Below are 115,343 nucleotides of genomic sequence, written 5' to 3'. Positions count from 1 at the left end.
CGCCACGCGGTGAGCAGTTCCTCCGGGCCGTACGTCGCCTGAAGCCCGGCGCAGGCGACGCCGCCGCGAGAAACCGCGATCAGGGGCACGGGGTCATCGGTGACCGCCGCCCGGTGCTTGTGCAGTGCGGCGAGATCGTGGCTGTCGAACGACGAGTTCTCCAGCCACTTGACCGACCCGAGGAAGAGCAGTTCCCTGGCCACCGGCTGACGGTCGGCGCCGACCAGGTCGATCTCGACATCGTTGCTGCGGGTCCAGTACCCGCCGACGGCCGGGGCGGCGGGCAGGTCGCTGTCAGGCAGGAGCCTGGCGAGGGACTCTCGTACGAGCGGCTCGACGGCCCGCCCTCGCCAACTGGTCCACTGCTCTTGGATCCGCCGCAGGGTCAGGTCACCGCGCATGCGCTCGATCTCCGCCATGTGGGGGTCGAGGAACGCCAGCCAGAAGCGCAGGTACGGGTCGGCGACCCGGTAGCGGCGCTCCTTGGACGGCCTGAGGGAGACGGGGAGTTCGGCCGCGACCACGCGCTTGGCCGTCAGGAGGTCGGTGGCCCGGGTGAGGGTCGTATGGGCGATACCACCGGCCGCCCGGGCGATGTTGGTGAACGTGCGCTCACCGCTCCCGATCGCACGCAGCACCTCCCGGCTCATCGCCTGGGGAGGGAACTCGGCGGCCAGTGACCGCTCGGCGGAGACCAGCAGGGCGGAGATGGGATTGTCGAGCGAGGCGCGGAGGAACTCCCACAGCGAGGCACCCCGGGGCCACTCGGCGCAGACGAGGGGCAGGCCGCCGGTCACCAGCGCCGCGTCGAACGCGGCCGCGGGCTCCAGGTCGAGCATGTCAGCGATGTCGTGGGGATTGAGCGGGCCCAGGACCATCTCGCGCCCGCGCTGGTGGAAGGGGCGGTCGTAACTGTTCAGGGCCTCCATCATCGACAGATCGGAGCCGACCAGGAGCAGGAGCACCGGCTTGCGGCTGAGCAGCCGGTCCCAGGCCCGCTGCAGCATCCCCTCGAAGGCGTCGATCCGGTCCATGAGGTAGGGGACCTCATCCAGCACGACCACGCTCGGGCTGTCGTCGGGCAGGATCTCCGCCAGCAGGCGAAACGCGGCGTTCCACTGCGTCGGAGCCTCCTCGGCGAACAGGGACCGCTCCGGCAGCGTGGAGGAGGCGACAGCGTCGAGCAGCTCCGTCAGCTCATCCTCGGCTGATCCCCCCGCCGCGGTGAAGAAGAGGTACGGGACCTCGGCCCGCCCGAGGAACTCCTCGACCAGGCTCGACTTCCCGACGCGACGCCGCCCACGCAGCAGGACACACTCGCCGGGCTTCTGGGACCCGCCCCCCTCGCGGACCTTCGCAAGGGCCGCGCCCAGCACCCGCAGCTCCCGCTCGCGCCCGATGAATCGATGCATCCCCTACGCTCCCGTCGAAGATAGTATCTCCAGCGATAGTATCTCGGGCAGCAGTATGTGGCCGGATCGCCGGTTCGCTCGTGCTGCAGATCAGTGGCGCGAGGCTGATGGGCATTGCCTGCTGACCTCTCGACACGGGGCCCCAGCCAGGGAGGCGGCTCAAGTCGCGGCCGACCGCCTCAGCGGGGTAGGGGGCGGCGCGGTGGGCCTTGCCAGGGGGGCGTTCAGTGTGAGTCGGCGCGTCAGAGCGGAATGATCCGAACCTGGCTGCCGCAGAGCTTTGTCATGTCGTCACTGTCGGACGTCAGCAGGGCTACCGGTTTCGGCTGACGCAGCGCGACCTCGGCCACCGTGGCGTCGATGGCGTACTTGTGCCCGTGTAGCCCGGCGCCCTTGAGGAGTTCCGCCGCGGCCCTCGCCGCCTGCTCGGTGACCGGCTCCACCTTGATGCGGGACAGGGCCCAGTTCAGGCGCGGGATGTTGGTACGGGAGTGGATGACTTCCACGATGGTGTTCGCCCCGACGACGAGGTCGGCCCCCATGTCGTGGAACACCTGCAACAACGCGAGGAACTTACGGTCCTGCGCGATCCAGGCGGAAAGCCCTTCCGAGTCCAGGACGACGCTCTCGACGCGCTCACTCACGCCGCGTCCGCGCCGTTGGAGGCGCCGCCGGCACCGAAGATCTTCGCGCGGGCCTCCGCCAGCTCCTCGTCACTGAAGCGCCCGTGTTCTTCTTCATGGCGTCGCAGATCATCACCCAGCAGCTGGTGTCGAATCTGCCGGGCGACCGCCTCCGCCACGTACCCGGAGACGTTGTCCGTGAGCTTGCGGAGCTCCGCCACCTGGTCACTGGGCAGGGTGACGGTGATGCGAGTCGTTGAGGACATACGGGAAGCATACTGGAGTATGCGCACAACTGGTGTGACGACCAGCCGCCCCACGCGAGCTCGCCCCAAAGCGGCACGTGCGGTTCCGGGTGCCCGCCGCCGGTGGCGCGCCGTGCGACACATGCCGCCCGGTCGACCAATCCGGGGCTGCGTAGGCGAGCGGGTGGCGAGAACCGAACTCGCCCTCTGGGCTTGAGGAATTGGCGGCGCTCGGGCCGTAACTCCTGGCGCGCGCTCCGGGACGTGCCTCACGCAGGGTAGCCGTACGAGATAGGGCACGCGGAGGACGCGCCACCCCGCAAAAGGCCCGAACAACAAACAACCCCCGGGTCTCTGACCTGGGGGTTTGTCATGGAGCGGGTGACGAGAATCGAACTCGCGCTCTGAGCTTGGGAAGCTCATGTTCTACCATTAAACTACACCCGCGAAAACGAGCCGCCCGATCTTGCGTGCCTCACGTCACCGTGGGGCACCTCAACAGGGCCTCGCATCGCGCATCACTCTACCTCATCCTCGACCCCCGGTGCATGGACCGCGGGGTCTTCGTGCTGTTTGGGCTCGGGGCGCGGGGCGGGAGGTGTGGGACCGGGGTGAGGGGGTGGGGATGTGGACGTGGGGGCGGGAGTTGGGGCGTACGGTGGGGGCGCGGAGTGCCGGGTTCGGGGCCGCCTGATCTATCCCCTAATGTGGCTTTTGTCGTTCACGCAGCTGGGGAAGGGGACCGATGGAGCGCACCGTCGTCCGTTGTGCCGAAGGGCACGTATTCAGCACCGCTTCGTTCCCGATGCAGAACCTGACCGCCGACCGTCTCGGGCCCGGACGCTTGTTGCGCTGTCCGCGGTGTGCCCGGCTTCGGCATGCGGTTCCTGTGGTGCTGGAGAAGCGGTAGCTCACATTCAGTGAGGGCCCGGCCCGGTTGGGTCGGGCCCTTGGGGTTTGTTTGTCCGCGTATCCTCGTGGCGTGCTTCTCTCAGACAAGGACATCCGGGCCGAGATCGACTCCGGCCGGGTGCGGATCGATCCGTACGACGACCAGATGGTGCAGCCGTCGAGCATCGACGTGCGGCTGGACCGCTACTTTCGGGTGTTCGAGAACCACCGCTACCCCCACATCGACCCCGCCGTCGAGCAGTCCGACCTGACGCGCGAGGTGGTGCCGGAGGGGGACGAGGCGTTCATCCTGCACCCCGGGGAGTTCGTGCTGGCCTCCACGTACGAGGTGGTGAGCCTGCCCGACGACATCGCCTCGCGGCTGGAGGGTAAGTCGAGCCTGGGGCGGCTGGGGCTGCTGACGCACTCCACGGCCGGCTTCATCGACCCCGGGTTCTCCGGGCACGTGACGCTGGAGCTGTCGAACGTCGCGACGCTGCCGATCAAGCTGTGGCCGGGGATGAAGATCGGCCAGTTGTGCATGTTCCGGCTGACCTCGCCGGCCGAGCACCCGTACGGTTCCGAGCGGTACGGGTCGCGTTACCAGGGGCAGCGCGGGCCCACCCCGTCGCGCTCCTTCATAAACTTCCACCGGACCACGGTCTGAGCGGTCTGGTGGTGCGGTGGTGCGGCGGCGCGGTCCTGGCCTCGGGGTTCGGGGCGGGGCGGTCGCGCGGCCAGGGAGTTACGAGAGACAGCGGGGCGAAGTGAGATGAGTGCGGTGCGGGAGAACCTGACGTACGACCTGTTCGGTCGGGCGATCCGGGAGTTGGCGCAGACGATCGCGGACGACGGGTACGAGCCGGACATAGTGCTCTCCATCGCGCGCGGCGGCGTGTTCGTCGCCGGCGGCCTCGCCTACGCGCTGGACTGCAAGAACATCCACCTGGTGAACGTGGAGTTCTACACCGGCATCGGCACCACGCTGGAGATGCCGGTCATGCTCGCGCCGGTGCCCAACGCCATCGACTTCTCCGACAAGAAGGTGCTCATCGCCGACGACGTCGCCGACACCGGGAAGACGCTCAAGCTGGTGCACGACTTCTGCGTGGGCACCGTCGCCGAGGTGCGCAGCGCGGTGATCTACGAGAAGAGGCAGTCGCTGGTGAAGTGCGAGTACGTGTGGAAGCGCACCGACCAGTGGATCAACTTCCCCTGGTCGGTCGAGCCGCCGGTGGTCCGCCGCGACGGACAGGTGCTCGACGCCTGAGCCGTCCGCACACCCGAGACCGGCCACCACCAGGGGCCCGGAACACGCGACGACCGTCGCGGTTCCGGGCCCCTGGTGGTGTGGGTGGGGCCGTCGCGCCCTACAGCGTGCCCAGTTTGATGATGGACAGCAGCGCGACGAGCTGGATCGCGCTGGCGCCCAGGGCCTTGGGCCAGGGCAGGTCGTGCGACTTGCTCACCATCGACGTGAACAGCGCGCCCGCCGCGAGCCAGGTCGCCCAGCCCAGGAGCTGCACCAGGGTGCTGTCGCCGCCCAGGAACATCGCGAACAGCAGGCGTGGCGCGTCCGTGATGGAGGTGATCAGCATCGACAGGCCGATGGTCGGCGCCCAGGCGCCGTCGCCGCCGAGTTGGCGGGCGAGGGTGTGGGTGACCGCGCCCAGGATCAGGCCGCTCAGCACGACCGCGACCGCGGTGCTCAGCATCCACGGGATGCTGTTGGACAGCGAGGCGTTCAGCACCTCCTCGCGCGCCTGGTCGAAACCGAAGACCGCGAGCAGCCCGTAGACGAAGGTCACGGTCAGCGCCGTGGGCCACATCGGGTAGTCGCGCATCTGCCAGAACGTCGGGCCCGGGCGCAGCACGATGCCGCGCAGCAGGTCCTTCCAGTGCAGCCGTGGGCCGGCGGGTGGGGGCGCGGGCTGGCCGGCGCGGTAGGCGCTCACGGTGCCGTCGTCGTACCCGTCGTCGCCGTAACCGCCCTGCGGCCCGTACGCCGGATCGTCGGCGAGGCTGAACTGCTGGGTGTGGCCCGGGTTGTCGTTCGGGTCGTACGCCGGCTGGCCGCCCCCGCCGCCGGGCCCGGGGTAGCCGCCCTGGCCGCCGCCCGGCGCGTAGTACGGGTCGTGGCCGCCGTCGCCGAAGTACTCCGGCTCATCCGGCCGGCCCTGCGCCGGGTGCGGCCACTGGACGCGGCCCGCGCTCGGTCCGTACGCCCCGGGGCCCGGCCCCTGCGGCGGGCCGGGCGGGTAGCCCTGGCCGCCGCCGGCCTGGCCGTACGGCGGCGGGGCGGCGTGCTGCCCGTACGGCGGCGGGCCGCCCTGTTGTCCGTACGGCGGGGGCGCCTGCCGCGGGCCGGGCTGTCCGGGGTGCCCGCCGTGCCCCGGGTGCCCCCCGGGGTTGGGGCGCCCGGAGGGGCCGGGGTACGGCCCCTGCTGTCCCTGTTGTCCCTGCTGTCCCGAGCGGGAGTCGCGTCCGCGTCCGATCCTGAATCCAGCCACGATTCGAACGTACCTGGTCCCGCGGACCTCGGTGACAGGGCAGCGGAGAATACCGGGGCCATTGCGGCCGAGCTGTGACATCCCCTAGGGGAACCCCGGGGGGCTAACCCCCTGCTGACCTTGGTGTTTGGCGCACCTCACGACAGCGTACGACGGCACGGGCACGGTGCGGGCGACGTCAGGAGTCGGTGGGACTGATCAGAAATCGTCCACCGTGTACGGCGCGAGGTCGGTGCGCAGCGCGACGTCGAGGGCGGCCGCCGCGCCCGGCGTGTGCTCGGTGACCAGGCCCGCGTGCGCCAACTCGCGCAGCGGGATGGTGCCGAGGTAGCCGGAGCCGAGTTCGCGCACGTCCAGACCGAGGTCGGCCGGCGCGTCGGTCGGCTCGTAGGTGGCGGTGCCCTGCCGCACCGACAGCCGGTGTCGGCCCGCGTTGGCCGGGACGTACGCGTCCCGCACGTCGAGTACGACGTCCACGTCGGCGGCCCAGGAGCGGGCGCGCAGCGCGGCGCCCACGTCCACCAGGCGCACCCGCAGGCCGGTCTCCTCGCCGGTGACGCGCACCTGGTCGCGGTCGGCGCAGAAGTGCAGCAGCGGGTCGTCGAGCGGGCGGGCCCACGCGGTCACCTTGTGGGAGAGGTCGATGCCGGCGAGGTAGCGCCACAGGGCCGCGGCGACCGCCGGGGTGTCGGCCTCCAGCTCGCCGATGTGCACGCTGCCCGGGCCGTGGCCGTCGGACTTGGTGCGGTAGATCACGTACCCGGCCAGCGGCTCGCCCAGCGCGACGATCCGCGGCGGGCTCATGTCGTCGTCATCGGGGTCCTTGTCGACCATCCACTCCTCGCGCCACCAGCGCTCCGTACGGGCCATCCGGCCGGCGCGCACAGCGCGGGTGCGCTCGTAGTACGGGCCGAGCAGCGCGGGCGCGTCAGCCGGGTCGACCAGGCGCAGGGGGCGCTCGTCCGGCGCGATGCGCAGCGCCAGCGGCCGGGACGAGTTGATCTCGACGGTCAGCCCGCGGGTGCCGGTCCCGAAGCCGTAACGGCCGTAGATCGCGTCCTCGGACGCCCACAGGCAGGCCAGCGGCGTGCCCGCGGCGCCGAACCCGCGGTACAGCTCGGCCATCATCCCCGACAGCACGCCCCGCCGCCGGTGGGTGGGGGCCACGGAGACGAAGGTCAGCCCGGGGGCCGGCAGCTCGCCGCCGGGCAGTGAGAGCGTGAAGTCGTAGGTGGCCATGAGGCCGACCAGCCGGTCGCCGTCGTACGCGCCCACGCGCGCGCACTCGCGCAGGGTCTCGTAGTGGTGCTTGCGCTCGTCGTTCTCGGGGGTTTCGAGGAAGGCGAGATAAGAGAGGGCCAGCGCCTCGTCGAGGCGGGTTTCGGGCACCTCACCGAAGCGTAGGGCGGAGCTTTGTTCCATATTCCGGACGGTAGCCGCGAAGGGTCGCACAGGCATCCGCTTTTTTGACCACGTCAGGACCATTTTGCGACTGGTGTGCGCCGTGGCTGATGGCCGATTCGCGCGCGCCCGCCCGGTGCCCGCCTGGGCACACCGTACGGGCACGCCACGCCGTACGGGCACGCCACACCGTACGGGCCGCGTCCGAGGTCGGCCCCCGCGGCGGGCCAGCGACCGCGGGGACCGGATGCCCGAGGCGGCCCACCCCCCGACGAGGCGGGCCGCCGACCCGGCCCCGGCGGCGCCCGTCGGCAGGACGGGGCGCCGGAGCACCGGTGGCGCGCCGGGCGGCGGTTCGTCCGCCATGGCCGGTGGTCGCAAGTAGCCCTGAGAACACCGGAGTTAGCGGCGAACGCGACGCTTCCGCGCCGTGCCAGCAACTGTGCCGGGTCACCGCGCGGCGGGGGAAGTGAATCTTGATAGGTCTTGCGCGCGTATCGATGCCCCTTTGGCTATCGGTGGAGGCCACCGGTGTGGCCGAGGGGGCTCGGTGCCCTCTGTGTCATGCCAGTGATCGGTGGCATGATCCGGCGGGGCCAGGCGGCCACCGCACGAGCCGACGCGAGGGGAGACGCAGGGGATGACAGCCATGTCACCGTCCGACGCGCACACGGGGCCGACGGGGCCGACGGGGCTCGGGCAGCCCGACGCGACGGGCCAGATCGCGGTCGCGGCCCCGACCGAGCGGGTCTACGCGCTGGTCACCGACCTGCGGGTGCTCGCCGAACTCGGCGAGGAGGTGAGCGCGCACCGCTGGGTCGGGCGACCGGGGGCCGCGGTGGTCGGGGCGCGGTTCAGGGGGAGCAACCGGCGCGGCGCGCGCCGCTGGTGCACCACCGCCCGCGTCACCGCCGCCGACCCGGGCCGATGTTTCGCGTTCGAGGTGCGCAGCGGGCCGTTGCCGGTGTCGGTGTGGCGGTACGACATCCGGGCCGTGGCGGACGGCGGTTGCCTCGTGGTGGAGAGCACCTGGGACCGGCGCCCGCGGTGGTTCAGGGGGCTCACCGCGCTGGCCACCGGCGTACGCGAACGGACCGCGGTCAACGACCACAACATCGCCCGCACCCTCAGCCGGCTCAAGGAGCGCGCGGAACGCTGACCGTGTGGCTGGCTGGCCGGGTGCTGGGTGGGCCCGCGCGGTCGCCGGCCCGACCAGTGGCCCACGTCGGGGTGCGCACCCGCCGGCGCGTGGCGCCGGCCCGGTGGGCCACTGCTCAGGGGGCGCGGTCAGCGCGCGGCCGGCGCCGCCCCGTTCGTCGACGACGTGGCGAACAACTCGGCCTCGGGCCAGATCGGGACGGCCTCGGCGCCGGCGGCGTGGACGGCCGTGCCGTCGAAGGTCGTACGGGTCTCGGGAATGCCCTCGTCCGGCCATTCCACGACCAGTTCCAGCGGGCCCTCGGGCGGCAGTTGGGACAGGTGGAGGACGAGGTGTTCGTGGAAGCCGTCGCCGCCGCCCTCAAGGCGCAGGCTCGGGCCGGGGGAGCCGTTGGTCGCGGAGGTGGGGGCCGGGTCGAGGGTGGTCACCTTGCGGCCGTCGCCGAGCAGCATCCCGCAGCGGAGGGCGCCGGCCGCGGTGCGGGCGGCCCGGCGGGGGGAGTTCGGCGGGGCGAGGCGGCGGCGGAAGACCTCCACGCGGATGGTGACCGACCTCGGCCACACGTGCCAGCCGCTGAGCATGAGCCGGGTGTCGGGACCCGCGCCGAGTTCGGCGGTGTGCGGTAGGCGGGCGGGGATGAACCAGCGGTCCGGCGGAAGCGGCTCGTCATGGGGTGCTTCGTAGGCCGGTAACGACGGCTCGTTGGGGGGCTGGGGCTCTTCGGTCGGGTCGGCGCTGATCAACCCTTCGAAAAAACTCATGTACGGATAGTGACAGTCGGGTCGGACATCTGTCCGCCGAACGCACGGGAACCGAGGCCAAAGGGACCTTAGGGGCAGCCGATGCTGCCCTTGTGGGGACGTGGCCTCAGCCGAAGCGGACGCGTCCTCCGCCCTCGAGGCCGACGTACCCCTCCGTCCGAAGCGGACGCGTCCTCCGCCCCCGGGGTCGACGTACCCCCACCCCGAAGCTGGAAGCGCCTGCCCCCCCCGCTACCTCGGCGGCTGGCGACTCGGCCCGTACCGGGCACGAGAACGCCCCCGTGCCGGGCACGAGAACGCCGGTGGGCGCGGACCGTCTCGCATGGTCCGCGCCCACCGGCGGTTGGCGCTTCCGTTGGCCCGGTGCGGGCCGACGGGCTACTTCACGGGCTCCGGCTCGGGCGCCGTCGCCGGCTCGCCGTCACCGCCCGGGTCCGGCTGCTCGGGCGTCTTGACCGAGTCGAGGAGGAGTTGCGCCACGTCCACGACCTGGAGCGACTCCTTCGCCTTCCCGTCGTTCTTCTTGCCGTTGACCGAGTCGGAGAGCATGACGAGGCAGAACGGGCAGGCCGTGGAGACGATGTCGGGGTTGAGGGACAGCGCCTCGTCCACCCGCTCGTCGTTGACCCGCTTGCCGATCCGCTCCTCCATCCACATCCGGGCACCACCGGCGCCACAGCAGAAGCCGCGCTCCTTGTGCCGGTGCATCTCCTCGTTCCGCAGCCCCGGCACCTTGGCGATGATCTCCCGAGGCGGCGTGTAGACCTTGTTGTGCCGGCCCAGGTAGCACGGGTCGTGGTAGGTGATCAGGCCCTCGACCGGGGTCACCGGGACCAGCCTGCCCTCGTCGACGAGGTGCTGGAGCAACTGGGTGTGGTGGATGACCTCGAACTCGCCGCCGAGCTGCGGGTACTCGTTGGCGATGGTGTTGAAGCAGTGCGGGCAGGTCGCGACGATCTTCTTCTTCGCCTTGGGCTTCCGGGTGGACTCGTCGTCACTGTCCTCGCCGAAGGCCATGTTCAGCATCTCGACGTTCTGCTGACCGAGCTGCTGGAAGAGGAACTCGTTGCCCAGGCGCCGGGCGGAGTCGCCGGTGCACGCCTCGTCGCCGCCCATGATCGCGAACTTCACGCCCGCGATGTGCAGCAGCTCGGCGAACGCCTTGGTGGTCTTCTTGGCCCGGTCCTCCAGGGCGCCCGCGCAGCCGACCCAGTACAGGTAGTCGACCTCGGTCAGGTCCTCGATGTCCTTGCCGACGACCGGGACCTCGAAGTCGACCTCCTTCGTCCAGGCGAGCCGCTGCTTCTTCGCCAGGCCCCAGGGGTTGCCCTTCTTCTCCAGGTTCTTGAGCATCGTGCCCGCCTCGCTGGGGAAGCTGGACTCGATCATGACCTGGTAGCGGCGCATGTCCACGATGTGGTCGATGTGCTCGATGTCCACCGGGCACTGCTCGACGCAGGCGCCGCAGGTGGTGCACGACCACAGCACGTCCGGGTCGATGACGCCGTTCTCCTCGAGCGTGCCGATCAGCGGCCGCTCGGCCTCGGCCAGCGCGGCGGCCGGCACCTGCGCGAGCTGCTCCGCGCTGCCCTTCTCCGCGCCCTCGGCGTCCTTGCCGCCGCCGGCGAGCAGGTACGGCGCCTTGGCGTGCGCGTGGTCCCGCAGGCCCATGATCAGCAGCTTCGGGGAGAGCGGCTTGCCGGTGTTCCAGGCCGGGCACTGCGACTGGCACCGGCCGCACTCGGTGCAGGTGGAGAAGTCGAGCAGGCCCTTCCAGGAGAAGTGCTCGACCTGCGAGACGCCGAACTGGTCGTCTTCGCCCGGGTCCTCGAAGTCGATCGGCTTGCCCTCGGAGACCATCGGCGGCAGCGCGCCGAGCGCGGTGGAACCGTCGGCCTCGCGCTTGAACCAGATGTTGGGGAAGGCCAGGAAGCGGTGCCAGGCCACGCCCATGTCGGTCTTGAGGGCGACCGTGATCATCCAGATGAACGAGGTCGAGATCTTGATCATCGCGACCAGGTACGTCAAATTCTGCAACGTGCTGACGTCGAGGTCGCGGAAGGCGGCGACCAGCGGGTACGAGGCGAAGAACCCGGCCTCGTACGAGGTGACGTGGTGCTGGGCGCCCTCCAGGCCGCGCAGCGTCATGATCGACAGGCCGACGATCAGGATGACGGCCTCGACGAAGTACGCCTGGCCGAAGTTCGACCCCGTGAACCGGGACTTGCGGCCGGCCTTGCCGGGCTTGCTGAGCTGGCGGATGACGATGAGCGTGAGGATGCCGAGGGTCGTCATCAGCCCGAGGAACTCGGTGAAGACCTCGTACGGCAGCCAGTCGCCGATGACCGGGATCAGCCAGTCCGCCTGGAAGAGCTGCCCGATGGCGTTGACGATGGTCAGCAGCAGCGAGAAGAAGCCCACCGCCACGAACCAGTGCGCGACGCCGACGACGCCCCAGCGGTTCATGCGGGTGTGGCCGAGGAACTCCTTGACCACGGTGATCGTGCGTTGCGCGGGTTCGTCGGTCCTGGTCCCCGCGGGTACGGGCTGGCCGAGCCGTAGGTAGTGGAAGATCTGTAGCAGGGCACGGCCGAACAGCGCGACGCCGACCGCGATGAGGACCAGCGACACGATGATCGCGGCGAGTTGCATGGCGGCTCCTCGAACCTTCGAGAGCGGGCTTACTAAGCAGTAACTTATCTGGTCTTCGCCGAGATTACCGAGGATCACGAGAGCGGTGCACAAGACGAGCCGGTGATATGCGTCGCTCAGGCTTGCCTTATCGCCTTTCGATGCCCTCTTGGACGTCTTCCAGTCTCCCTCTTTCCCCGGCCGGAACGGGCTTCGCCCTGCGTTCCGCGGTTCCGTGGCGCGGCTTCGTGGGCTGGCCCCCGTGGGTCCCGTGACCTGGTCCCGTGGGGTGGGGGTCGGCCGGTGCGGGGTCCGGCCTGGCGTCGGGCCGGACGGCGAGGGGCGAGGGCGGGCGCGCGCGGGTGCGGGGGGCCGGCGCGGGATGTCTCATGGAGAGGGGGCGTCGGGCGGGCTGGGCGTGGGGCGGGTGTCGCGCGAGTGGCCCCCGGTGGCCGTGGTGGCGGCTTCGCGCGGGGCGTGGGCGCTGTTTTTCGGCCGCGTGCGAATAAGGGCCGTATAAAAGTTGAGCCTGCCTGACTCACCTCTGTTGACAGGGAAAAGTGGATCAGGCACGCTTGAGCCTGTTCCACTCAAGTTGGCTGGAGGATTGACATGGCACGTGCGGTCGGCATCGACCTGGGTACGACGAACTCCGTCGTCAGTGTTCTCGAAGGCGGTGAGCCCACCGTCATCACCAACGCCGAGGGCGCCAGGACCACGCCGTCCGTCGTCGCCTTCGCGAAGAACGGCGAGGTGCTGGTCGGCGAGGTCGCCAAGCGCCAGGCGGTCACCAACGTGGACCGCACCGTTCGGTCGGTCAAGCGCCACATGGGCACCGACTGGAAGATCAACCTGGACGGCAAGGACTTCAACCCGCAGCAGATGAGCGCCTTCATCCTGCAGAAGTTGAAGCGCGACGCCGAGGCGTACCTGGGCGAGAAGGTCACGGACGCGGTCATCACCGTCCCCGCGTACTTCAACGACTCCGAGCGCCAGGCCACCAAGGAGGCCGGCGAGATCGCGGGTCTGAACGTCCTGCGCATCGTCAACGAGCCGACGGCCGCCGCTCTCGCCTACGGCCTCGAGAAGGACGACCAGACCATCCTCGTCTTCGACCTCGGTGGCGGCACCTTCGACGTGTCGCTCCTGGAGATCGGCGACGGCGTGGTGGAGGTCAAGGCCACCAACGGTGACAACCACCTCGGTGGTGACGACTGGGACCAGCGGGTCGTGGACTACCTGGTCAAGCAGTTCAACAACGGGCACGGCGTGGACCTGTCCAAGGACAAGATGGCGCTCCAGCGTCTCCGCGAGGCCGCGGAGAAGGCGAAGATCGAGCTGTCCTCGTCCACCGAGACCACGATCAACCTGCCCTACATCACGGCGTCCGCCGAGGGCCCGCTGCACCTGGACGAGAAGCTCACCCGCGCCCAGTTCCAGCAGCTCACGGCCGACCTGCTGGAGCGCTGCAAGACGCCGTTCCACAACGTCATCAAGGACGCGGGCATCCAGCTCTCCGAGATCGACCACGTCGTCCTCGTCGGTGGCTCCACCCGCATGCCCGCCGTCGCCGAGCTGGTCAAGGAGCTGACCGGCGGCCAGGACGCCAACAAGGGCGTCAACCCGGACGAGGTCGTCGCCATCGGCGCCGCCCTGCAGGCCGGTGTGCTCAAGGGTGAGGTCAAGGACGTCCTGCTGCTCGACGTCACGCCGCTGTCGCTTGGTATCGAGACCAAGGGCGGCATCATGACCAAGCTGATCGAGCGCAACACCACGATCCCGACCAAGCGCTCGGAGATCTTCACGACGGCCGAGGACAACCAGCCGTCCGTGCAGATCCAGGTCTACCAGGGCGAGCGCGAGATCGCGGCGTACAACAAGAAGCTCGGCATGTTCGAGCTGACCGGGCTGCCGCCGGCGCCGCGCAACGTGCCGCAGATCGAGGTCACCTTCGACATCGACGCCAACGGCATCATGCACGTCTCCGCCAAGGACCTGGGCACCGGCAAGGAGCAGCGGATGACCGTCACCGGCGGCTCCGCGCTGCCGAAGGACGACATCGAGCGCATGATGCGCGAGGCCGAGCAGTACGCGGACGAGGACCACAAGCGCCGCGAGGCCGCCGAGACCCGCAACCAGGCCGAGCAGCTCGTCTACCAGACCGAGAAGTTCCTCAAGGACAACGAGGAGAAGGTCCCCGGTGACGTGAAGTCCGAGGTCGAGGCCGCGGTCACCGACCTCAAGGAGAAGCTGAAGGGCGAGGACAACGCGGCCATCCGCGAGGCGACCGAGAAGGTCGCCACCGTCAGCCAGAAGCTCGGCCAGGCGATGTACGCCGACGGCCAGGCGGCTGCCGGCGCGCCGGGTGCCGAGGGCGCGGCCGACGCCGCTGGCGCGGGCCAGGCCAAGGACGACGACGTCGTGGACGCCGAGATCGTCGACGACGAGAAGGACAACCGCCAGGGCGGTGCGGCGTGACGGAAGAGACTCCGGGCTTCGACGAGCAGCCCGACGTCCCTTCCGACGCCACCTCCGACGCCGCGTCGAAGCCCGACGCGGCGAAGGGGGCCGGGTCCGCCGACGCGGCGGGCCCGGCGGCCTCGGCCGGGGACGCACCAGATGCCGGCCTCGACGAGAAAGCACAGCACGACGTGGCGCTGACGGCTCAGCTCGACCAGGTCCGCACCGCGCTCAACGAGCGCACCGCTGACCTGCAGCGCCTCCAGGCGGAGTACCAGAACTACCGCCGCCGGGTGGAGCGCGACCGGGTCACCGTCAAGGAGATCGCCGCGGCCAACCTGCTCTCCGAGCTGCTTCCGGTCCTCGACGACGTCGGTCGGGCCCGCGAGCACGGCGAGCTGGTCGGCGGCTTCAAGTCGGTCGCGGAGTCGCTGGAGACGGTGGTGGCCAAGATGGGCCTCCAGCAGTTCGGCAAGGAGGGCGAGCCCTTCGACCCGCTGATCCACGAGGCGCTGATGCACAGCTACGCGCCGGACGTCACCGAGACCACGTGCGTGTCGATCCTGCAGCCGGGGTATCGCATCGGCGAGCGCACGATCCGCCCCGCGCGGGTCGCCGTCGCCGAACCGCAGCCCGGCGCGACGCCCGGCAGCGGTCAGGCGGGCAAGGGCGATGACGCGTCTGACGAGGAGAACGGTGGCCCGGACGAGGGCTGACGTGACGTACGGAGAGGAGGGACGTCGAGGATGAGTACCAAGGACTTCGTGGAGAAGGACTACTACAAGGTCCTCGGCGTCCCCAAGGACGCCACCGAAGCCGAGATCAAGAAGGCGTACCGGAAGCTGGCCCGCGAGTACCACCCGGACGCCAACACCGGTGACGCCAAGGCCGAGGAGCGCTTCAAGGAGATCTCCGAGGCCAACGACGTCCTCGCCGACCCCAAGCGGCGCAAGGAGTACGACGAGGCGCGGGCGCTGTTCGGGAACGGCGGGTTCCGCCCGGGCCCGGGCGGCCCCGGCGGCACCGGGAGCTTCAACTTCGACCTGGGCGACCTCTTCGGGGGCGGCGGCCCGCAGCCCGGCGGCCCGGGCGCGGGCGGCTTCGGCGGCGGACTCGGGGACGTGTTCGGCGGCCTGTTCAACCGCACCGGCGCGGGCACCCGCACCCAGCCGCGACGCGGCCAGGACATCGAGTCCGAGGTGACGCTCAGCTTCACCGAGGCGGTCGACGGCGCGACCGTGCCGCTGCGGATGTCGAGCCAGGCACCCTGCAAGGCGTGCCAGGGCACCGGCGACAAGAACGGCACCCCCCGGGTGTGCCCGACCTGCGTCGGCACCGGGCAGGTCAGCCGGGGCGGCGGGGGAGGCTTCTCGCTCACCGACCCGTGCGTGGACTGCCGAGGCCGGGGCCTGATCGCCCAGGACCCGTGCGACCAGTGCAAGGGCAGCGGGCGGGCCCGCTCCTCGCGCACCATGCAGGTCCGCATCCCGGCGGGCGTCAGCGACGGGCAGCGCATCCGGCTGCGCGGCAAGGGCGCCCCCGGCGAGACCGGCGGCCCGGCCGGCGACCTGTACGTGGTGGTGCACGTGGGCGCCCACCCGGTCTTCGGCCGCAAGGGCGACAACCTGACCGTCACCGTCCCCGTCACCTTCGACGAGGCGGCCCTCGGCGGCGAGGTCAGGGTGCCGACCCTGGGCGGACCGCCGGTCACCCTGAAACTGCCGGCGGGCACCCCCAGCGGGCGCACCATGCGCGCCCGTGGCAAGGGCGCGGTCCGCAAGGACGGCACCCGGGGCGACCTGCTGGTCACCATAGAGGTGGCCGTGCCGACGGAGCTGAACGACAAGGCGCGCGAGGCGCTGGAGACCTACCGCGAGGCCACGGCGGACGTGGACCCGCGGGCCGAGCTGTTCCAGGCCGCGAAGGGAGAATGAGATGGACGGCCGAGGCGCACGCCCAGGCGGCGGCAGCCGCAGCAACCCCTACTACGAGCTGACCGACGACTCACCGGTGTACGTCATCTCGGTCGCCGCCCAACTCTCCGGCCTGCACCCGCAGACCCTGCGCCAGTACGACCGCCTCGGCCTGGTCTCGCCCGACCGCACGGCGGGCCGCGGGCGCCGCTACTCCGCCCGCGACATCAGCCTGCTGCGCCAGGTGCAGGCGCTCAGCCAGGACGAGGGCATCAACCTCGCCGGCATCAAGCGCATCATCGAGCTGGAGAACCAGGTGGCCGCGCTCCAGCAGCGGGTCGCCGAGCTCCAGCAGGCGGTGGAGGGCGCGGCGGCGGCGATGCAGCAGCGCGAGGCCGCCGTGCACGCCTCGTACCGTCGCGACCTGGTCCCCTACGACCAGGTGCAACAGACCAGCGCCCTGGTGGTGTGGCGCCCCCGCAGGCCGGGGCAGGACTAGCCGACACCCCGTGTGTCACTGCGGTGGGCCCGCCGCCCCTGGCGTTCTCCAGGGGGCGGCGGGCCCACCGCTGTCTGGGCGCCGTGGCTCCCGCGCCGCCGGCACGCACCGGTCGGGCTCAGGTCACCGCGAGGTGGGTGCGGTGGTGACGCGGCGCGGTGGCCTCGTCGGGCAGGGCCTCGTCAAGCAGGGCGATGGCGAAGTCGGGGTAGGAGATCTGGTCGGCCAGATCGCCGTGCGGGCGTACCGCGTACCGGCCGCGGCGCGCCCCGTCGTGGTCGAAGTCGCCGGACGGGCTCACGTACACCCAGTCCACCTCGTCCCCCGCGGCGCGCAGTACGTCGCGGCCGGCCGCGTGCGCGAGGCAGAACGGCCGGAACTCGGCCGGGAAGCCGGGCGCGTCCAGCAGCGGCCTGCCGTCGGGCCCGGGCAGGAGCGTGGCGATGCCCGCGGCGACGAGCCGACCGACGCCGGCCGCGCCCAACCCCGCCACCAGGGCGCGGGCGCTCGCGGGGAAGAACGCGCCGGGGTCGGTGCCCGCGCCGTACACCGCCGTCACGTTGATCGCGGCCGCGTGCCCGGCGGCCAGGGCGGTCACGCGCGCGGTGTCGGTGACGTCGCCGACGGCGATCCGTACGCCCGCGTCCGCCGGCCCCTGGTAGCGGGCGGCGTCCCGTACGACGGCGGTGACCTCGTGCCCACGCCGCCGGGCCTCGGCGACGGCCTGCCGTCCGGCCCGGCCGCCCGCGCCGAAGATGACGATCCTGCTCATGTCGGAATACCTCCGGGAGAGTTGGTGCTCGGGAAGGTATCCGGGCGGGTGGTTACCTTCCGGATACCGCCGGGATCACGAACGGGATCGCGGGCCGGGCCGTGACGGCCAGGGCTTGTGACGGGTGTTGCCGCCGGGCCGCTCGTCGGGGCTGCCCGGTGGGTGCTGCCGCTGGGTGGCCGTACGCGGCGGCGAGCAGAGTCAGGAGGGGGGCCCCGTGACGCACCGCGAGCCACTGCCGGCCGACCTGTTCGAGGAGGTGTGTCCGTCCCCGCTGTTGCCGTTCCGGTTCGGCGACAAGTGGGGAGCCCTGGTGCTGCGCTGTCTGGAGGACGGCCCGCGCCGCTTCTCCGAACTCCGCGTTCCACTGCACCGCGTGACCCCGAAGGTGCTCACCCAGTCGTTGCGCGGCCTGGAGCGCGGTGGCCTCGTCACACGCACGGAGCACGTGGCCCCGCGTCGCGTGGTCGAGTACGCCCTGACACCACTCGGCCGCAGCATGCTCGACCCCCTGCACGCGGCGTGCGCGTGGGCGGCCGACCACTGGGACGAACTCCTCGACGCGCGTGAGACGTACGAGTCGCGAGAATCGCACGGGTCGCACGGGTCGCACGGGTCGCACGGGTCGCACGAGCCGTACGACGAGGCCGTCGGGGGGAGGCGGCGCGGTGTCGACATGGGGCGGCGGGGGGTGAGCGCGGGTGGTCAGGGCCCGGGATCGGCGACGGGGCGTGGCCGACGGGCCGTGGGGCGGTCTTCGTACGGTGAGGGGAGTGTCGAGCGTGGAACTCGTCCCAGGTGACCGGGGCCTGTTGGCCCTCCAAATGGGGGCGAACTGGCCGGTTGCCGAGAACGGCCGGCTGACCGGGCCTGGCGCGCCCCGGCTGGTGGTCGCCGCGGCGGCCGACGGGGTGGTGGTCGCGGCGAGCGCGGGGGTGCCCGACGCGGTGGTGGCCGGGGCGCGGGCCGCCGTGGTCGGCGTACGCCCGGAGCTGCCACCGACCTGGCGCGCGCCCCGGGCAGCGGGCGCGACCGGGGAACCGGGGCCGTCGGGCGCGGCGGATGGACCGGCCTCGTCGCCCGCGGTGCCGACTGGTGTGCGGCGGGCCCGGCAACTGGTCGAGGAGGCCACCGGCCCGGTCACGCTCTCGGCGGGGCCCTGCTACCTGATCCCGCCCGAGGTGCGGTACGCGCCGACCGCCCGCGTGGTCACCTCGGACGGGGGCGACCCGGCGGCGCTGCGAGCGGCGAATCCGGGCAACTGGGGCGCGGAGGAGTGGGACGATCTCCTCGACGGCGCGCTCGGGCCCTGGGCCATGGCCGTGGCGGCGGGCCGGGTCATCGCCATCTGCCACACCCCGTGCTGGTCGGCGCGGGCGGCGGAGGCGGGGGTGTGGACCCGCCCGGGCTGCCGCGGGCGCGGCCACGCGGCGACGGTCACGGCGGCCTGGGCTCGCGTCATGGCGGCGACCGGGGACGGCAGGCGGCTGTTCTACAGCACGACGGCCACCAACCACGCCTCCCAGTGGGTCACCCGCCGCCTCGGACTCCGCCAACTCGGCTGGATGTGGAAGCTGACCGCCTGACCAGCCCGACCACGCGGGTGCGGGGTTGGGCCGCTGGGGGCGCTGGTGGAGTGCCGTGATGGCCGACACGCGTTCTCGTCGCGGGCGTCTTCGGGTGCGGTCAGCCGTGGCCCGCGCAGCGAGAGGGCCAGCTCCGGCGCCTGAGGTGGCGTCAGTAGCTGGCCCGTGCCGTGCCGTTTTCAACTGCTGTAGCAGGGGCGGCAGGAATCGAACCTACAGCCTTCGGTTTTGGAGACCGATGCTCTGCCAATTGAGCTACGCCCCTTCGGTACGTGTAGCTTGCCACGGCACGGCGGTTGCTAACCAGGGCTTTGTCCCGGCATGTGGACGCGCGGGACGAGAGGCGCCCGTCGGGGTGCTTGACGGGCGCCGGGCGATGGCTGACGGGCCGTGGAATTTCGTGGTGATTCGTCGCTCGTGCGGCGGTACGTTCCGCGCTCGGGGCGGGGATTTCGGTGTTGGTGGGCAGCCGGCGGCCGCTGTTGGCAGCTTGTTGCGACGGCGCGTAGCGGTGCGGGGCGATGGCGCTCGCGCGGGGCGCGCGCTCCCCGCCAACGCGCGACGGGGCGCGACCTCCTCGTACGGCCGGCCGGCGGCGGCGTAGGGCGGCTCGTGGCGGCTCGTGGCGACCGATGGTCGTGGGGCCGGTCAGAACAGACCAGAGCAGACCAGAGCGGGTCCGAGCCGGCCAGGTCCGGTAAGAGTCGGTCAGACGTTTCCCATCGCCCGCGTCAGGGTGATCTCGATGGCGACGCGCTCCGGGTTGGGCCTGGGCTGGCGGCCGTAGCGCTCGGCGTACCGGCGTTCCGCCTCCGCGACGCTGGCCTCGTCCGTACGTACCCGGGCCCGGCCCTCAAGCGTGGCCCACCGGGCGCCGGCGAACTGGCAGACGGCGACCAGGGCCCCGTCGGGGCCGGCGGCCTGGACGTTGGCCGCCTTGGTGCTGGTCTTGCGGCAGATGATCCGGGCGACGCGGGCCGTGGGGTCGAAGGTCACGCCGACCGGCGTCACGTGCGGGGTGCCGTCCGGGCGCGGCGTGGTGAAGGTGCACAGGTGGCGTTCGTGCCAGAACGCGACGTAGGCGGGGTCGGGGTGGTCGAGGTCGATGGCCATGCCGGGCAGCGTAATCGGCCCCGGCGGTGGGGTCGCACCGGGACATACCGCGCGAAGGAGTCAGGCGGTCGGCCCGGGGCCCGGGGGCTGGTGCCGGGTCGGCTGGGGAGGCGCGGTGGGCGGCGGGGCCGCCCGGGCGCGGCGGGTGTCGATGCGGTAGCCGATGGCGAGGGCGATGGCGCCGAGGACCAGCAGGCAGAGCAGGGCGCCGGGGAGCCAGACCGCGCGGTGTAGCGGGGCGGTCGAGGAGTACGCCCAGTCGTCACCGGCGAAGATCCGGTCGCCGACGGCCACCGGCGGGTTCTTGATCTCGCCATGGCCGGTGCTGCCGTCGGGGAAGACCCACTCGCTGCCACAGGAGCCGGCGGGGGCCGTGCCGACGCCCTCGGCGCAGCGTTCGAGGGTGCGTACGGTGGCCGTCTCGCCGGTGATCAGGCGGTGCGCGTTCGTGCCGACCCACAGCGCCACGGCGCCGATCAGCACCAGCAGCAGTCCGAACGCCGCCAGGGGTCCGCCCAGCGTGCGCAGTCGGCCGCGCGTCTCGCGTCTCGCGTCCTCACTCATGGCTCTGACCCGCCCTCGTAGTCCGCCTGACCCTCACCCGTCTGGCCGATTGTCGTACGTCTGCCCCGCAACCGGGTCCAGTGCGTCCGGTCGGGCCGGTGCGGTGGGGCCCGCGCGCGGCCGGGCCGCGCGCCCACGGGCGGCGTCGTACGCGCCCGCCGGTGTCCCGTGCGCCGACCGGAGGTCGCGAAGCGGGCCGCCCCCGCCCGCCCCGGTACGGCCCGCGCCGCCCGACACGCCCGCGACACATGGGGCGGCCATGCTGGGCCCGGGGTCGGTGGAACCGGGACGGTGGGCACTCGGGTTGGAGGGGCGGGGTGCGGCCGGAGTGGGGCCTGGGCGGGTGAGGTGCTGGAGCCGCAGCGGATCGGCGGGTGGTCGGCCGGGGCGGCCTCGGAGCACTGAACAGAGGAACCAAAACTAAGTTGAGTGGAATAGACTCAACTTACCGTAGGCTGTAATAAGCAAGATGGTGGGACCGTGGTCGAGGAGCGAGGAGGAGCGCGACCGTGGATGCCGAGCTGACCAACAAGAGCCAGGAGGCGCTGAGCGCCGCGAACGAGCGTGCCGTGGCGGGCGGACACGCCGATCTGACCCCCGCCCACCTGCTGCTGGCGCTGCTCAGCGGGCAGGACAACGAGAACCTGATGGACCTGCTCGCCGCCGCCGAGGCCGACGCGGCCACGCTGCGCTCCGGCGCCGAGCAGCAGCTCGCCGCGTTGCCGAGCGTCCAGGGCTCCACCGTCGCGCCGCCGCAGCCGAGCCGGGACCTGCTGGCCGTGCTGGCCGACGCCTCCCAGCGGGCCAAGGAGCTGGGCGACGCGTACATTTCCACCGAGCACCTGCTCATCGGCATCGCCGCCAAGGGCGGGCCGAGCGGGGAGCTTCTCAACCAGCAGGGGGCGAGCGCCAAGCGGCTGCTCGACGCCTTCGAGACCAACAGGGGCGGAACGCGGGTGACCAACCGGGACCCGGAGGGCACGTACAAGGCGCTGGAGAAGTTCGGCACGGACCTCACGGCCGCCGCGCGCGACGGCAAGCTGGACCCGGTCATCGGCCGGGACCAGGAGATCCGGCGCGTGGTGCAGGTGCTCTCGCGGCGCACGAAGAACAATCCGGTGCTCATCGGCGAGCCGGGCGTCGGCAAGACCGCCGTCGTGGAGGGGCTCGCGCAGCGCATCGTCAAGGGCGACGTGCCCGAGTCGCTCAAGGACAAGCAGTTGGTATCGCTGGACCTGGGCGCGATGGTGGCCGGCGCGAAGTACCGCGGCGAGTTCGAGGAGCGGCTGAAGACCGTGCTCGCGGAGATCCGGTCCAGCGAGGGCCGGATCATCACGTTCATCGACGAGCTGCACACCGTCGTCGGCGCGGGCGCCGGTGGCGACTCCGCGATGGACGCGGGCAACATGCTCAAGCCCATGCTGGCCCGTGGCGAGCTGCGGATGGTCGGCGCGACCACCCTGGACGAGTACCGGGAGCGGATCGAGAAGGACCCGGCCCTGGAGCGCCGCTTCCAGCAGGTGCTGGTCGCCGAGCCGACCGTGGAGGACTCGATCGCGATCCTGCGCGGGCTCAAGGGGCGGTACGAGGCGCACCACAAGGTGCAGATCGCCGACGCCGCGCTGGTCGCCGCCGCGACGCTCTCCGACCGCTACATCACCTCGCGCTTCCTGCCCGACAAGGCCATCGACCTGGTGGACGAGGCGGCGTCCCGGCTGCGCATGGAGATCGACTCCTCGCCCGTCGAGATCGACGAGTTGCAGCGCGCCGTGGACCGGCTGCGGATGGAGGAGCTGGCCCTGAAGAACGAGTCGGACGAGGCCAGCAAGCAGCGCCTGGAGAAGCTGCGCCGCGACCTCGCCGACAAGGAGGAGGAGCTGCGCGGCCTCGGGGCCCGCTGGGAGAAGGAGAAGCAGGGCCTGAACCGGGTCGGTGAGCTGAAGGAACGCCTGGACGACCTGCGCGGACAGGCCGAACGCGCGCAGCGCGACGGCGACTTCGACGCCGCGTCCAAGCTGCTCTACGGCGAGATTCCGGCCGTGGAGCGGGAGCTGACCGCCGCCGCGGAGGCGGAGGAGGAGGCCAAGAAGGACGACCGGGACAAGATGGTCAAGGAGGAGGTCGGCCCGGACGACATCGCCGACGTCGTCGCCTCCTGGACCGGCATCCCGGCCGGCCGCCTCCTTGAGGGCGAGACGCAGAAGCTGCTGCGCATGGAGGACGAGTTGGGCCGGCGGCTGATCGGTCAGCACGAGGCGGTGCGGGCGGTCTCCGACGCCGTGCGTCGCACCCGCGCGGGCATCGCCGACCCCGACCGCCCCACCGGTTCCTTCCTCTTCCTCGGCCCGACCGGCGTCGGCAAGACCGAGCTGGCCAAGGCGCTCGCGGACTTCCTCTTCGACGACGAGCGGGCCATGATCCGCATCGACATGAGCGAGTACGGCGAGAAGCACTCGGTGGCCCGCCTGGTCGGCGCCCCGCCCGGCTACGTCGGGTACGAGGAGGGCGGCCAGCTCACCGAGGCGGTGCGCCGGCGCCCGTACTCGGTGGTGCTCCTGGACGAGGTGGAGAAGGCCCACCACGAGGTCTTCGACATCCTGCTCCAGGTCCTGGACGACGGCCGGCTGACGGACGGCCAGGGCCGCACGGTGGACTTCCGCAACACCATCCTCATCCTCACCTCCAACCTCGGCTCGGCCTTCCTGATGGACCCGCTGCTGAAGGAGGACCAGAAGCGGGAGAAGGTGCTGGAGACGGTGCGGGCCTCGTTCCGGCCCGAGTTCCTGAACCGGCTCGACGACCTCGTCGTCTTCCACGCGCTCGGCACGGGCCAGCTCCGCCGCATCGCCGAACTGCAGATCGACCACCTCCAGCGCCGGCTCGCCGACCGCAGGCTGGTCCTCGACGTCTCGGACGCGGCCCTGGAGTGGCTGGCCAGGCTCGGCCACGAGCCGACGATCGACGCGCCGGAGGCGGGCGGCGGGCCCGACCTGTCGTACGGGGCCAGGCCGCTGCGGCGGCTGGTGCAGACGGCGATCGGCGACCAGCTCGCCCGCGCCATCCTCGCCGGCCGGGTGCGCGACGGCGACACCGTGCGCGTCGACCACGAGCTGGGCGGCGACGGCCTGACGGTGTCGGCCGGCTCCGAGGCGCAGGACGCCGCGCGGGAACCGGCCGGGTCCGCCGCGGCCGGCTGAGTCGCGCGACCCGGCACCGGGGCGCTCGGGTGGCCCGGTGCCGGGTGTGCCGCCGGATGAGCGGAATCGCCCGACCCGGGGCACCCGGGGTGAGCTGGGCCGGTGGCGCGTGCGGGGTTGCGGTGACCGGGCGGTGATGAGGGAGGATGGCGGAATCCGTACGAAGGGAAAAACACGGTGAGCATCGACCCGACCTCGATTCCGAATTTCGGGGGCCAGCCCGAACCTCAGGAGGCTGGGCCGAGCGGCCCCGTCCTCCCCGACCAGGACCTGGTCAAGCAGCTCCTGGAGCAGATGGAGCTGAAGTACGTGGTGGACGACGAGGGTGACCTCGCCGCTCCGTGGGAGCAGTTCCGCACGTACTTCATGTTCCGCGGCGAGGAGGAGCAGCAGGTCTTCTCGGTGCGCACGTTCTACGACCGGCCGCACGAGCTGGAGAACAAGGCCCAGCTCCTGGAGCTGACCGACGACTGGAACCGCCGCACCCTGTGGCCGAAGGTCTACAGCCACACGAACGACGACGGCAGCGTCCGGCTGATCGGCGAGGCGCAGATGCTGATCGGCACCGGCGTCAGCCTGGAGCACTTCGTCTCCTCGACGGTGAGCTGGGTGCGGGCGTCCATCGAGTTCGACAAGTGGCTCGTGGAGCAGCTCGGCCTGGAGGCTGACATCGAGGGCACGCCGGGCGACGACGCCGCCCCCGGCGCGGAGTAGCCTCCGCCCCAGCACGAGGCCGGCCCCCCGGCGCCGCTGGCACAGCCCATCGGCCCGGGCGAGCGCGCGGCTGAGCGAGTCCGTAAGGCCCGGTGAGCACGGCCCGCCCCACCAGGCGGCCGCCGCCCACCGGGCCTTTCGCGTGCCACGGGGTACGTACACGGATGTACGCGGGCGTACGGGCTGTTGTACGGCGGAGGCGGGGCAAACAGGGGGCCGGGCTCCCGGGAATGCAGGCGGGAGCCCGGCCTCCTTCACGATGCGCCACCCCGCCCGCGCCCGCGACCGGAGACCGCCGAACGGGTTCACGCCTTCCCGGCGGCCCCCCGCCCGAGGCGCGCTGCCGAGTGGCTGTCCTGCGCGCGTGTCGGCTGCGCACGACGCGGCGGTAGGAGTCGGCTGAGGCGGCTGTGAGATCTACGGAACGATCATGTGACGTCGTACGCCCATGGAGCGCGCCCGGCGTACGCCCCCGTCTAAGCCAGTGCGGACGAGTGCGCCCCGGCCGTACGTCGCAGGCCCACGGCACGTCTACTTCCCTTCGCCGCTGGCGTATGCCGGTGGACCACCGGCCCCGGCGTCCAGGCGGCCGGCCCCGCCCCTGAACCGCACGTACGGGGGTGCGCCACGGGTACCCCAGGTCCGGCCTTCCGCACCCGTTCGACGCGTATCCAGCGTTCCGCGCCCCGGTCCAGCGGTGACCGGCCCCACCTCGATGGGCGGGAGCGAGCCGGCGCACTCGGCCGGTCGATCGTGCGCCCCGCCCCCCGCGCACGGACACGGCGCACGGGCCGCGCACCGGGATACGCGGGGCGCTAGGCGAGGCGTGCCGGCGTCCGGGGCCCACTCCCGGCCAGCGCGCGGTCGGGGTACTCCGTGGACTCTGGCCGAGATGTGCGGGCGTGCGGGAGCGGGGCGTACGCCGGGCGCTCGGGCCGCGCGGGGAACGTTCGCGGGGCGGATCGAGGGCTCTGGCCACTTCGCGGTGCGGACGAGACCCGGGCCTTCGCCGACGAGCTTCTTGGAGCGCTGTCCGACGCCGCTGAGCTGGGGGCAGGGGAAGCCGGAGGGCGTGACGGGGCCGGGCCCGGCGTGCGGGCCCGGCTGCGGCTATCGGTGGAACGGGTGCCGTGCTGGTCAGGGGGTCAACTGCTTGAGGCGGTCCACCGCCTCCTCCAGCACGCTCATCTGCTTGCAGAACGCGAAACGCACGAACGGCGCGCCCGCCTCGCGGTTGTCGTAGAAGAACTGGTTGGGGACGGCCACCAGGCCGCAGCGTTCGGGCAGGCCGCGGCAGAAGGCCAGGCCGTCGCCGCCCGCGGAGATCTCCGGGCCCAGCGGGCGGATGTCGGTGGTGATGAAGTACGTGCCGGCCGGCCGGAAGACGGTGAACCCCGCCGTGGTCAGGCCGTCCGCGAGCAGGTCCCGCTTGACGGCGAGTTCGTCGCGCAGGCCGGTGTAGTACGAGTCGGGCAGGGTCAGGGCCTCGGCGATGGCGTGCTGGAACGGGCCGGAGGCCACGAACGTCAGGTACTGCTTGGCCGAGCGGACCGCCGCCAGCAGCTCCGGCGGCGCGGTGACCCAGCCGACCTTCCAGCCGGTGAAGGAGAACGTCTTGCCCGCGGAGCTGATGGTCACCGTGCGCTCCCGCATGCCGGGCAGCGAGGCCAGCGGGATGTGCTCGTGGTCGTCGAAGACCAGGTGCTCGTAGACCTCGTCCGTGACCACGTACAGGTCGCGCTCGATGGCGATGGTGGCGATCGCGGACAGTTCCTCGCGCGTGAGCACGGTGCCGGTGGGGTTGTGCGGGGTGTTGAGGAGGATGAGCCGCGTGTTGTCGGTGACGGCGTCGCGCAGCTCGTCCACGTCGAGGCGGTAGCGGCCGGCCTCGGGGTCGGGGCGCAGCGTGACGGGGACCCGGGTGCCACCGGCCATGGCGATGCCGGCCGCGTACGAGTCGTAGTAGGGCTCCAGGGCGACGACCTCGTCGCCCGGTTCCAGGAGCGCGATGAGCGAGGCGGCGAGCGCCTCGGTGGCCCCGGCGGTGATGAGGACCTCGCGGTCGGGGTCGAACTCCAGGCCGTACCGACGCTGTTGGTGCGCGCAGACGGCCGCGCGCAGTTCCGGAACGCCCGGGCCCGGGGGGTACTGGTTGCCGCGCCCGTCGCGCAGCGCGCGCACGGCAGCCTCCCTGACCTCCTCGGGGCCGTCGACGTCGGGGGAGCCTTGACCGAGGTTGATGGAGCCGGTTCGGATGGCGAGGGCTGCCATTTCGGCGAAGATCGTCGTTCCGAATTCGGCGAGGCGGCGGTTGAGCGGAGGTCGCTTCATACGTCACATCCTCCGCCGAACCTCTGGATTTGCTCAACTCTGCTTTGGCCTGGAATGGCCCCGGGCATCAGACCGGTACACGCGGGGAGTTCGCGCGTGCGCGACGCGGGACAAGCGCCCCGGAGCGCATGAGGGGGCTTTGCGGACTTCGTCGCGCCGCACCGTGTGTGCGGCGCACCCATCGCGTGCGGAGTTTCGCGGACGATCTCACCAGCAATAACTGCACAGGCATCGATAAAGAGCGAAGCGCCGGAATCAACAGAAACGCTGGAATCTACCGAAACTACAGAATCTGCGGGATCTACGGGGCAACGGGGATATCGGGGGAGCAAGGGGGACAACGGGGGGACGGGGGCGCCGGGAATGACCCACCCGGCGCGCACGCCACGCGCCAGCGGGGCCGCGAAGGCCGTGCCGCCGCGCGGCACACGGGACCGCGCCTTCCGGTCACCTCACGGCGGCCGCGCCTCGCTCCGGGGGATAACGGGGAACGAAAGGGCGTGAGGGCATGGGATTCGCACTTTTCCTGTACATCGTGGTGATGGTGGCGATCGTGCTCGCCTGGGTGAGCAAGTTGGCCCGGGGCGGCAGGAAGCGCCGTGGGGGCGGCGGGAGTTGGTGGGCCGGCGGTGGTTCGTCGGGTGGTGGCGGCGCCTCGTGCGGTGGCGGGTCCTCGTGTGGTGGGGGCTCGTCCTGTGGCGGCGGCGGTGGCGGAGGGGGCTGCGGCGGCGGTGGGGGCGGGGGCTGCTAAAAGCCGGTAATGCGGCTGGCTCGTGCTGATTTTGCATATGCGCCCGGCGGGCTGAGCCCCGCCGGGCGCTCAAACGTTGAACAATTGATCTGGGGGGCGCTCGGGGGGATGGAAACCTGGCGAAGATGGGTAAAAAGGCTGTGCCGCCACGCATTTCATGATTCCGTGTCTCTCGGACCCTATGGACCCCACGGACCCCACGTGGTCAGCAGCCGGCGCATAGTGACCCCTTGGTCCCCTCGGGATGGGGGTTGCCTTATGGGGGATAAGGGCCGGCCCATCTTCCACTGCGTGCTTCCGGAGCCGACCCATGCTCACGATCCTCAAGACTTCCTACACCGATACCCGCGCCTCCGACCTCGCCTGGTGCCTGGGCCGCGAACCGCAGCCCGCGCTCGCCGTCCTCGACCTGCGACTCGGCGCCTCCGCCGTGCAGTTACGGCTGCTCGGCGCCTCGCACCAAGTCATCCTTGAGGGCAGCGACGGGCGTTGTTCGGAGACGGTGGCGTGCATGCCCGGAAGTAGTACCCCCCTCCCGCTCGGCGTATCCAAGCTGCTCGAAGGGCGGGAGTACGAGTTCGCGGCGCGCATCGAGACCCTCTCGCGCGGCTCCTTCGCGGGGCGCGCGCAGGAGTTGCTGGCGCTGGTCGCCGACCATCCGCACGGCCTCGCCGGTACCTTCCCGGGCAGCCCGCACGCGTTCACGGCCATGGTCGCCCACCGGCAGGAGGGGCAGATCGGCTGGCGCACCTGGCACGCGTACCCGCAGGAGGGGTGTCTGGTCGCCACCCGCACGCGGCTGGGCGCGCGCGTGGTGGCGGCGCTGTAGTCGCGCGCGGGGCGTTCAACGGTGCCCGCGAGAGGCGCGGTTGAACCGTTAATGCCCTGGAATGCGATGCGTTCCCCCCGTGTGAGTGACCGATAGTGAGACGTTGGTAACGTAACGTTCACCCCATGATCGACCCGCCGGTGCCCCTTGTGCCCGTTGCCGAGGAACCGCCGACGGGGCCCGCGGGGCCGTCCCGGGTACCGGCCCCGGTCGGGCGGTTCGCCGTCCTGGCCACCGTGTTCGTCTGTGCGGCCTGCGGTCTCGTGTACGAACTCGAACTCGTCGCCCTCGCCTCGTACTTGATGGGCGACTCGGTCACCCAGGCGTCCGTCGTGCTGTCCGTCATGGTCTTCGCGATGGGCACGGGCTCGCTGCTGGCCAAGCGGCTGCGGGTGCGGGCGGCGTTGGCGTTCGGGGTCGTCGAGTCGCTGCTCGCGCTGGTCGGCGGCGCGTCGGCGATGGCGCTGTACGCGTGCTTCGCGTGGTACGGGGACACCCGGTTGGTCATCGTCGGCTTCTCGTTGGCCATCGGCGTGCTGATCGGCGCCGAGGTGCCGCTGCTGATGACGCTGATCCAGCGGGTGCGGCGGCAGGACGCCGGCGGCGCGGTCGCCGACCTGTTCGCCGCGGACTACGTCGGGGCGCTCGTCGGCGGCCTGGCCTTCCCCTTCCTGCTGCTGCCGAGGCTCGGCCAGTTACTGGGCGCCCTGCTGACCGGCGCGGTCAACGTCGTCGTGGGTGGGGCGCTGGTGCTGTGGGTCTTCCGCCGAGACCTGTCACCGCGCGAGCGCGGCACGCTGATCGCGGCCAACGGCCTGGTGCTGTCCCTGTTGGCCAGCGGCGCGGCGCTCACCGGGCAGTTCGAGGACGCGGCGCGGCGCGCGGTGTACGGGCCCGACGTGCGGGTGGCCGTCCACACCGACGTGCAGGAGGTCGTGATCACGGGCGGGGCCGGCGCCGAGCCCGGGGCCGGCTCGGCCGGGGCGCCGCTCGCGCTGTACCTGGACGGCGAGTTGCGGGTGAGCGCGCGCGACGAGTTCCGCTACCACGAGGCCCTGGCCCACCCGGCGATGGCCGGCCCGCACGGGCGGGTGCTCGTCCTCGGCGGCGGTGACGGGCTCGCTGTGCGCGAGGTGCTGCGCTACCCCGGGGTGCGCACGGTGACGGTGGTCGAACTCGACGGCGACGTGGTGGACCTGGCGCGCGCGGACCCCGGGCTCAGCCGGCTCAACCGGCGTGCCTTCGAGGACCCGCGGGTGCGGGTGGTGCGGGCGGACGCCTTCGGCTGGCTGCGCGAGCGCGGCCGACCCGGCGGCCCGAGCCCCGGCGACCAGCCGGGCGGCGGCTACGACGTGGTCCTCTCCGACCTGCCCGCCCCGGGCCTGACGGCCAGCACCAAGCTCTACTCGCAGGAGTTCTACGGCCTCGTGCGGCGGGTGATGCGCCCCGGCGCGCGGCTCGCCGTACACGCGGGGACGCTCGACGGACGCTCGCGGTCGTACTGGACGGTCGACGCGACGGTGCGCTCCGTCGGGCTGCGCACGGTGCCGTACGGGGTGGTCGGGCCCCACGCGCGCCACGCGGAGCGGCCCGGCGGCGTGCGGGGGTCGGGCGCCTCCGGTGACTGGGGCTTCGTGCTGGCCGCCCGCGACCGGCCGGCGCTGCGCCTGCCCGCGGCGCGGCCCGCGCTGCGCTGGCTCACCCCTCGGGCGCTGCGCGCCGCGCACCGACGGGCGGAGCGCCTGCACCGGCCGGGCGCGCCCACCTCCACGCTGATGCACCCGCGCTACGGGACGGGCTGAGGCGGGACCCGCGCGGGCGCGAGGAGGCCGGGGCGGCCGGGACGGCGCCGGTCGGGACGCGCATTGTCGTAGCCATGTCACGTACGGTGGCGGTTGGGGCGGCGCCCGTGACGGTGCGTCCACGGCGGGGTGGTCGCGGCGACGACGCGGTGCGGCGAATGTGGACGCGGCGATGTCTGATCCCGGGACCGGTGAGTACGCTCGGGGGTCATGGAGCATGAGGTGTTCGTCCCGGTTCCCGTAGACGACGTACGGCGCGCGCTCACCGAGCCCGCGCGCATCGCCCGCTGCCTGCCCGGGCTCCAGCAGGACGATGACGCCGGCTCAGACGCCATCGCCGGGCGGCTGCGGCTGCGCATCGGTGGCTCCTCCATCACCTACCGGGGCGTGCTGCACATCGCCGAGCACGGCGACCGCGTCGAGTACGCGGGCGACGGCGCCGAGTCGCGCGGCGGCGCCGGCGTGACGGTGACCCTGGCCGTGGCCCCGCGGGCCACTGACGGCGGCACCACGCTGCGCTGCGCCGGCGAGGTCGAGCTGACGGACGGCGAGGGCCGGCTGACCGAGTTCGACGCGGAGACGGTGGCCTCGGCGGCCCGCCGGCTCCTCGACCGGTTCGCCGAGGAGTTGGCCACGGACCTGGCGGCCGAACCGACCCCGAACGGACCGGTGGACGCCGACGGGGAGGCCGAGGCCGGCGCGTCGGACGGGCTGGCCGGGTCGGCGGACGAGGCAGCCGCCGCCGCGCCGGAGCCGACACCGGACGACGCACCCCGGGATGACCCGGGCCGGGACGACGCACCTCGGGACGACGTACGACGAGATGACGCGGCCAGTGGCGACGCGCATGGGGACGGCCCGGCCGGGGACGACGTAGCTCCGGACGACCTGGCTTCGGACGACCTGGCCCGGGACGACGCGGCCGGCGACGCCGGGGTGGTCGAGCAACCTTCCGACGCGACGGCGTCCTCGCTGTTCGAGACCGAGGTGCCGCCGTCCTCGCTGGAGCCGGACGCGCTCGGTGGCGCCCCGGCGGAGGTGCCGCCGGCCGAGGCGGCGCACGCTCGGCGCACGATGATCGGCCGCAGCGCCGAGGAGGTGGACCACGCGCCGCCGCGCGGCCGGTACGCGCCGGTGCCCGCGCCCGAGACCGCGTCCACCGTGGCCACCCTGCGCTGGGCCGCGCCCGCCGCGGCGGCCGTGCTCGCCTCGGCGGTCGTCGTGGGCCGCGTGCTGCGCCGCCGCAAGTAGCGCCGTACCGGCTCCTGAACCGCTGTCCGGTGGGATCACCACCCGGGGCGGACCGTGGGGCGTGCGCCGGAGCGGGCGGGCGTCGGCGGGGGTCGGGAGGGCGCCGGGCGGCTGAGGTGCAGCGGCACGCGGTGGGCAGTGGGGTCCGGACCCGGGAGCGCCGTTAAGGTCGGCGGGGTGAGCACCCAAGAGACCACGGAAGGCGCCCCGGGGGCGCGCGACGTACGCCTGGTGGCACCCGGATTCGCGGAGTTGACGATCCGTCCGGAGGACGGCTGCCGCATCAGCTCGCTGATCATCAACGACCTGGAGGTGTTGCGCCAGGGCGACCGGTACGGCTCCTTCCCGATGGCGCCCTGGTGCGGGCGGATCGAGCTGGGCCAGTTCCGCAGCTTCGTCACCGCGCCGGGCGGCGGCGACGGGGCGGGCCGCGGCGGTGGCGTACGGCACCAGATGCCGATCAACGCGACGCCGCACGCCATTCACGGCACGGTCCGCGACCAGCCCTGGCGCACCGCCACGGTCGACGACCAGTCCGCCACCTTCTACTGCGACCTGACCGACCCCTGGCCGTACCGAGGGCGCGTCACCCAGACCTTCGAACTGGCCGACGACGCGCTGACGTTGACGATGGGCGTGGAGTCGCGCGGCGACTCCTTCCCCGCGCAGGCCGGCTGGCACCCGTGGTTCCTGCGCCAGCTCGGCCCGACGGGCGCGCCGGTGCAGATCGCGTTCGACCCCGCGTGGCAGGAGGAGCGGGGCGTGGACCACCTGCCCACCGGGCGGCGCGTCGAGCCGGGGCCCGGCCCGTGGGACGACTGCTTCGGGATGCCGGACGGCGTGGACGTCACGCTGACCTGGCCCACCCAGTTGGAGCTGACCATCACCAGCGGGGCGCAGTGGGTGGTGGTCTACGACGAGCAGGAGGAGGCGGTGTGCGTGGAGCCGCAGTCGGGCCCGCCGAACGGCCTCAACACGGTGCCGCGCCTGGTGACGCCGATCGACCCGCTGGAGGTCTCGACGACCTGGCGCTGGAAGCGGTTCTGAGCCACGCGCGGGCCCGGCGCCGGACCTGAGCCGAGGCCGGGCCGGCGCGCGGACCGAGCGGCGGAGTCCGGCCCGGCCGGGCGTCGCGCGGGGGCGGCGACCGGCCGGGCCGGGGCGGGTCACCGCGTCCGGTAGGCGCCGATAGCGGTCTGGATGAGCGTGTTGCCCGCGGTGTCGGTCAGCTTGGCGCGCAGCGAGACGCCGGTGCCGGACGGGAACGCCGGGATGGTCGCGACGCCGCGTACCACCGAGGCCCGCTGCCACGTCGTGCCGCCGTTGACGGAGAACGCGACGTCGAGCGCGCGCGTGTGGCCCTTGGCGGCGCCCTGCACGGCGACCGGGACGCGCAGCGCCGTGCCGGCCGGCGCGGCGCCGGTCAGGTCGAGCGTCGGCGTGAACCGCACCGCGCTCACCGGCACCGCGACCTCGCCGCTGGTGCGCTGGGAGGCGAAGGTCCACGAGGCGGTCACGGTGGTGGCGGCCGTGCCGGCTTGCCGCACGGTGGCGGTGACGCGGTAGGTGGCCCGGTCGGCCGGCACGTCGAAGGTGGCCTGGCCGGGCTCGCCGGTCACCGTCTTCACGCGGGTCCCGTTCCGGTACAGCGTGACCCGCGCCGTGTCGTACTCCGGCGTGGACGGCACGTTGCCCTCGCCGTCGGTGAGCAGCGGAACGTCCACGGTGAGGCGGTTGCCGTCGCGTGTGACGCCGGAGCCGCCCGGGAGGCTGGGGCCGAAGACGGCGTTGTTGAAGGTGCGCGTGGTGGTGTGGCCGCGGCTGGTGGTAACTCGCTTCGCCTGGTACGTGACCCCGCCCTGGCCCTCCTCGTCGCGGGGGGTGGTGTAGCCGATGTCGTAGGGCCCGCGCTCCGGTTCGACGAGGAGGCTGGTGGTGCCGGGGGTGGGCGTCGGCAGCGGGTAGGCGGTGGAGAGGTCGTTGCTGGGCGTGATGTCCAGCACGGACGTGCCCTCGGTGCCCGGGCGGGCGGCGCCCCGGATCTTGATCTCGCCCAGGTCCTTGGCGGCCGGCCGGCGGAAGAGCCCGTTCAGCGCGCGGTCGCCGGTGACGACGTTGCCCAGCGCGTAGCTGTGCCGCTTGGTGGTCCAGTACGCGTCGTACCACTGCCTGATCGAGCCGGGCTCGGCGGCCGGGCCCAGGTGGGCGACGCGCAGGGTGGGCGTCGCGATGGCCATGTTGGTCTCCCGGACGACGCCGTCGTACTCGGCAGACAGGCCCATGTTGCCGAGCCGGAAGTCGGCCGTGCTGTCCGGGGGCCGCACGTCGACCAGCTTGGTGGTCCGGGCGTCGACCGTGACGGACAGGTCGCGGTCGAGGTCGAGCCTGGGTTGCACCACCCAGTCCGTGCCCTCCTCCGACTTGCCGCTCCACACCATGGAGGCGAGGAGGTAGCGGCCCTTGGGGAGCCGTACCGTGGTGGTGCCGGTGTCGCCCTCCGGCTCGAAGCCGTGGCGCTCGCCCTCCCCGGCGAACTCGGTGAGGATGGTCTTGTAGAACTGCGAGGCGCGCCCGTCGCGGCCGATGTGGTGGATGGTGAGGGTGTACGTCGGCTGCTCGGCGGTGGTGCTGGTCCGGCCGGCGGCCGGCGAGCCGGCGGACTGGGTGCCCGAGGCCGAGGCGTTCCAGGCGGGCAGGGTGCTGGCGATGACGGTGGCGGCCACGGCCAGCGACCGCAGGGCGGTCCGGCGGGGCATCCGGGGGGACCGGGGCAACGGAGAAGTAGTCATGATCAGCACTGCGCGTCCGCGCGCCGGAGTTCCCGTGACCCGCGTCACTCTCCGTCGGGCGGGGCGCGGCGCGGCCTGTGGCGCAGGTCACCGGAACCGGGGCGGCCCGGGAGGCAGTGCTCAGTGTGGAATCACTCATGAGACATCGCTTCCGTAGCGGGGACCGTGACGCCCTGGGGGAGCTCTACGACGAGCACGCCCAGGTGCTGTACCGGTACGCCCTGCGGGTGACCGGCGACTGGGCCGAGGCCGAGGACGTCGTGTCGACCACGTTCCTGGAGGCGTGGCGCGGCCGGGAGAAGGTGCGCCCGGGCGAGGAGAGCCTGCGCCCGTGGTTGCTGGGCATCGCGACCAACGTCATGCGCCGCAACGCCCGGGCCCGTCGCCGGCGGGACGTGGCGCTCGCCCGGGTTCCGGAGCGCGGCGCGGTCCCGGACTTCGTGGACGACCTCGTCGCGCACCTCGCGGACACCGAGCAACTGCGGGTCGCCCGCATCGCCCTGGGCAAGCTGCGCCGCCGCGACCGCGAGGTGTTCACGCTGGTCGTCTGGGCCGGCCTGGACTACGCGGCGGCGGCCGAGGTGCTCGGCGTGCCGGTCGGCACGGTCCGCTCGCGGCTGTCCCGCGCCCGTGGCCGGCTGCGCGAGCTGGCGACCGCCGAGACCCGCGAGGGACGCGAGGACAGCCGGGGCCGTAAGGACAGCCAGGGGCGCCAGGTCACGGCTCCGCAGGCCCCGCCGACCGCGCCCGGCGGCCCGTCCTCGCGGGGCCCGCAGGCGCCACGGGCCGCCACCCGGTGGCCGACCGTCGTGCCCGGCCCCGCTCCGGCGACGCCCGCCCCCGCCCCGGCGACGCCCGCCCCCGCTCCCTCCCCCGACTCGCACCTGCCGGGCCGCTTCTCCGTGGCCCCGTCGCTGACCCAGGAGAACCACGGATGAACGTCACCCCGCGACGCCGTACGTCCAACCGGCCCGAGCAGGCCGAGCGCCAGGAGATGGCCGCGCTGCTGCCCCCGCCGTCCGTCCCCGACCTGGCCCCCGAGCGCGAGCGCGCGCTGCGGCAGGCCGTGCTCAGCGAGGCCGCCCGCGAGGAGCCGGCCGCCGCGCGCGGCTTCGGTCGTACGGCCCGTGCGGCCCGCCCCACGCGGCGCCGCTTCCAGGTCCGCTTCGTGGCACCGGCCCTGGCCTGTGCCGTGGCCGGCGCCATCGTCGCGGTGAACCTGTCGTCCACGGACGACGAGCCGCGCGACGGCACCCGGGTCGAGGCCCAGGAGACGCCCGAGGCGACCCGACTCCTGGACCGCGTCGCGCTCGCCGCCGCCGAGGGGGAGCAACCCGCGGTCGGCGCGGAGCAGTTCGTGTACGTCAGGAGCAAGGTCGCCTACGCGGGGCAGAGCGCCGGCGGCGGTGCCGTGACGCTGCCGCCCGCGCACACCCGGCAGGTGTGGTTGGCCGCCGACGGCAGTCGCCCGGGCCTGCTGCGCGAGGCGGGCAAGCCCGACAGCACGCTCGGCGACGACGCGCCGGTGTACACCATCGACCGGCGCGGGGCGAAGCCCCGGCCGAGCGCGACCGGTTCCGGCCCGTCGGTGACCAACCCGACCCACACCTACGTCGCCACGCTGCCCACCGACCCCGTCGCCCTGCTGGAGCTGATCCGCCAGCAGACCCGTGGCCAGGGCCAGGACCCGGACCAGCGGGCCTTCACCGCGATCGGCGAACTGCTGGCCGAGACGTGGGCGCCGCCGAAGGTCAACGCCGCGCTCTACCGGGCGGCCGGGAAGATCCCCGGGGTCACGGTGGTCCGCTCGGCCAAGGACGCGGCCGGGCGCGAGGGCGTGGCCGTGGCCCGCACCGCGCGCGGCCAGCAGACGCAGTGGATCTTCGACCGGACCAGCCACGCGTTCCTCGGCGAGCGCACGGTGAGCACCGAGGCCGGCGACGCGGGCCCGGCCGGGACCGTGCTCGGCACCTCCGCGATCCTCGCCAAGGCCGCCGTCGACCGCGCCGGCCAGGCCCCGCGAGGCTGACCCGAGCCGGCCGCCAGCGGGCGTCGCCGCTGGACACGGCTAACCTCGTGCGTATGAGCGACGCGCGTGATGCCCTCCTGGAGCAGATCAAGAACAAGGCCGTGGTGCACGGCAAGGTGACCCTTTCGTCCGGTCTCGAGGCCGATTTCTACATCGACCTGCGCCGGATCACCCTGGATGGCGAGGCCGCGCCGCTGGCCGGTCAGGTCATGCTCGACCTGACCGCCGACCTGGAGTACGACGCGGTGGGCGGGCTCACGCTGGGCGCCGACCCGGTGGCGACGTCGATGATGCACGCCGCCGCCGCGCGGGGCCGCCGCCTCGACGCCTTCGTGGTCCGCAAGGCCAACAAGGCGCACGGCCTCCAGCGGCGTATCGAGGGCCCGGACATCAAGGGCCGCCGCGTGCTGATCGTGGAGGACACCTCGACCACGGGCGGCTCCCCGCTGACCGCCGTCGAGGCGGCGCGCGAGGCGGGCGCCGAGGTGGTGGCCGTGGCCGTCATCGTCGAGCGCGGCGCCGCGCCCGCGATCGAGGCCGCCGGCCTGCCGTACTACCAGGCGTACGGGCTGGCGGAGCTGGGCCTCAACTGACCGTCGTACCGCCGTAAATGATCACTTGACCTGCGCTTTTGTCGAGGGCGGGGGCTGTTTCACGTGAAACGGTCCCCGCCCTCGGCGCGTTCGGCGTCCACTGCGCGACACGCCGTGGAGCCGAGCCAGACGAGTCTGGAAGGATGGGGGCGACGATGACGTCGCCCCCTAGGTCAGGGCATTCACAACGCAACCGGCACTTCACAAGGAGCGGACCCATGCCCATCGCAACCCCCGAGGTCTACAACGAGATGCTCGACCGGGCGAAGGCAGGCAAGTTCGCCTACCCGGCAATCAACGTGACCTCGACGCAGACCCTGCACGCGGCGCTGCGTGGCTTCGCCGAGGCCGAGAGCGACGGCATCATCCAGGTTTCCACCGGTGGCGCGGAGTTCCTGGGCGGCCAGTACAGCAAGGACATGGTCTCCGGCGCGGTGGCGCTGGCCGAGTTCGCGCACGTGGTGGCCAAGAAGTACCCGGTCAACATCGCGCTGCACACCGACCACTGCCCGAAGGACAAGCTGGACGGCTTCGTCCGGCCGCTGATCGCCCTCTCCCAGGAGCGCGTCGCCGCCGGTCAGAACCCGCTCTTCCAGTCCCACATGTGGGACGGCTCGGCCGAGAAGCTGGACGAGAACCTGGCCATCGCCAAGGAGCTGCTCGCCGAGGCCGTCAAGGCGAAGATCATCCTTGAGGTCGAGATCACCCCGACCGGTGGCGAGGAGGACGGCGTCACGCACGAGATCAACGACGAGCTGTACACCTCCGTCGCCGACGTGGAGAAGACCGCCGCGGCCCTCGGCCTGGGCGAGAACGGCCGCTACCTGCTGGCCGCCTCCTTCGGCAACGTGCACGGCGTCTACAAGCCGGGCAACGTCGTGCTCCGCCCCGAGCTGCTGCGCGACCTCCAGGACGGCCTGGCCGCCAGCTCCGGCAAGACCGACCCGTTCGACTTCGTCTTCCACGGCGGCTCCGGCTCCACGGAGGAGGAGATCCGCACCGCGCTGGGCAACGGCGTCGTGAAGATGAACCTCGACACCGACACCCAGTACGCCTTCACCCGCCCGGTCGCGGACCACATGTTCCGCAACTACGACGGCGTGCTCAAGGTGGACGGCGAGGTCGGCAACAAGAAGACCTACGACCCGCGGAGCTGGGGCAAGCTCGCCGAGGCCGGCATGGCCGCCCGCGTCACCAAGGCGTGTGCCGACCTGCGCTCCACCGGCACGAAGCTGAAGTAGTCCCGCACCGCCGGCCCCCGGCGGCCCCGGCCCACCGGCCGACGGCCACCAGGCCGGCCTGCGCGCGCCGCCTTTCCGGGCCCGGCGCCTCCCCCCTGGTTCGCCCAGGTGGAGGGGCCGGGCCCTTCGGCGTGCGAGCACGGGGGCGGCGGTGGCGCCCGGGGCCCGAGCGCCCCCGGATGCCCCGAGCGCCCCGGAAGACCCGGGCGCCCCAGACGGTCCGGGCGGCCCGGTCGGGGTGCTCGCGCGCTCGCGTACGCGAGGTTGCGGTGGCGCGTTCGCGGCACGGCCGGGTGTCAGGGTGGCCGGGCGGTGTCCCGACGCGGAAGATCGCAGACATGACGGACCCGCGACGCCCCGGCCCCGAACCCGACCCCGACCCCGGACCCAGCCCCGAGCCCGCCCCCGACATCACGCCCGCCGCCGAGCCGGTGGAGCCGGCCGGGGCCGTGGCGATGGGGACGCCCACCGGACGCTGGGTGCTGCTGACCACGGTGCTCGGCTCCGGCATGGCCATGCTCGACAGCACCGTCGTCAACGTCGCGCTGCCGCGCATCGGCGAGGACCTGGGCGCGGACCTCGGCGGGCTCCAGTGGACCGTCAACGCGTACATGCTCACCCTCGCCGCGCTGATCCTGCTCGGCGGGGCGCTGGGCGACCGGTACGGGCGGCGGCGGGTCTTCGTCGTCGGCGTGGTCTGGTTCGCGCTGGCCTCGCTGCTGTGCGGGCTGGCCCCCAACGCCGGGGTGCTGATCGGCGCGCGGGCGTTGCAGGGCGTGGGTGGGGCGCTGCTCACGCCGGGCTCGCTGGCGCTCATCCAGTCCGCGTTCCGGCAGGAGGACCGGGCGCGGGCGGTGGGTGCCTGGTCGGGGCTGGGCGGCGTGGCGGCGGCGGTCGGCCCGTTCGTGGGCGGCTGGCTGGTGGACGGCCCCGGCTGGCGCTGGGTGTTCCTGCTCAACGTGCCGCTGGCCGCGGTGTGCGTGCCGGTCGCGCTGCGGCACGTGCCGGAGTCCCGGGACCCGCGGGCGGGCGGCCGGTTCGACGTGGCCGGCGCCGCGCTGGGCGCGCTGGCGCTCGGCGCCGTGACGTACGCGCTGATCGCGGCCCCGGACGCGGGGGCGTCGCCGCTGGTGGTCGGGGCGGCCGTGGGCGGGCTGCTGCTGGCGGCGGGGTTCTGTTACCTGGAGGCGCACCGGGCGGAGCCGATGCTTCCGCTGGGCCTGTTCGCGATCCGCCAGTTCACCGCGATCAACCTGGTCACGCTGTGCGTGTACGCGGCCTTCGGCGGGTTCTTCTTCCTCTCGGTGGTGCAGCTCCAGGTGGTGGTGGAGTACTCGGCCCTCCAAGCGGGGGCCGCGCTGCTGCCGACCACGGTGCTGATGCTGCTGTTCTCGGCCCGCTCCGGCGAACTGGCCCAGCGCACCGGGCCCCGGCTGCCGCTGACGGTCGGGCCACTGCTGTGCGCGGCGGGGATGCTGCTGATGATGCGGGTCGGCCCGGACGCGGTGTACTGGCGCGACGTGCTGCCCGCCCTGGTGGTGCTCGGCGCGGGCATGGTGACGCTGGTGGCCCCGCTCACCGCCACGGTGCTGGCCTCGGTGGACGTCGGCCGCGCGGGCCTGGCCAGCGGCATCAACAACGCGGCGGCCCGGGCGGCGGGCCTGGTCGCGGTGGCCGCGCTGCCGTTGCTGGCGGGCATGGGCCCGGAGGCGTACCGCGCGGCGGGCGAGTTCGAGGAGGCGTTCCGGCGCGCGATGCTCTGGTGCGCCGGCGTGCTGCTGCTGGGCTCCGCGCTGGCCTGGACGACGGTCCGCGCCGACACCCTGGAGCACCCGGCGGGCCAGGAGCGTGCCGAGCCCTGCCACCCCGAGTGCACCCACCACTGCGGCGTGGCCGCGCCCCCGCTCGACCCGGGCGAGCCCCCCACGCGGCCCGGCTAGCCCCGGCCCCACGGACGCGAACCGGCCCGGCCCCACGGACGCGAACCAGCCCGGCCGCACGGGCACAAACGGGCCATATCCGTGCGGGTCGGCGGCGTAAGAAACCGGCCAGTCGCGGGGGCGCCCGCGAGGCGGCTCCGCGTGGCGCGGTCCGGCAGACTGGAACCCATGGCCATTCACGAGAACCTGCTCGGGGGACCTCCCCCGACCCACCTGCCCGACGACCCCGGGCCGCGCGAGCTGCTCGCCAGCGGCGCCGCGCCCGCCGAGGTCGCCGCCAAGTACCCCGCCTCCTCGCTCGCCTGGGCGCAGCTCGCCGACGAGGCGTTCGCGGCGGGGCGCGTCGTCGAGTCGTACGCGTACGCCCGCACCGGCTACCACCGGGGACTGGACGCGCTGCGCCGCAGTGGCTGGAAGGGCCACGGCCCGGTGCCGTTCGAGCACGAGCCGAACCGTGGCTTCCTGCGCGCCCTGCACGCGCTGGCGCGCGCCGCGCAGGCCATCGGCGAGACGGAGGAGTACGAGCGCTGCTCGACCTTCCTGCGCGACTCCTCGCCGACCGCGGCGGACACGCTGAGCTGAGCCGGCGTGAGCTGACCCGAGCCGCCTGAACCGTTGGCGGTTCGGGCATACGGGACGAGATTCCCAGGCGTTCACCCGTCGCGGGTGTCCGAATACAGGGCCTGCCGGTCGCGCACCTCGACCCGGCAGGCCCTTGCCGTCCGCGCCGCGCACCCCGCATGATGCGCGCAGGACCCGATGATCAGCGATCGTGGGTTCAAGAGGGGACCGGGGCTCCGATGCCGAACAGGAAGGGGCGGACCGCTACCCGGAAGCAGGACTGAGGAGACGCCATGTCCCAGCACACTGGACATTCCGGTACGAACGAGGCTGAGCCCGAGACTCCCAACCTCGATTTCCAGGGCACCACGCCGTACGACGACTACGTCAGGGCGTCCGTGCTCACCCACCTCCAGCACCCGCTCTCCGACGACCCGGGCGAGATGGTCTTCCTGGTCACCAGCCAGGTGATGGAGCTGTGGTTCACGGTCATCACGCACGAGTGGCAGACCGCGGCCGACGCGCTGCGCCGGGACGACGTGCCCACCGCGCTGGCCGCCCTCAAGCGCTCCACGTACGAGCTGGAGTCGCTGAACGCCTCCTGGAAGCCGCTCGCGCACATGACGCCGGGCGAGTTCAACGCCTACCGCGGCGCGCTCGGCGAGGGCTCCGGGTTCCAGTCCGCGATGTTCCGCCGGCTGGAGTTCCTGCTCGGCGACAAGTCCGCCTCGATGCTGGTCCCGCACCGCGGCGCGCCGCGCGAGTACGCCGAGCTGGAGAAGGCGCTGGCCGAGCCGAGCCTGTACGACGAGGTGGTGCGCTACCTCGCCCGGCAGGGCTTCGACATCCCGGACGAGGTGCTGCACCGCGACGTGACCCAGCGCTACGAGGCGCACCCGGCCGTCGAGCGGGCCTGGCAGCGCGTCTACTCCGGCGCCGGCGCCCCGACCGCGGCTGACGGTGACGCGGCGGGCGCGGCGGACGCCGCTGACCCGAAGGCGCGGCCCAGGAAGGGCGATCAGTCCCCGGAGGCCGCGCGGGCGGTGGCCGTGGCCGCCGCCGTCGGCGGCGCGGGCGGCGGTCTGGTCGCGCTCGGCGAGGCGCTGACGGAGGTCGCCGAGCTGGTCTGGCGCTGGCGCAACGACCACCTGGTGGCCACCCGGCGCGCGATGGGCGCCAAGACCGGCACGGGCGGTTCGGCGGGCGTCGCCTGGCTGGAGAAGCGCGCCGGCAAGCAGGTCTTCCCCGAGCTGTGGACGGCGCGTAGCTATGTCTGAGCACTCGCGGACCGAGACCGTGCCACCGGGCGCTACGCCCGCCACCGCCGGAGCCGCCGCCCCGGCCGCCGGCACCGCCACGGCCGTGGGGCGCGCGCACGCGGCCGAGGCCGCCCGGCGCGACCGCGAGGACCCGCTGGCCGGGACCCGCGAACGCTTCGTGGTGGACGCGGTCGACGACCCGGACGGCACGGTCTACCTGGACGGCAACTCGCTCGGCGCGCTGCCGCGCGGCGTACCGGCCCGGATGGCCGACGTGATCGAGCGCGAGTGGGGCCGCGACCGGATCAACTCCTGGTCGGACAACCACTGGTGGACCGCGCCGGAGCGGATCGGCGACCGGGTCGGCGCGCTCGTCGGGGCCGCCCCGGGCCAGATCGTGGTCGGCGACTCGACCAGCGTCAACGTCCTCAAGGCGGTGGTGGCGGGCGTGCGGCTGGCCCGTGGCGCCGAGGGCGGCGAGCAGGCGGGCGCGGGCGCCACGGATGCCGGCGCGACGGCCGGCGGGCGGGACGAGATCCTGGTGGACGTGAGCACGTTCCCCACGGACGGTTACATCGCCGAGTCCGCGGCCCGGCTCACCGGCTGCGCGCTGCGGGCCGTGCCCGCCGACGCCATCGCGTCCGAGGCCACCCCGCGCACCGCGCTGGCCCTGGTCAACCACGTCGACTACCGCACCGGCCGGCTCCACGACCTGCCGGGCACCACCGCCGCCCTGCACGCGGCGGGGGCGGTGGCCGTCTGGGACCTGTGCCACAGCGCGGGCGCGCTGCCGGTCGACCTGGACGCGCACGGCGTCGACCTGGCCGTCGGCTGCACGTACAAGTACCTCAACGGCGGGCCCGGAGCGCCGGCCTACCTGTACGTCGCCGCCCGGCACCAGCCGCGCTTCGACTCCCCGCTGCCCGGCTGGAACTCGCACGCCGACCCCTTCGCCATGGCCGGCGCGTACGCCCCGGCCGACGGGGCCGTCCGTGGCCGGGTCGGCACGCCGGACATCCTGTCGATGCTCGCCCTGGAGAGCGCCCTCGACGCGTGGCAGGGCGTCAGCATCGAGTCCGTACGGGCCAAGAGCCTCGCCCTAGGGGACTTCTTCCTGACCTGCGTCGCGGCGTACGTGCCGGCCGGCGCGGTCGAGACGCTGACACCGGTGGCGCACGCGGAGCGCGGCAGCCAGGTCGCGCTGCGCTGCGCCGACGCCGGCGAGGTGACGGAGCGACTGCTCGCCCGTGGCGTGGTCATCGACTACCGCCGGCCCGACGTGCTGCGGTTCGGCTTCACGCCGCTGTACACGGGCTACGCCGACGTGGAGCGGGCCGCGTGGGCGCTGGGGGAGGTGCTGAGCGCCGCATGAACCCCGCGATGACGCGCGCGGAGCGGGAGGAGGCCTCGGCGTTCGGCCACGCCGAGGCACCACCGACCGCCACGGTGGCCTACGGGCCGCACCCCGACCAGGTGGTGGACCTCTTCCTGCCCGAGCCCGGGGCCGCCTCCGAGCCCCGGGCCGAGCCCGAGTTCCGGGCCGGTGGCGGAGCCCGGGCCGGTGGCGGTGCCCCGCCGTCCGGGGCCGCCGCGCGCGTCATCGCCGACCCGGCGCCGCCCACCCCCGGGGTGGCGGCGCCCGTGCCGCTGGTCGTGCTGTTCCACGGCGGCGCCTGGCGCGCCCCGTACGACCGGCGGCACCTGTCCCCGCTGGCCGCCTACCTGGCCGGCCACGGCCTCGCGGTCGCGTCGGTCGAGTACCGGCGCGGCCCGCTCACCGACGGCCCGCTCACCGACGGCCCGCTCGCCGACGGCCCGGCGGCGAGTGCCGCCGGGCCCGGGCAGCCGCGCGCCGGCCGCTGGCCGGAGACCTTCGACGACATCGCGGCGGCGCTGGACGCGCTGCCCTCGCTGGTACGCGGCCTCGCGGCCGGCCCGGCCGCCGATGGGCCACCTGGCCCGTCCGCTGATGGGCCGCCCGGCCCGGCCGCCGGCCGTGTCCGCTGGGCCGACGTGGACGCCGACCGGCCGGTGCTCGTCGGGCATTCGGCCGGCGGGCACGCCGTGCTGTGGGCGGCGGCGCGGCACCGGTTGCCGGTCGGCTCCCGGTGGCGGTTGCCGGCGCCGCCCGCGCTGCGCGGCGTGGTCGGCCTCGCCGCCATCGCCGACTTCGGCACGGCCCGCGCCCTCGGCGTCTGCTCGCACGCCGTGGACCAACTGCTCGCCCCGCAACACCCGCCCGCGACGCCCGGCCCCGGCCCGGCCGAGCGCGCCGCGCTGCTCGCGCACCGGCTGGCCTGCACCGACCCGTCCGCCCTGGTGCCGAACGGCGTGCCCACCACGCTGGTGCAGGGCGGCGCGGACATCGACGTACCGCCCGCCGTCACCGAGGCGTTCGTGGCGGCGGCGGACCGCGCCGGGCAGCGGGTCCGGCTCGTCCGCGTCGAGGGCGTCGGCCACTTCCCACCGATCGACCCGGCCACGCCCACGGCCCGCACCGTCCTGGCCGAGATCGCCCGCCTGACCTGACCACCCCGATCCCCGACCTCTGACCCCGGCCCCCGAACCCTGGCCCCTGCTATCGATCCCCGACCCGGCACCCCGGCCCGCGCGCGACCCGACCATCCGGCCCGATCCACCGGGCCGACCGACGCGCCGGCCCGACCCGGCCCGGTACCTGGTGGCCGCCCCGGGCCGTCCGGCACATTGGGGGCATGACCGAGGCAGCAGCGGCCTTCGACCCCTGGGACCCGGGATTCGCCGCCGACCCGTACCCGGCCTACGCGGAGTTGCGGGAGCGCGGGCGGGCGCACTATTTCGCGCCGACCGACCAGTGGCTGATCCCGCACCACGACGACGTACGGGCGCTGCTCACCGACCGGCGGCTCGGGCGTAGTTACACCCACCGCTTCAGCCACGAGGAGTTCGGCCGCCCGGCGCCGCCGCCCGAGTACGAGCCGTTCTTCACCCTCGACGGCAACGGCCTGCTCGACCTGGAGCCGCCGGCGCACCCGCGCGTCCGCCGCCTGGTCTCGCAGGCGTTCACGCCCCGCACCGTCGACCGGCTCGAACCCGTCGTGCGGCGACTGGCCGCCGGCCTGGTGGACGGGCTGCTCGCGGACGGTGGCGGCGACCTCATCGCCGAGGTCGCCGAGCCGCTGCCGGTGGCCGTCATCGCCGAACTCCTCGGCGTGCCACCCGCCGAACGCGGCCCGCTGCGCCCCTGGTCGGCCGATATCTGCGCGATGTACGAGCTGAACCCGAGCCCGGAGACCGCCCGCCGCGCCGTACGCGCCAGCGTCGAGTTCTCCACCTACCTGCGGGAGTTGATCGCCGAGCGGCGCGCGGCGCCCGGTGACGACCTGATCAGCGCGATGATCGCGGCCCACGACGCGGAGGACCGGCTGACCGAGCAGGAGATGGTCTCCACCTGCGTGCTGCTGCTCAACGCGGGCCACGAGGCGAGCGTCAACGCGACGGGCAACGGTTGGTGGACGCTGTTCCAACACCCCGAACACCTGGCCGCGTTGCGCGCCGACCCGGGCCTGTTGCCCACGGCGATCGAGGAGTTGCTGCGCTACGACGGGCCGCTGCACCTGTTCGAGCGCTGGGTGCTGGACGACATCGAGGTGGGCGGCACGCTCATCCCGCGCGGCAGCGAGGTGGCCCTGCTCTTCGGCTCGGCCAACCACGACCCGGCCCGCTTCGCCGCGCCGACGCGGCTCGACCTCTCCCGTACGGACAACCCCCACCTGTCCTTCGGCGCTGGCATCCACTACTGTCTCGGCGCGCCGCTGGCCCGCGTCGAACTGCGGGCCATCTTTGAGGAGTTGCTGCGCCGAGCGCCCCGACTGCGCGCCGTCGCCGAGCCGCCCCGCAAGCCGGGCTTCGTCCAGCGAGGCCTGCGCGAACTGCGGGTCGAGGCGTAACGCGCCGACCGGTGAACCGGGCGCCGCGCACGGGTACTTGCTCTCGGCATACCCAGGCTCATCCACAGCCTGTGGATAACTCTGCCGCCCCGGGTCACCCAGGCCGCCCCGCCACCCCGGCCATCCCGGTCACCCAGACCGCCCCGCCCACCGTGGACGCTCCGGCCGGCGCCCGTGGGCGCACGCGCGTGCGGCGCCGGTCTCCGATACGGGGGTGATCGGAGTCCGACGCCGCACATCCTGCGGGCCTGGCGAGTGCCCGCGCGGCCGCGTCGTCACGTGGCCGCGCTGCCAGGGGGCCGGTTGGCCCGGGTGGTTTCGGTTGTTCTCACTTGTTCCGCTTGGTCGGCGCCGCCGGGTGGCCGCGGCTAGTTGCTCATGTCGCGCCGCCGCAGTCCGGCCAGGCCGGCCGCCAGCAGGGCGACGGTCACCAGGAGCATCCACAGGAACGGGGTCGCCGTGATGTCCCCGCCCGGCACCTTCGGCAGGTGTCCGAAGGGCGAGAGGTTCATCACCGACTGGTCCAGCTCCATCGCCGGGCCCAGCCAGCCGATGGCCACCACGAACCCGACCACGCCCCAGGTGAGGGACGTGAACTTGGGCAACACGCCGAACAGGAACACCGCGATCGAGGTGATCACCCACACCGCCGGGGCCTGCAACAGCGTGGCCCCGAGCACCCGCGGCACTTCGCCGCCGAGGTCGCCGGAGGCGGCCCCGTACGCGATGCCGAGCGCCAGGCCGCCCGCCGCCAGGATGACGACCGGGCCGAGCAGCGCGACGACCAGGTGGCTGGCCGCCCACTGCACGCGGCTGACCGCGTTCGACAGCAGCGGCTCCGCGCGCTGGTCGGTCTCCTCGCCGCGCAGCCGCAGCACGGCGCTGGCCGTGTGGATCGTGACGACCAGGCCCAGGATGCCGACCATCGAGGCGAGGAAGGCGTCCGTGAGCCCCTCCTGGCCGCCCATCCGCAGGAACGTGTCGCGGGTGCTCTCGCTGTCGCCGAGGAAGTCGTCGGCGCCGTCGGCGATGCCGCCGAACACCGCCCCCGCGAAGGCCAGACCGGCCACCCAGGCCAGCAGCGTGCCGCGCTGGAGCCGCCAGGCGAGCCCGTAGACCGTGCTGAGGCCCGGACCCGCGGCGGCGGGCCCCGGACGGGAGGCGAAGAAGCTGGCCCCCACGTCGCGGCGGCCGGCCAGCGCGTACGCGACGCCGATGGCGACCACCGCGAGCAGGGCCAGCAACAGCAGCGTCCACCAGCGCTCGTCGGCGTACGGCCGGGCGTTCTCCGCCCAGCCCAGCGGCGAGAGCCAGACCAGCACGTGGCTTGAGCCGTCGGAGCCGTCCTTGGCCGCGTCACCGCCCATCCGCAGCACGAACGCGACGCCCACGGCGGCGGCGGACAGGCCGCGCGCGACCCGGGCGTTCTCGGTGACCTGCGCGGCGACCGCGGCGATGGCGCCGAAGACCATGCCGCTCAGGCCCACCGCCAGGCCGAGGGCCAGCGCGCCGCTGCCGCCCTCGCCGGCCAGGCTGCCCGCGATGAGCAGGGTGACGGCGGCGTTGGCGATGCCGACGGTGATCAGCGCCGAGGTCAGCCCCGCGCGCCGGCCGACCATCCCGGAGGACAGCGCCTCCTGCCGGCCCGTCTCCTCCTCCTCGCGGGTGTGCCGGATGACGATGAGCAGGCTCATGATGGCGGCGAAGACCGTGAGGAAGGCCCCCACGCGCCAGACCGTCAGCGCCCCGAGCGAGTCGTCGAAGGCCGCGCCGAACAGGGCCCGCGTGGACCCGTTGGCGTTCATGTCGGCGGCCAGGTCGGCGCGCTTCTGCGGGGTGTCGTACGCGCTGTCCAGGCGGCTCACGGTGCTGCTCGCGGACAGGCCGAGGCATAGCACCCAGATCGGCAGCATGACCCGGTCGCGGCGCAGCGCGAGCCGCAGCAGCGTGCCCGTTCCGGCCAGGTCGCGGGAGGAGCCCTTCGGCGGTGCCGCGATCCGCGCGTCGGCTACGGCGGTCATCGCGCGATCGCCCCCTGCGCGGAGTCGGCGGAGTCGGCGCCGTCGCTCTGGTAGTGGCGCAGGAACAGCTCCTCGAGGGTGGGCGGCGTCGAGATGAGGCTGCGCACCCCCGCCTCGCCGAGCCGCTTGAGCACCGGGCCCAGGTGGTCCGTGTCCACCTGGAGCTTGACCCGCCGGCCCCGCACGTCCACGTCGTGCACGCCGGGCAGCGTGGTCAGCCCGTCCGGCTCGCTGTCCAGCTCGGCCGTGACCGACGTACGGGTCAGGTGGCGCAGCGAGGCCAGCGAGCCGGACTCGACGGTCTTGCCCTTGCGGATGATGCTGACCCGGTCACACAGCGCCTCGACCTCGCTGAGGATGTGGCTGGAGAGGAGGACGGTGCGCCCGCGCTGCCGCTCCTCGGAGACGCACTCGCGGAAGACCTCCTCCATGAGCGGGTCGAGCCCGGAGGTCGGCTCGTCGAAGATGAGCAGCTCGACGTCCGAGGCGAACGCCGCGACCAGCGCGACCTTCTGCCGGTTGCCCTTGGAGTAGGTGCGCCCCTTCTTGGTGGGGTCGAGGTCGAAGCGGTCGAGCAGCTCGGCGCGCCGGGTCTTGTCCAGACCGCCGCGCAGCCGCCCGTACAGGTCGATGACCTCGCCGCCGCTGAGGTTGCGCCACAGCGTGACGTCGCCGGGGACGTACGCGAGCCGCTGGTGCAGCTCCACCGCGTCGTGCCACGGGTCCTTGCCGAGGAGTTTGACCGTGCCGCTGGTCGCTCGCAGCAGCCCGAGCAGTACGCGGATGGTGGTGGATTTGCCCGCGCCGTTGGGGCCGAGGAAGCCGTGCACCTCGCCCGTCGCGACGTCGAGGTCGAGGCCGTCCAGCGCGTGCGTCCGGCCGAAGGACTTGTGGAGGTCGGACACGGTGATTGCCGTCGTCATGAGGCCGAAGCTACTCTTCTTTCAGAAATTTGTGAAGTTAAGGAAACGTATAATCGGTGAGGAGGCTTTGAGAAGCGGGGATGGTGGGTGTTGGGCGAGACGACGGAGTACGAGATGACGGGACTCAGGGCGGTCGGGCCGGCGGAGCCGGGCGGGCCGGCCGGGCGGGGCGGGTCGACTGACCCGACCGACCTGGCCGGCCCGTCGGCCGATCCGGTGGCGGTCGACGGCGCGACGGCGGCGGGGGTCGCCGCGACCGGGGGCAGACCGGCGGGCGGGGCGAGCGTGGACGGGGCGGCCGGCCGGACCGCCGAGCGGGGGACGGCGGACACCGGCGCACCGGCCGACGGGTCGGCTGACGCGCCCACCGGCGCGCCCACCGCCGCGCCGGGCGGCGGGCTGACGGGCGTGGCGGCCGAGGAGCTGGCCGGGCGGGACGAGGACGCCGTCAGCCGGTTCATCGAGCGGTTCGCGGCGGAGCTGGTCGAGGCGGGACTACAGCGCATGGCCTCCCGGGTGTTCGCCGCGCTGCTCGCCTCCGACACCGGCTCGCTCACCTCGGCCGAACTCGCCGAGCAGCTCCGGATCAGCCCCGCGGCCGTCTCCGGCGCGATCCGCTACCTCTCGCAGGTCCACATGGTCGGCCGGGAGCGCGAACCGGGCTCCCGACGGGACCGCTACCAGGTGCACACGGAACTCTGGTACGAGACGATCACCCGCCGCGACCAGGTCCTCACCCGCTGGGAGCAGACCCTGCGGGACGGCGCCGACGCCCTCGGGCGGCACACGCCGGCGGGGGCGCGGATGGCCGAGACGGCCGACTTCTTCGAATACCTCCAGGGGGAGATGCTGGCGATAATGGACCGCTGGCGGGAGCGGCAGATCGCGCGCCGCGAGGGCCGCGCGGTAGCCGGCTGACGGCCTCCGGCCGGGCGGGTGAGAGCGAGGCGAATGGTTCCTGCACCCGCCCGCCCCACCGCCCGACCACCCGCGCCGGCTCCGGGCCCACCGCCCCGACCCCACCGCCCCGCACCGGGACCTCCGCACCCCGGCCGGGGCCTCCGACGTCGAACCCCACGCCAGAAGGCGGAGCCTCCGTAGCCCGCGCGGTGCCAGGGCCCGAAGCCCGTGCTGGCACAGGGCCCGAGGTCACGGCCCGAAGCCGTGGCCCGGCCGGCTATCCCGGCAGCGTGACCGACCAGGCGTCCGGCAGCAGGCGCCAGGTGCGGGTGCGGACCGGGCCCGCCGTCACCGTGTCGGCGCGGTAGTGGAAGTCGGGGCCCGAGACCGTGATGGCCCGCGCGCCCAATCTGACCGGGCCGCCCGACGCGTGGCCGTACACGACGACCTCGGCCAGGCCGCGCGGGCGCGCGGTGCCGTCGGGCGGGCGGGCCGGGGCGTCGCCGAACAGCGGCCGGGTGGCCACCGAGACCCGCTCCACCGGGTGGTCCAGGTCGGCGAGGAGCACGCCGTCCGCCTCGACGCGCAGCCGCACCAGCGGCGGCCTGGCCCGGCGCGCCGGCGGCCCGCCGGCGCCGGTGCGGCCCGCGACCGGCGTGGTCAGCAGCGTGAGGGCGGTCCTGGCGGTACGGGCCGCCGGCGACCACCACGGCTGCGGCCGGTCCGCCACCGGTTCGCGCCCCTGCCGCTGGCGGGGCACCCTGCCGTCGTCGGTGACGCCCCGCGCGTCGTCCCCGGTGTCCGTCGCGCGCCCGGCGCCAGGCGCCGCGTCCCCGGCCGCGCGGTCCGGAGCCAGCTCCGGGGCCTGGGCGGCGCCGGGGCCCGTGGCCGGGCCGGCGTCCGCGCCGGAGGCGCCGGGGTGGGCGGGGCCGGCGGGCCAGGCCGTCTCGCCCGCGCGCGCCGGGCCCGGTGGGCCCGCGGCGTCGACCGGGTGGGCGCCGGCGGCGCCGTACGGCACGCTCAGCTCGCCGATCACCACGCCGTCGCTGTCGTCCACCAGCAGGTCGAGGCGGTGGTCGAGGCCGTCGATGACGGTGCGGGCGGCGTGCACCGCGTCGGTGGGGATGCCAAGGGCGCTGGCCAGGGCGACCGCCGCCGGCGGCCCGACCGGGACCATCGCGAGCGGCGTCGTGGCGAGCGTGCGCTCCCGGTGCAGCAGCGTGACCACGCGCAACAGGGCACGGTCGTCACCCACCACGACGGGCCGTCTGCCGCCGCGCCGGGCCAGCGCGCGGGTGACCTCGTCGAGGCCGTCCGGCAGGCAGATCTTCGTGGTCGCGCGGGCGCACAGCACGTCCTTGGCGATGCGCACGGACTCCCCGTCGACGCGCCGGGCGCCCGGGTCGATGATCATGAGCAACGGTGGCGCTGCGCTCACGCGGGGCTCTGGAGCCGACACCTCGGTCCTTCCTCAGGTAGCATCTCGGTGCAAGAGCCCCTTGCGCTATTGCGCCAGGGGCTTGGTCTATTCCGGGGCACCGGTTCGACGGCTCTGCTGGCGGAAGCGCGACATCGCGCACCGTCACGCACGTGGGACATGCCCCGCCCGGAAGGGGTGTACGCCTGTGCCCGCACTTGTGCTGCTCGGTGCTCAGTGGGGTGATGAAGGCAAGGGAAAGGCCACCGACCTGCTCGGTGGTTCGGTGGATTACGTCGTTCGCTACCAGGGCGGCAACAACGCCGGTCACACGGTCGTCGTGGGTGACCAGAAGTACGCGTTGCACCTGCTCCCTTCCGGAATCCTTTCCCCCAGCTGCACGCCGGTCATCGGTAACGGTGTCGTGGTGGACCCGGCGGTCCTGCTCTCCGAGCTGAGCGGGCTGAACGAGCGCGGCGTGGACACGTCCAAGCTCCTCATCAGCGGCAACGCGCACCTGATCACGCCGTACCACCAGACGGTCGACAAGGTCACGGAGCGCTTCCTCGGCAAGCGGAAGATCGGCACCACCGGGCGCGGCATCGGCCCGGCCTACGCGGACAAGATCAACCGCGTGGGCATCCGGGTGCAGGACCTGTTCGACGAGTCGATCCTCATCCAGAAGGTCGAGGCGGCGCTCAACGACAAGAACCAGATACTGGTCAAGCTCTTCAACCGGCGCGCGATCAGCGCCGAGCAGGTGGTCGAGGAGTACCTCGGCTACGCGGAGCAGATCAGGGACTACGTCGCCGACACCACGCTGATCCTCAACAACGCCATCGACGAGGGCAAGGTCGTCCTCTTCGAAGGTGGCCAGGGCACGCTGCTCGACGTGGACCACGGCACCTATCCCTTCGTGACCTCCTCCAACCCGACCGCGGGCGGCGCCTGCACCGGCGCGGGCGTGGGCCCCACGAAGATCAACCGGGTGATCGGCATCCTCAAGGCGTACACCACGCGGGTGGGCGCCGGACCGTTCCCGACGGAGCTGTTCGACGCGGACGGCGAGGCGCTGCGCACCATCGGCGGCGAGCGCGGCGTGACCACCGGGCGCGACCGGCGCTGCGGCTGGTTCGACGCGGTGATCGCGCGCTACGCGACGCGCGTCAACGGCCTCACCGACTTCTTCCTGACCAAGCTCGACGTGCTCACCGGCTGGGAGCAGATCCCGGTCTGCGTGGCGTACGAGATCGACGGCAGGCGGGTCGAGGAGCTGCCGTACAGCCAGTCCGACTTCCACCACGCCAAGCCGATCTACGAGAACCTGCCGGGCTGGTCGGAGGACATCACCAAGGCGAAGACCTTCGCCGACCTGCCGAAGAACGCGCAGGCCTACGTGAAGGCGCTGGAGCAGATGTCCGGCGCGCCGATCTCCGCGATCGGTGTCGGCCCGGGCCGGGACGAGACGATTCAGGTCAACTCCTTCCTCTAGGCCCCACGTCGGGCCCGCCCACGGGTCTCGAATGAGTGAACGTGCGCCGGGCGCGCTGGTCAGCCGACCAGCCGCCCGGCGCACGCGCGTGTGGGGCTAGCGCGGGCCGGGTCCGTACGGCGTGCCGTAGCCGCCGGGGACCGGGCCCTGGCCCGGCATCGGCTGGCCGGTGACCCGGCGCTCCTGCAACGCGGACAGCCTGACCACGACGGCGATGGCGAACACGGCGCACGGGATGGACACCACGTCGGTGAGGATGGACCAGGCGACGGAGGACTGGTATTCGCCGTACGTCTCGGCCTCAGCGAAGACGAAGAAGCTGATGGTGCTGGTCACGAGCATCACCAGGAACAGCACCCACCAGGTGTTCAGCAGCCCGCGCCCGGTGCCGGGTTGCGGCGGGTAGCCGGCCGGGGTCGGTGGGGCGCTGCTGGTCCAGACGTCGTTGGCCATCTGCTTGGGGAACCAGAGGTGCACCACCGGGATGAACCAGGCCCCGGCGGCCAGCCCCGAGCCGAACCGCTGTCGGCCCGGCGCGAGCGCCTGCGCGTTGACGTAGGTGCGGCGGAACCAGATCACCCACAGCACGACCATGGGGATGGAGAGGAAGAACCACAGCGCGTCGAACCCGTCGGTGACGCTCTCCTGGTCCTTCAGCGTGGCGGAGTCCACGGTGTCCGAGAAGTAGTCGTCGTAGGTGCCGTAGAGCCGCAGGCTGAAGATCAGGTCCATCAGCATGACCAGCAGCCCGAGGGAGAACAGCACCACGGTGGCGTTGGCCAGCCCCCGGGGGGAGCGCCAGACGGCGGGTGGGCGGTAGCCGACGCTGGTGGTCGGGTAGAGCGGCGCGGCGACGCCGGTGTGCGGGTGCCCGACGTGCGGCCCCACCGCCGGCTGTCCGGCGTACGCGGCGTGCGTGGTGGTCAGCGGCGGCTGGCCGGATATCCGCGGGCCCGGGGGTATCGGCGGGCCGAACTGCGTGCCCGGCGGGGTGCTCGGGGGCGGGGTGCTCGCCGCCCGCGGCCCCACGGGCGGCTGGCCCCCGGGCGGCGTGGAGCCGCCCAGCGGCGCGAAGCCCACCCCGGTCTGCGGCATCTCCGCCTCCAGCAGGCGCAGCGCGTCCCGGCCGAGCCGGGCCAGCAGCTCGCCCGGCAGCCACGGGCCCGCGTCGCCGCCGACCTGGCCGGCCGCGAGCCCGGCGCCGTCCGGGCTCGCGCCGCCCGCGTGGGCCAGCACCTGGTCCAGCGTGAAGCGGTTGGCCGGGTCCTTGGTGAGGCAGCCGTCGATCAGCTCCCGCAGTCCCTCCGGCAGCCCGGCCAGGTCCGGCGCCTCCTGCGCCACCCGGTACATCAGGGCGTGCACGCCGCTGTCGACGGTGCCGAAGGGGGAGCGCCCGGTGGCCGCGAAGGCCAGCACCGAGCCCAGGCAGAACACGTCGCTCGCGGCCGTGATCGGGTCGCCGCGCACCTGCTCGGGCGACATGAAGCCGGGCGAGCCGACGACCGCGCCGGTCATCGTCAGGCCGGTGTCGCCGACCGAGTCGAGGGCGCGGGCGATGCCGAAGTCGATGACGCGCGGCCCGTCGATGGTGACCAGCACGTTGGACGGCTTGAGGTCGCGGTGGATGAGCCCCGCGCCGTGGATGTCCCGCAGCGCCAGGGCGAGTCCGCGGGCCAGCGCGCGCACGGAGGTCTCGGGGAGCGGGCCGTGGTCCTCGGTGACCACGTGGTGCAGCGAGGGCCCGCCGATGTAACCGGTGGCGACCCAGGGGGTGGCGGCTTCGGTGTCGGCGTCGAGCACCGGCGCGGTCCAGTCGCCGCCGACCCGCTGGGCGGCCCGCACCTCGGCCTGGAATCTGCGCCGGAAGTCGCTCTGGCTGGCCAGCTCGCCCCGTACCAGCTTGACCGCGACGGTACGGCCGCGCGCCGAGCGGGCCAGGTAGACCCGGCCCATCCCGCCCTCACCGAGCCTGCTGAGCAGGCGGTACTCGCCGATCCAGCGAGGATCGTCGGCCCCCAGGTCTTCCATGCTGTTGTGGCTCCTGCCCCTCGTTCCGCGCGGTGCCGCCGGCCGCTGCTGCCGCCGCGACGTCCCGTGCGCGCTGCCGTGTCTGCGCGTTCGACCCGCCGCGTGCGCGAGCGGACCGCCACCCCTGCCGTGCTGCCGTGCCCCTCGCGGCGGGGGCCGCGCGGTGTCAGTCGTGTCGTCCGGTCGTGGCCGTGCGCGTGACCCCCGTCCGCGCCCTGCCGCGGCGGTGGCCGGCCGGCTCCCGGCGCCCGGCCCGCTGTCCGTGCCGCCCGCTACCCCCGGTCTTCCCCCGCCCCGCAGAGAATAAGGGTCGGGTGGTGAAAAGCGGCCCGCGCCTCGCCCCGGAATCCACCGGTACGCGGGTTCCGGCCCGCGCGGGCGGGGTTGTGGGACAGGCGGCCCCGGAAACCGGCCGGTAATCCGTCCCGGGACCTCCCGCCGCACCGGGTCGGTGCGCGACGCTGGGTCGATGGTGCCCGCGCCCGCCCCCGTCCGCGTACCCGTATCCGTACTCGTGCGCGTACCCGTACCCGTACTCAGGCCCGGGCCGCGCCGCCCGTGCCGGGGCCCGGCAACGTGTCCAGGCGGGTGGCGAGCGCCATACGAAGTGCCGGTATCCGGCCCGCGCCGGCCTCCCTAGTCTGAGGAGACCGGCCCCCCACCCCGCCGTACCGCCGGCGCCGTCCACCGAGTCGCGAGCGATTGAGGTACCGAAACGTGTCCACGCACTCCGCCCCCGCCCCCGATCCCACCGCCGGTGCCGCGGTCAAGGCCGCCGACCGCGCGCATGTCTTCCACTCCTGGTCGGCGCAGGGCCAGATCGACCCGCCGGCCATCGCCGGGGCCGAGGGTTCCTACTTCTGGGACTACGACGGCAACCGCTTCCTCGACTTCTCCTCACAGCTCGTCAACACCAACATCGGGCACCAGCACCCGAAGGTCGTGGCCGCCATCCAGGAGCAGGCGGCGAAGATGTGCACGCTCGCGCCCGGCTTCGCGGTGGACGTGCGCTCCGAGGCGGCCCGGCTGATCGCCCAGCGCACGCCCGGCGACCTCGACAAGATCTTCTTCACCAACGGCGGCGCCGAGGCGGTCGAGAACGCCGTACGGATGGCGCGGGTGCACACCGGTCGGCCCAAGGCGCTCTCCGCGTACCGCTCGTACCACGGGGCCACCAACGCGGCGATCAACCTGACCGGCGACCCGCGCCGGTGGGCCTCGGACAGCGCGTCGGCGGGCGTCGTGCACTTCTGGGCGCCGTTCCTCTACCGCTCGCCGTTCCACGCCGAGACCGAGGTGCAGGAGTGCGAGCGCGCGCTGCGCCACCTCGCGGACACCATCACCTTCGAGGGCCCGCAGACCATCGCCGCGATCATCCTGGAGACCGTCCCGGGCACGGCCGGCATCATGCCGCCGCCGCCCGGCTACCTGGCCGGCGTCCGGGAGATCTGCGACCAGTACGGGATCGTCCTCATCCTCGACGAGGTCATGGCCGGCTTCGGGCGCACCGGCCGCTGGTTCGCGCGTGACCACTGGGACGTCACGCCCGACCTGCTGACCTTCGCCAAGGGCGTCAACTCCGGCTACGTGCCGATCGGCGGCGTCGCCATCTCCGCCGAGATCGCCGCCACCTTCGACCAGCGGCCCTACCCGGGCGGGCTCACCTACTCCGGGCACCCGCTGGCCTGTGCCTCCGTCGTCGCGACGCTGACCGCGATGGAGGAGGAGGGCATCGTGGACAACGCCGCCGCCATCGGCGAGCAGGTCATCGGCCCCGGGCTGCGCGAGATCGCCGAGCGCCACCCGTCGGTCGGCGAGGTGCGCGGCCTCGGCGTGTTCTGGGCGGTCGAGCTGGTACGGAACCCGGAGACCCGGGAGCCGCTGGTGCCGTACAACGCGAGCGGGCCGGCCAACCAGCCGATGGTCGACTTCGCGGCGGCGGTCAAGCGGGGCGGGCTGTGGCCGTCGGTGGTCATGAACCGCACGCACGTGGTGCCGCCGTGCACGATCTCCGCGGCGGAGGCCAAGGACGGCCTGGCCATCCTGGACGAGGCGCTCGCCGTGGCGGACGCGCACGTCGTCGGCTAGCCGCAGCGGTACGAGCCGTACGAGCCGAGCCGTACGAGCGGTCCGCGCGGGCTGCCCGTACGGCCCGTACGGCGCGTACGAGGGGGCGGTGCGGGGACGTAACGTTCCCCACACCGGCTCGCACACAATCCCACGGAGATCTTCGCCAGACGGCCCATCCTCGGGCCAAAGCACTGCACTCCGTGCAACACCTCCACACTCCGCGCAACGGCCCTCGCATATCGTGATGCGGGGGCCGCTCGCCTGTCCGCCGGCTCGTGCGCCGGCGGAACCCCACATCACGCGGGCGGCCGTGGAAGGAGACGGACCCATGCCCGGCACCAGCCAGGTCAAGCGCAGCACGCTGCGGCAGCAGATAGCCGACGCGCTGCGCGACGAGGTGCTGGCGGGGCGGCTACCGGCCGGGCAGCAGTTCACGGTCAAGGAGATGGCCGAGCAGTACGGGGTCTCCGCGACGCCGGTCCGCGAGGCGCTGCTCGACCTGTGCGCGCAGGGCCTGCTGGACGTGGAGGAGCACCGCGGCTACCGGGTCCACGAGTTCACCATCGGTGACTACCGCGACATGGTCGAGGCGCGCACGCTCATCGTGGAGGGCATGTTCCGGCGCTCGGTCGCCACCGCCATGGACTCCACGACGCCGCAGGCGCTCGCGTCGGTACGGCGCCGCGCCGAGGAGGCCGAGCGGGCGGCCCGTGGCGGCGACCTCGACATCCTCATCGGCTACGACCTGCGGTTCTGGCGCGAGCTGAGCGGGCTGGTGGGCAACTCGTACATCTCCGGCATCCTGGAGCGGGTGCGCGTGCAGAGCTGGGTGTTCAGCGTGCCGTACCTGCGGCGCGCGCCGGACCTGCGCGGGAGGCTGTGGGCCGGCCACCGCGAGCTGGTGGAGGCGATCACCCGGCGCGACGTGCGCAGCGCCGAGGAGATCGTGGCCGCGTACAACGCGCACAGCCTCTCCCTCGTCGAGTCCCTCCCGGGCCCGCGCCCGGCCACCGCGTCCTGAGCACGCCCGCGGGTGGCCGGGTTCGGACGCGGCCGGGCTCCCGCGCGGTCGGACCGGGCTCGTGCGTGAGGGGGGCTCGCGTGCGGTCGGGCTCGGGTGCGGGTGGGGGAGCGGTGGTGGCGTGCGGGGCGTCGTTCGCCCGGCGTTCGTACGGCGTTCGCGGGGTGGGGCCGCCGGGCGGGACCGTGCTCCGGGGCGGTGCGGGGCCGGCGCGGGCCGTTGTCCGTCGGCACCCTTCGCGCAGCGGTGAACGGGCATTACGCTGGCTCGACCGCCGCCAACGAGAGTGAGTACACGTGGCATGTGACCTCTGGCTGGTCCCGCTCGTCGACGTCCTCTGCCATAGCCCGGACAACCCGTTCGCCGAGGAGATCGCCGCGTACGACCAGGCGCTCGGCGAGGCCGGACTGCCCCCGGTGCCCGTCTTCGGCTACACCCCCGGACTCTCCGGCGCGGTCGCGCCGATCGCCGGGTTCGACTACGACGCCCTGCACTACCTGCGCCGCGCCTACCTGCTCCGGGTCTGCGGGCTCGAGGTCACGCCGGTCGACGAACTCGGCGGCGACTACGAGCAGTTGTTGGAGATGTTCGAGAGCACCGCCCAGGAGTCGCACCTGGTCTGGCACTACGACCACGCCGGCGCGTACGTCCCGGTCGACTTCGCGAGCCCGCTGTCCAACGACGGTCTCCTCGAAGGCGGCGGCCCGCTCGGCTCCAGCCACGGCCTGCTGCGCGAACTCCTCGAAGTGGGCCCGGCCCTGGGCATCGACCCGGCCAACCCACCCGCGCCGCCCGCCCCGCCGGCCCGCCCCACCGACCTGGAGGAGCCGGCGGCCCCGATCCCGTACGAGGACAGCCCGTTCGCGCGGGAACGGCACGTGTGGCTGTCGCTGCACGCCGCCGCGACCCGCAGCCTGGGCCAGGGCTCGATGATCGTCTTCAGCTGACCGCGCGCCGCCGGCCCGGCGCCTGACCGGCCGTCCCCTCGGACGGCCGGTCGCGCTCGCGCGGGCGGCGGTGGCGGGCGGGTAGCGAGTGGGGCGGCGCTAGCGGGGGGACTCGGGCGGGCGCTGGCGCGGCATGTTGGGCCGGGTGCCGGGGGGCAGCAGCAGCCGACTGAGCGGAGTGCCCGACTCCGGACGGGCGTGCCACGCCAGCGACTGGGTGCTCAGCGGCGCCGAGCGCGAGCCGAACTCGATCATCCAGTCCGACGTCTCGGCCCGCACCAACTCCGTCACGTCCTCCACGAAGCGGCGCAACACCCCGAGGCAGCGCTCCGCCGCCTCGCTCGCGGTGCCGTCGGTGGGACCGAGCACCTCGCGGACGTTCTCCACGGACCAGTCGAACTGGAGCGCCTCAAGCCGCCGGTGCACCGCCTGCGCCGTGGCCATGTCCCGCATCCAGCCCGAGGTGAGGCCGAAGAAGCGGTCGCAGCCCAGGCACGCGACGGCGGCGACCAGCGCGAGGCAGCCCCAGGCCGCGCCGGCGCTCAACGTGTGGGTCAGCTCCAGGAGGGGGAGCACGGCGCCCACCGTGGCCGCGAGCGCGGCGCCGGCGCGCAACGCCCGTGCCGCGCGCCGCTTCCACGCCCGGTCGGCGAGGTACCAGTCGGCGACCCGCAGCGCCCCCTCCTCGGCCCACCGGTACAGCTCGTCCAGGCGCTCCGTCGGCTCACCCCAGTCGCCCAGCGGGATCGGCCGGCCCGACAGGTCGGCCGGGCGCCGCCGGGCCGCCCGCCACCCGCCGTGTGGCTCGCCGCCGGCCCGCGCCGTCCGGCCGCCCGGCCGCCCCGCGTGCGGGCCCCGGCCGTCGTCGCCGGGCGGCCAGGGTTCGCCGGCCCCCGAGCCGTCGTCCGGCCCGCCCGGCCCCAGCGGCCCGCCGGGTCCCGTCGGGCCACCGGGGCCGCCCGGCGCTCCCGGGCCACCACAGCCGCCACCGGACTCACCGCCCCCACCCGCCGCACCGGTCCCGCTCGTTCCACCCTCACCGCGCGGAAGCCCCTCGGGTCGCATCTCCGGCTGACTCACCCGTGCACTCCCTGCGTCCTGGCTGACTGCGTTCCGGCCGGCCGCCCCGCCGACCGGCCAGCCCTGCGGCGCGCGCCGGCACCGGCCCCGCGCCCTCGATGGCTGCTGTTCTGCCCGTGCTGTGCCCGCGACCCTCTGCCCGCCGCCCATGCTCGTCGCTCGCGTCCGTCGCCTCTGCCCGTTCGTCCCGCCGGCCCGATGCCGACGCGTACGCCTGCCGCCCGCGCCACGGGCCCGGTACCCCCGGCGCCCGGCCAACGGCCGACCCCGACGCCCGCTCGGCTCCCCGCGCGGCGCCCGTACGCGCTCTGCCCGCACGCCGCCCGCACAGTCGGCCGCGCGCGATGTCCGTACCCGACGTCCGTACGCGACGCTCGCCACGCGACATTCGTACCTACCGTCGGCACTTCGCCCCGCGAGCGGTGGCCCCGGGGCGGCCGGGCCCGGCGGTGGACCGCCCGGTCGGGGCGGCGCGCCCCCGAGGCCCTAGGCGGAGCGCAGCCATCTTCCTACCGCCGAACGGCTGGCATCGCGCCCCAGAACGGGGAACATCACCCCAAAATGCGGCTAGAACCGGCTTTATGTCGGAAATAGGGTCGAGTGCGTCTCACTCGAAAGAGTGGCCAGCCCGCACCCGGGCCGCCCCGCCCCCGCTCGGCACGACCCCCGGCCCCCTCGTAACGCGCGGCCCCACCCCCGCGTTACGGACCCCGGCCTCCCCCGTACGGCCGGCCGATCCTCCTGGTACGACGGGCCGAGCCTCCGTCGTGCGACGGGCCGAGCCCGCCGCGTACGTCCGTCCACGGGGGCCGCGCGCGGCGGACCGTGGGCCCCGCGCGTGACGGGGTGCGGCCTTCCGTACGGCGGTCCGCCGCGATGCGCCGCGAGGCGGTGCGCCCGCCCGTGGCGAGGTGGCGTACGGGTTGGTGGCGCGGCGGCGCGGTGACGGAGCGCAAGGGGCACGGGGCGCGCGGCGGTCCGGTGGGGCGTGCGGAGCCGCGCCGGCGTGCGGGTTCCGCGCCGCCCCCGGCCGGTCGTTGCCGCGCCGCGGGTTAAGGGCCCGTGGCCGTGACGTTTAGGGTGGGGCCCGTGAAGGTCCTCGTCATCGGCGGCGGCGCCCGCGAACACGCCCTGTGCCGCTCACTGTCTCTCGACCCCGACGTCACCGCCCTGCACTGCGCCCCCGGCAACGCCGGTATCGCCGAGGTCGCCGAGCTGCACCAGGTGAACGCCCTCGACGGCACCGCGGTCGCCGAGCTCGCCGGCACGCTCGGCGTGGACCTCGTCGTGGTCGGCCCCGAGGCGCCCCTGGTCGCCGGGGTCGCCGACACCGTGCGCGACCGCGGCATCCCGTGCTTCGGCCCGTCCGCGGCGGCGGCCCGCCTCGAAGGCTCCAAGGCGTTCGCCAAGGACGTCATGGCCGCCGCCGGCGTGCCCACGGCGCGCGCCTACGTCTGCGTCAACGCCGCCGAGGTGGACGAGGCGTTGGACGCCTTCGGGCCGCCCTACGTCGTCAAGGACGACGGCCTCGCGGCGGGCAAGGGCGTCGTGGTCACCTCCGACCAGGCCGCCGCCCGCGCGCACGCGCTGGCCTGCGACCGCGTGGTCATCGAGGAGTTCCTTGACGGTCCCGAGGTGTCGCTGTTCGCGATCACCGATGGCGAGACCGTCCTCCCGCTCCAGCCCGCGCAGGACTTCAAGCGCGCCTACGACGGGGACGAGGGCCCGAACACCGGCGGCATGGGCGCCTACTCGCCGCTGCCGTGGGCCGACCCCAAGCTGGTCGACGAGGTGCTCACCACCGTCCTCCAGCCGACCGTCGACGAACTGCGCCGCCGCGGCACGCCGTTCGCCGGGCTGCTCTACGCCGGGCTCGCGATCACCTCGCGTGGCGTGCGGGTCATCGAGTTCAACGCCCGCTTCGGCGACCCGGAGACCCAGGTCGTCCTGGCCCGCCTCAAGACGCCGCTGGCCAGCGTGTTGCTGCGGGCCGCGACCGGCACGCTGGAGATGGAGCCGCCGCTGCGCTGGAGCGACGGCGCGGCGGTCACCGTCGTCATCGCCTCGCACAACTACCCCGGCACGCCGCGCACCGGCGACCCGATCACGGGCCTGGCCGAGGCCGACGGGCGCGAGAAGACGTACGTGCTGCACGCCGGCACCAGGCGGGACGAGTCGGGCGGCGTGGTGAGCGCCGGCGGCCGGGTGCTGTCGGTGACGGCCACCGGATCGAGCCTGGCGAAGGCCCGGGAGCGCGCGTACGACGCGGTGAAGCTGATCGAACTCGACGGCTCCCACCACCGGACGGACATCGCCGCCCGCGCGGCCGACCCCGCGTAGCTCCGTCCGCGAGACCGTCCCCGAGTAGACCCACCGTGCCCGCCCCCCGTCCGCCGGGGGCGGGCACGCCCGCGCCACGCGCCGGCGCGGCCCGCGCGTAGCCGCCCCGCGGCCCACGCCCCACTCGACGGCCCGCGCCCCACACGGCGACTCGCACCCCGCAGCCACCGCCCGAACCGCTCTCCGGGCCCCTGCCCGAGTCCGTTCTCCGCCGGGTCACCGTCCGCGCGCCCTCCGCGCTCGCCCGCGCGCCCGCTCGCGGCGCGCCTCCGCTTACCGGCCCGCGCGCCCGCGTGCCCGCCCGTCCGGGCGCCCGGCGGCGGCGTGCCCGCCGCCCCGCGCCCGGTGGGCGCCGCCCCGGGGCCCGCGCGGGGGCCGAGTGGGCCGCCGTCCGCCTTACGGGGCGCGGGCTCCGCTCACTGACCGGAATGGTTCCTACCCCTGGCCGATGCCATTCCATCGAGTGAGCGGCTGGCTATCCGGGTGACGCGTTTGCCCGCCCCAACTAGTCTGCCGCGGAGCCACGCTGCGGCAACTGGCGCAGCGGCTTCCGTACGGACAGGGGGCCCTTCGCACACCGACATTGCGGTGTCAGTAGCCGGTGCGACAGTGGTGGGGTACGCACGCCGGCGGCATCCGCTGTCGCACTCACCGCAGGGCAGTAGGGGGTGGTCAGACTCATGGCAGGTCCGAAAGCAGAGACACCCGGGGCCCGAGCGCGGGCGCTCGCGGTGCTGCGCGTGCGCGGCACGGCCCAGGCCGTGGCGCTGCTGCCGGCCGCCGTCGCGGTCGTCCTCGTCGCCGGCGGCGCCACCGGGCACATCGGCGGCTCGGGGAGCGGCTGGCGGACCGTCCGCTGGGTGGCGATCGGCGTCGCCGCGCTGACGCTGGCCGTGGCCGTGGCCGTCGGCGTGGTCATCGCCCGCGCCCGCCCCGCGCTGAGCCCCACCGTGCCCGTCCCCGAGGAGACGGCCCCCGACCTCTACCGCATGGTGCGCGACCTCGCGGACCGGCTGGGCGTCCCGCCGCCCTCGGCGATAGCCCTGACGCCGGACTGCGACAGTTGGCTTGAGGACCGCACACACGAGGAGCGGCGAGCGCGGCGGGTGCGCCGGGCGCGCGCCCGGCGCCGTGCCGAGGCCGGCGCCCGGGACCGCCGTAGCGCCCTGCTCGGCCGCCTCCGGCTGGCCCCGTCCCGCGCCCCGGGGCTCGGCCTGGAGGTCGCGGTACCGCCCGCGCCCGCCGACGCTCCGGACGCCCCGGGCCCGGCGGGGCCGGTGCTCGTGATCGGTTCGCCCTTCCTGTGGTGGATGCGGGTCGCGGAGCTGCGCGCGCTGCTCGCCCCGGTCGTGGCGGGCACGGGCCCGGCCGCGCACCCGGACATCGCCGCCGCCCGCCGCTTCGTGCGCGCCCTGGACGCCGCCGTGGCCCTGGCCGCGACCGACCCACACCCCGACCCGGCCGCGCACGCCCCGGAGCCGGACGGCCCGGCATCGGGCGACCTGGCAGCTGGGGACCTGGACCCGCGCGCCCCCGACCCGCGCGAGGCGGCTCCGTACGCCGCGCGACCGGCCCACGCCCCGTGGCCCGCCGAGCGCGAGCGCGAGCCGTACGCGACCGGGACCGTACGGGTCGCGGAGGCGGCGCCCCCGGCGCACGCCCCGAGCGCCGCACCGGGCCAGTCCGCCGACGGCGACCCCCGCGCGCACGAGCCCGCCGCCCGCGAGCCCGCCGCCCGCGAGCCCGGCGCGCCGGGCCGGGCCGCCGCCCGCCGGGTGCCGCTGGCCGCCGTCGGCCGGGCCTTCCGGCGGCCCGGGCTCGCCTTCGTCGGCTGGGTGGCGCGGCTGCTGCTGCGCGCCTGCCGGGACGACGCCGCCGAGATGGAGCGGGGCGTCGCCGCCGCCTCGGCCCAGCGCGCCCAGGGCGTGGACTACGGGCTGCGCATCGCCGCCCAGGAGCAGGTGGGCCTCGCGTACGCCGGCTGGGACCGACTGCTGACGCGCGTAGCGCTGCCCGCCTGGCGGATGGGCCGCTGGCCCGCGCAACTGGACGCCGGCGTGGTGGCCGCGCTCACCGAGCTGTCCCGGCGCGACCGGCTCGCGGAGGGCTTCGCCTCCCGGCTCGGCGAGCGCCCGGCCTGCGACCTCCTGGAGGAGCCCGGCACGGTGGACGAGGCGATCTCGCTGCTCGCGGCCCGACTGTTCCACGGCGGCCCGGCCACCCCGGGGCCCGACTGGTCGCCGGTGGACTGGGGCGCGTACCCGGAGGAGGTCGTGGACCGCAAGTGGCGCCTGGAGGCGGCCCGGCTGCACGCCGCCCTGGACACCCTGCCGCGCCCGGCCGGCGAGCCGGTCCCCACCGGGCCCGGCGGCGGCTTCGACCCGGGCTTCGAGCCCGACCTCGGCGCGGAACCCACGCTCGACCGGGTCCTCGACCGGCTGAGCACGCCGGGCGGCGCCGAGCACGACCCGGAGGCGATAGCCGAGCGGCTGGCCGCCCGGCTCACCTCCGAGCTGGCCCGCGAGGAGGCCGCACAGCGCCGGTCCGCCGCCGCGGGCGGCGCGCCCGGCCTCGCGGCCAGCGGCCAGGGTGTGGCCGGCGAACCTTGGCTGGACAGCCTGGCCCCGCTCTTCCCGCTCCAGCCGCCCCGGACCGGCCGCGAACTCCTGGCCGACCACGTCACGGCGATGGTCTGTTGCGCCGCCATGGACACCGCGGGCGCCGCCCCGGGCCTCGACTGGCTCGACGGCCCCGCCCTCCTGGTGGACGGCAGCCGCAAGACGGACCTGACCGCCCCGGTGCTCAGCCTCACCGAGGACGGCGACCCCGACCCGCTCCGCGCCTGGCTCGGCGGCGTGGGCGTCCGCCCGGACAAGCCCATCCGTCTGGTCTAACCCAACCCACCGCACCCGCCACCCGCACACCCACCCCCGCGTACGCACCCGCCGGTCCGCCACGCCCCAGCGCCCCAGCGCGGCACCCGCAACCACGCGGACCACACACCCACCCACGGCGCGGCACCCCACACCCCGCGCCGTGCCACCCCACGTCGCCCCGTATGTACGGCGCCGACCCGCGCCACCCCGCACGTAAGGCGCCGGCCCGCGCCCTCACCCTCCCCACACACAGGGCGCTCGCCCGCCCCCACCCACACCTCCACGCCCGCCCCACACACACCTGCCGCACTCCCACCTACTCCCACCCACTCACCCACTCCCACCCACCTCCAGCCACACACCCCGAACGCGACAACCGCCCCACCACACCCACCCGACACTCGCGACTCTCACAGCACCCACGACACCCGCACTACTCCAACCACCCCCGTCCCTCTGACAACCCACTCGGCGAGGTGGCCGCCCCCCGCGCGCGCCCCCGTGCCTCTGGCCGGTTGGTGGCCCGTTGGGGCGTGCGGCTCGTACCTGGGGCTGAGGCGCTCGGGGCGCTTTTGCCGTGGTGACGTGCGCCCCCGTGGCTTCCGTACGCGCGGTCGACGGGGCGTCGGTCGGCCAGTTCTCTGCTTCATTACGCGACGAACAGTGACGGTGTGGGCGCGAAATGTGATGTGCTGGGATCAGTCGTTGTCATTCGAGGGATAAGCGCAGGGGCTTACCGGGGGCCGGCCGGTGGACGGGGTGACTCACACCGGACGACGGGGAGTGAAGAGTTCCCGTACGGGGGCCTGGTCCGCATCGACCCGACAGTACGGCGCACTCGGTCGTGCGGACGCGGATGCGGCACGCAGGGAGGGAGCGCACGTGGGGACGGAGCACATCCGGCGCTGGGAGTCCGGCGCCCTCGCACACGCCGTGTCGGACCCGTTCGGCATGGGCCCGCTGCCCTGGCTGCGGGGGAGCGAGCACTACTTCGACGACACCGGGCACGTCGTGCCCTGGTACGTCGACCACGTGGACGCGCCCGGCGCGAGCGCCTTCCCGTTGCCCCGCGCGCACGACGCGGCCCCGGGGAACGCGGACGGCCGGCTGCACGCTCGCTGGGGCGCGTACGCCGCCGCGCGCCGCTCCGGCCAACGCGGCGGCCCCCGGATGGCCGACGACGTGCACCGGCAGATCAAGGGGTTCGCCAGCGCCGGCGCCGTGGCCCCCGGCGACGCCATCGACTTCCGGGTGACGGTCAACCCGCCGCAGGAGTTCAGCGTCGACATCTACCGCATCGGCCACTACGCCGGCGAGGGCGCATCGAAGATCACCACCAGCCCCCGGCTGGCCGGCATCGTCCAGCCCGCCCCGCTCGCCGCCGACCGCACCGTCTCCTGCCACCACTGGTGGCTCTCCTGGCGGCTCCAGGTCCCCACGTACTGGCAGGTCGGCGCGTACGTCGCCGTCCTCACCACCATCCGCGACGGCTTCCGCAGCCACATCCCGTTCACGGTCCGCGACCAGGACCCGGCCGATCTGCTGCTCGTGCTGCCCGACGTCACCTGGCAGGCGTACAACCTCTACCCCGAGGACGGCAGCTCCGGCGCCAGCCTCTACCACGCGTGGGACGCGGACGGCCGGCTGCTCGGTGAGGAGGACGCGGCCACCACGCTCTCCTTCGACCGCCCGTACGCGAGCGCCGGGCTGCCGCTGCACGTGGGTCACGCCTACGACTTCATCCGCTGGGCCGAGCGCTACGGGTACGACGTCGCGTACGCCAACACCCGCGACCTGCACGCCGGTCGGGTCGATCCGACGCGCTACCGGGGCCTGGTCTTCCCCGGGCACGACGAGTACTGGTCCGTTCCCATGCGCCGCACCGTCGAGCAAGCCCGCGACGCGGGCACCTCGTTGGTCTTCCTCTCGGCCAACACCATGTACTGGCAGGTGGAGTTGGTCCCCTCGCCCATGGGCCCCGACCGGCTGCTGTCCTGTCGCAAGCGGCGCGGTCCAGGGCGGCCGGCGCTCTGGCGCGAGCTGGGTAGCCCGGAGCAGCAGTTGATGGGCATCCAGTACGCGGGCCGGGTCCCCGAGCCGGCCCCGCTGGTCGTCCGCAACGCCGACCACTGGCTGTGGGAGGCGACGGGCGCCGGCGAGGGCGACGAGCTGCCGGGTCTGGTCGCCGGCGAGGCCGACCGGTACTTCCCGCGCACCAGCCTGCCGCAGCACATCCGCCGGATCCTGCTCGCGCACTCCCCGTACGAGGACAGCGACGGCGTGCCCCGCCACCAGGAGACCTCGCTCTACCGCGCGCCGAGCGGGGCTCTGGTCTTCGCCTCCGGCACCTTCGCCTGGTCGCCGGCGCTGGACCGCCCGGGTCACGTGGACACCCGCATCCAGCGCGCCACGGCCAACCTGCTCGACCGCATCTGCAAGCGCGACTGACCGCGCGGCCGACCCGGGCAGCGCAGCGCGACCAACCGCGTCACCGGCCGCCGCCCCGGCCCCGGCCCGCCACCCCGCACGGCCTCCGAATCGGCGCCCCACCGCCCCTGACCAGCGGCGCTTCCGCGCCCCGCCCGGCGGCCCCCACCACACCCTCGCGCCCGCCACAGTGCCCGGCGACCGGGCCCACGTCGGCCCCGCCCGGCCCGATACGCGAGAATCGAGGCTCTTGGACCAACCCACCGGGAGGAACCGTGTCCGGATTCGTCGAGAAGCCCGAGCCCGTGCGGGTGCCCGGCCTTGAGCATCTGCACACCGGAAAGGTCCGTGAGCTGTACCAGAACGCGGCCGGCGAGCTGGTGATGGTCGCCAGCGACCGGATCTCCGCGTACGACTGGGTGCTGCCCAGCGAGATCCCGGACAAGGGCCGGGTCCTCACCCAGCTCTCCCTGTGGTGGTTCGACCAGCTCGCCGACCTCATGCCCAACCACGTGGTGCGGGCCTGCGACACCCCGGACGACCTCCCGGCCGGGGCCCCCGCCGACTGGGCCGGCCGCACCGTGGTGTGCACGGCGCTGCGGATGGCCCCGGTGGAGTGCGTCGCGCGCGGCTACCTGGCCGGCTCGGGCCTGCGGGAGTACGTGGAGAACCGCACCGTCTGCGGCCTCGCCCTGCCCGAGGGGCTGGACAACGGCTCCGAGCTGCCCGCCGCGATCTTCACCCCGGCGACCAAGGCCGCCGTCGGCGACCACGACGAGAACGTCAGCTACGAGGAGGTCGCCCGCCAGGTCGGCGCCGAGAGCGCCGCCGAGCTGCGGCAGGCCACCCTCGCCCTGTACAGCCGGGGCCGCGACATCGCCCGCGAGCGCGGCATCATCCTGGCCGACACCAAGTTCGAGTTCGGCTACGACGGCGAGCGGCTGGTCCTTGCCGACGAGGCACTGACCCCGGACTCCTCCCGGTTCTGGCCCGCCGACCAGTGGGAGCCCGGCCGCGACCAGCCCTCCTTCGACAAGCAGTTCATCCGCGACTGGCTCACCTCGCCGGCCTCTGGCTGGGACCGCACCGGCGAACTCCCCCCGCCGCCGCTGCCCGCCGAGGTCATCGAGCAGACCCGCGCGAAGTACGTTGAGGCGTACGAGCGGCTCACCGGCCTGTCCTGGTCCTGACACGCCCAGGCCAGCGTGCCGGCCCGCCGCCGGGCCGGCACGCTGGCCAGTGCCCGGACATGAAGAAGGCCCCCGGTCGATGACCGGGGGCCTTCTTTACCGAGCGGACGACGAGGCTCGAACTCGCGACCTCAACCTTGGCAAGGTTGCGCTCTACCAACTGAGCTACGTCCGCACGCACCGCGCGTTTCCGCTTGGTGCGGGTCCTACTATAGCCAACGTTTCGGGCGAGCGAAGCACCCGCGTGCCACGCGACCGCCCGTCGGCCCGGCATTGCAGGCCGGGCGCCGCGACGTTGTGGCCATCGCCACACGCTCCGGGTCGAGGGGAAGCGGGGGAGCCCCGGCGGCGTCCGGCCCCCGAGTGGCGTAGCGCACCCGCGCGGAGGGCGGCCGGGGACGGCGGACGACCGCCGACGCTCGCGACGGGACGGGGTGGGGCGGGTGGGGCAGAGAAGCCCGGAGCGATCACGGATAGCGCGCGGTGACATATGACGAAGGCCCCGACCGTAATGATCGGGGCCTTCGCCATATTCGCTGAGCGGACGACGAGATTCGAACTCGCGACCCTCACCTTGGCAAGGTGATGCTCTACCAACTGAGCCACGTCCGCGTTTGCGACCGATCAGCTTTCACTCATCGGCGCGGGGACCACTCTACCTGACCCGAATGGATCGGTTGAGCAGTGGAGCGGGTGACAGGGATCGCACACTGCGCCTCCCCCTTGGAAAGGGGGCGCTCTACTACTGAGCTACACCCGCATGATCGAAGTTCTGGGCTTTTCGGCCCGTGCCCTTCGGCGTGCTCCAGACTCTAGCGGATCAATGGGGGTGCGACGCAACTCGGTGCGCAAGGGCGCCACGCGCGGCTCTTCCCCGCCGGCCCGGAGGCGCTTCCGCGACCGGGCGAGCGAGCGATCAGTCGAGCAGGCGAGTGAGTGGGTGGGTGGGACGCGAGACGGGAGGGGTTTTTCCGCTCCGGGGCCGGCGCAGACGCCCGCCCCGGAGCGGGCGGCTTCGATCAGCTCGCCGCGTTAAAGGCTTCGTACACCTTCTTGGGGATGCGGCCCCGTGGCGGCACCTCCATGCCGTGCGACTGGGCCCAGGCCCGCACGGTGGCCGGGTCGGGGGCGACGGCGGTGCGCCGGTAGGTCTTGCCGGAGCGGGACCGCTTGCGGCCCGCCTCGACGTACGGGGCGAGAGTGCCGCGCAGTTTCTTCGCATTGGCAGAGTTGAGGTCGATCTCGTACGACCTGCCGTCGAGACCGAACGTGACCGTTTCCGAGGCTTCTCCGCCATCGATGTCGTCAGAGACTGTGACCACTACACGCTGTGCCACGGATATCGGTCCTTTCGAGCTGCATCGCCTGGCCGTCACTAGCTGCCGCCAGTTGACGTGCCGCGGTGCATGGGTTCCGGAGGTCAGGGATCAATGCTTTTTCATTTGTACAGCGGTGGGCATTGCATTGTGAAGCCCCGGTAATTCTGTCCGCGTGTCCCCGCGCAATCCGGACGATACGTTTTCCCCTCGATTTCCCCCAGGGCTCGACACCCCCGATGCTTAAACGTGACCGGGGGTTCACCTTATCTATGCGCGTAGATTTTGCAGGGATGTAGGGTTATGTCATCTGCCTTCGGGTCCCTGGGGGTTGCTCCCCAGAACTCACAGCCGCACCACACCACCGGGAGTGCCAGTGGCACGCGTCGTAGTCGACGTCATGCTCAAGCCCGAGATCCTTGACCCGCAGGGCCAGGCCGTGCAGCGCGCGCTGCCCCGCCTGGGCTTCGAGGGGATCTCCGACGTACGTCAGGGCAAGCGCTTTGAACTTGAGGTGGAGGGACCGGTCGACGACGACGCCCTCGCCCGTATCCGCGAGATGGCGGAAACGTTCCTCGCGAACACCGTCATTGAGGACTTCGTCGTAAAGGTCGAGTCGTGACCGCACGCGTGGGAGTTGTCACCTTCCCGGGCACCCTCGACGACCGCGACACTCAGCGCGCGGTCCGTATCGCGGGTCTTGAGGCCGTGCCGCTGTGGCACCGGGACAAGGATCTTCATCAGGTCGACGCCGTGGTGTTGCCCGGCGGCTTCTCGTATGGCGACTATCTCAGGGCCGGAGCGATCTCCCGCTTCTCGCCGGTGATGGAATCGATCATCGAACAGGCCAAGGCCGGCATGCCGGTCCTGGGTATCTGCAACGGATTTCAGGTTCTTACCGAGACGCATCTGCTGCCGGGCGCGATGCTGCGGAACAACCATCTGCACTTCGTCTGCCGCGACCAGAAGTTGCGGGTCGAGAACGTGAACACCGCCTGGACGGCCGACTTCACGGCCGGCCAGGAGATCCAGATCCCGCTGAAGAACATCGACGGCCAGTTCGTCGCGGACGCGCGCACGGTCGACGAGTTGGAGGCGGAGGGCCGGGTCGTCTTCCGCTACCTGGACGTCAACCCCAACGGCTCGCTGCGCGACATCGCCGGCATCACCAACGCCGCCGGCAACGTCGTCGGCCTGATGCCGCACCCGGAGCACGCGGTGGACCCGCAGGTCGGCACCGGCGGCACCGACGGGCTCGGATTCTTCACCTCGATCTTGAAGAAGTTGGTCTCCGCATGACGCTCGACACCGGAACAGCCGAGGGAGCGACTGAGATTCCCTACCCCAGCGCGTCTGGCCCTGTGCCGCGAAGGAGCGACCGAGCGTGACCCTCGACACCGTGAAGCACGCGGGCGAGACGCCCGACGTCGAACTGCCCTGGGCCGAACTCGGCCTGAAGGAAGACGAGTACGCGCGCGTCCGGGACATCCTCGGGCGCCGGCCGACCGGCGCCGAGCTGGCCATGTACTCCGTCATGTGGTCCGAGCACTGCTCGTACAAGAGCAGCAAGGTGCACCTGCGCCAGTTCGGCGAGAAGGCCCCCGCCACCGACGCGCTCCTGGTGGGCATCGGTGAGAACGCCGGCGTCGTGGACATCGGTGAGGGGTACGCGGTCACCTTCAAGGTCGAGTCGCACAACCACCCCTCGTACGTCGAGCCCTACCAGGGCGCGGCCACCGGCGTCGGCGGCATCGTGCGCGACATCATCGCGATGGGCGCCCGCCCGGTCGCCGTCGTGGACCCGCTGCGGATGGGCGCCCCCGACCACCCGGACACCAAGCGCGTGCTGCCGGGCGTCGTCGCGGGCATCGGCGGCTACGGCAACTGCCTGGGCCTGCCGAACATCGGCGGCGAGCTGGTCTTCGACGCCTGCTACCAGGGCAACCCGCTGGTCAACGCCGGGGCGATCGGCGTGATGCGGCACGAGGACATCCACCTGGCCAAGGCCAGCGGCACCGGCAACAAGATCGTCCTGTACGGCGCCCGCACCGGCGGCGACGGCATCGGCGGCGCCTCCATCCTGGCCTCCGAGACCTTCGACGACTCGAAGCCGTCCAAGCGCCCGGCGGTCCAGGTCGGCGACCCGTTCCAGGAGAAGCTGCTCATCGAGTGCACCCTGGAGGCGTTCGCCGAGAAGCTGGTCGTCGGCATCCAGGACCTGGGCGCGGCGGGCCTGTCCTGCGCCACCTCCGAGCTGGCCTCCAACGGCTCCGGTGGCATGCGCGTCTCGCTGGACGACGTGCCGCTGCGCGACTCCACGCTCTCGCCCGAGGAGATCCTCATGAGCGAGTCGCAGGAGCGCATGTGCGCGGTCGTGGAGCCGGACAAGGTGGACCGCTTCCTCGCCATCTGCGAGAAGTGGGACGTCCTGGCCACCGTCATCGGCGAGGTCACCGACGGCGACCGGCTGGAGATCTTCTGGCACGGCGAGAAGATCGTGGACGTGGACCCGCGCACGGTCGCGCACGAGGGCCCGGTCTACGAGCGCCCGTACGCACGCCCCGACTGGCAGGACGCGCTCCAGGCCGACGACGCGGGCAAGCTGCCCCGCCCCGGCTCCGCCGACGAGCTGCGCGAGCAGGTCCTCAAGCTGGTCGGGTCGGCGAACCAGGCGTCCAAGTCCTGGGTCACCGACCAGTACGACCGCTTCGTGCAGGGCAACACGGTCCTGGCGCAGCCCGAGGACTCCGGCATGATCCGGGTCAGCGAGGAGACCGGTCTCGGCGTGGCCATCGCCACGGACGGCAACGGCCGGTACACCAAGCTCGACCCGTACACCGGCGCGCAGCTCGCGCTGGCCGAGTCGTACCGCAACGTGGCCGCGGCCGGCGCCAGGCCGCTCGCGATCTCCGACTGCCTGAACTTCGGTTCGCCCGAGGACCCGGCCGTCATGTGGCAGTTCGTGGAGGCCATCCGTGGCCTGGCCGACGGCTGTCAGCAGCTCGGCACGCCGGTGACCGGCGGCAACGTCTCGCTGTACAACCAGACGGGCGAGGCGGCCATCCACCCGACGCCGGTGGTCGCCGTGCTCGGCGTCATCGACGACGTGGCCCGCCGCACGCCGATCGGCTTCGGCACCGAGGGCCAGTTGCTCTACCTGCTCGGTGACACCCGCGAGGAGTTCGGCGGCTCGGCCTGGTCCCAGGTCGTCCACGACCACCTGGGTGGGCTGCCGCCCAAGGTGGACCTGGAGCGGGAGCGGCTGCTGGCCGAGATCCTGATCTCCGGCTCCCGCGACGGCATGATCGACGCGGCGCACGACCTCTCCGACGGCGGCCTGGTGCAGGCGCTGGTCGAGTCGTGCCTGCGGGGCGGCAAGGGCGCCCGGATCGTGCTGCCCGAGGGCCCGGCCGCCTCCGGCGACGCGACCGACGACGCGTTCGTCGCGCTGTTCTCGGAGTCCGCGGGCCGCGCGGTGGTGGCGGTGCCGCGCAGCGAGGAGCTGCGCTTCACCGACATGTGCGGCGCGCGCGGGCTGCCCGCCACGCGCATCGGCGTCGTGGACGGGGACGCGCTGGAGGTGCAGGGCCAGTTCAGCATCCCGCTGACGGAGCTGCGCGAGACGCACGAGGCGACCATCCCGGCGCTGGTGGCCTGAGCGGCGCCTGAGCACCTGGTGAACCGCGCGGTGAGCCGCGGGTGAGGCAAGCCGGCGAGGGCCCGTACGGAACGCTCCGTACGGGCCCTTCGCCGTGCTCCCGGCGTCCGCCCCGCGCGCTGGCCCGGGCCGGCGCGCGCAACGGGCGGCGGCGTCGTACGGCCGGGGGCGCCGTACGGGCCGGGGCGCGTACGGGCGCGAGCCGCGCGGGGGCGCACGCTCTACCCTGTGGATCATGGCTTCCGCTTCGCGTACACCCCGAGCCCGTAGCTACGACCCCGTGAAGGTGCGGGCCGCGCTCGACGGTCAGGTCCGGGCCGTGCGGGACGCGGTCGCGGTGCTGTGTGCGGCCCCCGACGCCACCCCGCTGCTCGCCGCGCCCTCGCGGCTCGAAGCGTGGACGGTGCGGCAGTTGATCGTGCACATCGCCGTCTGCATGGAGACCCTGCCCCGCCGCCTCGCCGCCGACCCGGCGCCCCGGGGCGCGACCGCCGACCTCGACCTGCGCGGTTACGTGAACTCGCTGGGCTCGCAGGCCGGCGAGATCGCCCAGGCCACCATCGCCGAGGCGGACGACCTGTCCGGGGCGGGCGAGCCCGCCGAACTCCTCGACCGCTACGACGCCGCCGCCGCGCTCCTGGCCGAGGCGGTGGCGGGTGCGGCCGGCACCGAGTTGATCAGCACCCGGTTCGGCCGGCTGACGGTGGACGACTTCCTCGTCACCCGGCTGCTCGAACTGGTCGTACACGGCGACGACCTGACCGCCGCCACCGGCACCGCGATCAGCCACGACCGGCAGGCCCTGGCCACGGTCGCGCGGCTGCTGGCCGACGCGCTCGCGGCCAGGGCGCCGGGCGGCTCGGTGGAGCTGCGGGTGCCGCCGTTCGCGGTGGTGCAGTGCGTGCAGGGCCCTCGGCACACCCGTGGCACCCCGCCCAACGTGGTGGAGACCGACGCGCTCACCTGGCTCCGCCTCGCCGCGGGCCGCACCGTGTGGGAGCACGAGGTGGACGCGGGCACGGTCAGCGCCAGCGGCGAGCGCGCCGATCTGTCGGAGTACCTGCCGGTGATGGGGTAGGCCGCAGGCCCCGGGGGCCGGGCCCGCCCCGAGCCGCCGTACGGCCTCAGTCCTCGTACGGCAGCAGTCCCGCGTCCACCTTCTCCCAGGCGGCGCGCAACCGGGCCAGCCGCGCCCTGTCCGTCGTGGCGTGGTTGGCCTGCTCGCGCGGGTCGTTGGTGAGGTGGAACAGCTTGTCGCGGCCGTCCGCGCCCCGGTAGTACTTCCAGTCGCCCCGGCGCAGCGCGCGCTCGCCGCGCACCCGCCAGAACAGGTCGCGCTCCGCGAGCCGTTCACCGCGCAGCAGGTAGCCGGCGAGGCTGACGCCGTCCAGCGGGTAGGCGGGGTGCGGCCGGGCGCCGGCGACCTCAAGCAGCGTCGCCGTCCAGTCGTACGAGGCCACCGGCTCGTGGCTGACCTGGTTGCGGCGCAGCCGGGCGGGCCAGCGTACGAGGTTGGGGACGCGGATGCCGCCCTCTTCGAGGGTGAACTTGTTGCCGGACAGCGGCCACTGGTACGACCAGCGCTCGCCGCCGTTGTCGCTGGAGAAGACAACCAGGGTGTTGTGCTCCTCACCGGAGTCGCGCAGCGCGGCCAGCACCGTGCCGACCGACGCGTCGAGGTCCCGCACCATCTGCCGGTACTTGGCGAGCGAGCCGCCGTCGCGGTGGTTGAGCACGCCCTTCTCGCCGGCCCTGATGCGGGCGGTGAGACGGGCGCTCTCCTCCTCGTCGCCCTCGGCTATCCACGGCCAGTGCGGGGTGGTGAAGTTGAGGTTGAGCAACCAGGGCTTCCCGCCGTGCCCGCGCCGTACGTAGTCGCTGGCCCGCTCGGTCAGGATCCGGGTGTAGTACCGCAGGTCCTTGTACTCGGCGTCGCCCTCGTACAGGTCGTACTCGCCGCTGAGCCCGAGCTTCGAGTAGTACTCCAGGGCGCCGCCGAAGTTGCCGAAGAACTCGTCCCAACCGGAGCGGGTGGGGCTGTAGTCGGGCAGGTAGCCGCAGTGCCACTTGCCGATCAGTGCGGTGGCGTAGCCGGCGTCGCGCAGCAGCGAGGCGAGCGTGGGGTGGTTCGGGTCGAGCCCGACGCTCTTGTCGGCGATCGGCTCGGCGAGCCCGCCCTTGGTACGCCCCGGGTAGCGGCCGGTGTAGAGGCTGAACCGGGTGGGGGAGCAGGTGGCCGAGCCGGAGTACGCCTGGGTGAACCGCACGCCCTGGCGCGCGAGCCGGTCCAGGTGCGGGGTGTGGATGTCGGGGGAGCCGTACGAGGACAGGTCGGCCCAGCCGAGGTCGTCGGCCAGGATGAACAGGATGTTGGGCCGCCGCGACCGGCGGTCGGTGGCGGCCTCGAACTCGACCTCCGATTCGTTTTCGTGGCTCGGCCGCCCCGCGCGGGTGCCGGCCGCCGCCTCGCCCGTATCACGGGCGGCGCGGCTGGTGGCGGCAGCGGCGGGCCCGGCGGCGGCGGTCGCCGCGGTGGCCCCGACGACTCCGCCGAAGGCGCGCCGGCTCAACCGGCTGGGCAGCGGTCGCTCGGGTTGGCCGGCGGGGTCGGGGTGCTGGGCGGGGTGGGGTTGCTCGGCGCCGCTGGTGGGTTGCTCGGCGGGGTGGGGCTGGGGCGAGGTGGGCATGGCGGGTCCTTCGCGTGGGTGGGGGCGCGCGACGGCCGTCGCCCGGCGCACGGCGGAGCCCGGCGGGCTCGGTGGCGGGGCGGCACCCGTCAGGCGCCGGAAGGTCGTAAGGGGTGGGAGCCCTGGGAAACGCGTCGGTCAAAGCCGCGCGACGCAACGCCAGTTGGCCAACCGACCGGGGAGATCGGCACAGAAACCAGAGCGCGAACCGGAGCACGACCGGAGCGAAATCCGGAGGGAAATCCAGAGCGGGAACCCGAGCGGAGGGCGAACACCCGCGAAGGCCAGGCGAACGAGAACGCTCACGAAGGCACGCCGTAGCGGCGCACCGCGCTAACGCGTCGTACGGAAAGCGCACCGGAACGAACCGGCGCCGAGCCGTTCAGTGGGCCGGGCCGCAGGCCGGATCGCGGGAGGCACCCCGGGAAAAACCGGGGTCGGGACCGCGGGGCCGCTCGGGTGGTCAGGCGTGGCGACAGATCGCGCTCGCGACACGGACCAGGTCAACGTGGCGGCGCGCTACCAACAAGATCGAAGGATCAAGGGCGAGCGGCATGGTCCAGGAGCCTGTCTGACGACATGCCCGCCTGTCAATGCCAGGTGAGCCACGCCCGGGAAGTGCGGCCTGTACTGCGATGTCTGGCCAACCGGGTGACACCCGCCACCCGAATCACCCGCTGAGGTCGCGCGCTCACGGGAAGTCGCCTTGTCTGGGCATTGCGATCCGACCGTTTCAGAAAGGAACGTCACGCGATGTCTTCTCTCCCCTCCACCTCCGCCGCCCGACCCCGTTCCGTCGCCCGCCGCGCCGGCGCGGCGGTGGCCACCGCCGCCGTCGCCCTCGGCCTCGCGATCGTCCCCGGCGTCGCCGCCGCCGACCCCGAGTCGACCGAGGCCACCGCGCCCGTCGCCGCACCCCGTGGCGCCATCGCGGTCGTTGAGGGCGCCACCCAGTTCGCCGTGACGCCGGAGGCCCTGAAGCGGCTCCAGCAGCACGACCTGCGCCTGGTTCGCCTCGACGCCAAGGGGCAGACCCGGGAGGCCGTGCCCGCCGGCGTGCCCCTGCGGCTCGACGTGACCAGCGGCGTCGTCACCAACATGGACGGCCGCATCGGCGGCCGGGTGCTGTACGAGGACCGGGGTCTCGCGGTGGTGAACACCAGGACCCGGCAGGTCGCCCGGCTCGCCGAGTTCGAGAGCGACCTCACGCGCAACGCCGTGCTGGCCACCGTCAACCAGTCGGACACCATCGCGATCGGCCGCGCCCCGAGCCAGCGGATCACGCGCGAGACGCTCAACGTCGCCGACCGACAGGTGCGGTTGACCTCCCCGGTCCGGCTCTCCGGACGCGCGGCCGAGCGGCTCAACCGCGTGACGGGCACGGACGCCTTCGAGCGCGGCGAGACCCTGGCACGGGTCACCAGCCAGTTCCACCTGGACGAGGAGCAGGACGTACGCGAGGCCCTCGGCCTGGACAAGGACCTCGACAGCGTGGACACGTCCCAGTCCACCCGCCAGGAGGCCCAGGAGCGGCCGGGCAGCGCCGCCGACGAGATGGCCACCGAGGAGAACCTGCGGAAGGCGTTCCCGAACGCGGCTGGCTAAGCCAGCTCGGGCGACGGCCCGTCACCCTCGGCGGCCAACGCGGCGTGTCGCGCCGCCCGTTCGCCACCGTCGCCACCTTCTCCCCAGCCGCCGCGCGCCCCGCCGACGCGACTCTCCCACTCGGCGAACAGGGCGCGCGGCGGCCGGAGTTGGGGCCCCATGGGACGGCTGAGCATCCGCTCGCGGTCGTACGGGGAGACCCGGCATCGCGCGACACGCCACAGCGAGCGGGGACGCCACGAGCGAAGGGTGGGACTCGGGCGCCAGGGCGGGGCTCGGGCGCCAGGGTGGGACCGGGCGCCAGGGTGGGACCGGGGGCTCAGGCGCCCGGCGGATTGGCCTCGACCGCGCTTCGGACGAAGGCGCGGACGCGGGCCGTCTCGTTTGCGGGGAGCCAGACCGGCCCCCAGGTGACGGGCGGGGCGTCGTGCAGCGGGACGTACGCGATGTCGGGGCGGGCGTGGTACTGGGCGAAGTGCGCGCCGACCGGGTACACGCCCCGGCCCAGGGCGACCGTGGTGAGGATGTTGCTGAGCCCGTGGCACTCGGGCCCCTTGAGCGTGGGCCGGCCGCTCGGCGTGAAGCCGGGCGTACGGTCGTCCCGGAACTCCCGCGAGACCTCGTCCGGCAGTTGGATCAGCGGGACCTCGGCCAGCACGTCGAGGGAGACCGACGCGCGGCCGGCCAGCGGGTGTGCGGCGGCGATGGCCAACACGCGCGGTTCGGCCAGGAGTACGGGCCCGTTGCGCGCACCGGGGAACGGATAGGCGGCCACCAGGATGTCGATCTCGCCCTTGCGGAGCCGGGTGGCACTCGTACCCAGCTCACCCGCCTGGAGGTGGACCGCGCAGTCGGGGTGGCGGGCGGCGAAGTGGGCGGTGGCCCGAAGCGCCAGTTGCTCCGTGGCCGGGCCGAGGAAGTGGATGAGGAGTTCGCCGGTGACGCCCTTGCCGGCGTCGACGGCCCGGCGCAACGACGCCTCGACCGCCGCCACGGCCGGCCCCAGCTCATCGGCGAGTTGCTGACCCAGCGGCGTCAGCCGCACCTGGCGGCTGGTCCGCTCGAAGAGGGCGGCGCCGACGCGGCTCTCCAACCTCTTGATGGTCTTGCTGACGTGGCCGGTGGTGAGGTGGAGTCGGACGGCGGTGCGCCCGAAGTGCAGTTCGTCGGCGAGCAGCAGGAAGGTCTCCACCTCGTGCCGTTCCCACACGTTCGCCCCCGTGCCCCGTGCCCCGTGCCCCGTGCCCTACGACCCGCGCCGCCGGCCCCGGCGTCCGCGCCCCACGGCGCCACCGCGCGCGACCCGGCCGGCCCGCCGCCCCTCGGCGTTGTCGCCCGTTTCGTTTCCTGTTTCGTTTCCCGAGAGGCAACGATCGTAGCGTGATCGTGGCTTGATGACGCGGTTCCGGCAGAGCATCGTAGTGATCACCGGGGGAGACGCCCCGGGGCCGACCCGGCCCGCGAACGCCGCCACCTGCGGCGCGGCGGCCGGACCAACGTCAGCCATCGGGTACGTCAGGAAGGAGGGCCGTCGAAATGCAGCCACCCGAGCGCGCGACACAGCGCACTGGGCCGCGTCGCGCGGCCCGCCGGATCGTCGCCCACGCCTTCATGACGCTGGACGGCGTCCTCGTGGCACCCGAGGAGTGGCAACGCGCGGCGGCAGACGCCGGGTTGACGCCACTACGGCTCCTGCGAGGCGACCGGCCCGCCGAGTCCCACGCTGCCGCCGACGTCGTCGGTGACTCCGACATCGTCGGCGACTCCGACATCGTCGCGACCGACGACCCCCTGGCCCAACTGGCCGCGCTCAAGGGGCGGCCCGGCCGGGACATCGTGGTGACCGGCGGCGACACGGCGATCCGCGCCCTGCTCCAGGCCGGTCTGGTGGACGACTTACACCTGCGGGTCCACCCCCTGGTGGCCGGCCACGGCCAGCGCCTCTTCCCCGACACCGGCCCCCGCGTCCCGCTCACCCTCGTGGCGGCGTCCGCCTCCCCGACGGGCGTCCTCCACCTCCGCTACCGCCCCGACTGACGGGCTCCGGCGCACAGTTCGTACGACGTCCCGGCCACCGAGCCCACCGGGCCCGGTTCGCGCCCGCGACGGCACGGGCGCGGGCGTGACAGCGGCCCGAACCAGCCACAGCAGACACTCACTGGGAGAACCTGACATGCGTACGTTGATCAGCACCGCCTTCGTCTCGCTCGACGGCGTCGTGGAGGCCCCGGGCGGCGAGTCCGACTACCGCAACGCCGGCTGGACCTTCAAGGACGTGGAGTTCCTGCCGGAGGCGTACGAGATCAAGGGCCGGGAACAGTCGGAGGCCACGGCGATGATCTTCGGCCGGGTCAGCTACGAGGGCTTCGCCCCGGTCTGGCCGGCGATGGAGGAGTTCGCGGAGTACAAGGACATGCCCAAGTACGTCGTCTCCACCACCCTCCCCGAGTCGTCCCTGGTCGAAGGCTGGGGCCCGACCACGATCCTGCGCTCGCTGGACGACGTGGCCGCGCTGAAGGAGACCGAGGGCGGCCCGATCATCATGCACGGCAGCGTCAGGCTCCACCACAGCCTCTCCGACGCCGGCCTGATCGACCGCTATCACCTGATGGTCTTCCCCCTCCTCCTCGGCGCGGGCGAGCGCCTGTTCAGCGACACGGACAAGGACACGCAGAAGCTGAAGCTGGTCGAGCACAAGGCGTACGCGAACGGCATCCAGAAGGTCATCTACGACGTGGTGCGCTGACCGCGCGCAGCGCGGGGGTGTTGGGATCGGGCTCGCTGTGGTGTGGGCCCGGCCCCTTGAGGCCGGTGGGCATCCGCATGCTGGCGGGTCGCCCGGGTGCGGGAGACTGACGGGGAGGGCCGGGCCGGTGGGGGGCCTGGGCGTACGGGGACGGGGGAGCGTGACGTGGTCCTCTCGGTGCTGGCCAACGTCTCGATCGGGTTGCTCACGAGCGTGCTCGGTGGCTGCCTGGTCTGGCTGTGGGAGCGCGGCAAGCACACCCGCACGCTGAACAGGAAGGGCGCCTTCTTCGGCGTACGCCCCGGCGGCACCTGCCTGATCGTCCTGGGCAACAAGCACGACGCCCCCGGCGCCGCCCACCACCGCGACGTACGGGCCACCGTGGAACTGGCCATGCTGGCCGGCGAACTCGGCTGCACGGTGACGGTCGAGTCCGACGACTTCCGTGGCAGCAACGGCGACCACACGGAGTTCTGCGTCGGCGGCCCCCTTGGCGGCGCCAACGCCCGCACGGCCGGCCACCTCTCCGCCCACCTCCCGGGCGTGACCTTCCACCCCTACGGCCCCGAGGACGACGACTCGGTAGCCATCGAGGTCGCCGGCCAGCGCTACCGCTTCGACCCCGGCAACCAGTCGTACGCCCTCGTCGCCAAGTTCACCCCGCGGGAGTTCCGCCGCCCGATCATCCTGGTCTGCGGCCAGAGCGCGGTCGCGAACCAGGCGGCGATCCACTTCCTCCGCCGCGAGTACGCGCAGGTGGCCGCGCAACTGGCCACGGTGGAGCGCTACTGCGTCCTGATCAAGGTGTCCGGCATCACGACGTACGACTACCACCGGGCGGAGTTCGTGGGGGACGTGACGGGGGCGGCGTTCGGGGACGGATGAGGGGCTGGCTGGGCGGGGGCCCCGCAGGGGCGGGGACGAGGTCCGCGCGGCGTACTTGGTGCGCAGGGACTTGGGGTCATCCCCGTGTGCGGGGACCAGACGCGTACCTGTAGGCGCGGCGTGTCGTAGGCGGGATCATCCCTGCGCGCGGGGACCAGCCACCGCTCGTATCGAATACCAGGAGGCATGACGGGACCATCCCCGCGCGCGCGGGGACCAGAGGTGCACCAGAAGCGCCGCCAAATAGGCGGCGGGACCATCCCCGCGCGCGCGGGGACCAGTCCTCGTGCCACTCGTACGGGCGCCAGCGAACGGGACCATCCCTGCGCGCGCGGGGACCAGGGCGGACGCCCCACCCTGGAGTTCGTCCGAGCGGGACCATCCCCGCGCGGGGACCAGCTCAATGCAAACCTCGTTCAGACCGGGCCGGAAGGACCATCCCCGCGCGCGGGGACCAGAGCAATTCACCTGCGGCTTTACCGCGTCGAACCCCGGTTTTCTGCAACTTCCGCAGACTCCGACTTACCGCCCAAGCCCCACAAACCGCCCACAACGCCTCCCCGTAAAGCCGTACGCCCAGGCTATCGGGCCCGCCCCGGGCGGTGCCCCCCCCCCCCCACAACTCACCCCGCCGTCCAAGGACGGAGCTTGTCCGGGTTGCGGATGCCCCAGATGTGGGTGATGCGGTCGCCGCTGACGTCGAGGGACATCACCGACACCGTGACGCCGTCCAGTTGGAGGACCACGCCGGGCTGGCCGTTGACCGTGCGCTCCACCATCATCAGGTCGGGCGCCTGGGTGGCGATGGTCATGAGGTGGTGGGCGACGTCCTCCCGGCCCGTGATCGGGTGGAGCGCGGCCCTGGCGCGGCCGCCGCCGTCGCTGACCGCCGTGACGTCGGGGTCGAGGATGGCGATGAGGGCAACGATGTCCTTGGCGTCCCACGCCTGCTTGAAGCCGCGGACGACGTTCGTGCGCTGCTCGGCCGAGGTCGCGGGGGCCTGCGCGCCGCGCAGCCGGCGGCGGGCCGACGAGGCGAGCTGGCGGCAGGCCGCCGGCGTACGGCCGACGATCTCGGCCACCTCGGCGAACGAGTACCGGAAGACGTCGTGCAGCACGAACGCCACGCGCTCGGCCGGCGTCATCGATTCGAGGACGACGAGGAACGCCATGTTGATCGACTCGTCGAGCGTGACCCGGTCGGCCGGGTCGGCGGCGCTGCCCCCCGGCCGCCCGTCGGCCCACTCCGCGGGATCGGGCACCGGCTCCGGAATCCACTCCCCGACGTAACGTTCGCGCCGGGCGCGCGCCGAGCCCAACTGGTCCAGGCAGATGCGGCTGGCGACCTTCATCAGCCAACCGCCGGGAGCTTCGATGGCCGCCTGCTGCCTCGGCGTCATGGCGTACCAACGGGCGTACGTCTCCTGGACGACGTCCTCGGCGTCGGCGAGGGAGCCGAGGAGTCGGTACGCGAGGTTGATCAACTGCCGCCGCTCGCTCATGATCGCGCCCAGGCTCGGGTCGAGCGGGCCGCCCTCTCCTGGCTCGGTCTGGGTCCCCATGGTGTCGCCGCTCCCTCGTCGTCCGTTCCGGCGCCTGCGTCGTCCCTGCTTCTCCCTTACGACGAGACAGCCCATCGAAATGTGAGGTCACGACGCGTCGCCTCACATTCTGCGGGGCTGTCTCGTCGTACTGCTGGGAACGGACACGGTCCCGCCTACCGCCCTTCCGCCATCGCCGGCGGAAGGGACCAGCAGGAAAGGGAAAACGCCATGGACATGCGTTACGACTTCTTCGCTCATTCGGTCTCCAGCAAATTCCTGAAGCAACTCGTCTCGGCGGCCAAGCCGCTCATGGAATCGTCGCTGCCGGCCTCGACGCGGGAACTCGTGGCACTTCGCGTCAGCCAGATCAACGGCTGTGGATTCTGTGTCGACATGCACACCAAGGACGCCGTCGCGGCCGGCGAGACGCAACAGCGCCTGCACCTGGTCGCCGTCTGGCGGGAGGCCACGGTGTTCACCGACTCCGAGCGCGCGGCCCTGGAACTGGCGGAGGAGGGCACCCGCCTCGCCGACGCTGCCGGCGGCGTCAGCGACGAGGTCTGGGCGAACGCCACCAAGCACTTCGACGAGGAGCAGCTCGGGGCCCTGATATCGACCATCGCGGTCATGAACGCCCTCAACCGGCTGAACGTCATCACCCAGCGCCCCGCGGGTGACTACCAGCCCGGCCAGTTCGGCTGACCTGCAGTTCCGGAGCCCAGCACTGTTCCAGTGCCCGGCACCACCTCACGACGACGACGGCCGAGCCCGGCGTACGGGCTCCGCGCTCGCGACACGTGCCCACAGCACGCGTCCGCAGCGCGCGTCCGGGGCTCGGCCGTCGCGCGTCAGGTGCCGAGCCGCCACCCTGCCCGCCATCCCCGCGCCCACCCTGGAGCAACCACCATGTCACCGACCCGCCCCAGCGAACTGACCGGCGACTACGTCATCGACGCCACCCGCACCCGCATCGGCTTCGTGGCCCGACACACCATGTCCACGCGGGTGCGCGGCCACGTCGACGCGTTCGAGGGCAGCGTGCACCTCGACGGCGAGCACCCCTGGAAGTCCTCCGTACGGCTTGTCATCCAGGCGCAGGACGTCCAGACCAAGAACCGCCAGCGCGACGTCCTGGTACGCAGCAAGTTCCTTGACGCGCAGAACCACCCGACCATCACCTTCACCTCAACCGACGTCCTCCAGTCCGACGCCACCCACTACGAACTCACGGGTGACCTGACGATCCGCGGCACCACCAGATCCGTCACCCTGAACGTCGAACTCACCGACACCGAGCCCGACTCCCAGGGCAACCTCTGGGCCCACCTCAAGGGCACGACGACCATCAACCGCAAGGACTGGAACGTGAACTGGAACGCCTTCACCTCGGCGATGGTCAGCCCGACGGTGGTAGTGGAGTTCGATGCGGTGGTGGTGCGGGGGTGAGGTGGCCTTGGCGGGCTGTGGGGGCGGGGGTTGTGAGGGTGGGGCGGGGGGCGGTGGGGAGTCCCGCAGGCGCGGGGACCAGAAAGCGTTCTCCGCCTCAAGGCGCGGCTGGACAGGTCCATCCCCGCACGCGCGGGGACCAGCCTCGAGAGTGAAACGGGAGTCGATGTCGAAGGGGTCCATCCCCGCACGCGCGGGGACCAGCCTGATGTACAAGTCGGCGGACCCGGACAAGGGGGTCCATCCCCGCACGCGCGGGGACCAGGCCCAACTCCGCGACGTGAAGCCGACCGAGACGGGTCCATCCCCGCACGCGCGGGGACCAGTCCGGCACTCTGGTCGGTCGCGACGTGAAGACGGGTCCATCCCCGCACGCGCGGGGACCAGTGCAATTGACCTGCGGGTTTGTCAGGCTCGACCCTGGTTTTTTGCAACTTCCGCGAACTCCGACCTTCCGCGCGAACGTGATGGCCACGACATCTCGCCCAACGCGTCCTCCTCTCAAGCAGGCGCAACAGGCTAGTGCCCCCGCCCTCGCGTTCTCAGCAGGCCCAGACACGTGGCGGGGGCGGTGTACGGGGGCTGGCTCCCGGTTGGGGAACCAGGAGGGCCCTTCGCTAGGCGGATGGCGGGGCAATTCCGCGAACCAGCTCAGATGGAGAACGTCCATGCGCCGTCTGGGGCGATCAGCCTGCTGCTATCCGCACTGAGTTCGACGCTCATCGAGTGCAGAGGGAACTGATTCCGCTCCTCCCACTTACGCCGGACGCGCTCCAGGTCGTCCCAGAGTCGGCGCGCTCCGTCCTGGTGCATGGTGCGCTGCGACGCGTCACCGCTCTCCTCGGCGCGTGCCCACGAACCGTCCGCCGCGAGGAGCCAGACCACGCGCCGACCGTCCGGCATGGTGGCCATACGGGTTTCTACGCCGGGGGTGTCCAGCTCGTACAACCACCGAAGTGGCCATTCCTGCCAGAGGTTCGGAATAGGGCCGTCTGGGGAGCGCACATCCAACCCGTCGGCGTCCCGGGCGGCTGTGAATACGTCGTTGAGCTTGGGCGGGTAGTCGGGGCTCTGTCGGGTTTCCATGAACGTTGCCGGGTCGGGTTGGACGCTTCCCCGCGCAATGCCGTCATCTCCCATGTCGGCCGTGATCAGTAGGGCCGTGTGGGCGATGGTGGTCACGAGCCTGCCACCTGGACGCAGCGCGCGGAGCCACGTTTTCGGAACAGGGCGGACGGACACCGTGGCCATGATGCGGTCATAAGCGGGTTCGGGGAGTTCCCCCGTCGCGTCGATTGCTTCGATCCGAGGGATGCGGCCGAATTCAGCGAGGCGGGCGCGAGCGGCCTCAACGAGATACGGGTCCACGTCCACACTCGTCACGTGCTCGTCTCCGAGACGTTGCGCGAAGAGAGAGAGCGCATAACCGGAGCCGGTGCCCACGTCCAAGACCCGATGTCCGGGGTCGGCGTTCAACCGGTGCATCATCGAAACGATCAGACTCGGAAGCGTCGAGGACGAGGTGGGACTACCCGCCGCCCGTTGTTCCGCCTTCGCGTGGTCGGCGTGCAGGGGGCCGACGCGCGTGACAAGGGTTTCGTCACTGTAGGCCGCTGCGATCCGCGCCCTGGAATCTTCAGCGTGGGCTACCAACTCCCACTCTTCAGTAGGGCTGTTCGCCATGCGTTCCCACCAGCGGGGGACGAGCAGGTGGCGAGGGGTCTCACTGACTGCTTCGTGCCACTCCAGAGCGTTTGCGGCCACCTTGTCGGCCAGCGTCCTCGCCGCGTCGCCCCATGATCCCGATGAGGTCATTCGGTCTCCTATCTTCGTCCGGGTGGGACAGCAGTCGGAGGCCATCCCCGCACGCGGGGACCAGCGCGTCGTGAGCATCGACCCAGGGGCCGACGAGGGACCATCCCCGCGTGCGGGGACCAGCGGTGACGTACCTGCCGCGCGGGTCCCGCCCGGGGGACCACCCCCGCGCGCGGGGACCAGCAAGGCGATGGGCCGGTCGGGGTCGGGCTGCTGGGGCCATCCCCGCACGCGCGGGGACAGGTGATCCCGCTCGCCCCAGGTGCGGACATTCTGGGACCATCCCCGCGTGCGCGGGGACCAGGCCCTCGCGCTGGCGACGGCCGGGCAGTGGCTGGGACCATCCCCGCGCGCGCGGGGACGCAGGAGCCCCACAGCGTCGAGCATGGAGACGCGGAGGGACCATCCCCGCGCGCGCGGGGACCAGAGCGCCCGCAGCATCGGTGCCATCGACCGGCAGGGACCATCCCCGCGCGCGCGGGGACCAGTCGGCGCTGGGCTGCAAGGTCACGAGCGCGGAGGGACCATCCCCGCGCGCGCGGGGACCAGGTACCCGGACAGGAAGGTCGTGTCGTGGAAGAGGGACCATCCCCGCGCGCGCGGGGACCAGATGCCGAGTTGCTTGAAGGCGGCCGGGGTCCAGGGACCATCCCCGCGCGCGCGGGGACCAGAGCGATTGACCTGCGGGTTTGTCAGGCCGAACCCCGGTTTTCTGCAACTTCCGCGAACTCCGACCATTCGCCCGAACTCGTCACTCGTCGCATCTCACCCAAGACGCCCCGCCCCCTAACCAGGCCCAACAGGCTATCGCCGAACTCCGCCGATTCGACGAGCTCCGACGACACCTGCGGCGAAGGCCGGCGGCGACAAGCCACCCACAGCGGGCACCCCGGCCCCACGCCGACCAGCCCCCCCCACACTCCCTCACAATGCCGCCGGCCCAATGTCCTCAGCCGGCGTAACGCGCCACCGCAAGGTGACCGTCGCGGCAAAGCGGAAGTGGCGCCCGTCCGCATGGTCGCGGGCCGCGTGGTGCGTACACCAGCGCTGCGCGCGCTCGTGTTGGGCCGTGATGGACTCCGACGTCTCGGGCTCCGGAGACAGGTCGTCGCACGCGAGACACCTGGCCCGGACGGTGTACGGCGTGGCCTCGGGATCAGGAGCGAGGGACATCTCGACGTAACGGTAACGGCGGCGGTGGGTCATGTCGGTGGTGGCTGGTGGGCGCGGAGGCGGGCGGTGCGGGCGCATGCGGGGTGAACCTCCAGGGTGCGAGGTGTGGAGTTGGCGGGGCCGGAACGTCCACTCACAGTCACCGCGTCGGCACGTTCCAACTCCCGCTCGCACAACGGGCATTGAGCGGCAACGGCATCTGGCCCATGCGCGATCCGTACGGCGGAGACGAGGACCGCCCCCAGGTAGTACGGATGAGCCAGGTACCGCCCCGACCAGTCAGCAGGGAACCGCCAGTGCAGCCCGGGCCCGGCGCGGTGGTGCGTGGGCGGTACACCGACGTAGTGGGTGCCAGGCCCGGCACCCAACACGGCAACGTGCCCGCGCAACCGCTCCCAATGGACGTACGCGGACTGATCATCAACCGCCATCAACCAGTACGCGCAGGCCATCCGCTCATCGATGATCGCGGCACAGCTTTCCGTACCGTCGAGGATCTGAAAGGCCCACTTCGCCACGGCCGAAGAAGTGCGCACGGCGTCCCACTGGCGTCCTGCGGGGAGAAGCAGCACCTCGTCGTGGAGCGGGGGAGCCCAGCTCGTGTCGATCACGACGCCCGTCCCCGCCCCCGGCCGCGCGCGTTGGTGACCGCAGTCGCCAGCAGTTCCGCGTCGGTGAGCAGGCGGTCGCCCGTCGGGGCCACTCGCCACCACACCGTGTGGTCACGCGTCATGCCGGGGACGAAGAGGAAGGAGTCGTCGTCTCCCCGAACGCTGACCACCGGGTGGCCGTGAAAGCGCTGCACGGCCGCCGCGTTGGGCTCGATGAGCCAGGTCTGACGACGCTCGACATCCTCCTCAATCACCGCCCCGGACGCGTCCCCGAGCGCGGCGAGCACCAGGTCACCGAGATGTGTCGGCACCGTCAGTGCGTGCCAACCCAGCTCCCCGATCCGCGTCCAGCGCACGCCGCCGCCAGGCGGAATCCAGTCGTGGGGGGCGGCCGCTCCATCAGGGGTTGCCTCACGGACACCCGCATGTCCGCCGGCATGCGGACGCGCCGCAACGTGCTTACTGCTGCTCATGTCGAGAGTTCCCGTCTCATCGATGCCACGTGTCACTCGTGAGCGTTCAGCTGACCTATGCGTCTGGGATTCAGCGCACGTCGCCTCTATGGTCGAAATCCGTAGGGCGGTGTCGCTCTTGGCAGTAACGTACGGTGAGCGGAACCTCGAAAAAACTGACGCCCAGTACGAGTTGAGCAGACCTAGCCAGCAGGAGCCCATGGCATGGCGTCACGGCAAAAGGTGTCGAAGTGCGGAACCCTGACCACAGGTCCGGGATCACCTGGGCGGGCCCGTGAAGGGGTTGTCACCGGGCACCTTTTCAAGGTCACGAGAGAACGGGCAGGGCTGACCCAGCAATCCCTGGCCGAGGCGATCGCGGTCGACGTCACCACCGTGCAGGGGTGGGAATCGGGGCGCCGTTCCCTCACGGCGATCCCGTCCGCGCAGTTCCGACAGATGCGACGCCATTTGCTACGCAGCGGGGCCGACCCCGCTCTTCTGGTCCTCTTCGATGCCGCGATGGATGCCGACGCCGTCCTGAGCCATGGCCTTCGCGATCGCCGATCGAGTGACGTACACGGCCATCCCTTGGCCAATTGGGTCTTCACTCGCTCGGCCACGCACATGATCGCTTGGGCGCTGACGGGAACTCCTCCCGCAGCGCTCCCTCACCCGCCCCCAGGGATGCCTCGGCGACGTGGCCCCACGCCGAACGGGCCTTTGCTGGGAGACCCTGAACGCCGAGCGTTCTTCGACGGCCTGCGGCGAAGTGCCGAAGTGGCGGACTGGACGGGTGCAGAGAGTGCCTTGCTGCGACGGCAAGCGCTCTACCTGTGCAGCTACGACGTGGCATCGGATACGCATGCGTGGATGACTGACATGCGGGGTAGGCAGGCTCGAGCTTCCCAACGCAGTGCTTGGAACTGGGCTGACGCTCGGTCGTTGGCGACATCGCTCACGCGGCACGGGGAGCGCGACGCACTGCACGCGTTCATCGAGCGGGGCATGAGTGATGACGCGGGTGAACTGGCCAACCTGAACTACTGGGCCTACTGGTTGGGGCTCGACAATTTACCTCGGTCCGACGACGCGTTCATGGCTGGGCGTGCGGAGTGGGACGCGAAGGCGCTACTTCGCAGCCTGGTAGGTCGCATGTCACCAGAACTCGGCTGCATCGACCTGAACATCCACTCCGTGTGGTCGTTGCTCGCTGTACGCCCGGGTGCGCTAGCGGCGGACCATGAACTGTGCCGCGACCTCAAGCAGCGGGTAGCGCGTCTACTGGATGGTGGTGTTGTGTCCACAAGGTCCAGGCGCGAGTTGGATGCCGTGCATTACGGTCTGAAGCTGAACGCCCCGTGACCTACCGAGAGGACAGCTCGCATGCCTGACGACGATCAGCACGCCAAGGGTTCCGTTAGCTATCTGATGGAGATGGGCGCGCTGAAGCGCGGAAAGCGTTCCGGGTGGTGGATTGCGGGTGTCAAGGACCCCGAAACCATCGCTGAGCACAGCTTCCGTGTCGCGGTCGTCGGAGCCGTGCTGGCAATGATGGAGGGTGCGGACCCCGCCAAGGTGGCTTTGCTGTGTACCTTCCACGACACCCAGGAGACGCGGGTTGGTGACATCCCGTGGATCGGGCGACGGTACCTCACGGCAGCCAAAAACGAGGACGTCACGAGGGACCAGCTCGCCGAAGCTCACCCGGCAGTGGCCGCAGGCATCCAAGCCGTGGTCGAGGAGTACGAGCACGGCGATTCCCTCGAAGTGCTCGTCGCGCATGACGCCGACAAGTTGGAATGCATGATCCAGGGCCTCGAATACGTGGAACAGGGTTACAGCAACGCTCGTGAGTGGGTCGACAGCACACGGGCGAAGCTCAAGACAGCCTCGGCGATCGAACTGGCCAATGCAGCCCAGAACATGTCTTCGGTTGACTGGCAGCGTACCTATCTGCGCTAGCCCGTGTGCACCATTAGAGCGAAGGGCGTGCCCGGCGTGGAGAGGTGAGTCCGTGGCCGAAGCAACGGTCCACGAGGCTAACCCGTTTCGTACCAGATCGATACGAGCCCGGGAAAGGCCGTTTCTAGGTGCAGAGGGTCCCGCATATGCTGCTCGTATCCGCGAAGGGGTAGGTGGCGCGTCCGATGACCCCGCAGAGTGCCGTCCACGTAGAGCGGATGAATGGAGACGCCGCAGCCCGCGCCGAAGAGGCATTCACACTCGTCTATGCGGAGGCGTTCGCGGAGCCTCCCTACGAGAAGACCGTGCGGGATGTCGAGGCGAACTTCCGCCGTTTCCGGTCGCAGGTACGCAAGGCCACGTTCCGAGCTGCCCTGGCCCGCAGTGACGACGGGGAGCCGGTAGGCATCGCCTACGGCTATCCGCTCAGCGCGTCGACCGGCTGGTGGAACCGCCTCATTACTCCCGTGGCTGATGAACTACGCCGTGAGGACGGGCACCGTACATTCGGCCTTATCGAACTGGCGGTTCGCGCCCCCTGGCGGAGACAGGGAGTGGCCAAGCGCCTCCACGACGCGATTCTCGGTAACGCCACAGAAGAGCGCGTCCTGCTCAACGCCCGCCCGGACGTTCCCGCAGCGCAGGCCGCCTATCGCTCCTGGGGCTACGAGAAGATCGGCGAGGCGTATCCGTGGGACGGCGCGGCCTTGCATGACGTCATGATCCTTGGTTTGAGGAAGCCCAGCCGATGACGGGTCGCCTGTGATCCATTGCGCGCCAAGACCGCTGGCTGTGGCGATCACGGGCACCAGGGACACGAGGCATCGCGAGGGCACCTGGTATTCCGCCTTGTTCCGCGTATATCTCGCTCCGTGGGCGACCCAGGACGCACAGTTCTACATTGGTGGCGCAAAAGGTATCGACAGCCTGGCCCTATGCCATCTCGCCGAGAAATCCCGCTCGCGTATCACGGTGGTCGTCCCCGGTACGGTCGAGCAGCAGCCGGCCGAGGCGCAGCACACCATCGAACAATGCCGAAGGCGGGGCCGCATCGCCGAAATCGTCGCACTACGGGCCCCGGAACTCCGTACTGCGGCGTTCCACGCCCGTAACTGTTGGATGGTCGACCGGGCCGACATGGTGATCGGTTTTCCGCTTACGGAGAGCACCGAAGGCTCGGGCACGTGGCAGACACTCAACTACGCCGCATACCTGGGGAAGCCGCGCCTGATTGTGCCCGTATGAGTACAAGCTGGGTCGCAGAGGAAGCGTTGAACCACGCATGCGCGGGGATCAGGAGCGGTCGTTCGTCGACCCGAGCGCCGCCTCAGGGCCACCCCCGCACGCGCGGGGAATGTCAGAGCAACTGACCCGCGGGCTCATCAGGCTCAACCCTGGCATCTCGCCCGTGCGCCCTCCCAGTTGCGCAAGCCGCCCGCCACTCCCGTCTCACCGCGCTCCCTCGCCCGTGGCGCCCTGCCGGCCCAACCGACGCTGGTGCTCCACGAGCCCCACGATGCTCGCCAGATCCTGCAGCGAGCCGACGCTCCAGTCGGCACCGGCCGTATCGGCCCACAGATACCCAAGCGGCCCCCGCCGCAGATGCGCCGTGCGGAGCCCTGCCGCGCGAGCCGGAGCCACGTCGTTCGCGGGGTGATCGCCCACGTACAGAACCTCGTCGGCCGGCACACCCGCCAGGTCCACGACCTGTGCGAAGAACTCCGCGCACGGTTTCGCGACACCCCACTCACCAGAGGTCGCCACCGCGTCCACCGGCAAGCGCAGCGCACGTAACCGCTCGGCCGCCTCGGCCGTCTGGTTCCCGGCCACGACCACTCGCGCCCCAGCCGCGCACAGGGCCGCGAGGGCCGAGCGGACGTCCGGGTAGAGGTCGGCCTCATCCAGCGAGGCGCCCCTCCCCGCTGCCTCCATGGCGGCGCGCTCGGCCGCGATGTCGATGCCCGGGCGAAGCATCCGTACCGCGTCGGCGTTGTCCCTACCCTGCGCGACGACAGCCCCGACCAGCGCGGACATCGTGTGCCGAGGTACGCCAAGCCAATCGGCCCATGCTGCCCAGCCTCGATCGTCGCGTATCAGGGTTTCCCCGACATCGAGCGCCACTACGCGAATCACGGGCCGAGCGTATCGAGTGGCCCGTGACACAACCCCGTCCGCTCGGGGACCAGTTCTCACGGAGCGAGTACGCCCCCGCACGCGCGGGGCCCAGGCCGCCTCCACCCACAGAACATCGACTTCCCAGGGACCACCCCCGCACCGCTGCGGGGACGCACGCCACCACCAACCCAAACACCCCGCGTCACTGCGGGCCACCCCCGCCAGCACGGGGCCGGCTCAACCGACGGCCAGGGGAAGCGCTCAACCAAAGCCAACCCACCCTCCGCACCCGCAGCCGCCCCTCCCGCCACGCACCCCACCCGGTCACCCACAGTGCCGCCCTCCACCCCACGACACCCACCTCCACACCTCCTCACCCCCACCACTCCCCGCAACAACACCCCCTCCCCTGATGTGTCCCTCATCTCATCTGAGCCCACTCGGCCCCCGAACTCGGCCACCGCACAGCGTCACCGCAGGGTCACCGTGTCGCCGCAGAGGCGCGGTCTCACGGCCTCCCCACCGCACCGCACGCCCCATCCAGCCCGCCTCAGTGCCTTCCACATCCGAGCCCCAACATCACGCCCGTAACGGAATGTAACCGTCCACTCTCAAGGTCGACCGAACGCCTGACCCCCGACCGCGGGTACAGTGTGTGTTGTGCGTGGTGACGGACTACTCAGCCACGATCTCCTTCCCGGCGAGAAGGGCCCCCAAGACGCCTGCGGCGTCTTCGGTGTCTGGGCTCCGGGTGAAGAGGTCGCCAAACTCACCTATTTCGGGCTGTACGCGCTGCAGCACCGTGGACAGGAGTCCGCGGGCATCGCAGTGAGCAACGGCTCCCAGATTCTCGTCTTCAAGGACATGGGCCTGGTCTCCCAGGTCTTCGACGAAACCTCCCTCGGCTCCCTCCGCGGCCACATCGCCGTGGGGCACGCCCGTTACTCCACCACCGGTGCCTCGGTGTGGGAGAACGCGCAGCCGACCTTCCGCGCGACCGCCAACGGCTCGATCGCGCTGGGTCACAACGGGAACCTCGTCAACACCGCCGAGCTGGCCGAGATGGTCGCCGAGCTGCCCCGCGAGGGCGGTCGGGCCACCCAGGTCGCCGCGACGAACGACACCGACCTGGTCACCGCGCTGCTCGCGGGCCAGGTCGACGAGGACGGCAAGCCGCTGACCGTCGAGGCCGCCGCGCAGCGCGTGCTGCCGAAGGTGCAGGGCGCGTTCAGCCTCGTCTTCATGGACGAGCACACGCTGTACGCGGCCCGTGACCCGCAGGGCATCCGGCCGCTGGTCCTCGGTCGCCTGGAGCGCGGCTGGGTCGTCGCGTCCGAGACCGCCGCGCTCGACATCTGCGGCGCCAGCTTCATCCGCGAGATCGAGCCCGGCGAGATGGTCGCCATCGACGAGGACGGGCTGCGCGCGTCCCGGTTCGCCGAGGCCCGGCCCAAGGGCTGCGTCTTCGAGTACGTCTACCTCGCCCGCCCCGACACCGACATCGCCGGCCGCAACGTCTACCTCTCCCGCGTGGAGATGGGCCGCAGGCTGGCCGCCGAGGCGCCGGCCGACGCCGACCTGGTGATAGCCACGCCGGAGTCCGGCACGCCGGCGGCCGTCGGGTACGCCGAGGCCAGCGGCATCCCGTACGGGTCGGGGCTGGTCAAGAACAGCTACGTGGGCCGTACGTTCATCCAGCCGAGCCAGACCATTCGGCAGCTCGGTATCCGGCTCAAGCTCAACCCGCTCAAGGAGGTCATCCGGGGCAAGCGCCTGGTGGTCGTGGACGACTCGATCGTCCGCGGGAACACCCAGCGCGCGCTGGTCCGGATGCTGCGCGAGGCCGGGGCCGCCGAGGTGCACATCCGCATCTCCTCGCCGCCCATCAAGTGGCCGTGCTTCTTCGGTATCGACTTCGCCACCCGCGCCGAGCTGATCGCCAACGGGCTCTCCGTCGAGGAGATCGGCAAGTCGCTGGGGGCCGACTCGCTCTCGTACATCTCGATCGACGGGATGATCGAGGCGACCACGATCGACAAGCCGAAGCTGTGCCGCGCCTGCTTCGACGGCGAGTACCCGATGGACCTGCCCGACCCGGAGCTGCTGGGCAAGCACCTCCTGGAGTCGGAGACGGCCGGGGTGGCCAAGCCCGACGCGGACGGCGTCGCGACGCTGACCGCGGGTGTGGGCGGGGCCGACGCGCTCCGTCGCCCGTGACCCGCACGCACTTCCTGATCACAACCTGAAGGTTCCAGCCATGCCTGAGACATCTCCCGTCGGCGGCGGCGCCAGCTATGCCGCCGCGGGTGTCGACATCGAAGCGGGCGACCGCGCCGTCGAGCTGATGAAGGAGTGGGTGAAGAAGGCCACCCGACCCGAGGTCGTCGGCGGCCTCGGCGGCTTCGCCGGGCTCTTCGACGCCTCCGTGCTCAAGCGCTACGACCGCCCGCTGCTCGCCTCGGCCACCGACGGCGTCGGCACGAAGGTGGACATCGCCCGCCGCCTCGGGGTCTACGACACCATCGGCCACGACCTGGTCGGCATGGTCGTGGACGACCTGGTGGTGTGCGGCGCCGAGCCGCTGTTCATGACCGACTACATCTGCGTCGGCAAGGTCTACCCGGAGCGGGTCGCCGCCATCGTCAAGGGCATCGCCGAGGGCTGCGTCCTCGCCGGCTGCGCCCTGGTCGGCGGCGAGACCGCCGAGCACCCGGGCCTGCTCGGCGCCGACGACTTCGACGTGGCCGGCGCCGGCACCGGTGTGGTCGAGGCCGACCGGCTGCTGGGCGCCGAGCGGATCCGCCCCGGCGACGTGGCCATCGCGATGGAGTCCTCCGGACTTCACTCCAACGGGTACTCGCTCGTGCGGCACGTGCTGTTCGACCGGGCCGGCTGGAGCCTGGACCGCGAGGTGGCCGAGTTCGGTCGCACGCTGGGCGAGGAACTCCTGGAGCCCACCAAGATCTACGCCCTGGACTGCCTGGCGCTCACCCGTACCGCCGAGGTGCACGCGTACTCGCACATCACCGGCGGCGGGCTCGCCAACAACCTGGCCCGCGTCATCCCCGACGCGCTGCACGCGACTATCGACCGGTCGACGTGGACGCCGGACCCGGTGTTCGACGCGGTCGGCCGGGCCGGCTCGGTCGAGCGCGCCGAGCTGGAGAAGACCCTGAACATGGGTGTCGGCATGATCGCCGTCGTGCCGCAGGAGTCCGTGGACGTGGCGCTCACCACCCTGGCCGACCGGGGCGTGGACGCCTGGGTCGCCGGCGAGATCACCGAGCGCGGCGACCGCGCCGAGGCCGTGACCCTGACCGGTGACTACGCGAGCTGAGTCCCACGCGGGCAGCACAGAACCCGGTCCGGGGCACTGGGCCCTGGACCGGGTTGATGTTGGTGCTGTGAACGCCGTAGACGTGCCGTGGACGCGAGACGTCAAGCGCGACGACGATGCGCCGGAGAGTCCGAGGGCTCATCATCACCCTCGTCGTTGTAACGATCCGCGTACTCCGCGTACGGATCGTCATCCTCCAGCTCATCGTCGAGCGGCTCGCTGTTCGGCGGCTGCTTCGTCGTCGATGCGCCTAGCTCGTTGGCCAGGCGTGAGAGATCCGTCCCACCGCTGTTGTACTTCAGCTGGCGGGCGACCTTTGTCTGCTTGGCCTTGGCCCGGCCGCGCCCCATGGCTCGACCCCCTCGGTGACGGGGCTCGACGGCCCCAGAGTCTTGACACGCGTTCATGAGTCGGAGCGGACTCTCGACGGAGAGACCGGTCCGTAGGGCTTCAACGGTACCTGTTTCTCTGGCCATACGGTACGTCGCCCACGGCACGTGCCACCTGGCAGAACCTACGAGGCGCCCCGTCCTCGCTGGTCAGCAGCGATTTTAACGCGTATTGGGCGCCGACCCGCCGACGGGCCGTGAGCGATCTCTCCCTTGCCGCCTCCCGGGACACGGCGCGGGCCGCCGTCGCCGGCCCTCGGCGGCCTCCGGCTGCCGTGCGGTGGCCGGACAGGGGCGGCGGGGTGACGGGGGTGCGACGTTCGGCCCAACGGGGGCGGTGTTCGGCCGGCGGCCAGGTTCTTCGATCCGGTCTCGGTCGGGCCCGCGGCGGGTGGCGCGATTCGCTCGGCTGGCCGCGCCCACCTGGGGTGGGCCACCTGACGTCGGCCACCGGGGCGACGGTTCGGGCCAGCGGTGGCGTGCGCGAGCGCGGGCCGGTGTGCGGCCCAGCGGCGCGCGCGGGCGCGGACCGGGTGGGCGGCGGGAGCGCGTGCCGCGGTGGAGTGCGGTGCGGTGCGGTGCGCGTACGGGCGGGCTCCTGAGTGAGCGGCCCGCTCCTCGGCGGGGAGTTGGCCGAACCTCGGCGCACGGGCCGTCGACTTTCGGCCGCCGATACGTACGGGATGGGGTACCCGGCACGTACGAGATGGGCCGCCGGTACGTACGGGATGGGGCGGGCCCGCGGCGCTCGGGCGCGTGCGGTGCCGTGACAGGGGTGGCGTACGGCCGCCGCGCGCCCGGGCGCCGGGGCGGGCGGAAGCGGCGACGCAAGCCGCGGCAGGGGTGTCGCCGCGGCTTGCGCCCCCGCTTCCGCGAGGTCGCTGCCGCGCGGTCGCCTCGGTGAGGACGTTTCCGCGCGGGCGCGTCCGGCGGGGCGTGGGCCCCGCGTGGGATCAGCTGCGGCGGGCCTCGGCCATCCGCTGCTCGGCGATCCGGTCGGCCGCCTCGGCCGGCGGGATGCCCTCGGAGCTGGCCCGTTCGAATATGGCCAGCGTCGTGTCGTAGATCTTGGTCGCCTTGGCCTTGGCCCGGTCGAAGTCGAAACCGTGCAGCTCGTCGGCGACCTGGATCACGCCACCGGCGTTCACCACGTAGTCGGGCGCGTACAGGATGCCGCGGTCGGCGAGGTCCTTCTCGACCCCGGGGTGGGCGAGCTGGTTGTTGGCCGCGCCGCAGACCACCTTGGCGGTCAGGGCCGGCACGCTGACGTCGTCGAGGGCTCCGCCGAGCGCGCACGGGGCGTACACGTCGAGTTCGCCCGTGATCATGTCGCTGGTGCTGTCCGCGACCGTGACCTGCGGGAACCGTTCCCGAATCCGGTCGATGGAAGCGTCCAGGACGTCGGTGACCACCACGTCGGCGCCGTCCTCGATCAGGTGCGCCACCAGGTGGTGCCCCACCTTGCCGACGCCGGCGACGCCGACCCGGCGACCGCGCAGCGTGGGCTTGCCCCACAGGTGCTGGGCCGAGGCGCGCATGCCCTGGAAGACGCCGAAGGAGGTGAGCACCGAGGAGTCACCGGCGCCGCCGTTCTCCGGGGAGCGGCCGGTGGTCCAGCGGTTCTCGCGGGCCACCACGTCCATGTCGGTCACGTACGTGCCGACGTCACAGGCGGTGACGTAGCGACCGCCGAGCGAGGCCACGAAGCGACCGTAGGCGAGCAGCAGTTCCTCGCTCTTGACGCCGCCCTGCTCGACGCTGGCCGGGTCGCCGATGATCACGGCCTTGCCGCCACCGTGATCGAGCCCGGCGAGGGCGTTCTTGTACGACATGCCGCGGGCGAGGTTGAGCGCGTCCAGGACGGCTTCCTCATCGGAGGCGTAGGCGTGGAATCGGGTGCCGCCGAGGGCCGGGCCCAGGGCGGTGGAGTGGATGGCGATCACGGCCTTGAGGCCGCTCTCGCGGTCCTGGCAGAGCACGACTTGCTCGTGGCCGCCCTGTTCCGACTGGAAGAGCACGGAGAGCGGATCGCTCGCACGCACGGTCGGGCCGTCGACGCTGACGGTATGACGTACGTCAGTCACGGTGGTGACTCCCATATGTCGCGGTGGATGCCCTCCGGGGGGTGGGGGAGGGCTGGACGGCAAGAGCGTAAGACCTGGGGCGCCAGAGGTTGAGCACAGTGCGGAGGATCACTCACTCGGGGACCATGGGCGTGGGACGATGCGAACGACCGGGAGACGCGGTACGGCGCCGCCCGGCGACGAACTCCGGCCGTGAGGGAGCGGGCGTGACCTTGGCGTCTTCGGTGGTTGTCCCGTATGCGGCCTACCTGCGGGTCTATGAGCCGTTGGTCGCCTTTCCGGAGCCGGAGCGGAGCCACTGGGCCGAGTACGCGCGCCGCGAGCGCACGCCCAGCGCGCAGGACGAGTTGCGCCGGTCGCTGGCGAACCTGCTTCCGGTGCCGCCGGTGCCGGTCCCGGTGCACGAGAGCGACGACGCGTTCGTGGCCACGGTGGACGGCGTCACCTGTGTCTGCCCGTGGCGCACCCGGCTGCGCGGCTGGCTGGCGCTGGAGGAGGTCTCCCAGCGGCTGCCGGGGCCGCTCCTCGACGCCGTGCTGCCGCCGGTGGTGCGCCGACAGGCGGTGGCCGATTTCGAGCGCTGGTCGGAACGCAATCCGGACGCCCGGCCGTGGATCCGCAGCGCGACCTGGCACGTGCCGGTGCGCTGGTTCGTCCTGTTCGCCGACGCGGAGCGGGAGTACACCAAGGGCGAGGACGGCCTCGTACTGCGGTACCGCACGCCCATGGTCGAGGCCAGGCGCCGCGTGGCGCGCGGTCTCAAGGCGCTCAAGGAGGCGCTGGACGAGGGCCCGCTGATCGACGGCCTGGTGGACGTGGGCCGCTGGCTGGAGGAGTTCCACCCGCGCTCGCTCGTGGAGTTGGACTACGGCGGCCTGGTGCACGCGCTGCCCGAGGGGGAGTTGGCCGACGACCACTCCGCGGCGGACGTCGCGGAGGGCCTGGCGGCGCTGCGCGCGGGCGACGGCGCGCGGGCCGGGGTCGCGTACGAGCGCCTGACGGACCGTTGGAGCTCTGTACGGGATCGGCAACGATCTAGCTGAAGTAACGTCACAGACAGCGGTTTAGAGCCGTTACGGGGTGTTGCGCGCGGCGCCGCGGGGTCAAGCTGGGAGCGCTGCCACGAGGGGACGGGCGTGGGCGCGGGCGGATCGGGACGTAGGTCCCGATCCGGGCGATTGCCTCAACCGTGATCTAAAGCACTGAGTTCGGGCCTTGCGGCCATCCCCCATCCTCGTGTCAAAATAGGACAAGGAGTCCACGAAGGGCTCCTTCCGTCCAACTAAGGGCGGATGTATCGGTATTGCGCTCCTTGGTGGGTCTGGTGACGCGTGGTCCTTCTGTGACTGATCGTCACGGCGGCGTGACTGTCCGCTATGGCATAGTCCATCGGCTTCCGTCGAGGTTGAACACCTGAGAGGGCAATTCCATCGGTTTGGCCGACGTGGCTGGACAGATGGTGTAGTTGTAGTGCCGAGGACAAGCCGTTCGTCCTATAACCGACTCGGCCCGCGTCCGCCATTTCGGGCAACGCGGGTCAAGGTGCAGAATTTAGAGGAAAGAACCGTGATGGTTCGGTTCTCCCGAGGAGGCCGCTCATGACCGCTCGCACCCCTGATGCCGAGCCGCTGCTGACCCCGGCTGAGGTTGCCACGATGTTCCGCGTGGACCCGAAGACGGTCACACGGTGGGCCAAGGCAGGCAAGCTCACGTCCATCCGCACGCTCGGAGGGCACCGGCGCTACCGCGAAGCGGAGGTCCGTGCACTTCTGGCGGGCATTCCGCAGCAGCGCAGCGAAGCCTGAAACAACCGCATAACCGGGCATTTCCGGGTCCCCCAATCCGGTCCTCGCCCGTTTCGCTCCACACGACCGGCGTCTGCCCCAACAGGCGCCACGCCCGCTTGACTTGGGTGCGTCGTCGATCGCGCTGGACTCCGCCGGGTCCAGCGCGGTCTTTTTTTATGCCCGGATACGTTCGCCCAGGCCCCTTCGGGGCACTCTGTTCCGGGCGCCCGCGCGGCGGCCAGCACCGGGCGGTGGGCTGTCCGATCGCGAGGACCCGGGGGGTGTGGAGCCGTCCCCGCCGGGGTGGAGAAGCGGCCGAACCGGCTCGGTGTCACGGGCTCGCGTCGATGGCACGGTCGCGGCCAGTCCCGGGTGCAATTGCACATATTAAATTGAGAGGGCGTAAGCGGGGTGTGAGTTCCCCCGCCACGGAAACTCTTTCGGTGACTCCCATCACAGGGCGCCGCACTTGTCTGCTATGCCTCAAGTGCGATATGCGGTCCCCGTATCCGGACGCCTCCACCCTGTCACCGGACACGGCGCGTACACAGCGCCGTTGGTCACCGCTCCGGAGGACTTTCGTCCCCTTTCGGCGTCTGCCGCGCCGCCCGGCCGGCCCCGGTGGCCGGCTCGGTGCCACGGGCGAACCCCACGCCGCCGCGTGCCGCCGCGTCGGGCTGCCCCGGCTGCTCCAGGGCCAGCCGCAGCAGGCGGTGGCAGACCGGGCAGTGCCGGGTCAGATGTCGGTAACCGGATGCTGCGGATAGATGGGCGCGCAGCAACGCCCTCGTCTCGTGCTTCGCCGACGTCGCCATATGCGTACCTCCCGGCCCCCACGGCCTTCCTGACTGGGTACCGCCGGCGCGTGCCCCAGTCAAGGTGCACCGGGGAGTAACACATGCGGGCCGACCCGTTCCGGTCGGCCGGGGCGCGGTGTTGGCGACTCGCCGGAACTGCCGAAAGGCAGGCAGGAACGTTTGAGAAAGACCCCGGCGCGGCTTTCGGGGCACCCGGTGGGCCGCCTGTCAGCTTGTTGCCTCGCCCCCGCGCGGCCGGCACCGGGGGCCGGCTGGCCGCCCCGCGTGCGCCGGCCCGCTCGCGGGCGCTGACGAGGCCCCCACGGCGCGCCCCGCGCCCTCGCGCCGGGCTGGTCGCGGTCCCGCCGCCCCAGGGCGGCGGCCCGGGGCGCTCGGGCCGGGGGCGGTGCGCACGGGCCTGCCGGGCCGGTGCGCACGGGGCCGGTGCGTACGGGGCGGTCCCGTAGGGCCTGGGTGAGCGGATGGGGGCGTACGGCAGGCGTACGGGAGAGGGCGTGGAAACGGCGATGAGGCCCACACCCTTGGGGTGCGAGCCTCATCGTTTACGCGGTCCTGACGGGATTTGAACCCGCGGCCTCCACCTTGACAGGGTGGCGAGCACTCCAAACTGCTCCACAGGACCAAGCTTTCGCGCCGTGTTGTGCTTGTCCGGCCGCGAGAAGAGACTCTACAGCAGGTCAGGGGGTGGGGTCGAACCGCGCCCCCGGCCGCCCCCGCGCGGCCTCGGGAGGCGGCTCCACCCCCGGACGGCGGGGCTACGGCGCGGCGGCGTCCACGGCCTTCACGATCCGCTTGTCGGAGATCGGGTACGCCGTGCCCAGGGCGTGGGCGAAGTAGCTGACCCGCAGCTCCTCGATCATCCAGCGGATCTCCAGCGCCTCCCGTGGCACGGGCCGGCCCGGGTGCTTGAGCTCAAGCTGCTCCAGCAGCCACAGGTACTCGTCGCGCATGTCGTGGACCTTCGCCATCCGGGCGCGGTCCCGCTCGGCGTGGTGCGGCAGTTGCTGGAGGCGGCGGTCGACGGCCACCAGGTAGCGCATCAGGTCGGGCAGTCGCCGTACGCCGTGCTCGGTGACGAAGCCCGGCTTGATCAACGCGGCGAGCTGCTCCCTGATGTCGGCCAGCGACGGCGCGAGCACCACGCTCGTGGTGGCCTTCAGCCGGCGTTCGCACGCCTGCCAGGCGGCCAGCACCTCGCGGACCTTGCGGACGGTGTCCATCGTCACGTCGGTCACGTCCGCGCGGACGGCGTCGAAGAGCTTGCGGAAGGACTCCTCGTCCCACGCCGGGCCGCCACGGGCCGCGATCAGCCGGTCGGTGGCCGCCGCGACGCAGTCGTCGAACAGGGCCTGCACGCTGCCGTGCGGGGAGCGGGACAGCGCCAACTTGGCCCCGTTGTCGAGCTTGCCCTGCGCGAACCTGGCCGGATTTGACGGCAGGTTGAGCAGGATCAGCCGACGGGTGCCCGCCCACATCGCGCGCTCCTGCTCCGCCTCGGTGTCGAAGAGGCGGACCGCCACCGAGGCGCCCTCGTCCACCAGCGCCGGGTACGCCTTGACGGGCTGGCCGCCGCGCCGGGTCTCGAAGGTGCGCGGCAGCGAGCCGATCGTCCAGGAGGTGAGCCCCGAGCGCTGCTCGATGCCCGCGCTCTCCTTCGAGGTGGCGAACACCTTGGTGATCGCGGCCTGCGTCCTGGGCTGGAGGGACGCCTTGAGCGCGACCAGGTCCTTGTCCTCGGCGAGCTTGCGGCGCCGCTCGTCCACCACCCGGAAGGTGATCTTCAGGTGGTCGGGGATCTTGGTGAGGTCCCAGTCGTCGGGGGTGATCGTCACGCCCACCATGCGTTGGAGTTCCCGGCCGAGCGCCGCCGTGAGCGGGCCCTGCGGCTCGGCGCCACTGCGCCCCGCCGTCGGGTTGACCCGTTCCAGGAAGCGCCGGGCGTAGTCGGGGGCCGGCACGTAGTTGCGGCGGATCGGCTTGGGCAACGAGCGGATCAGCTCCGTCACCAGGTCCTGGCGCAGGCCCGGGATCTGCCAGTCGAAGCCATGGTCCTCGACCTGGTTGAGCACCTGGAGCGGGATGTGCACGGTCACGCCGTCCGCGTCCGCGCCCGGCTCGAACTGGTAGGTCACCCGAAACTTCAGCCGGCCCTGCCACCAGGTGTCGGGGTAGGCGTCCTTGGAGATGCCCTGCGCCCGCTCGTTGATGAGCATCGACTTCTCGAAGCTGAGCAACTCCGGCTCGTCCCGGCGTTTGTGCTTCCACCAGGAGTCGAAGTGCGCGCCCGAGACGACGTGTTCGGGCACGCGCTGGTCGTAGAAGTCGAAAAGGGTCTCGTCATCGACCAGGATGTCGCGGCGCCGGGCCCGGTGCTCCAGCTCCTCGACCTCGCCGAGCAGCTTGCGGTTGTCGTGGAAGAACTGGTGGTGGGTGCGCCAGTCGCCCTCGACCAGGGCGTTGCGGATGAACAGGTCACGGCTGGTGATCGGGTCGATCCTGCCGTAGTTGACCTTGCGCTGGGCGACGATCGGCACGCCGTACAGCGTCACCCGCTCGTACGCCATGACCGCGGCCTGCTTCTGCTCCCAGTGCGGTTCGCTGTAGGTGCGCTTGACCAGGTGCTGGGCGAGCGGCTCGACCCACTCCGGCTCGATTTTGGCGTTGACCCGCGCCCACAGTCGCGAGGTCTCCACCAGCTCGGCCGACATGATCCACCGTGGCGGCTTCTTGAACAGCGCGGAGCCGGGGAACACGGCGAACTTGGCGTTGCGCGCGCCCAGGTAGTCGCCCTTGCCGCGGGGCTTGTCGGAGCCCTTGGCCGGGGTCTTGGCGCCGGCCTTGGCCGGGTCCTCGGCGATCTCCTTGAGCCCGATGTGCGAGAGCAGGCCCGCCAGCAGCGACTGGTGCACCTGGTCGGCGGGGATCTCGGTGTCGGCGGCGGACACCTCGATGCCCATGGACTTGGCCACCGTACGCAACTGGCTGTAGATGTCCTGCCACTCGCGTATGCGCAGGTAGTTCAGGAACTCCGAGCGGCACATCCGGCGGAAGGCGGAGGAGGACAGCGCCTTCTGCTGCTCGCGGACGTACCGCCACAGGTTGAGCAGGGCCAGGAAGTCGCTGGTCTCGTCCTTGAAGCGGGCGTGCTGCTGGTCGGCCTGGGCCTGCTTGTCGGCGGGGCGCTCGCGCGGGTCCTGGATGGACAGCGCGGCGGCGATGACGATCACCTCGCGCGCGCAGCCGTTGCGGTCGGCGGCCAGGATCATGCGGGCCAGGCGCGGGTCGACCGGGAACTGGGCCAGCTTGCGGCCCAGCGGGGTCAGTTGCTGGCCACGGCCCTTGCGGCCCGGGCCGCGCTCGCCGCCCCGGCTCTTGCCGCCGCGCCGGTCCGTACGGTCGCCGCCACGGTCACCCCGGGCGTCGGCGGGATGTCGCGCGTCGGCTGGCTCCTCGCCGCCGCCCGGCGCGCCCTGCTCGGTGAGCTGGTCGGGGCTGCCCTGGTCGGCGCTGCTCTGGTCGGCGGGCTGGCGCTGGGGCTCGATGGCGCCCAGCTCGTGCAGCAGGTCGATGCCGTCCTTGATGTTGCGCCGGTCCGGCGGGTCGATGAAGGGGAAGCGCTCGATGTCGCCGAGCCCGGCCGCCGTCATCTGCAGGATCACCGAGGCGAGGTTGGTCCGCAGGATCTCCGCGTCGGTGAACTCGGGGCGGGTGAGGAAGTCGTCCTCGGAGTACAGCCGGATGCAGATGCCGTCGCTGGTACGGCCGCAGCGGCCCTTGCGCTGGTTGGCGCTGGCCTGCGAGATCGGCTCGATGGGCAGCCGCTGCACCTTGGTGCGGTGGCTGTAGCGCGAGATGCGGGCGGTGCCGGGGTCGATCACGTACCGGATGCCGGGGACGGTGAGCGAGGTCTCCGCCACGTTGGTGGCGAGCACGACGCGGCGGCCGGTGTGGCGCTGGAAGACCCGGTGCTGCTCGGCGTGCGAGAGGCGCGCGTACAGCGGGAGGATCTCGGTGTTGCGCAGCTTCTTCTTCTCCAGCGCGTCGGCCGTGTCGCGGATCTCCCGCTCGCCGGAGAGGAAGACGAGGATGTCGCCCTCGCCCTCGCGCTGTAGCTCGTCCACCGCGTCGCAGATGGCGGTCACCTGGTCGCGGTCGCCGTCCTGGCCGCCCTCTTCGAGGAGCGGCCGGTAGCGCACCTCGACCGGGTACGTACGCCCGCTGACCTCGATGATCGGCGCGCCGGCCGGCTCGCCGGCGGCCCCGGGGGCGGCGGGCGCCGCGCCGGGGCCGGTGCCGGGGTCGGTGGCTGTCCCGGGGGCGGTGGGCGCGGCGGCGGTGGGCGCGCTCGGGGTGCTGGGCGCGTCCGGGGCGCTGGGCTGGTCCGGGGCGCTGGGCGCGCCTTCCCGCGTACGCCGGCTCGCGCCGCGCCGGGGCCGGCCGCCGCCGCGCGCGTCCCGGTCGCCGCCCGCGCCCGACGCGCCGCCGCCGACCGTGGCGAAGGCCGCGAAGTGCCGGGCGAACCGCTCCGGGTCGATGGTCGCCGAGGTGACGACGACCTTGAGGTCGGGTCGGCGGGGCAGCAACTGCGCCAGGTAGCCGAGGATGAAGTCGATGTTGAGGCTGCGCTCGTGCGCCTCGTCGATGATGATCGTGTCGTACTGGCGCAGCTCGCGGTCGGTCTGGATCTCGGCCAGCAGGATGCCGTCCGTCATCAGCTTGACCAGCGTGTCCGGGCCGACCTGGTCGGTGAACCGCACTTTCCAGCCGATCGTCTCGCCGAGCTGGGTGCCCAGCTCGTCGGCGATCCGCTCTGCCACCGTACGGGCCGCGATCCGGCGCGGCTGGGTGTGCCCGATGAGCCCGCGCACGCCACGGCCCAGCTCCATACAGATCTTGGGGATCTGGGTGGTCTTCCCGGAGCCGGTCTCGCCCGCGACGATCACCACCTGGTGGTCGCGGATGGCCGCCAGGATGTCGTCCTTCTTCTGGCTGACCGGCAGCGACTCGGGATAGGTGATCTTCGGGACGGCGGCGCGGCGGTCGGCCACCCGCCGTTCGGCCTGCTCGATCTGGCCGGCGATCTCGGCGAGCACGGCCGCGCGGGCCTCGGGCTGACGAATCCGGCGCGCACCGTCGAGTCGGCGCCCCAGCCGCTGCGCGTCGCGCAGCATCAGCTCGGGAAGCCGCTCCAGCAGGGCGGGCAGGGCAGGGGCAGGCTGAGTGGACATACGCCGCCAAGGATCTCACCTCGCCGAAAGAGCTGGCGAACCATTTGTGCCCCGGCGCCCGCGCCGGGGCGAGGAACGGCCGCTCGCGGCCGAATCACGCCCCCGCCCCGGGGCCAGCGCCCGGCCATCCGCCGGATTCCCGGGGGCGCGCCCCCCGGCGGTGACGGCCGCGATGCGGAACGTACGGGTGACTCGGGAGGAATGTTCGCGATGGGTGGCTTAGCGTGACGTCATGGACGACCCGCGTGAACGGCCCGTCCCGGACGACGCACCCGACCCGGGCCGCCCCGCCGACGCCCCGGGCCGCCCCGCCGATGCCTCGGGCCCCGCCGACGCCCGGGGCGGCCCCGCCGCCGACCCGGCCGCGTCGACGGGCGCGCACCCGCAGGCGCGCGGGGCGCCCGGCGGGCGCTCGTGGTGGGCGGTGTTCAAGGACTCGCCGTTCTTCCCGGCCACGGTGCTGGTGGTCATCCTGGCGGCGGCCGCCGGCCTGTTCGCCGGCTCGTACACGTACGTGATGGCAAACCCGACCCCGCACCACGTGCCGACGGCGGTGGTCGGGGCGAGCGACAGCCCGCGCGGCAAGGCGTTCGTGCGCGGCATGGAGGAGGCCCTGGACGCCTCGCTCGAACTGCGCGAGTACGCCACGTACGCGCGGGCCAAGCGGGCCGTGGACGAGCAGCGGGTGTTCGCCGTGCTGTACGTGCGCCAGGCCGTCGGCGACCGGCCGGGCGGCGCCGGGGACCGCGTCGAGCTGGACGTCTCCGGCGCCTCCGGGGCCTCGGTCGCGGAGATCTTCACGACGGCGGGGCCGCGGGTCGGCGCGCGGGTGGGGGTGCCGGTGACGGTCCGGGACCTCAACCCGCTCCAGCGGGGCGACCCGCGCGGGCTGGCCATCTTCTACATCTCGCTCGCCGCGGTGATCATCGGCTTCGTCGGCGCGATCCAGCTCAGCGTGCACGCCCGCACCCTGAACCCGGCGGAACGGATCGGCTTCACCGCCGCGTACGCGCTGCTCGGCGGGTTCGCCATCGCGGCGGTGGTGGACTGGCTGCTGGACGCGCTGCGCCTGCCGTTCGTGGAGTCGTGGCTGATCCTGGCCCTGACGCTGTTCGCGTCGGGGATGGTCTTCACGATGTTCAACACCCTCTTCGGCCGCTGGGCGATGCTGCCCACCTGGGGGCTGATGGTGCTGCTCGGCAACCCGTCGTCGGGCGGCGCCGTCTCCTGGCCGCTGCTCCCCTCCGTACTGGGCCACATCGGCCGTTGGCTGCCGCCCGGCGCGTCGGTGAACGCCCAGCACACGGCGGTCTACTTCGGCGGCCACCAGCACGCCTTCCCGTTCCTCGTGCTGGCCGGCTGGGCGGTGGTGGCCAGCACGGTCTTCTGGGTCTGGCGCCACCGCCACCCGGGCGGCCGTGCGGCGCCGGCGCCATCGGACGCGCCGGCGGCCTAGCGTGGCAGGAGCCCACCGGGCACGCGCCCCACCCGTCCCACCACCCACCCACCCGTACCCGACCCACCCGCACCCCACCCCGCACGCAACCCACCCGCGCCCATCCGCCGGGCCGCCGCGAGAGTGGCCCGGCCACGCGAACCCGAGGAGCAGGAGCATCGTGAAGGCTGTGAGCTACCGCGCGTACGGCGGACCCGAGGTCCTGGAGTACGGCGAACTGCCCGACCCGAAGGTGGGGCCCGACTCGGTACTGGTCCAGGTCAAGGCCGCCTCGGTGAACCCGGTGGACTGGAAGGCGCAGGCCGGCCACCTCAACTCGCTGCTCGACGTCGCCTTCCCGGTGATCCCCGGCTGGGACGTCGCCGGGGTCGTGGTCCGCGGTGGCCTGGACACCCCGGAGTTCGAGGAGGGCGACGAGGTCATCGGCTACGTGCGCAAGGACACCCTGTCGGGCGGGACGTTCGCGCAGTACGTGGCGGCCCCCGTGCGCACCCTGGCCCACAAGCCCACCAGCCTCACCTTCGAGCAGGCCGCCGGGCTGCCGCTGGCCGGGCTCACGGCGTACCAGGCGCTGGCCAAGGCGCTGCGGGTACGGGAGGGCGAGACGCTCCTGGTCCACGCGGCGTCGGGCGGGGTCGGCTCGCTGGCCGTGCAGATCGGCCGGCACCTGGGTGCCCGCGTGATCGGTACGGCCAGCCCCCGCAACCACGACTTCGTGCGCTCCCTGGGCGGGGAGCCGGTCGCCTACGGGGACGGGCTGACCGACCGGGTGCGCGGGCTGGCGCCGGACGGCGTGGACGCGGCCTTCGACCTGGTGGGCGGGGAGGCGGTCACGGTCTCCGCCGACGTGGTGAAGAACCCCCGGCGGATCGCCTCCATCGTGGACCCCGCGGTCACCCCGCTGGGCGGGCGCTACCTGTGGGTCCGCCCGGACGCCACCGACCTGGCGGCCCTGTCCGCCATGGTCGACGCCGGTGCCCTGACGGTGCCGGTCGCGGCCACCTTCCCGCTGGAGCGCACGGGCGACGCCCAGCGCCTGAGCGCCGAGGGCCACGTGCGGGGCAAGGTCGTCGTCACGGTGACCTGAGGCCCGGGCCGCCCGCGCACGGGCGGGGCGGCCCGTGGCCGCCACGGGCGCGCAGCGAGAAGGCCCCGGCCGGTCAACCCGGCCGGGGCCTTCTCGCTCTGTGCGGCGGTGGCTGGGGCCGGGGTCGAACCGGCGACCTATCGCTTTTCAGGCGATCGCTCGTACCAACTGAGCTACCCAGCCACGCAACCTCGCGGTTGCGGCGGTCCTGACGGGATTTGAACCCGCGGCCTCCACCTTGACAGGGTGGCGAGCACTCCAAACTGCTCCACAGGACCCAGCACACGTGCGAGCCCAGTCTCGCACATGGTGTCGCGTGCCCCCAACGGGATGCGAGGCCGGGTTCGCTACCGCGCGACCCCCGGTTCCGCCGGCCCGGGCTCGGGGCGGGGAAGCTCGTCGAGGTCGAGGGTGAAGACGCGGCCGTCGGCCAGGGGGACGGGGAGTCTGCCGGTGCCGTACGGGTGGGTGTGCGCGGCGATGTAGCCGGTGCCGTTCGGCTGGGTGTGGACGACGACCTCCCGCGCGTACGGGTCCACGATCAGGTAGACGGGGATGCCGTAGCGGCCGTACTTGGCCGTGCAGTCGTCGTAGTCCTTCCGGGCCGAGGAGGTCGAGACGACCTCGGAGATCAGCAGGACGTCCTCGAAGCTGTACCGCTTTCCCCGCTTTTGGGCGTCCTCGCGCAGGATCGCGAGGTCGGGGGCGGAGTTCTCGTCGGCGGGGAAGTCGATGTACACATCGGACGTCACCTTCGCGTGACGGCCCAGGGCGAGCGTGTCGATCTGCAGGGAGCGGAGCGTGCCGGAGTGCTCCTCGCTCCGTGGAGTCATGATCACCTTCCCGTCGACACCGAAGAAGACCGTGTATCCCTCGGGGAACTGTGTGTGCACGATCGCGTCGACACTCATCAACGACTCCTTCCCGGGCGAGGTCAGGCTACGGCGGCCGGCTCCGCGGTAGCGGCTTGTCCAGACGAAGGAGCCCAGCGCTTCCGCGAGTGGGAAAGCTGGGCAGGGCTCGACTTGGTGCTGCCCGATCCCTCGGTCTCCGGTGTGGCCTGAGACCACCCATCGTGTTCCAGGCGCGGAACGCCGTCTCAGAACGCGAGGTCTTCCCAGGTGATGTCCAGGCTGAAGGGCTCGGGGAAGGCGATTCCCGGGCCTGCCGGCTCCCATTCCCCCACGGGGACGTACAGGGCCTGGCGGAGTGGCTTGACGACGAGCCCGGCGACTGGTGCCGAGGCGACCTCGTAGGCCCGCACCGCGGTGATGTCCCAGGTCCCGGGCGAGTCGAGTTCGACCTCCCAGTACCAGGGGATGCCGGCTTCGGCGTACCGGTCCATCTTCCAGGCTCTGCGCTTGGGGGTATCCGAGCCTGACAAGACCTCGCCTGCCAGTACGACGTCGCTCGCGAACGTGTCGGCGCCGCGGGGCAGGCAGCGGCGGATGAGGAAGTCCGGGGTGAGGTAGCTGGACTTGTCCGGGGCGAAGAACACGTTGGTCTCCACCTCGACCTGCCAGCAGCGCTGCTCGCCGTCACCAGCGGCACCCCGCATGGCCTGGCGGGCGCCGGCCTCGAGGGCGTTGCGCATCCGTACAGCAAAGCGCTGGTGCTCCAGGGGGCCACACCGGGTCCAGACAACCTTCCGGTCCCAGAGCTCGATCTGAGCCGCGACGTCCTCGGGAAGTCTCTGGAGTTCGTCCCAGCTCAGGAACTCAGGGAGGTCGGCACCCGGTGCGTTGAGCGCGCCTGCTGACATGCCACCTCCCGTGCCCGCGCACCCTCACGATAGCGGGGCCCGCCGGACCGCGCGCGGACGGAAGCGGCACGGGGATGGTCGGGTCACTCGAAGATCGGCGTCGGCATGCTCGTCCCGTTGTCGCCGCGGTCCGGGCGCCGGGGCGGGGAGGCTCGCGGGATTCTTAGGTAAAGCAGTAGCGTCCTGAGGAATGCGAAAGAGCCCTGGGCGGCATGTGCTCCAGGGCTCTTTCGTCGTGGTGGCTGGGGCCGGGGTCGAACCGGCGACCTATCGCTTTTCAGGCGATCGCTCGTACCAACTGAGCTACCCAGCCACGCAACCTCGCGGTTGCAGCGGTCCTGACGGGATTTGAACCCGCGGCCTCCACCTTGACAGGGTGGCGAGCACTCCAAACTGCTCCACAGGACCAGAATCTATGCACAAGCGAGAATGCATAGAGTTTTGCGTGCCCCCAACGGGATTCGAACCCGTGCTACCGCCTTGAAAGGGCGGCGTCCTGGGCCACTAGACGATGAGGGCTGATGGCCCACCTGAGCGCCTTCCGGCGCCGTCGGGGACGTGAGAAGCATATGGGATGCCGACGGGGATCGCCAAAACGGTTTGCCGCGCGGTGGGGGCGGGGGTGACCTGGGGTGTCGCGGAGGGGGAGCGGGGACCGGATGGTTTGGGGTGTGCGAGGGGTGTTCGACGCACGCGTGGGGCGCGGGCGGGGCGCCTGCCCGACAATGGCCGGGTGCTGGAAATGACGCGCGAGGAGTTCGAGGAACTGGTCGCCGAGGCCCTGGACCGCATTCCGCCCGAGCTGACGCGGCTCATGGACAACGTGGCGGTGTTCGTGGAGGACGAGCCGCCCGCGGACGATCCGGAGTTGCTCGGGCTCTACGAGGGGACGCCGCTGACCGACCGGGGCGAGTGGTACGCGGGCGTGCTGCCGGACCGGATCACCATCTATCGGGGGCCCACGCTGCGGATGTGCGCGGGCCGCGAGGACGTGGCGGGCCAGGAGCCGACCGGCCAGCCATCCGAGTGGGCGGCCCCGGGCGCGCGGGAGGCGCCCGAGGGGGCCCAGGCGCCCGTGTCGGGCGAGCCCGGTGTGGGGCAGGGGGCGGAGCCCGGAGCCGAGTCTGGAGCCGGGCCCGGAGTCGGGCCGGGGGGTGTTCCGGCCGGGGGGTCCGGCGGGCCGTCGGACGCCCTGCGGGACGCCGTACGTGACGAGGTGGCCATCACCGTCGTCCACGAAGTCGCCCACCACTTCGGCATCGAGGACGAGCGGCTGCACGAACTCGGTTGGGGGTAGTGCCCCGTTCGGGCCGGGCCGGCGCCGCTCGGCCCCGGACAGCGGCCCGCACAGCGGCCCCGAACAGCGCCGCCCGGCCCGCCGGTGGCCGGGTCGGCGCGCGGCCTGGGTGTGGTGCGGCGTCGCGTCGGCGGCGGTCACGGGGTGCGGTCAGGCGCGGCTCGGCGCGGCCCGGGTGCGCGGTCCGGGGGGTTTCCGGGGTGTGGGGGTGTCGTGGCTCGTGCGGCGCGTGTCCTGGGTGGGGCGGCGCCAGTTGGGCAGATGGCCCGCACCGTGCGCCGGAAGGTAACCCACTCATGCCCGGAATGTCCGCCTGTGCTCCTCGCGCTCCCCGCGCCCCGCGCTCCGCGTCCCGTGCTGTGGCGCGTACTCCGGCGCGTGCCGCGGCCGTGATGCTCGCCGCCATGGCGTTGGCGGGCTGCATGAGCGTCTCCGAGCCGGACCGCTCGCAACCGGCCGGCGGCGAGGGAAGGAGCGGGCAGCCGGACGGCGCGTTGCCGGGCCCCGACGGCGGTGCCGTGCTCCCCGACGGGGCGCGCCGGGGGGCCGCGCAGCCACGGCCGGACGGTTCGGCGAGCGCTTCCTCGTCTCCTGAGCCGGACGCCGAGCGGTCGGACGCTGAGCGTGAGCCTGGCGACGGCGAGGGTGAGGGCCGGCCGGGGGAGGCCGGTCGGCCCTCGCAGGCGCCGCCGGCCGCCGCGGACCCGCCGACCCGGCCCGACGTGCCCGCCCCGTCTCCCACGGGCTCGATCCCCCGGCCACGGCCGACCGCGCCGCGGCCCAGCAGCCCGCCGCCGGAGCCCAGCACCCCCGCCCCCACGACCGCGCCGACCACCTCGCCGCCCCCGAGTACGCCGCCGCCGGCCGAGGGCACCGAACCGGCTCCCCAGCCGAGACCGCTGCGCGAGCGGTGAGCCGCCTGGCCTGGGGCGCGGAGGGGTGTGAGGGTGGGATTTGCCTTCCGGGGGGCGGGGTGCGTATGGTGGTAGATCGTTTGATCCCATTTGCCCGGCCGACTTCGGAGAACCCTCCCGGAGCGCGCCGCGTGGCGCGTTCCTTTCCTTGCCGTGGCTGACCGCATCGAGGCGGTCGTTTGCGAAATCACACGGAGTCTGGGCGCGTGCCGTAACTCCGGAAGGTTTCGCGTTTCGCATGTCCATTTCTGCTGAGCACACCGTCATGCCCGAGGTCGATGAGGCCGGCATGATCCCCGAGGCCACCGCGACGTTCGTCGCCGAGGTCGACGCCGCTGACGCCTCCGTCGCGGCCCCCTCCGAGCCCATCGAGGCCCCCGAGCCCGCCGCTGCCGCTGAGCCCGCCGAGCAGCCCGCCGAGTCCGCCTCCGTGGACGAGGACGAGGCCGCCGCGTCTGACGACGCCGCCGCGACCGACGACGCCGCCGACGAGGACGTTGAGACGTCCGTCACGTTCGCCACCCTCGGGCTGCCCGAGCAGGTCGTCCGCAAGCTGAAGCAGAACGGCGTCACCACCCCGTTCCCGATCCAGGCCGCGACCATCCCGGACGCGCTGGCCGGCAAGGACATCCTGGGCCGAGGCCGTACCGGCTCCGGCAAGACCCTCTCCTTCGGCCTCCCGCTGCTGGCCCAACTCGCCGGCGGCCACACGGAGAAGAAGCGTCCCCGTGGCCTGATCCTGACCCCCACCCGCGAGCTGGCCATGCAGGTCTCCGACGCGCTCCAGCCGTACGGTGACGTGCTCGGCCTGAAGCTCAAGGTGGTCTGTGGCGGCACCTCGATGGGCAATCAGATCTACGCCCTGGAGCGGGGCGTGGACATCCTGGTCGCCACCCCGGGCCGACTGCGCGACATCATCAACCGTGGCGCCGCGACGCTGGACCGGGTGCAGGTCGCCGTGCTCGACGAGGCCGACCAGATGGCCGACATGGGCTTCCTGCCCGAGGTCACCGAGATCCTCGACCTGGTGCCGACCGGCGGCCAGCGGATGCTGTTCTCCGCGACGCTGGAGAACGAGATCGACACCCTCGTCAAGCGCTACCTGACCAACCCGATGACGCACGAGGTGGACGCGGCGCAGGGCGCGGTCACAACCATGACGCACCACGTGCTCGTCGTGAAGCCGAAGGACAAGGCGCCGGTCACCGCCGCCATCGCGGCGCGCAAGGGCCGCACCATCATCTTCGTCCGCACCCAGATGGGCGCCGACCGCGTCGCCGAGCAGCTCGTGGACGCGGGCGTACGGGCGGACGCGCTGCACGGCGGCATGACGCAGGGCGCGCGGACCCGCACGCTGGCCGACTTCAAGGACGGTTACGTCAACGTCCTGGTCGCCACGGACGTCGCCGCGCGCGGCATCCACGTCGACGGCATCGACCTGGTCCTGAACGTGGACCCGGCCGGCGACCACAAGGACTACCTGCACCGCTCCGGCCGTACGGCCCGCGCGGGCAAGAGCGGCACCGTCGTCTCGCTGGCCCTGCCGCACCAGCGCCGGCAGATCTTCCGGCTGATGGAGGACGCGGGCGTCGACGCCTCGCGGCACATCGTCGGCGGCGCGGGCGCCTTCGACGACGACGTGGCGCGCATCACCGGGGCCCGTTCGCTCACCGAGGTGCAGGCCGAGTCGGCGGCGAACGCGGCCAAGCAGGCCGAGCGCGACGTACAGGACCTCACCCGCCAGTTGCAGCAGGTGCAGCGGCGCGCGACCGAGCTGCGCGAGGAGGCCGACCGCCTGTTGGCCCGCGCGGCCCGCGAGCGCGGCGAGGACCCGGCCGCGGCCGTGGCAGCGGCGGCGCCCGCCGAGGCCACCTCGGCGACGGAGCCCGCCACGGCCGGCGTCCAGGACGGCGACGCGGACGCGTCCGCCGCCGTTCCCGCGACGCGGGAGAGCACCGAGCAGCAGGCCGCGGACGCCGCGCCGAGCCGCCCGGAGCAGGAGCGCGGCGGGTACGACCGCCGCGACGACCGGGGCAACTTCGAGCGCCGCGACCGCCGCGACGACCGTCCGCAGGGTGGTTTCCGCCGCGATGACCGTCCCTCCGGTGGCTTCCGGCGCGACGACCGCCCGTCGGGTGGCTTCCGCCGCGACGACCGGCGTGATGACCGTGGTGGCCGTTCCTTCGAGCGTCGTGACGACCGTCCGCAGGGTGGTTTCCGTCGCGATGACCGTCCCTCCGGTGGCTTCCGCCGGGACGACCGTCCCTCGGGCAACTTCCGTCGGGATGACCGCCCGTCGGGTGGCTTCCGCCGCGACGACCGGCGTGATGACCGTGGTGGCCGTTCCTTCGAGCGTCGTGACGACCGTCCGCAGGGTGGTTTCCGCCGCGATGACCGTCCCTCCGGTGGCTTCCGGCGCGACGACCGCCCGTCGGGTGGCTTCCGCCGCGACGACCGGCGTGATGACCGTGGTGGCCGTTCCTTCGAACGCCGTGACGACCGCCCGCAGGGTGGCTTCCGTCGCGACGAGCGCCCCTCCGGCGGCTTCCGCTCGGACCGCCCGTACAACCGCGACCGCCGCGACGAGCGTCCCGCCGGCGGCCACCGCCCGGCCAACGGCGACCGCCCGCACGGCCGCCGCGACGACCACCGTGGTGGCACCGGCTCCTTCGGTCGCC

Annotated in this window: 86 protein-coding genes, 11 tRNA genes, 3 pseudogenes and 1 CRISPR repeat array (2 of these 101 only partly in view); of the genes and pseudogenes, 57 read left to right on the top strand and 43 right to left on the bottom strand. The window is 72.7% G+C overall.

The genetic code is table 11. From position 1 onward, the window contains the following. From OYE22_RS14745 to OYE22_RS14730, 4 genes are all read right to left on the bottom strand, one after another. Window positions 1-1,412 carry the 5' portion of an ATP-binding protein gene (locus OYE22_RS14745; RefSeq protein ID WP_277320834.1) on the bottom strand. It extends 10 nt beyond the left edge of the window, so the window shows 1,412 of its 1,422 coding nt (coding positions 1-1,412); it begins with the start codon at window positions 1,410-1,412; its stop codon lies off the left edge, out of view. 242 nt (window positions 1,413-1,654) lie between these two features. Next, complete coding sequence (locus OYE22_RS14740; RefSeq protein ID WP_277320833.1) at window positions 1,655-2,056, bottom strand: PIN domain-containing protein; 402 nt, start codon at window positions 2,054-2,056, stop codon at window positions 1,655-1,657. Next, entirely contained in the window at window positions 2,053-2,301 is a 249-nt protein-coding gene (locus tag OYE22_RS14735; protein WP_277320832.1) for a type II toxin-antitoxin system CcdA family antitoxin, read from the bottom strand. Before OYE22_RS14735 ends, OYE22_RS14740 begins: the two co-directional genes overlap by 4 nt. 352 nt (window positions 2,302-2,653) lie before the next feature. Further along, window positions 2,654-2,727, bottom strand: a tRNA-Gly gene (locus OYE22_RS14730). Window positions 2,728-3,262: 535 nt separating this feature from the next. On the opposite strand from OYE22_RS14730, the gene dcd reads away from it, so the two are divergent. Together dcd and OYE22_RS14720 are read left to right on the top strand one after the other, a co-directional pair. Then, a complete protein-coding gene (gene dcd / locus OYE22_RS14725) occupies window positions 3,263-3,838 on the top strand; it encodes a dCTP deaminase (protein ID WP_277320831.1) in 576 nt (191 codons plus the stop codon). A 105-nt stretch (window positions 3,839-3,943) separates the two neighbouring features. Continuing rightward, a complete protein-coding gene (locus OYE22_RS14720) occupies window positions 3,944-4,441 on the top strand; it encodes a phosphoribosyltransferase (RefSeq protein WP_277320830.1) in 498 nt (165 codons plus the stop codon). 100 nt (window positions 4,442-4,541) lie between these two features. On the opposite strand, the gene OYE22_RS14715 is transcribed toward OYE22_RS14720, so the two are convergent. Both OYE22_RS14715 and OYE22_RS14710 read right to left on the bottom strand, forming a co-directional pair. Continuing rightward, on the bottom strand, window positions 4,542-5,681 hold the full coding sequence (locus tag OYE22_RS14715; protein ID WP_277320829.1) for a Yip1 family protein: 1,140 nt from the start codon (window positions 5,679-5,681) through the stop codon (window positions 4,542-4,544). A 198-nt stretch (window positions 5,682-5,879) separates the two neighbouring features. Continuing rightward, window positions 5,880-7,103 carry a GNAT family N-acetyltransferase gene (locus tag OYE22_RS14710; protein ID WP_277320828.1) on the bottom strand — a complete coding sequence of 408 codons (1,224 nt, stop codon included), beginning with the start codon at window positions 7,101-7,103 and terminating at the stop codon, window positions 5,880-5,882. 619 nt (window positions 7,104-7,722) lie between these two features. Here OYE22_RS14710 and OYE22_RS14705 point away from each other — a divergent pair. Further along, window positions 7,723-8,241, top strand: coding sequence for an SRPBCC family protein (locus OYE22_RS14705; protein ID WP_277320827.1), 519 nt, complete (start codon window positions 7,723-7,725; stop codon window positions 8,239-8,241). Window positions 8,242-8,369: 128 nt separating this feature from the next. On the opposite strand, the gene OYE22_RS14700 is transcribed toward OYE22_RS14705, so the two are convergent. Next, window positions 8,370-9,002, bottom strand: a complete 633-nt coding sequence (locus OYE22_RS14700) for a hypothetical protein (protein WP_277320826.1) — start codon at window positions 9,000-9,002, stop codon at window positions 8,370-8,372. Window positions 9,003-9,380: 378 nt separating this feature from the next. Next, window positions 9,381-11,654 (bottom strand): (Fe-S)-binding protein, encoded by a 2,274-nt coding sequence (locus OYE22_RS14695; protein ID WP_277320825.1) that lies wholly within the window; start codon window positions 11,652-11,654, stop codon window positions 9,381-9,383. A gap of 591 nt (window positions 11,655-12,245) precedes the next feature. On the opposite strand from OYE22_RS14695, the gene dnaK reads away from it, so the two are divergent. Genes dnaK through OYE22_RS14675 form a run of 4 tightly spaced genes read left to right on the top strand, consistent with a single transcriptional unit; the run spans window position 12,246 to window position 16,505 of the window. Next, entirely contained in the window at window positions 12,246-14,111 is a 1,866-nt protein-coding gene (dnaK, locus tag OYE22_RS14690; protein ID WP_277320824.1) for a molecular chaperone DnaK, read from the top strand. Further along, window positions 14,108-14,809, top strand: coding sequence for a nucleotide exchange factor GrpE (gene grpE / locus OYE22_RS14685; RefSeq protein WP_176163130.1), 702 nt, complete (start codon window positions 14,108-14,110; stop codon window positions 14,807-14,809). The genes dnaK and grpE overlap by 4 nt, the downstream gene beginning before the upstream one ends. Window positions 14,810-14,839: 30 nt before the next feature. Further along, on the top strand, window positions 14,840-16,027 hold the full coding sequence (dnaJ, locus tag OYE22_RS14680; protein ID WP_277320823.1) for a molecular chaperone DnaJ: 1,188 nt from the start codon (window positions 14,840-14,842) through the stop codon (window positions 16,025-16,027). 1 nt (window position 16,028) lies between these two features. Then, window positions 16,029-16,505 (top strand): helix-turn-helix domain-containing protein, encoded by a 477-nt coding sequence (locus OYE22_RS14675; RefSeq protein ID WP_277320822.1) that lies wholly within the window; start codon window positions 16,029-16,031, stop codon window positions 16,503-16,505. Between the two features lie 118 nt (window positions 16,506-16,623). On the opposite strand, the gene OYE22_RS14670 is transcribed toward OYE22_RS14675, so the two are convergent. Continuing rightward, a complete protein-coding gene (locus OYE22_RS14670; RefSeq protein WP_277320821.1) occupies window positions 16,624-17,277 on the bottom strand; it encodes an NAD(P)H-binding protein in 654 nt (217 codons plus the stop codon). 217 nt (window positions 17,278-17,494) lie between these two features. Between OYE22_RS14670 and OYE22_RS14665 the strand changes: the two are divergent. Together OYE22_RS14665 and OYE22_RS14660 are read left to right on the top strand one after the other, a co-directional pair. Then, window positions 17,495-17,860 (top strand): annotated as a pseudogene (locus tag OYE22_RS14665) (helix-turn-helix domain-containing protein); the annotation flags it as partial. Window positions 17,861-18,059: 199 nt separating this feature from the next. Beyond that, the gene (locus OYE22_RS14660; RefSeq protein ID WP_277320820.1) at window positions 18,060-18,863 is read left to right on the top strand and encodes a GNAT family N-acetyltransferase; all 804 of its coding nucleotides are present in this window, start codon (window positions 18,060-18,062) and stop codon (window positions 18,861-18,863) included. A 192-nt stretch (window positions 18,864-19,055) separates the two neighbouring features. On the opposite strand, the gene OYE22_RS14655 is transcribed toward OYE22_RS14660, so the two are convergent. The 3 genes from OYE22_RS14655 to OYE22_RS14645 form a co-directional block, all read right to left on the bottom strand. After that, window positions 19,056-19,128, bottom strand: a tRNA-Trp gene (locus OYE22_RS14655). Between the two features lie 443 nt (window positions 19,129-19,571). Continuing rightward, on the bottom strand, window positions 19,572-19,976 hold the full coding sequence (locus OYE22_RS14650) for a TIGR03618 family F420-dependent PPOX class oxidoreductase (protein WP_277320819.1): 405 nt from the start codon (window positions 19,974-19,976) through the stop codon (window positions 19,572-19,574). A gap of 60 nt (window positions 19,977-20,036) precedes the next feature. Beyond that, entirely contained in the window at window positions 20,037-20,540 is a 504-nt protein-coding gene (locus tag OYE22_RS14645; RefSeq protein WP_277320818.1) for a hypothetical protein, read from the bottom strand. A 509-nt stretch (window positions 20,541-21,049) separates the two neighbouring features. On the opposite strand from OYE22_RS14645, the gene clpB reads away from it, so the two are divergent. Both clpB and OYE22_RS14635 read left to right on the top strand, forming a co-directional pair. Continuing rightward, window positions 21,050-23,737: an ATP-dependent chaperone ClpB gene (gene clpB, locus OYE22_RS14640; RefSeq protein WP_277320817.1), complete on the top strand. Its 2,688-nt coding sequence runs from the start codon at window positions 21,050-21,052 to the stop codon at window positions 23,735-23,737. Window positions 23,738-23,914: 177 nt separating this feature from the next. Next, window positions 23,915-24,451 carry a YbjN domain-containing protein gene (locus OYE22_RS14635; RefSeq protein ID WP_277320816.1) on the top strand — a complete coding sequence of 179 codons (537 nt, stop codon included), beginning with the start codon at window positions 23,915-23,917 and terminating at the stop codon, window positions 24,449-24,451. Between the two features lie 1,137 nt (window positions 24,452-25,588). Here OYE22_RS14635 and OYE22_RS14630 read toward each other — a convergent pair. Next, window positions 25,589-26,782 carry a pyridoxal phosphate-dependent aminotransferase gene (locus tag OYE22_RS14630; RefSeq protein ID WP_277320815.1) on the bottom strand — a complete coding sequence of 398 codons (1,194 nt, stop codon included), beginning with the start codon at window positions 26,780-26,782 and terminating at the stop codon, window positions 25,589-25,591. A 1,061-nt stretch (window positions 26,783-27,843) separates the two neighbouring features. Between OYE22_RS14630 and OYE22_RS14625 the strand changes: the two genes are divergently transcribed. The 4 genes from OYE22_RS14625 to OYE22_RS14610 all read left to right on the top strand — a co-directional run bounded on the left by OYE22_RS14625 (window position 27,844) and on the right by OYE22_RS14610 (window position 32,462). Continuing rightward, a complete protein-coding gene (locus tag OYE22_RS14625; protein ID WP_277320814.1) occupies window positions 27,844-28,362 on the top strand; it encodes a DUF2617 family protein in 519 nt (172 codons plus the stop codon). Between the two features lie 125 nt (window positions 28,363-28,487). After that, a complete protein-coding gene (locus OYE22_RS14620) occupies window positions 28,488-30,164 on the top strand; it encodes a polyamine aminopropyltransferase (protein WP_277320813.1) in 1,677 nt (558 codons plus the stop codon). A gap of 210 nt (window positions 30,165-30,374) precedes the next feature. After that, window positions 30,375-31,415, top strand: coding sequence for an SRPBCC domain-containing protein (locus tag OYE22_RS14615; RefSeq protein ID WP_277320812.1), 1,041 nt, complete (start codon window positions 30,375-30,377; stop codon window positions 31,413-31,415). A gap of 177 nt (window positions 31,416-31,592) precedes the next feature. Beyond that, window positions 31,593-32,462 (top strand): aldose 1-epimerase, encoded by an 870-nt coding sequence (locus OYE22_RS14610; RefSeq protein WP_277320811.1) that lies wholly within the window; start codon window positions 31,593-31,595, stop codon window positions 32,460-32,462. Window positions 32,463-32,581: 119 nt separating this feature from the next. Here the strand turns inward: OYE22_RS14610 and OYE22_RS14605 are convergent, their stop codons facing one another. Continuing rightward, window positions 32,582-34,204 carry a serine protease gene (locus tag OYE22_RS14605; protein ID WP_277320810.1) on the bottom strand — a complete coding sequence of 541 codons (1,623 nt, stop codon included), beginning with the start codon at window positions 34,202-34,204 and terminating at the stop codon, window positions 32,582-32,584. Window positions 34,205-34,341: 137 nt separating this feature from the next. Between OYE22_RS14605 and OYE22_RS14600 the strand changes: the two genes are divergently transcribed. The 10 genes from OYE22_RS14600 to OYE22_RS14555 all read left to right on the top strand — a co-directional run bounded on the left by OYE22_RS14600 (window position 34,342) and on the right by OYE22_RS14555 (window position 45,756). Then, the gene (locus tag OYE22_RS14600; RefSeq protein WP_277320809.1) at window positions 34,342-35,142 is read left to right on the top strand and encodes a sigma-70 family RNA polymerase sigma factor; all 801 of its coding nucleotides are present in this window, start codon (window positions 34,342-34,344) and stop codon (window positions 35,140-35,142) included. Further along, window positions 35,139-36,233 carry a CU044_5270 family protein gene (locus OYE22_RS14595; RefSeq protein ID WP_277320808.1) on the top strand — a complete coding sequence of 365 codons (1,095 nt, stop codon included), beginning with the start codon at window positions 35,139-35,141 and terminating at the stop codon, window positions 36,231-36,233. Before OYE22_RS14600 ends, OYE22_RS14595 begins: the two co-directional genes overlap by 4 nt. Before the next feature lie 53 nt (window positions 36,234-36,286). Then, window positions 36,287-36,826, top strand: coding sequence for an orotate phosphoribosyltransferase (gene pyrE / locus OYE22_RS14590; RefSeq protein WP_277320807.1), 540 nt, complete (start codon window positions 36,287-36,289; stop codon window positions 36,824-36,826). A 218-nt stretch (window positions 36,827-37,044) separates the two neighbouring features. Further along, window positions 37,045-38,067, top strand: a complete 1,023-nt coding sequence (gene fbaA / locus OYE22_RS14585; RefSeq protein WP_277320806.1) for a class II fructose-bisphosphate aldolase — start codon at window positions 37,045-37,047, stop codon at window positions 38,065-38,067. A 455-nt stretch (window positions 38,068-38,522) separates the two neighbouring features. Beyond that, window positions 38,523-40,007, top strand: coding sequence for an MFS transporter (locus OYE22_RS14580; protein ID WP_277324133.1), 1,485 nt, complete (start codon window positions 38,523-38,525; stop codon window positions 40,005-40,007). A gap of 168 nt (window positions 40,008-40,175) precedes the next feature. Next, on the top strand, window positions 40,176-40,589 hold the full coding sequence (locus tag OYE22_RS14575; RefSeq protein WP_277320805.1) for a DUF3151 domain-containing protein: 414 nt from the start codon (window positions 40,176-40,178) through the stop codon (window positions 40,587-40,589). 272 nt (window positions 40,590-40,861) lie between these two features. Continuing rightward, the gene (locus tag OYE22_RS14570) at window positions 40,862-41,845 is read left to right on the top strand and encodes a tryptophan 2,3-dioxygenase family protein (RefSeq protein ID WP_277320803.1); all 984 of its coding nucleotides are present in this window, start codon (window positions 40,862-40,864) and stop codon (window positions 41,843-41,845) included. After that, a complete protein-coding gene (locus OYE22_RS14565; protein WP_277320802.1) occupies window positions 41,838-43,199 on the top strand; it encodes an aminotransferase class V-fold PLP-dependent enzyme in 1,362 nt (453 codons plus the stop codon). The genes OYE22_RS14570 and OYE22_RS14565 overlap by 8 nt, the downstream gene beginning before the upstream one ends. After that, on the top strand, window positions 43,196-44,356 hold the full coding sequence (locus OYE22_RS14560) for an alpha/beta hydrolase (protein WP_277320801.1): 1,161 nt from the start codon (window positions 43,196-43,198) through the stop codon (window positions 44,354-44,356). The genes OYE22_RS14565 and OYE22_RS14560 overlap by 4 nt, the downstream gene beginning before the upstream one ends. A gap of 185 nt (window positions 44,357-44,541) precedes the next feature. Further along, window positions 44,542-45,756: a cytochrome P450 gene (locus OYE22_RS14555; RefSeq protein WP_277320800.1), complete on the top strand. Its 1,215-nt coding sequence runs from the start codon at window positions 44,542-44,544 to the stop codon at window positions 45,754-45,756. A gap of 368 nt (window positions 45,757-46,124) precedes the next feature. Here OYE22_RS14555 and OYE22_RS14550 read toward each other — a convergent pair whose 3' ends face one another. Next, entirely contained in the window at window positions 46,125-47,777 is a 1,653-nt protein-coding gene (locus OYE22_RS14550; RefSeq protein WP_277320799.1) for an ABC transporter permease, read from the bottom strand. Beyond that, entirely contained in the window at window positions 47,774-48,700 is a 927-nt protein-coding gene (locus OYE22_RS14545; protein WP_277320798.1) for an ABC transporter ATP-binding protein, read from the bottom strand. The genes OYE22_RS14550 and OYE22_RS14545 overlap by 4 nt, the downstream gene beginning before the upstream one ends. A 399-nt stretch (window positions 48,701-49,099) precedes the next feature. Here OYE22_RS14545 and OYE22_RS14540 point away from each other — a divergent pair, with 399 nt between their 5' ends. Then, a complete protein-coding gene (locus tag OYE22_RS14540) occupies window positions 49,100-49,618 on the top strand; it encodes a MarR family transcriptional regulator (RefSeq protein ID WP_277324132.1) in 519 nt (172 codons plus the stop codon). A gap of 259 nt (window positions 49,619-49,877) precedes the next feature. Here OYE22_RS14540 and OYE22_RS14535 read toward each other — a convergent pair whose 3' ends face one another. Then, window positions 49,878-51,014, bottom strand: a complete 1,137-nt coding sequence (locus tag OYE22_RS14535) for a hypothetical protein (protein WP_277324131.1) — start codon at window positions 51,012-51,014, stop codon at window positions 49,878-49,880. A gap of 211 nt (window positions 51,015-51,225) precedes the next feature. On the opposite strand from OYE22_RS14535, the gene OYE22_RS14530 reads away from it, so the two are divergent. After that, window positions 51,226-52,509, top strand: coding sequence for an adenylosuccinate synthase (locus OYE22_RS14530; protein ID WP_277320797.1), 1,284 nt, complete (start codon window positions 51,226-51,228; stop codon window positions 52,507-52,509). Between the two features lie 96 nt (window positions 52,510-52,605). Here the strand turns inward: OYE22_RS14530 and OYE22_RS14525 are convergent, their stop codons facing one another. Continuing rightward, entirely contained in the window at window positions 52,606-54,537 is a 1,932-nt protein-coding gene (locus OYE22_RS14525) for a DUF4328 domain-containing protein (protein ID WP_277320796.1), read from the bottom strand. A 717-nt stretch (window positions 54,538-55,254) separates the two neighbouring features. Between OYE22_RS14525 and OYE22_RS14520 the strand changes: the two genes are divergently transcribed. The 3 genes from OYE22_RS14520 to OYE22_RS14510 all read left to right on the top strand — a co-directional run bounded on the left by OYE22_RS14520 (window position 55,255) and on the right by OYE22_RS14510 (window position 58,575). Continuing rightward, window positions 55,255-56,625, top strand: coding sequence for an aspartate aminotransferase family protein (locus tag OYE22_RS14520; protein ID WP_277320795.1), 1,371 nt, complete (start codon window positions 55,255-55,257; stop codon window positions 56,623-56,625). Window positions 56,626-56,935: 310 nt separating this feature from the next. After that, on the top strand, window positions 56,936-57,628 hold the full coding sequence (locus tag OYE22_RS14515) for a GntR family transcriptional regulator (protein ID WP_277320794.1): 693 nt from the start codon (window positions 56,936-56,938) through the stop codon (window positions 57,626-57,628). 296 nt (window positions 57,629-57,924) lie between these two features. After that, a complete protein-coding gene (locus OYE22_RS14510; protein ID WP_176163159.1) occupies window positions 57,925-58,575 on the top strand; it encodes a hypothetical protein in 651 nt (216 codons plus the stop codon). A gap of 99 nt (window positions 58,576-58,674) precedes the next feature. Here OYE22_RS14510 and OYE22_RS14505 read toward each other — a convergent pair whose 3' ends face one another. Then, complete coding sequence (locus tag OYE22_RS14505; RefSeq protein WP_277324130.1) at window positions 58,675-59,337, bottom strand: SLATT domain-containing protein; 663 nt, start codon at window positions 59,335-59,337, stop codon at window positions 58,675-58,677. A 1,407-nt stretch (window positions 59,338-60,744) separates the two neighbouring features. Here OYE22_RS14505 and purD point away from each other — a divergent pair. The 4 genes from purD to OYE22_RS14485 all read left to right on the top strand — a co-directional run bounded on the left by purD (window position 60,745) and on the right by OYE22_RS14485 (window position 68,488). Further along, window positions 60,745-61,995 carry a phosphoribosylamine--glycine ligase gene (purD, locus tag OYE22_RS14500; RefSeq protein ID WP_277320793.1) on the top strand — a complete coding sequence of 417 codons (1,251 nt, stop codon included), beginning with the start codon at window positions 60,745-60,747 and terminating at the stop codon, window positions 61,993-61,995. A 680-nt stretch (window positions 61,996-62,675) separates the two neighbouring features. Then, window positions 62,676-64,889 carry a hypothetical protein gene (locus OYE22_RS14495; RefSeq protein ID WP_277320792.1) on the top strand — a complete coding sequence of 738 codons (2,214 nt, stop codon included), beginning with the start codon at window positions 62,676-62,678 and terminating at the stop codon, window positions 64,887-64,889. Window positions 64,890-65,753: 864 nt separating this feature from the next. Further along, window positions 65,754-67,319 (top strand): N,N-dimethylformamidase beta subunit family domain-containing protein, encoded by a 1,566-nt coding sequence (locus tag OYE22_RS14490; protein WP_277320791.1) that lies wholly within the window; start codon window positions 65,754-65,756, stop codon window positions 67,317-67,319. A 254-nt stretch (window positions 67,320-67,573) separates the two neighbouring features. Then, window positions 67,574-68,488, top strand: a complete 915-nt coding sequence (locus tag OYE22_RS14485) for a phosphoribosylaminoimidazolesuccinocarboxamide synthase (protein WP_277320790.1) — start codon at window positions 67,574-67,576, stop codon at window positions 68,486-68,488. 102 nt (window positions 68,489-68,590) lie between these two features. On the opposite strand, the gene OYE22_RS14480 is transcribed toward OYE22_RS14485, so the two are convergent. From OYE22_RS14480 to OYE22_RS14465, 4 genes are all read right to left on the bottom strand, one after another. Next, window positions 68,591-68,663 (bottom strand) — tRNA-Gly (locus OYE22_RS14480). 364 nt (window positions 68,664-69,027) lie between these two features. Beyond that, window positions 69,028-69,100 (bottom strand) — tRNA-Gly (locus tag OYE22_RS14475). Window positions 69,101-69,173: 73 nt separating this feature from the next. Then, a tRNA-Gly gene (locus tag OYE22_RS14470) sits at window positions 69,174-69,248 on the bottom strand. Window positions 69,249-69,507: 259 nt separating this feature from the next. Beyond that, window positions 69,508-69,825 (bottom strand): Lsr2 family protein, encoded by a 318-nt coding sequence (locus tag OYE22_RS14465; RefSeq protein WP_277320789.1) that lies wholly within the window; start codon window positions 69,823-69,825, stop codon window positions 69,508-69,510. 355 nt (window positions 69,826-70,180) lie between these two features. Here OYE22_RS14465 and purS point away from each other — a divergent pair, with 355 nt between their 5' ends. From purS to OYE22_RS14445, 4 genes are all read left to right on the top strand, one after another. Beyond that, a complete protein-coding gene (purS, locus tag OYE22_RS14460; protein ID WP_176163165.1) occupies window positions 70,181-70,426 on the top strand; it encodes a phosphoribosylformylglycinamidine synthase subunit PurS in 246 nt (81 codons plus the stop codon). Further along, complete coding sequence (gene purQ, locus OYE22_RS14455; RefSeq protein WP_277320788.1) at window positions 70,423-71,103, top strand: phosphoribosylformylglycinamidine synthase subunit PurQ; 681 nt, start codon at window positions 70,423-70,425, stop codon at window positions 71,101-71,103. The genes purS and purQ overlap by 4 nt, the downstream gene beginning before the upstream one ends. Before the next feature lie 85 nt (window positions 71,104-71,188). Continuing rightward, window positions 71,189-73,462, top strand: a complete 2,274-nt coding sequence (gene purL / locus OYE22_RS14450; RefSeq protein ID WP_277320787.1) for a phosphoribosylformylglycinamidine synthase subunit PurL — start codon at window positions 71,189-71,191, stop codon at window positions 73,460-73,462. Between the two features lie 235 nt (window positions 73,463-73,697). Continuing rightward, window positions 73,698-74,540 carry a sterol carrier family protein gene (locus OYE22_RS14445; RefSeq protein WP_277320786.1) on the top strand — a complete coding sequence of 281 codons (843 nt, stop codon included), beginning with the start codon at window positions 73,698-73,700 and terminating at the stop codon, window positions 74,538-74,540. A gap of 46 nt (window positions 74,541-74,586) precedes the next feature. On the opposite strand, the gene OYE22_RS14440 is transcribed toward OYE22_RS14445, so the two are convergent. Further along, window positions 74,587-76,149, bottom strand: a complete 1,563-nt coding sequence (locus OYE22_RS14440) for a sulfatase-like hydrolase/transferase (RefSeq protein WP_277320785.1) — start codon at window positions 76,147-76,149, stop codon at window positions 74,587-74,589. 463 nt (window positions 76,150-76,612) lie between these two features. After that, complete coding sequence (locus OYE22_RS33435; protein ID WP_348652214.1) at window positions 76,613-76,705, bottom strand: putative leader peptide; 93 nt, start codon at window positions 76,703-76,705, stop codon at window positions 76,613-76,615. A 197-nt stretch (window positions 76,706-76,902) separates the two neighbouring features. On the opposite strand from OYE22_RS33435, the gene OYE22_RS14435 reads away from it, so the two are divergent. Further along, window positions 76,903-77,754, top strand: coding sequence for a hypothetical protein (locus OYE22_RS14435; protein WP_277320784.1), 852 nt, complete (start codon window positions 76,903-76,905; stop codon window positions 77,752-77,754). Window positions 77,755-78,073: 319 nt separating this feature from the next. Here the strand turns inward: OYE22_RS14435 and OYE22_RS14430 are convergent, their stop codons facing one another. Beyond that, window positions 78,074-78,964, bottom strand: coding sequence for a LysR substrate-binding domain-containing protein (locus OYE22_RS14430; RefSeq protein WP_277320783.1), 891 nt, complete (start codon window positions 78,962-78,964; stop codon window positions 78,074-78,076). A 326-nt stretch (window positions 78,965-79,290) separates the two neighbouring features. On the opposite strand from OYE22_RS14430, the gene OYE22_RS14425 reads away from it, so the two are divergent. From OYE22_RS14425 to OYE22_RS14415, 3 genes are all read left to right on the top strand, one after another. Beyond that, complete coding sequence (locus OYE22_RS14425) at window positions 79,291-79,791, top strand: dihydrofolate reductase family protein (protein WP_277320782.1); 501 nt, start codon at window positions 79,291-79,293, stop codon at window positions 79,789-79,791. A gap of 136 nt (window positions 79,792-79,927) precedes the next feature. Next, window positions 79,928-80,500: a dihydrofolate reductase family protein gene (locus tag OYE22_RS14420; RefSeq protein WP_277320781.1), complete on the top strand. Its 573-nt coding sequence runs from the start codon at window positions 79,928-79,930 to the stop codon at window positions 80,498-80,500. A gap of 165 nt (window positions 80,501-80,665) precedes the next feature. Continuing rightward, complete coding sequence (locus OYE22_RS14415; protein ID WP_277320780.1) at window positions 80,666-81,385, top strand: hypothetical protein; 720 nt, start codon at window positions 80,666-80,668, stop codon at window positions 81,383-81,385. Between the two features lie 623 nt (window positions 81,386-82,008). On the opposite strand, the gene sigJ is transcribed toward OYE22_RS14415, so the two are convergent. Further along, window positions 82,009-82,947, bottom strand: a complete 939-nt coding sequence (gene sigJ / locus OYE22_RS14410) for an RNA polymerase sigma factor SigJ (protein WP_277320779.1) — start codon at window positions 82,945-82,947, stop codon at window positions 82,009-82,011. 210 nt (window positions 82,948-83,157) lie between these two features. Here sigJ and OYE22_RS14405 point away from each other — a divergent pair, with 210 nt between their 5' ends. Beyond that, entirely contained in the window at window positions 83,158-83,631 is a 474-nt protein-coding gene (locus OYE22_RS14405; protein WP_277320778.1) for a carboxymuconolactone decarboxylase family protein, read from the top strand. A 204-nt stretch (window positions 83,632-83,835) separates the two neighbouring features. Beyond that, on the top strand, window positions 83,836-84,375 hold the full coding sequence (locus OYE22_RS14400; protein WP_277320777.1) for a YceI family protein: 540 nt from the start codon (window positions 83,836-83,838) through the stop codon (window positions 84,373-84,375). A gap of 53 nt (window positions 84,376-84,428) precedes the next feature. Then, window positions 84,429-84,762: a CRISPR direct-repeat array (repeat unit 29 nt; unit sequence GGGTCCATCCCCGCACGCGCGGGGACCAG). Between the two features lie 264 nt (window positions 84,763-85,026). Here the strand turns inward: OYE22_RS14400 and OYE22_RS14395 are convergent. The 3 genes from OYE22_RS14395 to OYE22_RS14385 form a co-directional block, all read right to left on the bottom strand. Further along, window positions 85,027-86,190 (bottom strand): methyltransferase domain-containing protein, encoded by a 1,164-nt coding sequence (locus OYE22_RS14395; RefSeq protein WP_277320776.1) that lies wholly within the window; start codon window positions 86,188-86,190, stop codon window positions 85,027-85,029. Between the two features lie 1,202 nt (window positions 86,191-87,392). Continuing rightward, entirely contained in the window at window positions 87,393-87,974 is a 582-nt protein-coding gene (locus OYE22_RS14390) for a hypothetical protein (protein ID WP_277320775.1), read from the bottom strand. Next, window positions 87,971-88,285, bottom strand: a complete 315-nt coding sequence (locus OYE22_RS14385; RefSeq protein WP_277320774.1) for a hypothetical protein — start codon at window positions 88,283-88,285, stop codon at window positions 87,971-87,973. Before OYE22_RS14385 ends, OYE22_RS14390 begins: the two co-directional genes overlap by 4 nt. Window positions 88,286-89,371: 1,086 nt before the next feature. On the opposite strand from OYE22_RS14385, the gene OYE22_RS14380 reads away from it, so the two are divergent. The 4 genes from OYE22_RS14380 (at window position 89,372) to OYE22_RS14365 (ending at window position 91,636) form a co-directional block, all read left to right on the top strand. Continuing rightward, entirely contained in the window at window positions 89,372-89,791 is a 420-nt protein-coding gene (locus OYE22_RS14380) for a hypothetical protein (protein WP_277320773.1), read from the top strand. A 21-nt stretch (window positions 89,792-89,812) separates the two neighbouring features. After that, entirely contained in the window at window positions 89,813-90,391 is a 579-nt protein-coding gene (locus OYE22_RS14375; RefSeq protein ID WP_277320772.1) for an HD domain-containing protein, read from the top strand. Between the two features lie 185 nt (window positions 90,392-90,576). Continuing rightward, window positions 90,577-91,143, top strand: a complete 567-nt coding sequence (locus tag OYE22_RS14370; protein ID WP_277320771.1) for a GNAT family N-acetyltransferase — start codon at window positions 90,577-90,579, stop codon at window positions 91,141-91,143. A 34-nt stretch (window positions 91,144-91,177) separates the two neighbouring features. Next, window positions 91,178-91,636, top strand: coding sequence for a DNA-processing protein DprA (locus tag OYE22_RS14365; RefSeq protein ID WP_277324129.1), 459 nt, complete (start codon window positions 91,178-91,180; stop codon window positions 91,634-91,636). Between the two features lie 204 nt (window positions 91,637-91,840). Here OYE22_RS14365 and OYE22_RS14360 read toward each other — a convergent pair whose 3' ends face one another. Beyond that, window positions 91,841-92,524 (bottom strand): HAD family hydrolase, encoded by a 684-nt coding sequence (locus OYE22_RS14360; protein WP_277320770.1) that lies wholly within the window; start codon window positions 92,522-92,524, stop codon window positions 91,841-91,843. A gap of 633 nt (window positions 92,525-93,157) precedes the next feature. Between OYE22_RS14360 and purF the strand changes: the two genes are divergently transcribed. Both purF and purM read left to right on the top strand, forming a co-directional pair. Beyond that, window positions 93,158-94,723 (top strand): amidophosphoribosyltransferase, encoded by a 1,566-nt coding sequence (gene purF, locus OYE22_RS14355; protein WP_217196087.1) that lies wholly within the window; start codon window positions 93,158-93,160, stop codon window positions 94,721-94,723. A 40-nt stretch (window positions 94,724-94,763) separates the two neighbouring features. Next, a complete protein-coding gene (gene purM / locus OYE22_RS14350) occupies window positions 94,764-95,843 on the top strand; it encodes a phosphoribosylformylglycinamidine cyclo-ligase (RefSeq protein ID WP_277320769.1) in 1,080 nt (359 codons plus the stop codon). A gap of 101 nt (window positions 95,844-95,944) precedes the next feature. Here purM and OYE22_RS14345 read toward each other — a convergent pair whose 3' ends face one another. Both OYE22_RS14345 and OYE22_RS14340 read right to left on the bottom strand, forming a co-directional pair. Further along, a complete protein-coding gene (locus OYE22_RS14345) occupies window positions 95,945-96,193 on the bottom strand; it encodes a DUF3073 domain-containing protein (RefSeq protein WP_176163184.1) in 249 nt (82 codons plus the stop codon). A gap of 992 nt (window positions 96,194-97,185) precedes the next feature. Next, window positions 97,186-98,331: a Glu/Leu/Phe/Val dehydrogenase dimerization domain-containing protein gene (locus tag OYE22_RS14340; RefSeq protein ID WP_277320768.1), complete on the bottom strand. Its 1,146-nt coding sequence runs from the start codon at window positions 98,329-98,331 to the stop codon at window positions 97,186-97,188. A gap of 191 nt (window positions 98,332-98,522) precedes the next feature. On the opposite strand from OYE22_RS14340, the gene OYE22_RS14335 reads away from it, so the two are divergent. Continuing rightward, window positions 98,523-99,359 (top strand): hypothetical protein, encoded by an 837-nt coding sequence (locus tag OYE22_RS14335; RefSeq protein WP_277320767.1) that lies wholly within the window; start codon window positions 98,523-98,525, stop codon window positions 99,357-99,359. Between the two features lie 555 nt (window positions 99,360-99,914). Then, window positions 99,915-100,121: a developmental transcriptional regulator BldC gene (gene bldC / locus OYE22_RS14330; RefSeq protein ID WP_003949541.1), complete on the top strand. Its 207-nt coding sequence runs from the start codon at window positions 99,915-99,917 to the stop codon at window positions 100,119-100,121. 542 nt (window positions 100,122-100,663) lie between these two features. Here the strand turns inward: bldC and OYE22_RS14325 are convergent. The 3 genes from OYE22_RS14325 to hrpA form a co-directional block, all read right to left on the bottom strand. Beyond that, window positions 100,664-100,918 carry a DUF6274 family protein gene (locus tag OYE22_RS14325; RefSeq protein WP_277320766.1) on the bottom strand — a complete coding sequence of 85 codons (255 nt, stop codon included), beginning with the start codon at window positions 100,916-100,918 and terminating at the stop codon, window positions 100,664-100,666. Between the two features lie 550 nt (window positions 100,919-101,468). Next, window positions 101,469-101,543 (bottom strand) — tRNA-Asp (locus tag OYE22_RS14320). 133 nt (window positions 101,544-101,676) lie between these two features. Beyond that, the gene (gene hrpA / locus OYE22_RS14315; RefSeq protein WP_277320765.1) at window positions 101,677-106,149 is read right to left on the bottom strand and encodes an ATP-dependent RNA helicase HrpA; all 4,473 of its coding nucleotides are present in this window, start codon (window positions 106,147-106,149) and stop codon (window positions 101,677-101,679) included. A gap of 232 nt (window positions 106,150-106,381) precedes the next feature. Between hrpA and OYE22_RS14310 the strand changes: the two genes are divergently transcribed. Further along, window positions 106,382-107,605 carry an ABC transporter permease gene (locus OYE22_RS14310; RefSeq protein WP_277320764.1) on the top strand — a complete coding sequence of 408 codons (1,224 nt, stop codon included), beginning with the start codon at window positions 106,382-106,384 and terminating at the stop codon, window positions 107,603-107,605. A 160-nt stretch (window positions 107,606-107,765) separates the two neighbouring features. Further along, window positions 107,766-108,692, top strand: a complete 927-nt coding sequence (locus OYE22_RS14305) for an NADP-dependent oxidoreductase (RefSeq protein ID WP_277320763.1) — start codon at window positions 107,766-107,768, stop codon at window positions 108,690-108,692. Window positions 108,693-108,801: 109 nt separating this feature from the next. Here OYE22_RS14305 and OYE22_RS14300 read toward each other — a convergent pair. The 7 genes from OYE22_RS14300 to OYE22_RS14270 form a co-directional block, all read right to left on the bottom strand. After that, a tRNA-Phe gene (locus tag OYE22_RS14300) sits at window positions 108,802-108,875 on the bottom strand. A gap of 20 nt (window positions 108,876-108,895) precedes the next feature. Then, window positions 108,896-108,970 (bottom strand) — tRNA-Asp (locus tag OYE22_RS14295). A gap of 69 nt (window positions 108,971-109,039) precedes the next feature. Further along, the gene (locus tag OYE22_RS14290; RefSeq protein ID WP_277320762.1) at window positions 109,040-109,603 is read right to left on the bottom strand and encodes a Uma2 family endonuclease; all 564 of its coding nucleotides are present in this window, start codon (window positions 109,601-109,603) and stop codon (window positions 109,040-109,042) included. 188 nt (window positions 109,604-109,791) lie between these two features. After that, window positions 109,792-110,454 (bottom strand): Uma2 family endonuclease, encoded by a 663-nt coding sequence (locus tag OYE22_RS14285; RefSeq protein ID WP_277320761.1) that lies wholly within the window; start codon window positions 110,452-110,454, stop codon window positions 109,792-109,794. Between the two features lie 236 nt (window positions 110,455-110,690). Then, window positions 110,691-110,767, bottom strand: a tRNA-Phe gene (locus OYE22_RS14280). 20 nt (window positions 110,768-110,787) lie between these two features. Then, window positions 110,788-110,862, bottom strand: a tRNA-Asp gene (locus tag OYE22_RS14275). 38 nt (window positions 110,863-110,900) lie between these two features. Further along, a tRNA-Glu gene (locus OYE22_RS14270) sits at window positions 110,901-110,973 on the bottom strand. 223 nt (window positions 110,974-111,196) lie between these two features. Between OYE22_RS14270 and OYE22_RS14265 the strand changes: the two are divergent. The 3 genes and pseudogenes from OYE22_RS14265 to OYE22_RS14255 all read left to right on the top strand — a co-directional run. Further along, window positions 111,197-111,448: pseudogene (locus OYE22_RS14265) on the top strand (metallopeptidase family protein); the annotation flags it as partial. A 201-nt stretch (window positions 111,449-111,649) separates the two neighbouring features. Beyond that, a pseudogene (locus OYE22_RS14260) lies at window positions 111,650-111,751 on the top strand (metallopeptidase family protein); the annotation flags it as partial. Between the two features lie 1,152 nt (window positions 111,752-112,903). Then, on the top strand, window positions 112,904-115,343 hold the 5' portion of the coding sequence (locus tag OYE22_RS14255) for a DEAD/DEAH box helicase (protein WP_277320760.1). 35 nt of this gene lie beyond the right edge of the window; only the first 2,440 of its 2,475 coding nucleotides appear in the window; its start codon is at window positions 112,904-112,906; the stop codon falls past the right edge of the window.

Source organism: Streptomyces sp. 71268, assembly GCF_029392895.1.
In the GTDB taxonomy this organism is placed as follows: Bacteria; Actinomycetota; Actinomycetes; order Streptomycetales; family Streptomycetaceae; genus Streptomyces.
This window is presented reverse-complemented; position numbering and strand designations above follow the sequence as displayed.

Bases quoted from the DNA above. Each gene is read 5' to 3' on its own strand.
- OYE22_RS14735 (WP_277320832.1), bottom strand. From the start codon at position 2,301: ATGTCCTCAACGACTCGCATCACCGTCACCCTGCCCAGTGACCAGGTG.
- OYE22_RS14720 (WP_277320830.1), top strand. From the start codon at position 3,944: ATGAGTGCGGTGCGGGAGAACCTGACGTACGACCTGTTCGGTCGGGCG.
- OYE22_RS14710 (WP_277320828.1), bottom strand. From the start codon at position 7,103: ATGGAACAAAGCTCCGCCCTACGCTTCGGTGAGGTGCCCGAAACCCGC.
- OYE22_RS14705 (WP_277320827.1), top strand. From the start codon at position 7,723: ATGACAGCCATGTCACCGTCCGACGCGCACACGGGGCCGACGGGGCCG.
- OYE22_RS14700 (WP_277320826.1), bottom strand. From the start codon at position 9,002: ATGAGTTTTTTCGAAGGGTTGATCAGCGCCGACCCGACCGAAGAGCCC.
- OYE22_RS14695 (WP_277320825.1), bottom strand. From the start codon at position 11,654: ATGCAACTCGCCGCGATCATCGTGTCGCTGGTCCTCATCGCGGTCGGC.
- dnaK (WP_277320824.1), top strand. From the start codon at position 12,246: ATGGCACGTGCGGTCGGCATCGACCTGGGTACGACGAACTCCGTCGTC.
- dnaJ (WP_277320823.1), top strand. From the start codon at position 14,840: ATGAGTACCAAGGACTTCGTGGAGAAGGACTACTACAAGGTCCTCGGC.
- OYE22_RS14675 (WP_277320822.1), top strand. From the start codon at position 16,029: ATGGACGGCCGAGGCGCACGCCCAGGCGGCGGCAGCCGCAGCAACCCC.
- OYE22_RS14670 (WP_277320821.1), bottom strand. From the start codon at position 17,277: ATGAGCAGGATCGTCATCTTCGGCGCGGGCGGCCGGGCCGGACGGCAG.
- OYE22_RS14650 (WP_277320819.1), bottom strand. From the start codon at position 19,976: ATGGCCATCGACCTCGACCACCCCGACCCCGCCTACGTCGCGTTCTGG.
- OYE22_RS14645 (WP_277320818.1), bottom strand. From the start codon at position 20,540: ATGAGTGAGGACGCGAGACGCGAGACGCGCGGCCGACTGCGCACGCTG.
- OYE22_RS14630 (WP_277320815.1), bottom strand. From the start codon at position 26,782: ATGAAGCGACCTCCGCTCAACCGCCGCCTCGCCGAATTCGGAACGACG.
- OYE22_RS14625 (WP_277320814.1), top strand. From the start codon at position 27,844: ATGCTCACGATCCTCAAGACTTCCTACACCGATACCCGCGCCTCCGAC.
- OYE22_RS14620 (WP_277320813.1), top strand. From the start codon at position 28,488: ATGATCGACCCGCCGGTGCCCCTTGTGCCCGTTGCCGAGGAACCGCCG.
- OYE22_RS14615 (WP_277320812.1), top strand. From the start codon at position 30,375: ATGGAGCATGAGGTGTTCGTCCCGGTTCCCGTAGACGACGTACGGCGC.
- OYE22_RS14605 (WP_277320810.1), bottom strand. From the start codon at position 34,204: ATGACTACTTCTCCGTTGCCCCGGTCCCCCCGGATGCCCCGCCGGACC.
- OYE22_RS14600 (WP_277320809.1), top strand. From the start codon at position 34,342: ATGAGACATCGCTTCCGTAGCGGGGACCGTGACGCCCTGGGGGAGCTC.
- OYE22_RS14595 (WP_277320808.1), top strand. From the start codon at position 35,139: ATGAACGTCACCCCGCGACGCCGTACGTCCAACCGGCCCGAGCAGGCC.
- pyrE (WP_277320807.1), top strand. From the start codon at position 36,287: ATGAGCGACGCGCGTGATGCCCTCCTGGAGCAGATCAAGAACAAGGCC.
- fbaA (WP_277320806.1), top strand. From the start codon at position 37,045: ATGCCCATCGCAACCCCCGAGGTCTACAACGAGATGCTCGACCGGGCG.
- OYE22_RS14580 (WP_277324133.1), top strand. From the start codon at position 38,523: ATGGGGACGCCCACCGGACGCTGGGTGCTGCTGACCACGGTGCTCGGC.
- OYE22_RS14575 (WP_277320805.1), top strand. From the start codon at position 40,176: ATGGCCATTCACGAGAACCTGCTCGGGGGACCTCCCCCGACCCACCTG.
- OYE22_RS14570 (WP_277320803.1), top strand. From the start codon at position 40,862: ATGTCCCAGCACACTGGACATTCCGGTACGAACGAGGCTGAGCCCGAG.
- OYE22_RS14565 (WP_277320802.1), top strand. From the start codon at position 41,838: ATGTCTGAGCACTCGCGGACCGAGACCGTGCCACCGGGCGCTACGCCC.
- OYE22_RS14560 (WP_277320801.1), top strand. From the start codon at position 43,196: ATGAACCCCGCGATGACGCGCGCGGAGCGGGAGGAGGCCTCGGCGTTC.
- OYE22_RS14555 (WP_277320800.1), top strand. From the start codon at position 44,542: ATGACCGAGGCAGCAGCGGCCTTCGACCCCTGGGACCCGGGATTCGCC.
- OYE22_RS14550 (WP_277320799.1), bottom strand. From the start codon at position 47,777: ATGACCGCCGTAGCCGACGCGCGGATCGCGGCACCGCCGAAGGGCTCC.
- OYE22_RS14545 (WP_277320798.1), bottom strand. From the start codon at position 48,700: ATGACGACGGCAATCACCGTGTCCGACCTCCACAAGTCCTTCGGCCGG.
- OYE22_RS14535 (WP_277324131.1), bottom strand. From the start codon at position 51,014: ATGATCATCGACCCGGGCGCCCGGCGCGTCGACGGGGAGTCCGTGCGC.
- OYE22_RS14525 (WP_277320796.1), bottom strand. From the start codon at position 54,537: ATGGAAGACCTGGGGGCCGACGATCCTCGCTGGATCGGCGAGTACCGC.
- OYE22_RS14515 (WP_277320794.1), top strand. From the start codon at position 56,936: ATGCCCGGCACCAGCCAGGTCAAGCGCAGCACGCTGCGGCAGCAGATA.
- OYE22_RS14495 (WP_277320792.1), top strand. From the start codon at position 62,676: ATGGCAGGTCCGAAAGCAGAGACACCCGGGGCCCGAGCGCGGGCGCTC.
- OYE22_RS14445 (WP_277320786.1), top strand. From the start codon at position 73,698: ATGGCTTCCGCTTCGCGTACACCCCGAGCCCGTAGCTACGACCCCGTG.
- OYE22_RS14440 (WP_277320785.1), bottom strand. From the start codon at position 76,149: ATGCCCACCTCGCCCCAGCCCCACCCCGCCGAGCAACCCACCAGCGGC.
- OYE22_RS33435 (WP_348652214.1), bottom strand. From the start codon at position 76,705: ATGCCGCTCGCCCTTGATCCTTCGATCTTGTTGGTAGCGCGCCGCCAC.
- OYE22_RS14435 (WP_277320784.1), top strand. From the start codon at position 76,903: ATGTCTTCTCTCCCCTCCACCTCCGCCGCCCGACCCCGTTCCGTCGCC.
- OYE22_RS14425 (WP_277320782.1), top strand. From the start codon at position 79,291: ATGCAGCCACCCGAGCGCGCGACACAGCGCACTGGGCCGCGTCGCGCG.
- OYE22_RS14420 (WP_277320781.1), top strand. From the start codon at position 79,928: ATGCGTACGTTGATCAGCACCGCCTTCGTCTCGCTCGACGGCGTCGTG.
- sigJ (WP_277320779.1), bottom strand. From the start codon at position 82,947: ATGGGGACCCAGACCGAGCCAGGAGAGGGCGGCCCGCTCGACCCGAGC.
- OYE22_RS14405 (WP_277320778.1), top strand. From the start codon at position 83,158: ATGGACATGCGTTACGACTTCTTCGCTCATTCGGTCTCCAGCAAATTC.
- OYE22_RS14400 (WP_277320777.1), top strand. From the start codon at position 83,836: ATGTCACCGACCCGCCCCAGCGAACTGACCGGCGACTACGTCATCGAC.
- OYE22_RS14395 (WP_277320776.1), bottom strand. From the start codon at position 86,190: ATGACCTCATCGGGATCATGGGGCGACGCGGCGAGGACGCTGGCCGAC.
- OYE22_RS14375 (WP_277320772.1), top strand. From the start codon at position 89,813: ATGCCTGACGACGATCAGCACGCCAAGGGTTCCGTTAGCTATCTGATG.
- OYE22_RS14370 (WP_277320771.1), top strand. From the start codon at position 90,577: ATGACCCCGCAGAGTGCCGTCCACGTAGAGCGGATGAATGGAGACGCC.
- purM (WP_277320769.1), top strand. From the start codon at position 94,764: ATGCCTGAGACATCTCCCGTCGGCGGCGGCGCCAGCTATGCCGCCGCG.
- OYE22_RS14345 (WP_176163184.1), bottom strand. From the start codon at position 96,193: ATGGGGCGCGGCCGGGCCAAGGCCAAGCAGACAAAGGTCGCCCGCCAG.
- OYE22_RS14340 (WP_277320768.1), bottom strand. From the start codon at position 98,331: ATGGGAGTCACCACCGTGACTGACGTACGTCATACCGTCAGCGTCGAC.
- bldC (WP_003949541.1), top strand. From the start codon at position 99,915: ATGACCGCTCGCACCCCTGATGCCGAGCCGCTGCTGACCCCGGCTGAG.
- OYE22_RS14325 (WP_277320766.1), bottom strand. From the start codon at position 100,918: ATGGCGACGTCGGCGAAGCACGAGACGAGGGCGTTGCTGCGCGCCCAT.
- hrpA (WP_277320765.1), bottom strand. From the start codon at position 106,149: ATGTCCACTCAGCCTGCCCCTGCCCTGCCCGCCCTGCTGGAGCGGCTT.
- OYE22_RS14310 (WP_277320764.1), top strand. From the start codon at position 106,382: ATGGACGACCCGCGTGAACGGCCCGTCCCGGACGACGCACCCGACCCG.
- OYE22_RS14290 (WP_277320762.1), bottom strand. From the start codon at position 109,603: ATGAGTGTCGACGCGATCGTGCACACACAGTTCCCCGAGGGATACACG.
- OYE22_RS14285 (WP_277320761.1), bottom strand. From the start codon at position 110,454: ATGTCAGCAGGCGCGCTCAACGCACCGGGTGCCGACCTCCCTGAGTTC.